Origin of the sequence: Enterobacter sp. R-1.6.2, from assembly GCF_035064085.1 — a bacterium.
GTDB classification, from domain to species: domain Bacteria; phylum Pseudomonadota; class Gammaproteobacteria; order Enterobacterales; family Enterobacteriaceae; genus Enterobacter; species Enterobacter asburiae_B.
This window is the reverse complement of sequence record NZ_JASEYI010000001.1, coordinates 1-115343: the sequence shown is the minus strand read 5'-3', so window position 1 is coordinate 115343 and position 115343 is coordinate 1. Positions and strand designations below refer to the sequence as shown.

Annotated in this window: 102 protein-coding genes and 3 pseudogenes (1 of these 105 running past the window's edge); 52 read left to right on the top strand and 53 right to left on the bottom strand. The window is 57.6% G+C overall.

Annotated elements, in window-relative coordinates:
* Window positions 1-479 carry the 5' end (the start) of a pyruvate:ferredoxin (flavodoxin) oxidoreductase gene (nifJ, locus tag QMN93_RS00525; RefSeq protein ID WP_193139359.1) on the bottom strand. Its footprint begins 3046 nt before the window's first position, so the window shows 479 of its 3525 coding nt (coding positions 1-479); it begins with the start codon at window positions 477-479; its stop codon lies off the left edge, out of view.
* A gap of 272 nt (window positions 480-751) precedes the next feature.
* Between nifJ and QMN93_RS00520 the strand changes: the two genes are divergently transcribed.
* Window positions 752-1018, top strand: a complete 267-nt coding sequence (locus QMN93_RS00520; protein WP_023312003.1) for a DUF333 domain-containing protein — start codon at window positions 752-754, stop codon at window positions 1016-1018.
* Here the strand turns inward: QMN93_RS00520 and hslJ are convergent, their stop codons facing one another.
* From hslJ to QMN93_RS00500, 4 genes and pseudogenes are all read right to left on the bottom strand, one after another.
* Window positions 1019-1456, bottom strand: a complete 438-nt coding sequence (gene hslJ / locus QMN93_RS00515; protein WP_033145695.1) for a heat shock protein HslJ — start codon at window positions 1454-1456, stop codon at window positions 1019-1021. It abuts the gene before it with no gap.
* A 126-nt stretch (window positions 1457-1582) separates the two neighbouring features.
* Window positions 1583-1711, bottom strand: a complete 129-nt coding sequence (locus QMN93_RS00510; RefSeq protein ID WP_008501283.1) for a DUF2474 domain-containing protein — start codon at window positions 1709-1711, stop codon at window positions 1583-1585.
* Window positions 1711-2721, bottom strand: a complete 1011-nt coding sequence (gene cydB, locus QMN93_RS00505) for a cytochrome d ubiquinol oxidase subunit II (protein WP_193139357.1) — start codon at window positions 2719-2721, stop codon at window positions 1711-1713. Before cydB ends, QMN93_RS00510 begins: the two co-directional genes overlap by 1 nt.
* Window positions 2721-4120 (bottom strand): annotated as a pseudogene (locus tag QMN93_RS00500) (cytochrome ubiquinol oxidase subunit I). The gene cydB and the pseudogene QMN93_RS00500 overlap by 1 nt, the downstream one beginning before the upstream one ends.
* A gap of 390 nt (window positions 4121-4510) precedes the next feature.
* Here QMN93_RS00500 and QMN93_RS00495 point away from each other — a divergent pair.
* The 9 genes from QMN93_RS00495 (at window position 4511) to QMN93_RS00455 (ending at window position 13029) form a co-directional block, all read left to right on the top strand.
* A complete protein-coding gene (locus tag QMN93_RS00495) occupies window positions 4511-4699 on the top strand; it encodes a hypothetical protein (RefSeq protein WP_023335881.1) in 189 nt (62 codons plus the stop codon).
* A gap of 82 nt (window positions 4700-4781) precedes the next feature.
* On the top strand, window positions 4782-6191 hold the full coding sequence (locus tag QMN93_RS00490) for a PLP-dependent aminotransferase family protein (RefSeq protein WP_193139987.1): 1410 nt from the start codon (window positions 4782-4784) through the stop codon (window positions 6189-6191).
* A gap of 271 nt (window positions 6192-6462) precedes the next feature.
* Window positions 6463-7608 carry a putative ABC transporter substrate-binding protein YdcS gene (gene ydcS / locus QMN93_RS00485; protein WP_029741508.1) on the top strand — a complete coding sequence of 382 codons (1146 nt, stop codon included), beginning with the start codon at window positions 6463-6465 and terminating at the stop codon, window positions 7606-7608.
* 17 nt (window positions 7609-7625) lie between these two features.
* Window positions 7626-8639 carry an ABC transporter ATP-binding protein gene (locus QMN93_RS00480; RefSeq protein WP_064672621.1) on the top strand — a complete coding sequence of 338 codons (1014 nt, stop codon included), beginning with the start codon at window positions 7626-7628 and terminating at the stop codon, window positions 8637-8639.
* Window position 8640: 1 nt separating this feature from the next.
* A complete protein-coding gene (locus QMN93_RS00475; RefSeq protein ID WP_069302894.1) occupies window positions 8641-9585 on the top strand; it encodes an ABC transporter permease in 945 nt (314 codons plus the stop codon).
* Window positions 9575-10381, top strand: coding sequence for an ABC transporter permease (locus QMN93_RS00470; RefSeq protein WP_029741505.1), 807 nt, complete (start codon window positions 9575-9577; stop codon window positions 10379-10381). The genes QMN93_RS00475 and QMN93_RS00470 overlap by 11 nt, the downstream gene beginning before the upstream one ends.
* Window positions 10382-10405: 24 nt before the next feature.
* Window positions 10406-11830: an aminobutyraldehyde dehydrogenase gene (patD, locus tag QMN93_RS00465; protein WP_069302893.1), complete on the top strand. Its 1425-nt coding sequence runs from the start codon at window positions 10406-10408 to the stop codon at window positions 11828-11830.
* 183 nt (window positions 11831-12013) lie between these two features.
* Window positions 12014-12187 (top strand): GhoT/OrtT family toxin, encoded by a 174-nt coding sequence (locus tag QMN93_RS00460; RefSeq protein ID WP_013096478.1) that lies wholly within the window; start codon window positions 12014-12016, stop codon window positions 12185-12187.
* An 86-nt stretch (window positions 12188-12273) separates the two neighbouring features.
* A complete protein-coding gene (locus tag QMN93_RS00455) occupies window positions 12274-13029 on the top strand; it encodes an alpha/beta fold hydrolase (protein ID WP_193139355.1) in 756 nt (251 codons plus the stop codon).
* A 110-nt stretch (window positions 13030-13139) separates the two neighbouring features.
* Here the strand turns inward: QMN93_RS00455 and QMN93_RS00450 are convergent, their stop codons facing one another.
* The 3 genes from QMN93_RS00450 to QMN93_RS00440 are packed head-to-tail and all read right to left on the bottom strand — an operon-like array spanning window position 13140 to window position 19646.
* Window positions 13140-15317: a virulence factor SrfC family protein gene (locus QMN93_RS00450; protein ID WP_193139353.1), complete on the bottom strand. Its 2178-nt coding sequence runs from the start codon at window positions 15315-15317 to the stop codon at window positions 13140-13142.
* On the bottom strand, window positions 15314-18295 hold the full coding sequence (locus QMN93_RS00445) for a virulence factor SrfB (protein WP_039262875.1): 2982 nt from the start codon (window positions 18293-18295) through the stop codon (window positions 15314-15316). Before QMN93_RS00445 ends, QMN93_RS00450 begins: the two co-directional genes overlap by 4 nt.
* 4 nt (window positions 18296-18299) lie before the next feature.
* Window positions 18300-19646, bottom strand: a complete 1347-nt coding sequence (locus QMN93_RS00440) for an SrfA family protein (RefSeq protein WP_323619087.1) — start codon at window positions 19644-19646, stop codon at window positions 18300-18302.
* A gap of 283 nt (window positions 19647-19929) precedes the next feature.
* Here QMN93_RS00440 and QMN93_RS00435 point away from each other — a divergent pair, with 283 nt between their 5' ends.
* Window positions 19930-21528, top strand: a complete 1599-nt coding sequence (locus QMN93_RS00435; RefSeq protein WP_032656839.1) for an ABC transporter substrate-binding protein — start codon at window positions 19930-19932, stop codon at window positions 21526-21528.
* 96 nt (window positions 21529-21624) lie between these two features.
* Complete coding sequence (locus QMN93_RS00430; RefSeq protein WP_126795571.1) at window positions 21625-21858, top strand: YdcY family protein; 234 nt, start codon at window positions 21625-21627, stop codon at window positions 21856-21858.
* A 3-nt stretch (window positions 21859-21861) separates the two neighbouring features.
* On the opposite strand, the gene QMN93_RS00425 is transcribed toward QMN93_RS00430, so the two are convergent.
* Entirely contained in the window at window positions 21862-22311 is a 450-nt protein-coding gene (locus QMN93_RS00425) for a DMT family transporter (RefSeq protein ID WP_033145681.1), read from the bottom strand.
* Window positions 22308-22826, bottom strand: coding sequence for a GNAT family N-acetyltransferase (locus tag QMN93_RS00420; RefSeq protein WP_032656843.1), 519 nt, complete (start codon window positions 22824-22826; stop codon window positions 22308-22310). Before QMN93_RS00420 ends, QMN93_RS00425 begins: the two co-directional genes overlap by 4 nt.
* Before the next feature lie 148 nt (window positions 22827-22974).
* Here QMN93_RS00420 and QMN93_RS00415 point away from each other — a divergent pair, with 148 nt between their 5' ends.
* The 3 genes from QMN93_RS00415 to QMN93_RS00405 all read left to right on the top strand — a co-directional run bounded on the left by QMN93_RS00415 (window position 22975) and on the right by QMN93_RS00405 (window position 25580).
* Window positions 22975-23550 (top strand): helix-turn-helix domain-containing protein, encoded by a 576-nt coding sequence (locus QMN93_RS00415; RefSeq protein WP_023311983.1) that lies wholly within the window; start codon window positions 22975-22977, stop codon window positions 23548-23550.
* Between the two features lie 65 nt (window positions 23551-23615).
* On the top strand, window positions 23616-24656 hold the full coding sequence (locus QMN93_RS00410; RefSeq protein WP_033145679.1) for an NADP-dependent oxidoreductase: 1041 nt from the start codon (window positions 23616-23618) through the stop codon (window positions 24654-24656).
* Between the two features lie 255 nt (window positions 24657-24911).
* The gene (locus QMN93_RS00405; protein ID WP_023311981.1) at window positions 24912-25580 is read left to right on the top strand and encodes a GntR family transcriptional regulator; all 669 of its coding nucleotides are present in this window, start codon (window positions 24912-24914) and stop codon (window positions 25578-25580) included.
* A 119-nt stretch (window positions 25581-25699) separates the two neighbouring features.
* Here the strand turns inward: QMN93_RS00405 and pqqU are convergent, their stop codons facing one another.
* The gene (gene pqqU, locus QMN93_RS00400) at window positions 25700-27814 is read right to left on the bottom strand and encodes a TonB-dependent receptor PqqU (protein ID WP_182410822.1); all 2115 of its coding nucleotides are present in this window, start codon (window positions 27812-27814) and stop codon (window positions 25700-25702) included.
* 242 nt (window positions 27815-28056) lie between these two features.
* Here pqqU and QMN93_RS00395 point away from each other — a divergent pair, with 242 nt between their 5' ends.
* The gene (locus tag QMN93_RS00395) at window positions 28057-29118 is read left to right on the top strand and encodes a YncE family protein (protein ID WP_193139349.1); all 1062 of its coding nucleotides are present in this window, start codon (window positions 28057-28059) and stop codon (window positions 29116-29118) included.
* Between the two features lie 49 nt (window positions 29119-29167).
* On the opposite strand, the gene ansP is transcribed toward QMN93_RS00395, so the two are convergent.
* A complete protein-coding gene (gene ansP, locus QMN93_RS00390) occupies window positions 29168-30664 on the bottom strand; it encodes an L-asparagine permease (protein ID WP_023311978.1) in 1497 nt (498 codons plus the stop codon).
* A 304-nt stretch (window positions 30665-30968) separates the two neighbouring features.
* Window positions 30969-31883 (bottom strand): LysR family transcriptional regulator, encoded by a 915-nt coding sequence (locus QMN93_RS00385; RefSeq protein ID WP_064672612.1) that lies wholly within the window; start codon window positions 31881-31883, stop codon window positions 30969-30971.
* 112 nt (window positions 31884-31995) lie between these two features.
* Between QMN93_RS00385 and QMN93_RS00380 the strand changes: the two genes are divergently transcribed.
* Window positions 31996-32394, top strand: coding sequence for a cupin domain-containing protein (locus QMN93_RS00380; protein ID WP_023311976.1), 399 nt, complete (start codon window positions 31996-31998; stop codon window positions 32392-32394).
* Here the strand turns inward: QMN93_RS00380 and QMN93_RS00375 are convergent.
* Window positions 32391-33926: a methyl-accepting chemotaxis protein gene (locus QMN93_RS00375; protein ID WP_039262861.1), complete on the bottom strand. Its 1536-nt coding sequence runs from the start codon at window positions 33924-33926 to the stop codon at window positions 32391-32393. The genes QMN93_RS00380 and QMN93_RS00375 overlap by 4 nt on opposite strands.
* Before the next feature lie 345 nt (window positions 33927-34271).
* Here QMN93_RS00375 and QMN93_RS00370 point away from each other — a divergent pair, with 345 nt between their 5' ends.
* The 11 genes and pseudogenes from QMN93_RS00370 to QMN93_RS00320 all read left to right on the top strand — a co-directional run bounded on the left by QMN93_RS00370 (window position 34272) and on the right by QMN93_RS00320 (window position 44744).
* Complete coding sequence (locus QMN93_RS00370) at window positions 34272-34811, top strand: AAA family ATPase (protein WP_039262987.1); 540 nt, start codon at window positions 34272-34274, stop codon at window positions 34809-34811.
* Between the two features lie 110 nt (window positions 34812-34921).
* Entirely contained in the window at window positions 34922-35923 is a 1002-nt protein-coding gene (locus tag QMN93_RS00365; protein WP_193139346.1) for an LLM class flavin-dependent oxidoreductase, read from the top strand.
* Window positions 35920-37041: a M20 peptidase aminoacylase family protein gene (locus QMN93_RS00360; RefSeq protein WP_039262859.1), complete on the top strand. Its 1122-nt coding sequence runs from the start codon at window positions 35920-35922 to the stop codon at window positions 37039-37041. Before QMN93_RS00365 ends, QMN93_RS00360 begins: the two co-directional genes overlap by 4 nt.
* 16 nt (window positions 37042-37057) lie before the next feature.
* Window positions 37058-39321: pseudogene (locus tag QMN93_RS00355) on the top strand (NtaA/DmoA family FMN-dependent monooxygenase).
* Window positions 39322-39330: 9 nt separating this feature from the next.
* Entirely contained in the window at window positions 39331-39840 is a 510-nt protein-coding gene (locus tag QMN93_RS00350) for a GNAT family N-acetyltransferase (protein ID WP_032656866.1), read from the top strand.
* Window positions 39841-39849: 9 nt separating this feature from the next.
* Window positions 39850-40776 (top strand): amino acid ABC transporter permease, encoded by a 927-nt coding sequence (locus tag QMN93_RS00345; RefSeq protein ID WP_193139344.1) that lies wholly within the window; start codon window positions 39850-39852, stop codon window positions 40774-40776.
* Window positions 40760-41533 (top strand): amino acid ABC transporter ATP-binding protein, encoded by a 774-nt coding sequence (locus QMN93_RS00340; RefSeq protein WP_193139342.1) that lies wholly within the window; start codon window positions 40760-40762, stop codon window positions 41531-41533. Before QMN93_RS00345 ends, QMN93_RS00340 begins: the two co-directional genes overlap by 17 nt.
* Before the next feature lie 9 nt (window positions 41534-41542).
* On the top strand, window positions 41543-42430 hold the full coding sequence (locus tag QMN93_RS00335) for an ABC transporter substrate-binding protein (protein ID WP_048977262.1): 888 nt from the start codon (window positions 41543-41545) through the stop codon (window positions 42428-42430).
* 233 nt (window positions 42431-42663) lie between these two features.
* Entirely contained in the window at window positions 42664-43281 is a 618-nt protein-coding gene (locus tag QMN93_RS00330; RefSeq protein ID WP_064672608.1) for a glutathione S-transferase family protein, read from the top strand.
* Between the two features lie 37 nt (window positions 43282-43318).
* Window positions 43319-43549 carry a tautomerase PptA gene (pptA, locus tag QMN93_RS00325; protein ID WP_023335848.1) on the top strand — a complete coding sequence of 77 codons (231 nt, stop codon included), beginning with the start codon at window positions 43319-43321 and terminating at the stop codon, window positions 43547-43549.
* A 193-nt stretch (window positions 43550-43742) separates the two neighbouring features.
* Window positions 43743-44744: a Kdo(2)-lipid IV(A) acyltransferase gene (locus QMN93_RS00320; RefSeq protein WP_193139340.1), complete on the top strand. Its 1002-nt coding sequence runs from the start codon at window positions 43743-43745 to the stop codon at window positions 44742-44744.
* Between the two features lie 45 nt (window positions 44745-44789).
* On the opposite strand, the gene QMN93_RS00315 is transcribed toward QMN93_RS00320, so the two are convergent.
* Both QMN93_RS00315 and QMN93_RS00310 read right to left on the bottom strand, forming a co-directional pair.
* Window positions 44790-46475 carry an NAD-dependent malic enzyme gene (locus QMN93_RS00315; RefSeq protein WP_193139338.1) on the bottom strand — a complete coding sequence of 562 codons (1686 nt, stop codon included), beginning with the start codon at window positions 46473-46475 and terminating at the stop codon, window positions 44790-44792.
* 32 nt (window positions 46476-46507) lie between these two features.
* Window positions 46508-47455 (bottom strand): AEC family transporter, encoded by a 948-nt coding sequence (locus tag QMN93_RS00310; protein WP_023311961.1) that lies wholly within the window; start codon window positions 47453-47455, stop codon window positions 46508-46510.
* Between the two features lie 404 nt (window positions 47456-47859).
* Here QMN93_RS00310 and QMN93_RS00305 point away from each other — a divergent pair, with 404 nt between their 5' ends.
* Together QMN93_RS00305 and QMN93_RS00300 are read left to right on the top strand one after the other, a co-directional pair.
* Window positions 47860-49191, top strand: coding sequence for a 2-hydroxycarboxylate transporter family protein (locus QMN93_RS00305; RefSeq protein ID WP_033145663.1), 1332 nt, complete (start codon window positions 47860-47862; stop codon window positions 49189-49191).
* Between the two features lie 121 nt (window positions 49192-49312).
* Complete coding sequence (locus tag QMN93_RS00300; protein WP_048978823.1) at window positions 49313-49948, top strand: helix-turn-helix domain-containing protein; 636 nt, start codon at window positions 49313-49315, stop codon at window positions 49946-49948.
* Between the two features lie 27 nt (window positions 49949-49975).
* Here QMN93_RS00300 and QMN93_RS00295 read toward each other — a convergent pair whose 3' ends face one another.
* Window positions 49976-51454 carry a PLP-dependent aminotransferase family protein gene (locus tag QMN93_RS00295; protein ID WP_193139336.1) on the bottom strand — a complete coding sequence of 493 codons (1479 nt, stop codon included), beginning with the start codon at window positions 51452-51454 and terminating at the stop codon, window positions 49976-49978.
* 164 nt (window positions 51455-51618) lie between these two features.
* Between QMN93_RS00295 and QMN93_RS00290 the strand changes: the two genes are divergently transcribed.
* Window positions 51619-52074 carry a GNAT family N-acetyltransferase gene (locus tag QMN93_RS00290; protein ID WP_033145660.1) on the top strand — a complete coding sequence of 152 codons (456 nt, stop codon included), beginning with the start codon at window positions 51619-51621 and terminating at the stop codon, window positions 52072-52074.
* A gap of 68 nt (window positions 52075-52142) precedes the next feature.
* On the opposite strand, the gene QMN93_RS00285 is transcribed toward QMN93_RS00290, so the two are convergent.
* Window positions 52143-52445, bottom strand: a complete 303-nt coding sequence (locus QMN93_RS00285) for a helix-turn-helix transcriptional regulator (protein ID WP_033145659.1) — start codon at window positions 52443-52445, stop codon at window positions 52143-52145.
* Between the two features lie 160 nt (window positions 52446-52605).
* On the opposite strand from QMN93_RS00285, the gene fusA reads away from it, so the two are divergent.
* Window positions 52606-54705 carry an elongation factor G gene (fusA, locus tag QMN93_RS00280; RefSeq protein ID WP_193139334.1) on the top strand — a complete coding sequence of 700 codons (2100 nt, stop codon included), beginning with the start codon at window positions 52606-52608 and terminating at the stop codon, window positions 54703-54705.
* A gap of 35 nt (window positions 54706-54740) precedes the next feature.
* Here the strand turns inward: fusA and QMN93_RS00275 are convergent, their stop codons facing one another.
* Window positions 54741-55313, bottom strand: a complete 573-nt coding sequence (locus tag QMN93_RS00275) for a flavin reductase family protein (RefSeq protein WP_033145657.1) — start codon at window positions 55311-55313, stop codon at window positions 54741-54743.
* Between the two features lie 109 nt (window positions 55314-55422).
* On the opposite strand from QMN93_RS00275, the gene nhoA reads away from it, so the two are divergent.
* Window positions 55423-56268 carry an N-hydroxyarylamine O-acetyltransferase gene (gene nhoA, locus QMN93_RS00270; RefSeq protein WP_048978826.1) on the top strand — a complete coding sequence of 282 codons (846 nt, stop codon included), beginning with the start codon at window positions 55423-55425 and terminating at the stop codon, window positions 56266-56268.
* A gap of 39 nt (window positions 56269-56307) precedes the next feature.
* Here the strand turns inward: nhoA and QMN93_RS00265 are convergent, their stop codons facing one another.
* A complete protein-coding gene (locus QMN93_RS00265) occupies window positions 56308-56901 on the bottom strand; it encodes a TetR family transcriptional regulator (protein ID WP_069302880.1) in 594 nt (197 codons plus the stop codon).
* Window positions 56902-57017: 116 nt separating this feature from the next.
* Here QMN93_RS00265 and QMN93_RS00260 point away from each other — a divergent pair, with 116 nt between their 5' ends.
* Window positions 57018-58505, top strand: a complete 1488-nt coding sequence (locus tag QMN93_RS00260; RefSeq protein WP_069302879.1) for an MFS transporter — start codon at window positions 57018-57020, stop codon at window positions 58503-58505.
* Window positions 58506-58582: 77 nt separating this feature from the next.
* Window positions 58583-60466, top strand: coding sequence for a potassium transporter Kup (locus QMN93_RS00255; RefSeq protein WP_193139985.1), 1884 nt, complete (start codon window positions 58583-58585; stop codon window positions 60464-60466).
* Window positions 60467-60505: 39 nt separating this feature from the next.
* On the opposite strand, the gene QMN93_RS00250 is transcribed toward QMN93_RS00255, so the two are convergent.
* From QMN93_RS00250 to QMN93_RS00220, 7 genes and pseudogenes are all read right to left on the bottom strand, one after another.
* Window positions 60506-61732 (bottom strand): Zn-dependent hydrolase, encoded by a 1227-nt coding sequence (locus QMN93_RS00250; protein ID WP_193139332.1) that lies wholly within the window; start codon window positions 61730-61732, stop codon window positions 60506-60508.
* Window positions 61729-62211: an L-2-amino-thiazoline-4-carboxylic acid hydrolase gene (locus QMN93_RS00245; protein ID WP_064672600.1), complete on the bottom strand. Its 483-nt coding sequence runs from the start codon at window positions 62209-62211 to the stop codon at window positions 61729-61731. Before QMN93_RS00245 ends, QMN93_RS00250 begins: the two co-directional genes overlap by 4 nt.
* Window positions 62212-62229: 18 nt before the next feature.
* A complete protein-coding gene (locus QMN93_RS00240) occupies window positions 62230-63387 on the bottom strand; it encodes a branched-chain amino acid ABC transporter substrate-binding protein (protein ID WP_064672599.1) in 1158 nt (385 codons plus the stop codon).
* Between the two features lie 28 nt (window positions 63388-63415).
* Window positions 63416-64135 carry an ABC transporter ATP-binding protein gene (locus tag QMN93_RS00235; RefSeq protein WP_193139330.1) on the bottom strand — a complete coding sequence of 240 codons (720 nt, stop codon included), beginning with the start codon at window positions 64133-64135 and terminating at the stop codon, window positions 63416-63418.
* Window positions 64128-64895, bottom strand: a pseudogene (locus tag QMN93_RS00230) (ABC transporter ATP-binding protein). Before QMN93_RS00230 ends, QMN93_RS00235 begins: the two are co-directional and overlap by 8 nt.
* Window positions 64892-65998 (bottom strand): branched-chain amino acid ABC transporter permease, encoded by a 1107-nt coding sequence (locus QMN93_RS00225; protein ID WP_182383622.1) that lies wholly within the window; start codon window positions 65996-65998, stop codon window positions 64892-64894. Before QMN93_RS00225 ends, QMN93_RS00230 begins: the two are co-directional and overlap by 4 nt.
* A gap of 8 nt (window positions 65999-66006) precedes the next feature.
* Complete coding sequence (locus QMN93_RS00220) at window positions 66007-66957, bottom strand: branched-chain amino acid ABC transporter permease (RefSeq protein ID WP_182383621.1); 951 nt, start codon at window positions 66955-66957, stop codon at window positions 66007-66009.
* 170 nt (window positions 66958-67127) lie between these two features.
* Between QMN93_RS00220 and QMN93_RS00215 the strand changes: the two genes are divergently transcribed.
* Window positions 67128-68072, top strand: coding sequence for a LysR substrate-binding domain-containing protein (locus QMN93_RS00215; RefSeq protein WP_182383620.1), 945 nt, complete (start codon window positions 67128-67130; stop codon window positions 68070-68072).
* Between the two features lie 55 nt (window positions 68073-68127).
* Here QMN93_RS00215 and QMN93_RS00210 read toward each other — a convergent pair whose 3' ends face one another.
* Together QMN93_RS00210 and yddG are read right to left on the bottom strand one after the other, a co-directional pair.
* Window positions 68128-69237, bottom strand: coding sequence for a porin OmpC (locus QMN93_RS00210; RefSeq protein ID WP_182383619.1), 1110 nt, complete (start codon window positions 69235-69237; stop codon window positions 68128-68130).
* Window positions 69238-69869: 632 nt separating this feature from the next.
* Entirely contained in the window at window positions 69870-70748 is an 879-nt protein-coding gene (gene yddG / locus QMN93_RS00205) for an aromatic amino acid DMT transporter YddG (protein WP_033145645.1), read from the bottom strand.
* Between the two features lie 221 nt (window positions 70749-70969).
* Between yddG and fdnG the strand changes: the two genes are divergently transcribed.
* From fdnG to fdnI, 3 genes are read left to right on the top strand one after another with little or no spacing between them, the layout of a single operon-like run.
* Window positions 70970-74017, top strand: coding sequence for a formate dehydrogenase-N subunit alpha (fdnG, locus tag QMN93_RS00200; protein WP_323619153.1), 3048 nt, complete (start codon window positions 70970-70972; stop codon window positions 74015-74017).
* An 11-nt stretch (window positions 74018-74028) separates the two neighbouring features.
* The gene (fdxH, locus tag QMN93_RS00195; RefSeq protein WP_182383618.1) at window positions 74029-74913 is read left to right on the top strand and encodes a formate dehydrogenase subunit beta; all 885 of its coding nucleotides are present in this window, start codon (window positions 74029-74031) and stop codon (window positions 74911-74913) included.
* The gene (fdnI, locus tag QMN93_RS00190; RefSeq protein ID WP_182383617.1) at window positions 74906-75562 is read left to right on the top strand and encodes a formate dehydrogenase-N subunit gamma; all 657 of its coding nucleotides are present in this window, start codon (window positions 74906-74908) and stop codon (window positions 75560-75562) included. The genes fdxH and fdnI overlap by 8 nt, the downstream gene beginning before the upstream one ends.
* A 51-nt stretch (window positions 75563-75613) precedes the next feature.
* On the opposite strand, the gene QMN93_RS00185 is transcribed toward fdnI, so the two are convergent.
* From QMN93_RS00185 to ppk2, 3 genes are all read right to left on the bottom strand, one after another.
* Window positions 75614-75937, bottom strand: coding sequence for a CcdB family protein (locus tag QMN93_RS00185; RefSeq protein ID WP_182383616.1), 324 nt, complete (start codon window positions 75935-75937; stop codon window positions 75614-75616).
* A complete protein-coding gene (locus QMN93_RS00180; protein ID WP_182383615.1) occupies window positions 75937-76125 on the bottom strand; it encodes a hypothetical protein in 189 nt (62 codons plus the stop codon). The genes QMN93_RS00185 and QMN93_RS00180 overlap by 1 nt, the downstream gene beginning before the upstream one ends.
* Before the next feature lie 102 nt (window positions 76126-76227).
* Window positions 76228-77046, bottom strand: coding sequence for a polyphosphate kinase 2 (ppk2, locus tag QMN93_RS00175; RefSeq protein ID WP_033145639.1), 819 nt, complete (start codon window positions 77044-77046; stop codon window positions 76228-76230).
* A gap of 166 nt (window positions 77047-77212) precedes the next feature.
* On the opposite strand from ppk2, the gene araJ reads away from it, so the two are divergent.
* Window positions 77213-78388, top strand: coding sequence for an MFS transporter AraJ (araJ, locus tag QMN93_RS00170; protein WP_182383613.1), 1176 nt, complete (start codon window positions 77213-77215; stop codon window positions 78386-78388).
* A gap of 6 nt (window positions 78389-78394) precedes the next feature.
* Here araJ and QMN93_RS00165 read toward each other — a convergent pair whose 3' ends face one another.
* From QMN93_RS00165 to QMN93_RS00110, 12 genes are all read right to left on the bottom strand, one after another.
* Complete coding sequence (locus QMN93_RS00165) at window positions 78395-79486, bottom strand: alkylhydroperoxidase domain protein (protein WP_047060939.1); 1092 nt, start codon at window positions 79484-79486, stop codon at window positions 78395-78397.
* A 10-nt stretch (window positions 79487-79496) separates the two neighbouring features.
* The gene (locus QMN93_RS00160) at window positions 79497-80486 is read right to left on the bottom strand and encodes a putative FMN-dependent luciferase-like monooxygenase (protein WP_064672591.1); all 990 of its coding nucleotides are present in this window, start codon (window positions 80484-80486) and stop codon (window positions 79497-79499) included.
* Complete coding sequence (locus QMN93_RS00155) at window positions 80483-82090, bottom strand: ABC transporter ATP-binding protein (RefSeq protein ID WP_193139329.1); 1608 nt, start codon at window positions 82088-82090, stop codon at window positions 80483-80485. The genes QMN93_RS00160 and QMN93_RS00155 overlap by 4 nt, the downstream gene beginning before the upstream one ends.
* The gene (locus QMN93_RS00150; RefSeq protein WP_047060936.1) at window positions 82090-82938 is read right to left on the bottom strand and encodes an ABC transporter permease; all 849 of its coding nucleotides are present in this window, start codon (window positions 82936-82938) and stop codon (window positions 82090-82092) included. Before QMN93_RS00150 ends, QMN93_RS00155 begins: the two co-directional genes overlap by 1 nt.
* Complete coding sequence (locus QMN93_RS00145) at window positions 82935-83879, bottom strand: ABC transporter permease (protein ID WP_024909556.1); 945 nt, start codon at window positions 83877-83879, stop codon at window positions 82935-82937. Before QMN93_RS00145 ends, QMN93_RS00150 begins: the two co-directional genes overlap by 4 nt.
* Window positions 83880-83889: 10 nt before the next feature.
* Window positions 83890-85509 (bottom strand): TIGR04028 family ABC transporter substrate-binding protein, encoded by a 1620-nt coding sequence (locus QMN93_RS00140; protein WP_193139326.1) that lies wholly within the window; start codon window positions 85507-85509, stop codon window positions 83890-83892.
* A 149-nt stretch (window positions 85510-85658) separates the two neighbouring features.
* Window positions 85659-86669: an alcohol dehydrogenase AdhP gene (gene adhP / locus QMN93_RS00135; protein ID WP_033145630.1), complete on the bottom strand. Its 1011-nt coding sequence runs from the start codon at window positions 86667-86669 to the stop codon at window positions 85659-85661.
* A 196-nt stretch (window positions 86670-86865) separates the two neighbouring features.
* The gene (locus QMN93_RS00130; RefSeq protein ID WP_193139324.1) at window positions 86866-88578 is read right to left on the bottom strand and encodes an ABC-F family ATP-binding cassette domain-containing protein; all 1713 of its coding nucleotides are present in this window, start codon (window positions 88576-88578) and stop codon (window positions 86866-86868) included.
* 705 nt (window positions 88579-89283) lie between these two features.
* The gene (locus QMN93_RS00125) at window positions 89284-90981 is read right to left on the bottom strand and encodes an NAD-dependent malic enzyme (protein WP_039262819.1); all 1698 of its coding nucleotides are present in this window, start codon (window positions 90979-90981) and stop codon (window positions 89284-89286) included.
* A 176-nt stretch (window positions 90982-91157) separates the two neighbouring features.
* Window positions 91158-91295 carry a stationary-phase-induced ribosome-associated protein gene (gene sra / locus QMN93_RS00120; protein ID WP_008501714.1) on the bottom strand — a complete coding sequence of 46 codons (138 nt, stop codon included), beginning with the start codon at window positions 91293-91295 and terminating at the stop codon, window positions 91158-91160.
* Between the two features lie 95 nt (window positions 91296-91390).
* Window positions 91391-91606 carry a biofilm-dependent modulation protein gene (bdm, locus tag QMN93_RS00115; RefSeq protein ID WP_013096534.1) on the bottom strand — a complete coding sequence of 72 codons (216 nt, stop codon included), beginning with the start codon at window positions 91604-91606 and terminating at the stop codon, window positions 91391-91393.
* A gap of 232 nt (window positions 91607-91838) precedes the next feature.
* A complete protein-coding gene (locus QMN93_RS00110; protein WP_047060933.1) occupies window positions 91839-92690 on the bottom strand; it encodes a Vmh family MBL fold metallo-hydrolase in 852 nt (283 codons plus the stop codon).
* Between the two features lie 110 nt (window positions 92691-92800).
* Between QMN93_RS00110 and QMN93_RS00105 the strand changes: the two genes are divergently transcribed.
* The gene (locus QMN93_RS00105; RefSeq protein ID WP_048981279.1) at window positions 92801-93676 is read left to right on the top strand and encodes a LysR family transcriptional regulator; all 876 of its coding nucleotides are present in this window, start codon (window positions 92801-92803) and stop codon (window positions 93674-93676) included.
* Between the two features lie 7 nt (window positions 93677-93683).
* Here the strand turns inward: QMN93_RS00105 and QMN93_RS00100 are convergent, their stop codons facing one another.
* Window positions 93684-94643, bottom strand: a complete 960-nt coding sequence (locus QMN93_RS00100) for a hypothetical protein (RefSeq protein WP_167818590.1) — start codon at window positions 94641-94643, stop codon at window positions 93684-93686.
* A gap of 115 nt (window positions 94644-94758) precedes the next feature.
* Here QMN93_RS00100 and QMN93_RS00095 point away from each other — a divergent pair, with 115 nt between their 5' ends.
* Window positions 94759-95187, top strand: a complete 429-nt coding sequence (locus QMN93_RS00095; RefSeq protein ID WP_323619056.1) for an OsmC family protein — start codon at window positions 94759-94761, stop codon at window positions 95185-95187.
* 23 nt (window positions 95188-95210) lie between these two features.
* On the opposite strand, the gene QMN93_RS00090 is transcribed toward QMN93_RS00095, so the two are convergent.
* Window positions 95211-96116 carry a LysR family transcriptional regulator gene (locus QMN93_RS00090; protein ID WP_182383605.1) on the bottom strand — a complete coding sequence of 302 codons (906 nt, stop codon included), beginning with the start codon at window positions 96114-96116 and terminating at the stop codon, window positions 95211-95213.
* 114 nt (window positions 96117-96230) lie between these two features.
* On the opposite strand from QMN93_RS00090, the gene QMN93_RS00085 reads away from it, so the two are divergent.
* The gene (locus QMN93_RS00085; protein ID WP_182383604.1) at window positions 96231-96980 is read left to right on the top strand and encodes an SDR family NAD(P)-dependent oxidoreductase; all 750 of its coding nucleotides are present in this window, start codon (window positions 96231-96233) and stop codon (window positions 96978-96980) included.
* Here QMN93_RS00085 and QMN93_RS00080 read toward each other — a convergent pair.
* Genes QMN93_RS00080 through QMN93_RS00050 form a run of 7 tightly spaced genes read right to left on the bottom strand, consistent with a single transcriptional unit; the run spans window position 96977 to window position 103811 of the window.
* On the bottom strand, window positions 96977-97906 hold the full coding sequence (locus QMN93_RS00080; protein ID WP_182383603.1) for an ABC transporter ATP-binding protein: 930 nt from the start codon (window positions 97904-97906) through the stop codon (window positions 96977-96979). The two genes, QMN93_RS00085 and QMN93_RS00080, sit on opposite strands and share 4 nt — an antisense overlap.
* Window positions 97899-98885, bottom strand: coding sequence for an ABC transporter ATP-binding protein (locus QMN93_RS00075; RefSeq protein WP_182383602.1), 987 nt, complete (start codon window positions 98883-98885; stop codon window positions 97899-97901). Before QMN93_RS00075 ends, QMN93_RS00080 begins: the two co-directional genes overlap by 8 nt.
* Entirely contained in the window at window positions 98885-99778 is an 894-nt protein-coding gene (gene ddpC / locus QMN93_RS00070; protein ID WP_094935015.1) for a D,D-dipeptide ABC transporter permease, read from the bottom strand. The genes QMN93_RS00075 and ddpC overlap by 1 nt, the downstream gene beginning before the upstream one ends.
* Window positions 99775-100797 carry an ABC transporter permease gene (locus QMN93_RS00065; RefSeq protein WP_033145620.1) on the bottom strand — a complete coding sequence of 341 codons (1023 nt, stop codon included), beginning with the start codon at window positions 100795-100797 and terminating at the stop codon, window positions 99775-99777. The genes ddpC and QMN93_RS00065 overlap by 4 nt, the downstream gene beginning before the upstream one ends.
* Before the next feature lie 23 nt (window positions 100798-100820).
* Entirely contained in the window at window positions 100821-102353 is a 1533-nt protein-coding gene (locus QMN93_RS00060) for an ABC transporter substrate-binding protein (RefSeq protein ID WP_182383601.1), read from the bottom strand.
* 15 nt (window positions 102354-102368) lie between these two features.
* Window positions 102369-102944 (bottom strand): D-alanyl-D-alanine dipeptidase, encoded by a 576-nt coding sequence (gene ddpX / locus QMN93_RS00055; RefSeq protein WP_182383600.1) that lies wholly within the window; start codon window positions 102942-102944, stop codon window positions 102369-102371.
* 12 nt (window positions 102945-102956) lie between these two features.
* Window positions 102957-103811, bottom strand: coding sequence for a MurR/RpiR family transcriptional regulator (locus QMN93_RS00050; RefSeq protein WP_033145617.1), 855 nt, complete (start codon window positions 103809-103811; stop codon window positions 102957-102959).
* A gap of 266 nt (window positions 103812-104077) precedes the next feature.
* Between QMN93_RS00050 and QMN93_RS00045 the strand changes: the two genes are divergently transcribed.
* From QMN93_RS00045 to QMN93_RS00005, 9 genes are all read left to right on the top strand, one after another.
* Window positions 104078-105559 carry a carboxylesterase gene (locus tag QMN93_RS00045; RefSeq protein WP_182383599.1) on the top strand — a complete coding sequence of 494 codons (1482 nt, stop codon included), beginning with the start codon at window positions 104078-104080 and terminating at the stop codon, window positions 105557-105559.
* Window positions 105560-105654: 95 nt separating this feature from the next.
* Entirely contained in the window at window positions 105655-106866 is a 1212-nt protein-coding gene (locus tag QMN93_RS00040; RefSeq protein WP_193139322.1) for a diguanylate phosphodiesterase, read from the top strand.
* 88 nt (window positions 106867-106954) lie between these two features.
* Window positions 106955-107845 (top strand): aminoimidazole riboside kinase, encoded by an 891-nt coding sequence (locus tag QMN93_RS00035; RefSeq protein WP_193139320.1) that lies wholly within the window; start codon window positions 106955-106957, stop codon window positions 107843-107845.
* 173 nt (window positions 107846-108018) lie between these two features.
* On the top strand, window positions 108019-109536 hold the full coding sequence (locus QMN93_RS00030; protein WP_069302858.1) for a carbohydrate porin: 1518 nt from the start codon (window positions 108019-108021) through the stop codon (window positions 109534-109536).
* A gap of 66 nt (window positions 109537-109602) precedes the next feature.
* Window positions 109603-110973: a sucrose-specific PTS transporter subunit IIBC gene (locus QMN93_RS00025; RefSeq protein ID WP_182383597.1), complete on the top strand. Its 1371-nt coding sequence runs from the start codon at window positions 109603-109605 to the stop codon at window positions 110971-110973.
* A complete protein-coding gene (locus tag QMN93_RS00020; protein WP_193139318.1) occupies window positions 110973-112379 on the top strand; it encodes a sucrose-6-phosphate hydrolase in 1407 nt (468 codons plus the stop codon). The genes QMN93_RS00025 and QMN93_RS00020 overlap by 1 nt, the downstream gene beginning before the upstream one ends.
* A gap of 28 nt (window positions 112380-112407) precedes the next feature.
* A complete protein-coding gene (locus QMN93_RS00015; RefSeq protein ID WP_193139316.1) occupies window positions 112408-113424 on the top strand; it encodes a LacI family DNA-binding transcriptional regulator in 1017 nt (338 codons plus the stop codon).
* 89 nt (window positions 113425-113513) lie between these two features.
* On the top strand, window positions 113514-115064 hold the full coding sequence (locus tag QMN93_RS00010) for a methyl-accepting chemotaxis protein (RefSeq protein WP_182383594.1): 1551 nt from the start codon (window positions 113514-113516) through the stop codon (window positions 115062-115064).
* A gap of 167 nt (window positions 115065-115231) precedes the next feature.
* Window positions 115232-115343 (top strand): transposase (locus QMN93_RS00005; RefSeq protein WP_024216135.1); only part of this gene is annotated, 112 nt, incomplete at its 3' end.

The following is a 115343-nucleotide window of genomic DNA, read 5'->3' as shown; positions in this document are numbered from 1 at the left end:
CGGCTTTTAAGCGTGGCGATATGCGAAATTAAGGCAAAGTCCTGCGCTTCCTGAACGCTGCTGGCACATAGCATCGCGCAGCCGGTCTGGCGCACGGCCATCACGTCGGAGTGGTCGCCAAAGATAGAGAGCGCGTGGGTAGCAACGGTACGCGCGGCAACGTGCAGAACGAAGGGCGTCAGCTGACCGGCGAGTTTGTAAAGCGTAGGGATCATTAACAGCAATCCCTGTGAGGAGGTAAACGACGTGGAAAGCGCGCCGGTCTGAAGGGCGCCGTGTACCGTGGCAATCGCACCGGCTTCGGACTGCATTTCAACCACTCTCGGGACATCACCCCAGACGTTTTTTAACCCGTTACCCGCCCAGGCATCCGCCTGCTCGGCCATGGTAGAACTTGGCGTAATCGGGTAGATGGCGATAACTTCACTGGTGCGAAACGCGACTGAGGCAACTGCACCATTACCGTCAATAGTTTGCATAGGACAACACCCTTACATTGCGCAAAAAAATAGGGGTCTGTATTACGGCAACAAACCCTGAATATTATCTGTGTATTCTAGCAAACGGGGGAATTTACGATTTTCGCTTTTGTGTCCTTGGTATTCCTGCCATCAATGAGTAGATCAAACTTTTGGCGAAAAAATTGCGAGAAATTGTTTCCGGAGCGCATAAATACGCACTTCCACTCTCGACGACACGGGATGTGATGCCTATTATGCATAGGTTTCGCATTATTCATGGGGGAGAGAGCATGCGCTCAGCATTTTGGGTAGGGTGTGCCGCGTTATTGTTGTCGGCATGTAGCAGTGAGCCAGTCCAGCAGGCAACGGCAGCCCACGTGGCGCCGGGAATGAAAGCGGCGATGTCCAGTTCAGGTCAGGCCAACTGCGCGATGATTGGCGGTTCGCTGTCTGTCGCCCGCCAGCTTGATGGTTCTGCTATTGGGATGTGCGCCTTGCCAAACGGCAAACGCTGTAGCGAACAGTCGCTTGCCGTTGGAAGCTGCGGTAACTACTGATTATTCTACACGCTTAAACATCAGCGTTTTATCGGCTGTCGCCAGGGTTAACTGGTCCTCAGTCAGGTCGACCTGCGCCCCTTGGCGCAGCATGTCGCCGATGGTCTGATCCAGCTCATTCAGCTGCGGCTCAGTACAGAGCTTACGCGTCATGGCCAGCGTTTTAACCTTCAGCTCGCCTTCGGACAATTTCCCCTGTCCGTTGAAGCGGTTACACATCTGGCCAGAAACGCTGATGTTATTCACCAGGCTGATATCTGGCAGCGCGCCAAAGCTGAGCTCAGGTTGCGTTGTCGCGGTCTTCACGGCCTTACCGTTGACATTTTCCAGCACAAAGCGATGGTTTTTAAGTTGCTCCGGCTGTACGGAGGCTTTGCCCGGGTTAACGCAGCCGGAAAGGACAAGACTAATAACGCTTAACGCAATGAGCTTTTTCATTTTTCTTCTCAAACTATAAATACCGTGAATCTTTTTCCAGTGTAACGATACTCTGCCGTGCGTTAATGGGGTTTATCTGAAAGTGCTGGGAGGAGCCGGGCAACGCAGCGGTTGCCCGGAATGACGTTAATGCGATTTAAACCCTGCCGCCGTCATCAGCATGCGGAAGAGCATACTGACAGCAGCCAGCGCCAGTACGCTGCCGCCCCAGATAATGGCCAGCCACAGTAATCTTTTCCAGACCGGTTGTTGCATCAGTGATAACCCTCCCCATGCTGAACTTTGCCGCGAAACACGTAGTAGCTCCAGAAGGTGTAGACCAGAATAACGGGAATGATCAACAGCGCGCCCACCAGCATAAAGCCCTGGCTTTGCGTCGGGGCGGCGGCCTGCCACAGGGTGATCGACGGTGGAATAATATGCGGCCAGATGCTGATCCCAAGCCCGCTAAAGCCGAGGAATATCAACCCCAGCGTCAGGATAAACGGACGGCTATGGCTGGCGGGATTATTCAGGCAGCGCCACTGGTACAGGCTAAAAATCACCACCAGAGCAGGGACCGGCAGCAGATAAAACAGATTCGGCAGCGTAAACCAGCGCGCAGCGATGGCCGGTTGCGCCAGCGGCGTCCAGAGGCTGATCGCCGCAATAAACGCCAGAAGGACGATTAACAGCGTTTTCGACACCTCACGCATCCGCTCCTGCAGCGCGTTTTCGCTTTTCATCACCAGCCAGGTAGAGCCTAACAGCGCATAAGCCACCACCAGCCCCGCGCCGCAAAACAGGTTAAACGCGGTAAACCAGTCAAAGGGGCCGCCGGTATAGGCCCGGTCGGTGACGGTAAAGCCGTTAATGACGGCGCCTACCGTCACGCCTTGGGTGAACGTTGCCAGAATTGAACCGCCAATAAACGCCTTATCCCAGAAGGGGCGGTGGGCCGGCGTGGCTTTAAAGCGAAACTCAAATGCCACCCCGCGGAAAATAAGTCCGATCAGCATTAATGTCAGCGGAATGGTCAGGGCATCAACGATCACCGCATAGGCCAGCGGGAATGCGCCGAACAGCGCGGCACCGCCAAGCACCAGCCAGGTTTCATTTCCGTCCCAGACCGGCGCGACGCTGTTGACCATCACGTCGCGATCGTCGGCGTTCTGCGTTGCCGGGAACAGAATGCCGATCCCCAGATCAAAACCGTCCATCACGATATACATCAGCGTGGCAAAGACGATAATGACAAACCAGATAATGGAAAGATCGATACCCATTATGGCTGCTCCTTATGTTCAGTTGTGACGGCAGAAAGCGGGCGCGCCGGACGTCCGTCGGACTCGGTGGCGAATGATTCATGCGGCTGCGGGCCTTTTCGGATGAGGCGCACCATATAGCTGTAACCCACGCCGAATACCGAGGTATAGACGACGAAGAAGGCCAGCAGGCTCACGCTCATGTGCAGGTCACCGTGGGCAGACACTGCATCCTTCGTTCGCTGGAGTCCGTAGACCACCCACGGCTGGCGGCCCACTTCGGTGGTGATCCACCCGGCCAGGATGGCAATCAGCCCGGTTGGCCCCATCAGCAGCGCAAACCACAGGAAAGGGCGCGACGAATACACGCGTTTTTTGTAGCGCAGCCAGAGTGCCGTTACCCCAAGCAGCAGCATCAGCATGCCCAGGCCCGCCATAATGCGGAATGACCAGAAGACGATGGTGGAATTCGGACGGTCTTCCTTCGGGAACTCTTTGAGGGCCGGAACCTGTTTATCCAGGCTGTGCGTAAGGATAAGACTCCCCAGCGCTGGGATCTCCAGCCCAAAACGGGTGCGCTCCTGCTCCATATCCGGCCAGCCAAACAGCAGCAGCGGGGTAGGCTCACCCGGCGGATTTTCCCAGTGGCCTTCAATGGCGGCAATCTTGGCGGGCTGGTGCTTTAAGGTGTTCAACCCGTGCATATCGCCCACCATGGCCTGGATGGGGGCGACAATCAGCGTCATCCACAGCGCCATCGAAAACATTGCCCGTATGGCAGGGGTATTATTGCCGCGCAGCAGATGCCATGCCGCGGATGCGGCCACAAACAGGGCGCTGCTTAGGAATGCGGCTATCGACATATGCAGCAGGCGGTAAGGGAAGGAGGGGTTAAACACCACGGCGAACCAGTCCACCGGCACGACCTGACCGTTGACGATCTCATAGCCCTGCGGGGTCTGCATCCAGCTGTTCGACGAGAGGATCCAGAAGGTAGAAATAATAGTGCCCAACGCCACCATGCAGGTGGAGAAGAAGTGCAGACCCGGCCCGACTTTGTTCCAGCCGAACAGCATCACGCCGAGGAATCCGGCTTCGAGGAAGAAGGCGGTCAGCACTTCATAGGTCAGCAGCGGGCCGGTAATGCTGCCCGCAAACTGTGAAAATCCGCTCCAGTTGGTGCCGAACTGGTAGGCCATCACCAGCCCGGAGACCACGCCCATGCCAAAGTTGACGGCAAAAATCTTCGACCAGAAATGGTACAGCGAGCGCCAGACCGGATTTTTGATTTCAGCCACAGCCCTTCAAGTACGGCAAGGTAGCTTGCGAGACCAATGGTGATGGCCGGGAAAATAATGTGAAAGGATACGGTAAAGGCAAACTGTATCCGTGCAAGGTGAAACGCATCTAAACCAAACATGCACAGCCTCAATGTCAAACGGTGTGCTGTTATGGTATAGGGGCAAAGTTCGGACTATCAGACGCAGAAAAGTGATTTTTAACCATAACAGTTGGCATAAATCTCATGCTTTAACCATCTGATATACTTCGCGCTGAGGAATAATAACAGTATTTTTATGAATTTTACGCATAAAACTGCTTGCCTTGTCGTCTGCGCCGTGCGTTAATGGTCTTCTGGTTTTGAGTCCAAATAAATATCTGACGTAGTTTTATAAAGCAGTTCTCATCACGTTGTGCCTCTCCGCAGCCTCTCTTGGGTCTTTATCTACTTTCCGATTCGTTTTGTTTAAAACCATTATTGCCCAATCGGCCCATTAGTAATTTACGTTTTACGTTTCAGGAGAATCCTATGACTTCTTATATTCATTTTCGCTGCCCATGCTGTCATGGCTCGCAGTACCGTACCTCAGTCTTTGACATGTCTGAGAAAAACCCACTCGGCGCGAAATGCATCTTTTGCAAATCGTCGATGATTACGCTCGATCACCTGGCCGCTGCGCGTCAGGCGCAAAGCCACGTTACCGAGTACCGTAAGTAATTCATTTCACGAACTATAACAGTTAGCTAAATCTTCTCTTTTTCTCCTGCTGATATACACTGTCGGTCATAAGGAGAATATGATGAAAAAATACCAGCGTCTGGCGCAACAAATTATCTCGCAGATTGAGCTTGGCGTATGGCTGCCGGGCGATAAGCTGCCTTCGCTGCGAGAGCAGGTGGCGAGCAGCGGCATGAGTTTTATGACCGTTGGCCACGCGTATCAGATGCTGGAAAGTCAGGGGCGCATTGTCGCCAGACCGCAGTCGGGCTATTACGTTGCCTCGCGCCCGACCGCACAACAGCCTGCTCCACCTGCCCAGGTGATGCGTGACGAAGTGGTGGATATTAACACCTACATCTTCGACGTCTTACAGGCCAGCCGCGACCCGTCCGTAGTTCCTTTTGCCTCCGCGTTTCCCGATCCCCGACTTTTCCCGCTGCAGCAGCTCAACCGCTCGCTGGCGAACGTCAGCAAAACCGCGACGGCGATGAGCGTGATTGAGAACCTGCCGCCGGGTAACGTCGATCTTCGCCACGCCATTGCCCGTCGCTACGCGCAGCAGGGAATGAACATCTCCCCGGAAGAGATCGTGATCACCGCAGGCGCGCTTGAAGCGCTCAATCTCAGCCTGCAGGCGGTGACCGAGCCGGGCGATTGGGTGATAGTCGAAAACCCGTGTTTCTACGGCGCGCTGCAGGCGCTGGAACGCCTGAAGCTCAAAGCGTTGTCGATTGCGACGGATGTCCGCGAGGGGATTGACCTCAATGCCCTTGAACAGGCGCTGAATGAGTACCCGGTTAAAGCCTGCTGGGTCATGACCAATAGTCAGAACCCGCTTGGCTTCACGCTGAGCGCGGAGAAAAAAGCGCAGCTTGTGGCGCTGTTAACGCAGCACAATGTCCCCCTGATTGAAGACGATGTCTACAGCGAGCTCTATTTTGGCCGCGAAAAGCCGCTCCCGGCGAAAGCATGGGATCGTCAGGACATGACGCTGCACTGCTCGTCCTTTTCAAAATGTCTGGTGGCCGGTTTTCGCATCGGCTGGGTTGCGGCAGGAAAACACGCGCGACGCATTCAGCAGCTGCAGCTGATGAGTACGCTCTCAACCAGCTCTCCCGTGCAGCTGGCGCTGGTGGATTACCTGGCGACTAAACGCTACGACGCCCATCTGCGCCGCCTGCGGCGGACGCTCGCAGAGCGAAAGCAGCAGGCCTGGCAGTCACTTTTGCGCCATATGCCTGCCGGCGTCAAAATCCACCATAACGACAGCGGCTACTTTTTATGGCTGGAGCTTCCGGCGCAGCTGGATGCGGGGCTGCTGAGCGAAAAAGCCTTAACGCACCACATCAGCATTGCCCCCGGAAAGATGTTTTCCACCTCTGACGCATGGACACCGTTCTTTCGTTTTAATACCTCCTGGGCCTGGGGAGAGCGAGAAGAGCAGGCGGTCATTCAGTTAGGAAAATTAATTAGCGCGATGATGGAATAATCTTTTCTGCGTTATTTAAATAATCAATTCTTATCCTGATGACGGCACGGCGAATATTTCGCGGTGTCCTGTCATAGGAAATCTGCATACCGTCTCTCGCGGCTAACTCCTTGTCTATAATCCAGTTAACGGGGAATGCGCCCTCTGTCACACCTTGATGAAATTTCCTGAAGCCGTACGGTGCGGCGCATTTGCGCGGTCTACGTTTAATAAGGGAGATATTTTTACGGCACGGCTGCCGCTAAATTTCATTGCGACAGGAGTAACTCTTATGAGCAAACATTTTGCCCGCAGCAGCCTGTGTGCGCTCGGCATGACTATCATGACAGCGCAAGCCGCAGAACCACCAAAGGCCATTGGCGACGGGGAAGGTCGGCTGGATATTATCGCCTGGCCGGGATACATCGAACGCGGACAGACGGATAAAAATTATGACTGGGTCACCCAGTTTGAAAAAGAGACCGGGTGTGCGGTCAACGTCAAGACGGCGGCCACGTCGGATGAAATGGTCAGCCTGATGGCGAAAGGGGGATATGATCTGGTTACCGCCTCGGGTGATGCCTCCCTGCGCCTGATCATGGGGAAACGCGTTCAGCCCATTAACCCCGACCTCATCCCCAACTGGAAAACCCTCGACGCGCGGATTGTGAAAGGGGAATGGTTTAACGTCGGCGGTAAAGTCTACGGCACGCCCTACCAGTGGGGGCCAAACCTGCTGATGTACAACACCAAAACCTTCCCGACGCCGCCGGACAGCTGGAGCGTGGTCTTTACCAAACAGGATCTTCCTGACGGTAAAACCAATCAGGGACGCGTGCAGGCGTACGACGGCCCGATCTATATCGCCGATGCCGCGCTGTTCGTCAAAGCCACGCAGCCGCAGCTGGGTATCAAAGACCCGTACCAGCTCACCGAAAAACAGTATGCCGCCGTGCTCAAGGTGCTTCGCGACCAGCATGCGCTGATCCACCGCTACTGGCATGACACTACCGTCCAGATGAGCGACTTTAAAAATGAAGGCGTCGTGGCCTCCAGCGCCTGGCCGTATCAGGCGAATGCCCTGAAGGCAGAGAACCAGCCCGTTGCTACCGTCTTCCCGAAGGAGGGGGTGACCGGCTGGGCGGACACCACCATGCTGCACGCGCAGGCAAAACACCCGATGTGCGCCTACAAGTGGATGAACTGGTCGCTGACGCCGAAAGTGCAGGGCGATCTGGCGGCATGGTTTGGCTCCCTGCCCGTGGTTGCAGAAGGGTGTAAGGCCAGCACGCTGCTGGGTGATAAAGGCTGCGAAACAAACGGTTATAACGAGTTCGACAAAATCATGTTCTGGAAAACCCCCATCGCAGAAGGCGGCAAATTTGTCCCTTACAGCCGCTGGACGCAGGATTACATCGCCATCATGGGCGGTCGTTAATTGCCCGGGAGCAGAACATGACGTACGCGGTAGAGTTTAACAACGTTTCCCGTCTGTACGGCGACGTACGGGCGGTGGATGGGGTCACCATTGCTATTCGTGACGGAGAATTTTTCTCCATGCTGGGGCCTTCGGGCTCCGGCAAAACCACCTGCCTGCGTCTGATAGCGGGTTTTGAACAGCTGTCAGGCGGCACGATTTCTATCTTCGGCAAAGAGGCGAGCGAACTGCCTCCCTGGGAGCGGGATGTGAACACCGTCTTTCAGGACTACGCGCTGTTCCCGCATATGTCGATTCTCGACAATGTTGCCTACGGGCTGATGGTCAAAGGCATCGACAAGAAAAAACGCCATGCGCAGGCCCGTGATGCCCTGGAAAAAGTGGGCCTGAGCTTTGCCGTTGCCCGCAAACCCTCGCAACTTTCCGGCGGCCAGCGACAGCGTGTCGCCATCGCCCGGGCGCTGGTCAATGAGCCGCGCGTCCTGCTGCTGGATGAGCCCTTAGGTGCGCTCGATCTCAAACTGCGTGAACAGATGCAGTTCGAGCTGAAGAAGCTTCAGCAGGAACTCGGCATCACCTTTATTTTTGTCACCCACGATCAGGGCGAGGCCCTTTCCATGTCAGACCGGGTGGCGGTGTTCAATAACGGGCGCATCGAGCAGGTGGATACCCCGCGCGATCTCTACATGCGTCCGCGCACGCCGTTTGTCGCCGGTTTTGTCGGCACGTCCAACGTCTTTGATGCGGGCCTTGCGCAGAAAATTTGCGGTATGGAAGGCAGCTATTCCCTGCGCCCGGAACATATTCGCCTTAATGAGGGCGGAGACGTTCAGGTTCAGGGCATCGTGCAGGCCGTTCAGTATCAGGGAGCGGCCACGCGGCTGGAGCTGAAGCTCGCCGATGGCGCCAAACTGCTGGTGAGCCAGGCCAATCTCAGTGAAACCTCGTCGCTGAGCGGCATTGCGCCGGGGCAGGCGGTGATGGCGTCGTGGTCACGCGAGGCGATGATTCGCCTGCACGAGGAGAGGTGAAATGGCTATGAGTGTCGCGCATCCTCCCGCCTCGCATGGGCGCTTAAGCCGCATGACGGCGCTGTTCTGGCGTAAACCGTCGCTCGGCCTGTTCCTGCTTCTGCTCGCGCCGCTCATGTGGTTTGGCATCGTCTATTTAGGATCGCTTCTGACCCTGCTGTGGCAAGGTTTTTACACCTTTGACGATTTCACCATGGCCGTCACGCCGGATCTGACCCTGGCGAACATTCGGGCGCTTTTCAACCCGGCAAACTACGACATCATCCTGCGCACGTTAACCATGGCGATTGCGGTGACGATAGCCAGCGCCATCCTGGCATTCCCGATGGCCTGGTACATGGCGCGATACACCCGCGGCAAGTGGAAAGCGTTTTTCTATATCGCTGTGATGCTGCCAATGTGGGCGAGCTACATCGTCAAAGCCTACGCCTGGACGCTGCTGCTGGCGAAGGATGGGGTGGCGCAGTGGTTTCTCAACCATATGTGGCTGGAGCCGATCCTGACCTCACTCCTTACGCTCCCGGCGATTGGCGGCAACACCTTGTCCACCTCCGGGCTGGGACGGTTTCTGGTCTTCGTCTACATCTGGCTGCCGTTTATGATCCTGCCCGTCCAGGCGGCGCTGGAACGCCTGCCTGCCTCGCTACTGCAGGCCTCAGCCGACCTCGGCGCGCGCCCTCGTCAGACCTTTCGCTACGTCGTTCTGCCGCTGGCGATCCCGGGTATTGCCGCGGGCTCAATATTCACCTTTTCCCTGACGCTGGGGGATTTCATCGTTCCACAGCTGGTGGGGCCGCCGGGTTACTTCATCGGTAACATGGTCTACTCGCAGCAGGGTGCCATTGGCAATATGCCCATGGCCGCCGCGTTCACGCTGGTGCCCATCGTGCTGATTTCACTCTATCTGGCGTTCGTGAAACGTCTGGGAGCATTCGATGCACTCTGAACGCGCACCGCTGTTCCTGAAAGTGGCAGCGTGGGGAGGCGTCATCTTCCTGCACTTCCCGCTGCTGATTATCGCGACCTATGCCTTTAATACCGAAGACGCGGCCTTCAGCTTTCCGCCGCAGGGGCTGACGCTGAAGTGGTTCAGCGTGGCGGCGGGGCGCGGCGATATTATTGAATCCGTGACGTTGTCACTTCAGATTGCCGCGCTCTCCACCGCGATTGCCCTTGTGCTTGGCACGCTTGCTGCAGCGGCGCTGTGGCGAAGCGAGTTTTTTGGCAAGAATGCGATCTCGCTGTTGCTGCTGTTGCCGATTGCGTTACCGGGGATCATCACCGGTCTGGCGCTGCTGACGGCATTCAAAACGATTGACCTTGAGCCGGGTTTTTTCACCATCGTGGTGGGACACGCCACCTTTTGCGTGGTGGTGGTGTTTAACAACGTGATTGCCCGGTTCAGACGCACCTCCTGGAGCCTGGTGGAAGCGTCGATGGATCTCGGGGCCGACGGATGGCAAACCTTCCGCTATGTGGTGCTGCCCAATCTGGGTTCCGCGCTGCTGGCCGGGGGAATGCTGGCGTTTGCCCTGTCGTTTGACGAGATAATCGTCACAACGTTTACGGCGGGACACGAGCGCACGTTACCGCTGTGGTTGCTCAATCAGCTCGGTCGTCCGCGCGACGTGCCGGTCACCAACGTTGTAGCACTGCTGGTGATGCTGGTGACAACTATCCCCATTCTGGGAGCCTGGTGGCTAACCCGCGACGGCGAGAACATCGCCGGCAGCGGGAAATAACAGTGAATTCAACAGGAAAATGCTATGCAAACACAACTGCTGATAGAGGGAAAACTGGTAACCGGAGAGGGAGAAAAACAGCCGGTCTATAACCCGGCCACTGGAGAACTCCTGCTGGAGATTGCCGAGGCGTCAGCGGCTCAGGTCGACGCGGCGGTTCAGGCAGCCGACCGTGCTTTTGCGGAGTGGGGGCAAACCACGCCGAAGACGCGCGCCGAGTGCCTGCTGAAGCTGGCGGATGCGATTGAAGCGCATGGGGAGGACTTTGCCCGGCTCGAATCCCTCAACTGCGGCAAGCCGCTGCACTGCGCTCTGGGAGATGAAATTCCGGCGGTGGTCGACGTTTTCCGTTTCTTTGCCGGGGCCGCCCGCTGTCTGAACGGGCTGGCCGCCGGGGAGTACCTTGACGGCCACACGTCGATGATCCGCCGCGATCCGGTGGGCGTGGTTGCCTCTATTGCCCCCTGGAACTATCCGCTGATGATGGCGGCCTGGAAGCTAGCCCCCGCGCTGGCGGCAGGGAACTGCGTGGTGATTAAGCCCTCAGAGATCACGCCGCTGACCTCGCTGAAGCTGGGAGAGCTGGCAAAAGACATCTTCCCGGCAGGCGTTCTGAACGTCCTGTTTGGCCGGGGGAAAACGGTCGGTGACCCGCTTACCGGGCATGAAAAAGTCCGTATGGTCTCGCTGACCGGTTCGATTGCTACCGGGGAACATATCATCGGCCATACCGCGTCCTCCATTAAACGCACCCACATGGAGCTGGGCGGTAAAGCGCCGGTTATCGTCTTTGATGATGCCGACCTGGATGCGGTTGTCGAAGGGGTGCGGACGTTTGGTTTCTACAATGCCGGACAGGACTGTACGGCGGCCTGCCGGATTTATGCCCAGAAGGGCATTTATGCCGCGCTGGTGGAAAAGCTGGGCGCAGCGGTCGCCAGCCTTAAAATGGGTGCGCCGGAGGATGCCTCGACCGAACTGGGCCCGCTCAGCTCGGCCGCCCATCTTTCACGCGTCTGTCAGGCGGTCGATGAGGCGAAAGCGCTCGGTCATATCCGCGTTGTCACCGGCGGGAGCAAAAAAGAGGGGGCAGGCTACTACTTCCAGCCAACCCTGCTGGCGGGGGCAAAACAGGACGACGCCATCGTTCAGCGGGAGGTGTTTGGCCCGGTGGTGAGCGTCACCGAATTTGACGACGAGGCGCAGGTGCTGGCCTGGGCGAACGATTCGCAGTATGGCCTGGCGTCATCGGTCTGGACCAAAGACGTGGGCCGCGCCCATCGCCTGAGCGCGCGCCTGCAGTACGGCTGCACCTGGGTGAATACCCATTTTATGCTGGTGAGCGAAATGCCGCACGGGGGCATGAAATTATCCGGCTACGGCAAAGATATGTCGGTCTACGGGCTTGAGGATTATACGGTTGTGCGGCATGTCATGATCAAACACTAAGTCCGCCATGCCTGGCCGCATGCGCGGCCAGGCGTTTCCCGCACCCGCCATGAGTGTTACGCAAGATACTCAATTGTTATTATCCGTAATCTTTAAGTGGTTATTCTGTAACGAAAAAACTTGATCTGTATCAACATATGACGCATATTGCGTGCGGTTATTTTTTCGGCTCTGGTATACAGAATGACGTTGTATCAAAAGATGTTGGTTTTTTACGCAATCATGGCTTCCATCTGCGCATTAATTACCTGGTTCCTCTCTAAAGACCGCAAACGTATCCGCCTGCTCAGCGCTTTTCTGGTGGGGTCAACCTGGCCAATGAGCTTTCCCGTTGCGCTGCTGGTCTCGCTTTTCTGAAGCACGCTTCCATTTTTAAAAGATGAATATGGCATTCCCGATACGGTAACTGTATAAATACACAGTGCATCGTAAAAGGAGTGCTTATGAACAGTTTTTACTCGCAGCAGGCCGGCTGTACCGTGCGCTGGCATGACCTGCCCGGCACCGGCGATCCCGTGGTGTTCATTCACGGGCTGGGCTGCGCCTCTTCCTATGAATATCCCCGTGTCGTTCATGACCCGCTGTTTGGCGCGCGCAGAGCGATTCTCATCGACTTGCCCGGCAGCGGCTACAGCGACAAGCCTGAACGCTACAGCTATAAAACCACCGACCAGGCCCACGTTGTGGCGGAGCTGATTGACCACCTTAAGCTGGATGCCTTCTGGTTATACGGCCACAGTATGGGCGGCAGCATTGCTATCGAAACGGCGGGGCTGCTTGCAACGCGCGTGAAGGGGCTGATGGTGTCAGAGCCCAATTTTCATTCGGGTGGGGGGATGTTCAGCCGGTCTATTGCAGCGCAAACCGAGCAGCAGTTTCTGACGCAGGGCTATGACGCCATGCTCAGTGCGGAAAAAACGGCGTGGGCAGGGTGTCTGCAGAGTAATGCGCCGTATGCCGTCTGGCGGGGTGCATCGAGCCTGATGGCGGGCATAGAGCCCGAATGGGAAGCGCAGTTCCTGTCACTTCCTTGCCCGGTAACGTTGATTTTCGGCGAGCTGTCTCTGCCGGATGACGATGTGGACGATCTGAAGCAAAAGGGCGTTGAGGTAAAAATTATCCCTGCGGCGGGGCACTCGATGTCGTGGGAAAATCCGTCTGCCCTGGCACAGACGTTAGCCGGGTGTATGACGGAGTGATGTGCGCAAAAGTTTCGCCCGGCGGCGCTACGCTTGCACCGTTGCGAAATGTAGGCCGGGTAAGCGCAGCGCCACCCGGCAAGAAATGCGGCTACATTGTTAATCAGCGTTCAGCGCAATAATGCGTGCAAGGCCTGACGTGCGTCAGGCTGAACATCATGCGGATGCCGGTAATCAATGTTCTCTATCGCGCGGCTATAGAGGGCGACCAGCCAGTCGTAAACGTATGCGGTGGCCGCATGCAGAGGCTGTTCCCCCAGGCGCGTCAATCGAGGCTCCGCGCTGCTGACCACTGGCGTGACGAAGATTGCCTGCCCCTTGCGGATGCGGCTTGCCGGACGTGTAGCCACGGGCGTCTGGTCATAACCCAGCCAGCCAATGAAATTGCCCATCACGGCATGCAGCTGTGCCGCGCTGCTTTTATCCGCTTCGACGATACGCTGAAGCTGTTGAGGCAGATTAAGCCGGTAGCTGGTGACCACCAGCACATCCGCGATTTGCTGTAATACCGAAGGCTCCAGCCCGAGGCGCGCGGCCGTGGCCTCATTGCGGCTCCACTGACGCAGATGATTTATCCAGACTCTGTGCGCCAGGCGCGCTTTGTCTTTTGTCTGGAACAGGCCGGTGCTTTCCTGGGTATTCTCGGCAAACAGGTCAATAGTGTCCGTAAACAGCCCGTTCACCTGCTCCTCGCGCGGCTGCTGAACGGCGAGCAGCGTTTCAAAGGCTTTCAGCGGCGGCAGCAGGCCTTCAAGCAGTTCGCCGTGGCGGGCGGCGCTGCTTTGCAGCGTGCGCACCATATTTTCGGCCTGAGCGCGTCTTGTCCCCGGCTCTTCAACCAGCGGTGCCAGATAGCTCTGCATCAGCGATGAGAGCTCCTGTCGCAGCAAGCCTTTCAGCGTGCCGAGACGCTTCTGTCGCTGCGCGGGCAGCGTGGCCTGAGACAGCCATTCGATGACGCGCTGCATGCTGTGGCTGTCCAGCGCCTGCAGCGTGCCCCAGCGTAAACCCGGCTTTCCGAGCAGATGCTGTACGGCTTCATCGAGATTCTGTCGGGTGGTAAAGCGGGCGTCGTGTGGCGTAATCGCCCATACCAGCCCCGGCAGGGCAGATTCTTCAGCAGGCTGCGTCTCCTTGACCCAGTTCATCAGCACTTTTGCTTTTTTGGCCGTCTGTTCGTGCTGCGCCGTCGCATTACAAATCACCAGCACATCCGGCTGAAGCTGTTGACGGTAATGCTCGAGCAGCCACTGGGACTTCGCCTGGCGTAGCGGGTCGGCACGGTTATCTTCAAAAACAGGAATATCAATAATATCGACGTTATCCAGCGCGCCGTTCTCAACCGGCAGCACCAGCTCGCGGGTCAGGAAGGCCAGCACGTCGACGGGGATGCTGATGGCGTTAAGCATTTCACCGCTATTTAGCGGATGAAGCAGCGTCTCCTGCGCGTCCTGAAGATCTAACGTGCCGTCGTGCGTCAGGAACCCTTCACCCGGCAGGCCAAAGCTGTCCACCAGCAGGCTAAGCGGGGCAGCAAGCTCGCCGGCATGGCTGGTCTGGTGCAGCACATGGGCCAGTTTTAACCACTGCTGGGTCAACTCCTGCTGCTCGCCCCACAGCAGCGACCAGACGCTGGCCCGCGTGCTGAGATCGAGAGAAGGCACCAGCCGGGCGAACTCATGCCACAGGGCATCATCAATTTGCTGCTTAGCGGCGGGTACGGTGCTTTGCCAGAAGCGGGCAATCGCACCCACTTCCTGAGCCGTTATGCCGGGCACGCCCTGCGGCTGGCGCAGCCCGCGCCATTTCTCCAGACGTGTCTCAATGACCGCCTTATCCACCGCGCGCATCTGCGGATGCAGCGTCGTGCGGGCAATAAACAGCTGTACCAGCTCGGCCTCGGTGACCAGGCTCAGACGCAGCGGGAACGCCTCATCCGCCACCTCCGGGCTTTCCGGCGTGAAGCGGACGGCCATGTTGGTCAGGGCATGTCCCGGATTGATATGCGAAAAATAGTCAAAGGTGCGCTGGCCCGGCGTCACGTTCAGGCGTCCATTACCGCTGCCGCACAGGGACAACAGCAGATGGGCTTTCGCGCTCTGTGAATGACCGTAAAGCCCAATGCTGCTCTGGCGGGTCATGGCGCGTTCAATGGCCTGCTCCCGCGCCTGCGCCGCGTTGATGCGAGCAAGCAGAGCGTCAGCATCGTTATCCAGCACAGGGGCGTTCAGGCGCGTCTCATTAATCCACCCGATTAAGGCCTGAGTGATGGTCGTCGTCGCTGTCATTTCAGGTATACGCTCCCGCTGTCGATCCAGTAGTGGCTGCCGCTGTGTCGGCGATCGGCCAAGGTATTCAGTTTGAAGGTTAATGCGTCAGGGGCAACCGGCGTGCCGTCCTGCAGCCAGGCATCGCTCAGCTCGAAGGCCTCAGGGCCTTCCTGCTTGCTGCCGCCGCAGAGCTTCAGCCGCACGTTCAGCACGCCGTCACCGGCAATCGCTTTCGCCAGTTCAGCCGAGTTGATGCTGAGCGTGTAGAGCGGCGTGGCGGGCCAGCGCGCGTTCGCCAGCTGGCGGAAGCCGAGGGTAACGTTACCGCGCAGCGGGAAGTGCAGACGCGCGTCGAGCTTCGCGCCCGGCTTATCAAGATCGATATCCTGATACCAGACGTTTTCCTCGCGCAGGGTATTAACGGTGTTATCCAGCACGCCGAGATACCGCACGGTTGAATACGCGCCAATGTCCGCAGCTTTAAAGTTGAAGCGCGGCAGACGCAGGTCGAGCGCCAGGCTGCAGAGCATGGCCCCCACCGCGGCCGTTGATTTCGGGTTGCCAATGCGCCCCTGCTGGCTGAACGGATACCACTCGTGCACCTGGTATTTATCCAGCCAGACGATACGGTTGACCGGCACCGGCTGCAGATGACGAATCAGCGCCTGAACGCCAGGCAGGCAGCCGGGGCGTCCGGTGATCAGCAGAATATCGCAGCTGTAATGGGATATCGCCTCGCACACCGCGTGGAGCGGCGAGGCCAGCGTAAACTGCCCGGCCAGCATCGCATCCTGCATTTCGCGGAAGTTCACGTGCAGCGGCACCGCGAACAGGTCAAACGCGTCTGAACCCGCTGGCAGGGCATGATCGATCGCCTGCTGCAGGTAATTCATGACGTTGCGGGTCGGTTTCTGCGGCAGGAGATCGCCAAAGGTGGCATGCAGACCGGCCAGCGGATCGTCAACGTCGCTCGATTCCCACGCGGCAAGAATAGCGTGGCCAATCGGCATAAAAAGCTGAAGCGCCGTTTGCTGGCGGAGTACGGCCTGGGTGTCTATGCGCCCGGAGTCACCGAACAGCGACGCCATCAGCAGCGAAGCGTCCGAGATACCGGATTTCTGCAGCTGCGTTTGCAGGGCAGGCAACACGTAGCGCTGAATCACGTCCAGAAGCGTATCGTCGCCCGCGACCTTAAAGCCTTCACGGAACAGCAGCTGCGGGGTGATTTTGACGTTATTGCCGGAACCGTCATCCAGCTGATAATGGGTAATCGCCATATCCGTTGTGCCGCCGCCGATGTCGATGGACGCGACGCGCAGCGCGCGGCCCGGCTGGCTACCCGGCTCAGGCTCACGGTCCGGGCGGGCCAGGGAGGCGAAGAAGGCTTCGGTCTGACCGCCAAAGCGGGAGATCGCTTCGTTATACAGCCAGACCAGCTGACCGCAGCTGGCTTCATCCCACTCCATCTGGATTTCAGGAACCGGCACCACGCTTTTATCCTGCTGTTTGCGGGTGACAAAATCCTCATCCTGCGGGTGCCAGCCCATCGCTTTCCAGACGATGGCGATGGCTTCAAACATGCGGCGACGGAAAATCTCGCGCTCCTGCTTTGGCATGGCCGAGGGCAGGGTCAGGATCAGGGTGCGCAGCTGGCGCGGCGACGCGGGGAAGCCCAGACGCAGGCGCGTGGCGACGCTGTTGATCTGTCCCAGCGCCTGCGCCAGCAGCTCGCACAGCATGTGCGTCATCAGCGTGCTGCGGCTGTACTGCGGCGAGAAGACCGGCAGCCGCTCGTCCTGCGGCAGCGTGAAGAGCGGTTCTCCGTCATCGTTCATCAGGTTCATCAGCGGAAACGCGGTGGCAAGCGGCTCACGCTGGGTTTTGCTGTTCATCTGGCTAAAGCGCCAGTCCTGCACGACCGGCGTTTCATCCCACAGGTAGCGACGCGGGCTGGAGATGCCGCTGTTGCCTTCGGTCCCAAGACGCTGCATCGCCAGCTTGCGGGCTTCATCGCCCACGCGAACAATCGACGGCCAGACAAAGGCATCTTCGCGACCGCTCTCTACCGAGAAGTGCTGCTTGCCAAAACGCGCTTCCGAAAACTCAAGACGGCTGGTGAACAGCGGCGCATTCAGGAACTGCGGCTCGCTTAGCGAGCGGACCTGCAGCTCGGCGGTCTGGCGCAGGCCATCGTTCGCATCGCCGTGGTCTTCGATAATGACGCCGCAGGTGTGGGTATTGCCCACGTCCAGGATCAGGTCGACCGGAATGGCAGGCGTGCTGAGCGTATGGGTAACAAATTTCACTTCCGGCACGGTAAGCTGTTCACCGAGCATGGTCAGCAGGTTAAGCCAGTGGGCCTGATATTCAAACCCGCGCATCGCCTGCTGGAGATCGCGTTCTGAGCGGTTTTCAACGCCGTCGGCATACTGGGTAAAGGCCTCGCGCAGCCAGCCGTCAATCCAGGTCTGGTCGAGGAAACTTTCTACCTCATTGTCTCGCCAGGCCAGCGCGAATCGGGTCCCGTTCAGAATATCGTTTTCAACCGGGGACAGGGCGGACGTGGCGTGTTCTGCAATCTGGCTGTCAAGGGCGAGCGTGACGCGGTGCGTATTGCCTGCCGTATCGGGTGTATCCAGCCTGCGCACCTGAACGCGGGCCCAGTTATCCGGCCCCTCAACAAAGGTTCGCGGCGGGTTGAAGCGCAGGAACGGAACCGGAAGCCAGACGCCGTCCAGCACCGCCAGGGACTGATGCAGCGGGATGGTGGTTTCCGGTTTAACCACTTCAGGCTGACCACCGTTCGTTCCCGGCACGGTATAGCGCCCGTTAACCAGGTCGAAATCGAGCCGCAGCAGCGGGCCGTTCGCGGTTTTACGTACGAAGCGCCCGTTGCTGGCGGTGTCCTGCGGCGTCAGACCGAAATCAAGGAACTGCACGCCGCTGTTGGCAATAAGCGTGACGCTTTGTTTATAGTCGCAAAGATTAACCAGCATAGGATCAGGCACCTGCTTTCTTGAACGTCAGGGGAACGACGGTATTGGCATCATAACGGGCGCGACATTCTGCGATATCGCTGGCGCCTGCTTTACAGGCAACCTCCGGCATCGGGTAGCGGGAACCGTCGGTGCAGCGGGCAGTACCGCGACTTTTAATCATCAGCTCGCCGTTGCTGTGCAGGCCGGAGAAGACCTCCGCGCGGCAGACAACGTTGTCGCCATGGACAACCCGGGCGAAGCCCTTATTGTTCTGGATCTGATAGCGCATTGACGGCGGCTTGCCGGTAACCGGATCTTTCACGTCGAGAACCGCACGCCAGGTGCCGTTCAGGAAACGCGTCGATCCCGCTTTCACCTGATTCGCTTCCATCACCATGGCATCTTTCGGGATGGCGACAATCACCACCGGGGCAGGCTGTGGCGCAGGCGCCAGAGCAGGCTCTTTTTCTTTGCTTGCCATGACCTCTGCCTGATGCAGCGGTAATTTCATGGCCAGCGGCTCAACCGCTTTGATCGGCTTTGGCGCACTCTCTACGGGCTGGGGGGCGGGCACCGGGGCGGGCTCAGCGGAAGGCGACTGTTTTGGCCACAGCAGCGGTGCGGCAATGGCGGCAACGATCGCGACGGCAACCGGCAGCGTCCACAGGGGAACGCGGCGCTTTTTTGCGACGATCGGCACAGCCGGTTCCTGAACGGGTTGCGCAACGGCCGGGGCCGGCTCTGGCTCATACAGATCTTCCGGCGTGATGCGCACCACCGTGGAAGGGGCGATCAGCGGCTCGTCGGCGTGTTCAAAGGCTACAACCGGTTCTGGCTCAGGCTCGGGTTCAGGATCTTCAATCACAACGGGGGCGGGCTCAGGGACCAGCGATTCACGCAGGCAGTCGAGAACATCGTCGCGCGCATTCTCGTTCAGGTTGACGAACCCCCAGAAGCTGATGACCGGCTTTCCGTCAACCAGGAAGAGGAAGTTTTCACCCGGGAACTGAAACGCCTTCGACAGCAGAGAACCAAAAAGCTGCTGCGCGGTTTTGGGCGACAGGAGGCATTTCTTGCTTAACGACTCAACGCTGGCTAGCGTGTTTTCCAGGTAGCGCAGGGCGCGATAACGGTCATCTTCATCGGCCGCTTTCCAGCTGGTTACGCTCCCTTCAACAGGGGAATACCAGTCCACGCGGTCACCGCTGTCGTTGACCTGCGGAATAGCCAGACAGTCGACGATGGCCTGTTGTTTGCGCAACCGGAGCGCTTCCCGGATTTGTAACGCTGATTCAAAAACGGCTTGTCCGCCGCCGCCCACGGCCTGAAAGTCATCCAGGTTACCGCTGCGTAAAAGAGTTTTTGCCACGATTTGATCCCATATACTTCTTCACACCGTTACTTTAACGAAACGAGGAAGCAACCAAACGGGGGAAGAGACGCTAAAAGGACCGATTTCTTGCGGCATAGAAAGTGACGGTTGTGCTTGACGAATAATGGCCCTTAAGGCAAATCACCTTTTCGGGCGCTGGCTGTTAAAACAGCAAAAAACGCGGCTTTAGAATAACCTGATAGTGTTTCGTTATTTGCCAGGTCATATCGCCTGTGCTGTTATTACTGTCTTATATAATAAAACTGTCAGGGTTATAACCATGTCTACAGGGAAAACACTGCTCGCCCTTGCGCTGAGCGCGCTGTTACCAGCCGGTGCCGCATGGGCGGCAAACAACGACACCCTTATTTACTGTTCTGAAGCGTCCCCCGAGTCCTTCAACCCGCAAATCGCCAGCTCTGGCCCGTCTTTTGTGGCCAGCTCTCAGGTACTGTATAACCGCCTGATCAATTTTGACCCGGTGAAAAACACCCCGGTCCCGTCGCTGGCGGAGTCCTGGACGATTTCGCCGGACGGCAAGACCTATACCTTTGCCCTGCGCAAAGGGGTGAAGTTCAACAGCAATAAATACTTCAAACCGACGCGCGATTTTAACGCCGATGACGTTATTTTCTCGGTTCTGCGTCAGAAAGACCCTAAACACCCGTATCACAACGTGTCGCAGGGCAACTACGAATACTTTAACGACGTCGGGCTCGATAAGCTGATTCAGGACGTGAAAAAGGTCGACGACTATCACGTTCAGTTCACCCTCAGCGAGCCTAACGCCGCGTTTCTGGCCGACTGGGGGATGGATTTCGCCTCGATTCTTTCCGCCGAATACGCCGACGCGATGCTGAAAAAAGGCACGCCTGAAAACGTGGACACCTGGCCGATTGGCACCGGGCCTTATGTCCTGCAGCAGTACAAGGTGGATTCGCTGATTCGCTACGTCGCTAACCCGAACTACTGGGAAGGCGAGGTGCCGACGAAGCATCTCATCTTCTCCATCACGCCGAACGTGGAAACCCGTCTGGCGAAGCTGCAGACCAACGAGTGCCAGATTATTCCTGCACCGTCCCCGGTTCAGTTTGACGCCATCAAGAACAACAAAGACCTGACGCTGCACTCGGTCGATGCGCTGAACGTCGGCTATCTGGCGTTTAACACCGAGAAAAAACCGTTTGATAACGTGCTGGTGCGCCAGGCGCTTAACTACGCGACCGATAAGAAGGCTATCGTCAATGCGGTCTTTATGGGTTCCGGTACGGTGGCAAAATCGCCGATCCCGCCAAATATGCTGGGCTTTAATAAAGACCTGAAGGACTACAGCTACGATCCTGAAAAAGCGAAAGCGCTGCTGAAGCAGGCGGGGCTGGAGAAGGGGGCGGAAGTCACGCTGTGGTCAATGCCGGTTCAGCGTCCGTACAACCCGAACTCTCGTCGTATCGCGGAGATGATCCAGAGCGACTGGGCGAAAGTCGGCGTGAAGGCCAAAATTGTCTCTTACGAGTGGGGTGAATATCTCTCCGGGATGCGTAAAGGCGAACATGACTCCGCGCTGTTTGGCTGGATGTCCGATAACGGCGACCCGGACAACTTTGCCGACGTGCTGCTGGGCTGCAACAGCATTAAAACCGGATCAAACGCCGCGCGCTGGTGCGATAAGGGTTATGATGATCTGGTGCAAAAAGCGAAGCTGACCAGCAGCCCGGCCGAGCGCGCGAAACTCTACGGCCAGGCGCAGGAGATCTTCTACCAGCAGGCGCCGTGGATCGCACTGGCAAACGGGAAAACGTTCTATGCGACCCGCAGCAACGTGACCGGATATAGCGTGAGCCTGATGGGCAGCGATTTCTCTAAGGCGAAGCTGAACTAATATGTTGCCCGGTGGCGCTGCGCTTACCGGGCCTACGGTTCCCCCTGTAGGCCGGGTAAGGCGTAGCCGCCACCCGGCAATTAACAAGGAGTGACAATGTCACATTTAAATGAAGTTACCGCCCGTGTCGATGCCGCCATTGAAGAGGGCGTCATCACCCATATGAATGAACTGCTGATCGAATTAAGCGATGATGCAGATCTCAGCCGTGAAGAACGCTACACCCAGCAGCAGCGTCTGCGTACCGCGATTTCGCACCACGGTAAGCAGCATAAAGAGGAGTTGGACGCGCGTGAGGAACAGCTGACCAAAGGCGGCACCATACTGTAACGTTCAAAACTGGCGTCGCGCCACCAGCCAGGCCCCGACGACCAGCATCACCGCGCCGCACACCGGGCCAATCAGGGCGCGCAGCGGAATGCCGTTGCTTCTCAGCACGTCCATCACCAGCCCGCCAATCAGCTGGCTTGCCACCAGCACGGCGATAGTCGTCGCCGCGCCAACGTTCTGATACCCGCTGATGCTGGCAAACACGAAAAATGACCCCAGCAGCCCCGGGATAAGCGTCCACCAGCGCACCGTTGCGGCCAGCTCGCTGAATCCGGCTGCGCCCTGTTTCAGCAGCAGAATGCTGACAAACAGCACAATGCCGACCAGGGAGTTCAGCAGCATCGCGATAAGGATCGTGGAGGAGGACTGGGTGATGCGCACCATTAAGGTGTTTTGCACCACCAGACCAATTCCCGCCGCCACCAGAAACGCCAGGGTCAGGGATTGATTCATGGGATGGCGTCCGGATCGCTGCGCTCGTCCAGCTGCAGCTGCATAAAGGTTAAGTCCAGCCAGCGGCCAAACTTGGTTCCCACCTGCGGCATCTGCCCCGTGGTGACAAAACCAAGCGTTTCGTGGAGGTGAATCGAAGCATGGTTTTGCGCTTCAATACCGGCCACCATCACGTGTTTGCCGATGGCGCGGGCCTCGTTAATCAGCGCGATCATCAGCGTGCGGCCAATGCCTTTTCCCTGATGGTCCGGGTGGACGTAGACCGAATGCTCAACCGTATGACGGAAACCGTCGAAGGCGCGCCAGTCACCGAAAGAGGCGTAACCGGTGATAACGCCGTTTTCTTCACTCACCAGAACCGGGTAACCTGCGAGCGTGCGCGCCTCAAACCAGGCGATTCGGTTATCGGTATCGACGGTTTTATCGTTCCAGATCGCGGCAGTATGCAGCACCGCGTGGTTGTAGATTTCGCCTATCGCAGCGCAGTCTTCCTTGCAGGCATGACGAACGATCATGATTAACCCTCTGTGTGTTGTTTACTATAGTATTACGTTATTCCTACGATATTACACAATCGTATCGCCCGATCGCTACGGCATAAGCCATATTTTTTTGTTATCAAAAGCCCATTGAAATGCCGTTCATACACTATAGTATGACGTCATGAACACCATAACAGACACAATGAATCAACGGATTAGCGCAAGAATTCGCCTTGAACGCGAGTCTCGCGGATGGTCCCTGAGCGAGCTTGCTGACCGGGCAGGGGTCTCGCGCGCGATGATCCACAAGATAGAACGCGGAGACAGTAGCCCGACAGCCACCTTGCTGGCCCGTCTGTCCGGCGCGTTTGGTATCAGCATGTCCACGCTCATTGCCCGGGCCGAAATGCAGGAGGGCAAGCTGCTGCGCCTTGCCAACCAGCCCGTCTGGCGCGACCCACAGACGCACTACCTCCGCCGCCATGTTTCTCCCCGCACCGATCTGCCCATCGACCTTGTTCAGGTTGAACTGCCCGCGGGCAGCGATGTTCCGATGCCTGCCTCTTCTTACGCGCTGGCACGTCAGCTTATCTGGCTTCAGTCCGGCGAGCTGGTGTTTCAGGAGGGCGATACGCGCCACGAAATGCACGCCGGAGACTGCCTCGAGCTGGGGCCGCCAAATGACTGCCGGTTCATCAACGAAACGAATGAAACCTGCATCTATCTGGTCGTACGGCTTAACCAGTCTGCCTCGTAATGCTAATGCGATAACGCCGATCGTGAGCCAGGCTGTAATGACATTTGTACCAGAAGGAGATCCCGATGAATCAACCTGTTTCGCAAAATCGCCGCTGGGTACTGGCCTCCCGTCCTCAGGGTGCGCCGGTGGCGGAAAATTTTCGTCTCGAAACGCAGCCTGTTCCCGCCCCGGCTGAGGGACAGCTTTTGCTGCGCACCGTCTGGCTGTCGCTGGACCCTTACATGCGGGGGCGCATGAGCGATGCGCCATCCTATTCCCCTCCGGTTGAGCTTGGTGCGGTAATGGTGGGGGGAACGGTCAGCCGCGTTGAGCAGTCGAATCATCCCGACTTCAAAGCCGGGGAGTGGGTGCTGGGCTACAGCGGCTGGCAGGAGTATGAACTCTCGGACGGCAGCGGCCTGGTGAAGCTGGGCGAAAATCCGTCACATCCTTCCTGGGCGCTGGGTATTCTGGGCATGCCGGGCTTTACCGCCTATATGGGATTGCTGGATATCGGGCAGCCAAAAGCGGGCGAAACGCTGGTGGTCGCCGCGGCGACAGGCCCGGTTGGCGCGACCGTCGGGCAGATCGGTAAAATCAAAGGTTGCCGGGTGGTCGGGGTCGCCGGTGGGGCTGAAAAATGCCGCCATGCCGTTGAGGTCCTCGGGTTTGACCTGTGTCTGGATCATCACGCGGCGGACTTTGCCGAACAGCTGAAACGCGCCTGTCCGCAAGGAATTGACGTCTATTATGAAAACGTCGGCGGCAAAGTATTTGACGCCGTGCTGCCGTTACTGAATACCTCCGCGCGCGTGCCGGTGTGCGGCCTGGTGAGCGGCTACAATGCGACGGGCCTGCCCGAGGGGCCGGATCGCCTGCCGCTCCTGATGGCGACCATCCTGAAGAAACGCATTCGTATGCAGGGCTTTATCATCGGCCAGGATTACGGTCACCGCATTAAGGAGTTCCAGGAAGCGATGGGACGCTGGGTGCAGGAGGGCAAAATTCACTATCGTGAACAGATAACGGACGGGCTGGAGAACGCGCCCGAGGCGCTGATTGGCCTGCTCGAAGGGCGTAACTTCGGCAAAGTCGTGATTCGCGTCGCGAGTGACAATAAATAAACAGCACTATGGCGGGGTTTCCCGCCATATTTATTTGTGAAGATACGATATATTGTCTTTAATTAATGGACATGGCATTTCGCGCCCGCATCCCGGATGGGCCCGGAACCAATAAAAAAAACAAACTTTGCTTTTTTGATGTTTTTACGTACTTCCCACCACCAGGCATGACGATACAGGATATATCGGACCAGCGTCGTTTTATTAAAACTGGCGTTTAAAAATAGCATTAAGTTTTAGCTACAGGAATTGAACATGCTTGATTTGGACCACTTAGAAAAAGCCCAAAGGGTCAGTCTTACCATGCAAGTTGAACACAGTTTGAAAGGAGCGTTAATTACAGGCTCACTCAAACCTGGGGCACGACTGATTACGAAAGAGATTGCCGATAAATTAGGAACCAGTATTACCCCTGTTCGCGAGGCGCTGTTGCGCCTGGTGTCATCAGGGGCGCTACACGCCACGCCGGCGCAGGCATTTCTGGTTCCGGAGGTCACGCTGGAGCGCTATAACGAGATTAACGCTATCCGCAAGCAGCTTGAGCCGATGGCGGTCGCCGCGGCCTGTCAGAATATGTCTGATAGCAAACTGGAGGCGTTGCGCAAATTGTCGGATGCCTTTCATGAGGCCATGCGCAACGGGAACGTCCAGCAGGCATTGCATGCGAATCGCGTCTTCCGGTTTACGCTTTATCAGTATGCGGAAATGCCTACGCTTAATGCCTTAATTGAGCAGCTGTGGGTGCGCATCGGGCCCTGTATGAACTATCTACATCAGGAGCTTAACGACATCAAAGCCTCGACATATCACTATGACGAACTGCTTTCCGCCCTGGAGCGAAGAGATGTTGTTGCCTGCCAGAAGGCGATTGATAAGGTGATTGATGAAGCGAATTTGCTTTTACAGCGACAATATTTTAACTAAGAGATTATTTAGCAGAGCGACTATATTTCGCCCCTAATTATTTATCTGGTGAATAACTCCTGATGGTTTATTGCCATCAGGAGCGTTATTTCATTAATTAAATAAACTTTTCTTATCGCTTACTCGAAGCGATAAGAGACCGACAGCCCGACCCCGTAGTTACGGCCTGGTGCAGGCTCGTAATAACGACCGTTTGACTCGTTGACAATAACCGAGCCCGCGTACTCTTTATCGAACAGGTTATCGACGCGGCCAAAGACGTCCATGCCCCAGCTGCCGTAGTTGAATTTATACCCGGTGTTCAGCCCGACCACCGTATACGACGGCGCTTTCGCCGTATTCTCGTCGTCGGCCATGATATCGCTCATGTAGCGCACGTCTGAACCCGCGTACCAGCCTTCCTCCGGCTGCCAGCCAAACGAGGCGTAACCCATGTTGCGGGCAATGCCCGGCATCCGGTTACCGTTACAGTCTGCGTCGCTGCAGACGTTAGTCCGGTAGGTGGCATCCAGGTAAGTCCACGCCATCTTCAGCTTCCAGTTCTCGGCAAACTGCTGGTCGAGGGAGACTTCCACCCCCTGACGACGGGTTTTACCGGCATTTTTATAGCTGGTACGCCCGCCAGAGCTGGCATCCACCACGATCTCATCATCCGTATCGGTGCGGAACAGCGCCGCGGTCAGCAGGCCATTGCCGATGCGGGTTTTGCTGCCCACTTCATACGTGTTGTTGGTGGACGGCTGCAGGCCGATGTTCAGGCCGCCCTGGTTATCGGCGCGATAGGAAAGCTCGTTGATGGTCGGCGTTTCGAATCCACGACCTGCGGCAGCGTAGAGGTTCCATGCGTCCGTCACCGCATACTTCACGGAACCGGCCGGGAGCCACTTGTGATAGCTCGCGTCACCGCTGTCATCGCCGTTGCCCGGCGTAACGTAATGGTCGTTGGAATCAAACCAGACCGAGCTGTAGCGCACCCCCGCATCCACCGACAGTTTCTGCGTCAGCTGCCAGCTGGTTTGCAGGTAAGGGTCAACGTTCCACATCAGGTTACGTTCGTTTCGACGCTTGTCACCCTTCACGCCGTAATCCGGCACGCCGTTGTTCATCACGAAGTTTTCGTATCCGCGACGGTCTTCGCTCAGGTTTTCGTAGTTCAGACCGGTGGTAAAGGTCACCGGCACCAGCAGCTCGCCACGGTGTGTCCAGCGGGTATCCACGCCCTGATAGTGTCGCTGCATATCAATCACGCCGCCGGAGTGGGAGGCTTTCAGCTGCGGCTGATACGGAATCGACTGGTACTGCGTCATTTCACGCTCGCCGGCGTACATCATCACGCTGAGATCGTCCTGGGTGCTGAGCTGACGATCGTAGCGCAGGCCGGCCTGGGTCTGCTTGATGGTCTTGCGGGTGTTGTACTGATCGCCGCGCGGAGACTGACGCGGATTGTTCTGCCACTCCTGATAGCTCAGCCCGCCCGGATCGTTGGCCTTCATGTCCACGCTGTTAAAAATCAGCGTCAGCTTGCTGACGTCGTCAATGCGCACGCCCAGTTTGGCGTTAGCGAGGTTTTTGCGCGCGCCGCTGTGGTCGCGGTAGCCTTTGGTGGTGAAGCGGGTGGTGGAAACGGTGTAATCCACATCGCCCGCGTGGGTGCCGTCACCCATCGCGCCGGTGGCTTTCATGCCGTAGCGCCAGGTACCGTAGCTGCCGTAATAGCTGCTGGCTTCAATGGTCGGCGGCTGCTGACCGGTCTGGGTGTTGATGTTAATCACGCCGCCGGAGGCGTTGCCGTACAGGGCAGAGAAGGGGCCGCGCAGCACTTCAACGCTCTCCACGCTGGAGAGATCGATGTTAGAGGTCTGGCCCTGTCCGTCCGGCATGGTGGCAGGGATACCGTCGACATACATACGGATACCGCGCACGCCAAACGTTGAGCGGGCACCAAACCCACGCATTGAAAGCTGGAGATCCTGGGCATAGTTCTGGCGGTTCTGAATTTGCAGTCCCGGGACGCTGCCAAGAGATTCAGACAGGTTGATGCGCGGCGCGGCGTGGCGCATGTCATCGCCATTGACGACGCTGACCGCGGCCGGGGTATCCAGTTCCGATACGGTTTGCGGCGTGGCGCTGACGATCATGGTCTGTTCCTCCGCGCTCATTGCGGTTAGCGGCGCGAAAATAACGGGAACCAGCAGCAGCGGGAGAGAAGCCTTACGGGCAGAAATGATTTTCATGAATAAAACCGGTTGTGGTGTATAAACGAACCAAATGGAACATGTCCATACATGTTAAAGGTTTTGTAAATGTTTTGAAAACTATAACCGCACATTGCGTTAATGAAAGGCGAAGCGCGAAAGAAAAACTCCACATTCAGTTCATTAATGATTACTATTCTCATTATCAAAAGGCAATGCCATGACGTTGCCTGCCGGAAGTGATGTCAGCCCAACCCCCTCTTTTCAAAAAAGGAATTGTTATGTCTTTACGTCATCTGTGCTCGCCGCGTCTGAGCCTGTCACTGCTGTCTGCCACTTTACTGCTTGCCGGGACGTTCCAGGTGCATGCCGCCGAAGAGGTGCTGCGTAAAGCGGTGGGCAAAGGGGCGTATGAAATGGCGGTCAGCCAGCAGGAGAATGCGCTGTGGGTGGCGACCTCGCAAAGCCGCAAAACCGATAAGGGCGGAGTTATCTATCGCCTTGACCCGGTCACGCTGGACGTGACGCAGGCGATTCATAGCGATCTCAAACCCTTTGGCGCCACGCTCGACGGCGCGACGCAAACCCTGTGGTTTGGCAACACCATCAACGGCGCTGTGACGGCCATCGATGCGAAAACGGGCGACGTGAAAGGGCGTCTGGTGCTTGATAATCGCCAGCGCAGTGAAACCGTCAAACCGCTGCAGCCGCGCCAGCTGGTGGCGGATGACGCGAACAACACGATTTACATCACCGGCGTCGGCAAAGAGAGCGTGATTTGGGTGGTGGATGGCGCCACGCTGAAGCTGAAAGAGACCATTGCCAATACCGGTACGTACAGCACCGGTCTGGCGCTGGATGCGCAGGCGAAACGCCTCTATACCACGAATGCGGACGGCGAGCTGGTAACCATAGATACGGCCACCAATAAAATCCTGAGCCGCAAAAAGGTGCAGGATGACGGTAAAGAGCACTTCTACCTGAACCTCAGCCTCGATACCGCCGGCCAGCGCGCGTTCCTGACCGATTCAAAACAGCCGGAAGTGCTGGTGGTGAGCCTGAAAGACGGTAGCGTGATTGAGAAGATCGCCGCACCTGAATCACTGGCGGTCCTGTTTAACCCGGCCCGCAATGAAGCCTATGTGACGCACCGTGAAGCCGGTAAGGTGAGCGTGATTGACGCGAAAACGTATAAGGTCACAAAAACCTTCGACACGCCGGTCTACCCGAACAGCCTGGCGCTCTCTGCCGATGGCAAAACCCTGTACGTGACGGTGAAACAAAAATCGACTCGCCAGCAGGAAGCCACCCAGCCTGACGACGTCATTCGTATCGCGCTGTAAATAAAAAAAGGGAAGGCATTTGCCTTCCCTTTTTGATGCTTACGGACGCTTAACGCGAGGTTTCTTCTACCAGCGGTGCGTCGTGTTTTTCATCGTCGTGATGAACCGGCGCGGTGCTGTGGATCTCGTGAACGCGCTTACGCACGCCAAACCAGCCGGCAATCAGCAGTACGGCCAGCAGAGGAATGGTCGCGATGGTGTAGGTACCGTTCGGGTAGTCGAACGCCATCAGCACCAGCACGCTGAACAGGAACAGCAGGGTGAGCCAGGAGGTCACCGGTGCGCCCGGCATCTTGAAGCTCACATCAGCCGCTTTGCCTTCTTTGATCGCTTTGCGCAGACGCATCTGGCAGACCACAATAAAGGCCCAGGAGGCGATAATCCCCAGTGCAGCCACGTTCAGAACGATCTCAAATACGCGGGACGGCACAAGATAGTTCAGGAACACGCCAAAAACGTAAACCACCAGCGTTGCCAGAATCCCCGCATAGGGAACCTGCTGCTTGCTCATCTTTGACATGAACTTCGGCGCAGAACCGCCCATCGACATGGAGCGCAGGATACGACCGGTAGAGTAAAGACCGGAGTTCAGGCTGGAGAGCGCCGCGGTCAGGACCACGATGTTCATGATGCTGCCAACGTAAGGCACGCCGAGCTTAGAGAAGAAGGTCACAAACGGGCTCTGACCTGCCTGATAGGCAGTCCACGGGAGCAGCAGAACCAGCAGCACCACGGAACCGACGTAGAACAGACCGATACGCCAGATCACGCTGTTAATGGCTTTTGGCACCATGGTCTGCGGATCTTTACATTCACCTGCTGCGGTGCCCACCAGTTCGATGGAGGCGAAGGCGAACACCACGCCCTGAACCAGGACCAGCGCAGGCAGCAGACCGTGCGGGAAGAATCCGCCGTTATCGGTTATCAGATGGAAGCCGGTGGCATTGCCGTCCAGCGGTTTACCGCTGCCGAGGAAGACGGTACCCACGACCAGGAACACCACGATGGCCAGCACTTTTACCAGCGCAAACCAGAACTCCATCTCCGCGAACCACTTCACGCCGATCATGTTCATGGTGCCGACAATCGCCAGCGCGCCAAGCGCAAAGACCCACTGCGGCACATCGCCAAACGCGCCCCAGTAGTGCATATACAGCGCAACGGCGGTGATATCGACAATACCGGTCATCGCCCAGTTGACGAAGTACATCCAGCCCGCAACGTAGGCCGCTTTTTCACCGAGGAATTCACGGGCGTAAGAGACGAAGCTTCCGCTGGAAGGGCGATGCAGTACCAGTTCGCCCAGCGCACGAAGAATGAAGAAAGAGAAGATCCCGCACACCAGATAGACCAGGGCGAGAGCCGGGCCAGCCATTTGCAGACGCGCACCCGCACCTAAAAACAGCCCCGTTCCGATAGCGCCGCCGATGGCGATCATTTGAACCTGACGGTTGCCCATCGCTTTGTGGTAGCCCTCTTCGTGGGAGTTCAACCAGCGACGTTTAGCAGCATGATGATCGGCTGCGCTTTTATTGCTTGTTTTCATTGAGTTACCTGTTTGCCTGTCTGAACCATTATCGTGATAGTCCTGCCTGGCAGAGCGCAATACAAACGATTGCTTCTGCGCAAACACATGTCGCCTTCCCAGTCATTCTGCGTATGGATAAGGCGAAACATGGCGAGGCATCCTACCTGCAATTCATAAGCGACGCAAAATATAACCGTGCCGAAAGTGATGCACGTCGAAGGAAATCGTGTGGTCAGAGCAGACGGCGATCACAACACGCTGAATCGTGATGAGTTTTTAGACAAAACATTTGGCGGGTTGATTATTTAATCATCAGAATCTCTTAATTATTACCAGGTGGTAAAGATTTTGACTGCTGGAGAGCATCTAACAGTAACCTGAAAGCGGTAGTGTGCTGGCGACGGCTCGGATAATAAAGGTGATACCCCTCGAAAGTAGGGCACCACGATTCAAGGACCCTGACGAGCCGTCCGTGATTAAGCGCCCCCAGAACCGACGCCTCCGGCACGTAGGCTAATCCGAGGCCATTCTCAGCGGCGTCGATGCGCTGCGACAGGCTGCTCAGCGTAAGCTGCCCCTCAACCCGAACGCGAAGCTCGCGCCCGTCGCGTTCAAATTCCCAGTGATACAGTCCGCCGCGCGTGGGCAGGCGCATGTTGATGCAGCGGTGTTCAGCAAGCTGCTCCGGCGTCTGCGGCACGCCAAAGCGAGCCAGATAATCCCTGGAACCGACCACGGCCATGCGCATATCCGGCGCTATCCGTACCGCAATCATATCTTTTGCCACCTGTTCACCCAGGCGTACTCCCGCGTCGAAACGGCCATCCACGATATCCGTCAGGCCGTTATCTACCGTCACTTCGACGTTAATCTCAGGATACTGCACCATAAACGCCTTCAGTACCGGCCAGAGCACGGCGTCCATCGCATGCTCGCCGGCGACGATGCGAACAGAACCTGCGGGTTTGTTGCGTGCGCTGCGAAGCGTCGTGAGCTCCTGCTCAATCTCCATCAAATGCGGGCTTAAGCGCGTAAAGAGCTGCTCACCCGCCTGGGTGGGAACAACGCTGCGGGTTGTGCGGGTTAAAAGGCGAACGTCGAGCCGCGCTTCAAGCTTGCGCATGGCATGACTCAGCGCCGATTGCGAGACGCCCAGCTGCGCCGCCGCGCGCGTAAAGCTGCGCTCGCGGGCGACCACCATAAAAGAGAGCAGGTCGTTGAAATTATCTTTTAGCATCGCGATTGCCTCTATTTATGAATTTCAATCATATTTCCTATCTGATTATGCACACTAATGCTCCGGATTGCTTTGCGCTACTGTTAACGCAACAGTAAACGAGGAGCATAAGATGAAAATTATCCGCAGCGGATCATTACCTTCAGCAAAAGGACCGGAAGCCTGGTTCACCGGCACCGTCCGCATTGACGCACCATTTCAGGCGAGCGAACCTGCCAGCGTCGGCGGGGCAACCGTGACCTTTGAGCCGGGCGCGCGCACCGCGTGGCATACGCATCCCCTTGGGCAAACGCTGATTGTGACGCAGGGTCGCGGCTGGTTACAGGAGTGGGGCAAAGCGGCGGAAATATTGAATCAGGGCGATATCGCCTGGATCCCACCCGGCGTAAAGCACTGGCACGGCGCAAGCGCGCAAACGGCGATGACGCATATTGCCATCGCCGAATCCGTCAACGGCAGCCCGGTTGCATGGCTGGAAAAAGTCACCGACGAGCAGTATCCGAACGGCTAACCGCCAAAAACGGCAATCGCCTGCTGCAGGCGCGTGGTGCGCTGCGTCAGGTGATTCGCCGCGTGAGTGACGTTATCCACCATCCCCGTATTGTTGTGGGTCATTGCGCCGATACGGGAGATGGATGCGTTGATGAGCGTCAGCGCCTGGGTTTGCTCCTGCGTGGCGTGGCCGATCTCCTTAATCAGGGAGGAGACCCGCAGCACGTTGTCGATCATAACCGTCAGCTGCGTTTCGGTTTGTTCTACCTTCTCCACGCCAGCGTTGACGCTGGCGACGTTTTTCTCAATCAGCGCTTTGATCTCTTTCGCCGCCGTCGCGGAGTGCTGCGCAAGATTGCGCACCTCGGCCGCCACCACGGCAAAACCGCGCCCGGCTTCACCTGCACGCGCCGCTTCCACGGCCGCATTCAGCGCAAGAATATTGGTCTGGAAGGCGATACGATCGATAACGCTGATAATATCGACGATCTGGCTGTTATCCTGCGACACGGATTGCATCATACCGATGGTCTCTTTCATCATCGCTTCACCGCGGTGGGCGCTGTCGCGGGTGCGATCCGCCATCTCCGTGGCTTCTTTCGCTGTTTCTGCCGTCTGCTCCACCGCGCTGGCGATCTCTTCCACCGCGGACGCGGTTTGCTGCAGGAAGTCTGCGGTCTCTTCTGAACGCGTCTGCAGCGCCGCACCTTCTTTCGCGACCTGCTGGCTGATGGTGCCAATCCCGCTGATTTGCGCCCCGACATCGTCAACCAGCGAATTCAGGTTCAAGCCTGATTGATTCACCAGGCGCATCATCAACCCGATGTCGTCGATCCTGTCAAAATGGTAATAGTCCGTTTTACGTCCTGAAACCACGCGCTGCATCTGTTGCACAATAGATTTTACCGGACGGGCGATCTGCGCATGAAGATAATAGGTCAGGGCAATAAACAGCAGCGCCAGACTTCCCGACTGCACAAGTTTATCAGGGAATAAATACACCGCCAGGCAGGAGAGTAACGCCGTCGTCGCAATACCCAGATGGATGCGTTTACTGGTGCTAAGACATTTAAAGAGCGACATAAACGAAAATAAACCGCGCCGAACCAGTAACCCTTTATAAAAGCGGTAATGTTTTAATTCGTTATTACGCACTTTTGCATACAGTTTTTCACTGGCCGCAATCTCTTCCCGTGCGGGTATATTTCGCACGGAAATATACCCCGTCAGGGATCCACCCTGCCAGACAGGCGTCACGTTTGCCCGCACCCAGTAGTGGTCGCCATTATGACGACGGTTCTTCACCAGCCCCGTCCAGGTCTCACCCTGCTGCAGGGTATACCACATGTCGCCAAACGCTTCGGCAGGCATGTCGGGATGGCGGATGAGGTTATGCGGCTCACCCAGAAGATGTTCTTCTTTATATCCGCTGGCTTCGATAAAAGCGGAATTAGCATAGGTAATATGGCTTTTGGTATCGGTGGTCGACATTAACGTCGAACCATCGTTAAGTAAATACTCGTTTTGTGTAACGGGACTGTTACGCCTCATGAGTAACTCCATGATGATGTGCAAGAATAAAAAATGCCCGGAAAATGCTCCGGCAAGATTAATGTGATTATTTTTATATAAAGAACTGCTGCATATTCTGTCTGAAATTCTGTCTGCCTGAAATACCCGTTGTTCATTATTTTTAATCTGCTAATGTTCTCGAATGTAATAAAAATGAAAATATTTTCAGGGGTGTATTCTGGAGTCGCTGCAAATAAACGACATAACCCAAACTGAAAGAGGGAGATCGTCTCTCAGGAAAAATTGTCATGCTGAAATAGCGTTTCGTTAACAGGATCAAAACGCTATCATTTGGTCAGTTTTCGATAACACAGTGAGGCTGAGGTGAAAATTAACGTCATCGGGACCAGCGGGAGCGGAAAAAGCACGCTGGCGAAGCAGATTGCGACCGAACTGGCTATTCCCTATATCGAGATGGACAGACTCTACTGGCGACCTGACTGGCAGGGAACGCCGGACGATGTGTTTCAGGAAAAGCTGGAGCAGGCGCTACAGGCTTCGCCAGACTGGGTGCTTGACGGCAACTATAACCGCACGCGGCCGGTGAAATGGCGTAATGTCGACGTTGTGGTGTGGGTGGATTATGGCTTTGCCCGCACCCTCTGGCAGGCGGTCACCAGGGCAGTCAAACGCGCCTGGCATAAGCGCGAGCTCTGGCCCGGCACCGGGAACAAAGAGAGTTTCCGGCGCGCGTTTTTCAGCAGAGAGTCCATTCTCATCTGGACGATGAAAACCTGGCGTAACAACCGCACGCGTTATGAAGCCGATCTGCAAAACCCGCAGTATGGGCATATTCGCTTCGTCCGCATTACCCGGCGCGGGCAGGGGAAAACGCTGATTGCCGACTTAAAGTCTTATTCTTAGCATGGTTTTATATATCTGATTTCCGGCAAACTAAATGTAAATTAATTGTTTCTCAGTGGTGAAATGCGCCTTTAATAATGTCGACATGTTAAGTCAAACGAGAACGCAACATGTCATGGCGAATCAGCATTCTGGATAAAAGCCCCATCGCTGAAAACGAAACGGCTGCCGATGCACTGGCGCGTACCCTGGCGCTGGCGCAGCAGGCAGAAAATCTGGGCTATCACCGCTTCTGGATTGCCGAACACCACAACACTCCCCACCTTGCCAGCCCCTCGCCGGAGCTGCTGATTGCCTGGATCCTCGGGCAAACCACGCGCATCCGCGTCGGATCCGGCGGCGTGATGCTTCAGCACTACAGCCCTTATAAAGTCGCCGAGAATTTCAACGTGCTGGCCGCGCTGGCGCCCGGCCGCGTGGATCTCGGCGTCGGAAAAGCCCCCGGCGGGCTGCCGCTCTCGACCCGCGCGCTGCAGCAGGGTCTGAATCAAGAGGAAAAGGGCAGCTTCGCCGAACAGCTGGCCCAGCTCGATCGCTGGATCCGTCCTGAGCATCGGTCTCATGAAGAGGCCGTTCGCGCCACGCCGCTGCCGCCGTTGCCTGCAGAGGGTTTCCTGCTGGGCGCGAGTATCGATAGCGCGCTGCTGGCCGCCGGGCTCGGCTGGCACTTTGTGTTTGCCGCGCATCTGAACGGTGACCCGGACCTGCTGCGCGAGGTGGTTTCGACCTGGCGTCAGCACAGCGCGCGGGACGTGATTGTGGCGGTACAGGCGATCGTTGCGCCGACGCAGGCAGAGGCGGAAGCCCTGGCGCAGAAGGTCGAAGTGTGGGGCGTTGAGCTGGCAAACGGCCAGCGTGTCACCGTGGCAAGCGAAGAGCAGGCCTACGCCTTTGCGCGTCAGGCGGCCAGCGAGCCGGTGCGCATTGCACGTCGGGCGCAGTCGCTGCTGGCGGGTACGGCTGAATCGGTGCTCGAACAGCTTAACGCCCTGCATGAAAAGTGGGGCATTGACGAATTTATCATCGACACGCCGGTCGCGGAGGGGGCAACGCGCGTCGCGTCGCTGCGCCTGCTTGCCGAGGCGCGTCTTAACAAGGAGGTCACCGTATGAGCTTTGGCGAACAGCTGATTGCCTGGCGTCGCGAGCTGCACCAGAACCCGGAACTCTCCGGCCAGGAAGTGGAGACCACAACGCGCCTGCGCCAGTGGCTGACGAATGCCGGGATTACCCCGCAGCCTTACGACCTGTCGACCGGGCTGGTGGCGGAAATCGGCTCGGGCAACAAACTGATTGCGCTGCGCGCGGATATCGACGCTCTGCCGATTGAAGAGCGCAGCGGCGTGCCGTTTAGCTCCCAGCGTGCAGGCGTAATGCATGCCTGCGGACACGATATCCACACCAGCGTGATCCTCGGCGCCGCGTTAAAGCTGAAAGAGCGGGAAGCGTCGCTTAACGGCCGGGTGCGGATCCTGTTTCAGCCTGCCGAAGAGAACTTTGGCGGTGCGAAGAGCATGGTGCGGGCCGGTGCCCTGCGCGACGTCAGCGCCATCTTCGGCATGCATAACGAGCCCGGCCTGCCGGTCGGCGAGTTCGCTACCCGCGGCGGGCCGTTTTATGCCAACGTCGATCGCTTTGTGATCCGCATTACCGGTAAGGGCGCGCACGCCGCACGTCCGCACGAAGGTAATGACGCCATCGTGCTGGCGAGCCAGCTGGTGACGGCGCTGCAAAGCGTCGCCAGCCGCAACGTCAATACGCTGGATTCGGTGGTGCTGAGCGTGACGCGCATTGCAGGCGGTAACACCTGGAACGTGCTGCCGGAAAGCGTCGAGCTGGAAGGCACGCTGCGCACCCACCGCACGGAAGTGCAGCAGAACGTGAAAGCCCGCGTGGGCGAAATTGCCGCCGGGTTTGCCAGCGCCTTTAGCGCGCAGATTGATATCACCTGGTATGCCGGGCCCACCGCGCTGGTGAACGACGAGCGCTGGGCCGATTTCGCCACCTCGGTCGCCAGAGAAGCAGGCTACGAAACCCGGCACGCCGAGCTGCATATGGGCGGGGAAGATTTCGCGGTCTATCTGCAGCAGATCCCGGGGGCGTTTGTCAGCATCGGCAGCAACAGCCCGTATGGTTTACATCATCCGGCATTCAACCCGGATGAGGCATTAATTGAGCCCGCTGCCCGCTATTTTGCACAGCTTGCGGAAAAAGCCCTGCAACACGTTTAATTCTGAAGAGGTGAATATGTCTGCACATCGTCAACTGCGGCTCGGGACCATTTTGCATGGTGCATCGGGAAATATGTCCGCCTGGCGTCACCCTGAGGCCGTCGCCGATGCAAGCATCAATTTTGATTTCGTCAAAGCGACGGCGTTAAAGGCGGAGGAGGGCAAACTCGATTTTTTATTCGTTGCCGACGGTCTCTATATCAACGAGAAATCGATCCCTCATTTTTTAAATCGCTTTGAACCGCTGACGGTGTTATCCGCTCTCGCCAGCATCACCTCGCGCCTGGGGCTGGTGGGAACCTTATCCACCTCCTACAGCGAGCCCTTCACCACGGCGCGCCAGTTCGCCAGCCTCGACCACCTCAGCAACGGTCGCGCGGGCTGGAACGTGGTGACTTCGCCGCTGGAAGGGTCAGCGAAGAACTTTTCCCGTGAAAAACACCCCGAGCACGCGCTGCGGTATCGCATTGCGGATGAATATCTCGACGTGGTGAAAGGGCTATGGGATTCCTGGGAAGGCGATGCCTTTGTGCGCAACAAAGAGAGCGGTCAGTTTTTTGACCCGGCCAAATTGCATACCCTGGACCACCACGGTGATTTCTTCCAGGTCGCCGGGCCGCTGAATATTGGTCGAACGCCGCAGGGGCGGCCGATTGTCTTTCAGGCGGGCGCGTCGGACGACGGGAAAAAGCTGGCGGCGAAACATGCCGACGCCATTTTTACCCATCACGAGACCCTCGATGAGGCAAAAGCCTTTTATCGCGACGTGAAGCAGCAGCTGGAAAGTAACGGACGCCGCGCGTCAGATTTACATATTTTCCAGGGCGTCAGCGTGATTGTGGGTAAAGACGCCGACGACGTGGAAAACCAGTATCAAACCACGGCGGCGCTAGTGTCGATTAACGATGCCCTCAACTACCTCGGACGCTATTTCGAACATCACGATTTCAGCCAGTACCCGCTCGACGAGCCGTTCCCGGATATCGGCGACTTAGGCAAAAACAGCTTCCGCAGCACCACCGATGAAATCAAGCGTAACGCCCGCGAGCGCAGCTTAACCCTGCGTCAGGTGGCGCTGGAAGCCGCCTCACCGCGACCGCGCTTTTCCGGTACGCCGGAAGAGGTGGCCGACGGCCTGCAGGCCTGGTTTGAAGGCTATGCCGCAGACGGCTTCATCATTCAGGGCGGCACGCCGGACACCTTCCCGCGCTTTGTTGACCAGGTGGTGCCCGTTTTACAGGCGCGCGGCCTGTTCCGTACCGACTACCCGGGCACCACGCTGCGCGAAAGCCTCGGCTTAGACGAACCTAAAAACCAATACACACAACAATAAAAGAGAACCCCGCTATGCAGAAAACAACGCTTATTCTGGCGCTCGCGCTGGCCTTTACCCCTACCGTCTGGGCAGAGAATGTGAATATTAACGGCACCGGCGTGAGCATCGAGGCCAATAAAACGCCGGTTAATACCGTCAAAAACAGCGAGGCGGTGGCACAGCTGCCGAAAGACTATCGCTTTGCCGTGCCGGGGAAATTTACCGTGGCGGTGGCGGGCCTCAATCAACCGCCGCTGACGGTGTTTTCCGACGACAACAAAACGCTGCTGGGAAGCGAGGTTGACGTCGCCCGTCTGGTCGCAGACAGCCTCGGGCTGGAGCTGAACGTGGTGCCAACCTCCTGGGAAGACTGGCCGCTGGGCGTGGCTTCCGGGAAATATGATGCCGCTATCAGCAACATCACCGTCACCAAAGAGCGTAAAGAGAAGTTTGACTTTGCCACCTACCGCAAAGATTCCCTCGGGTTCTACGTGAAATCCACCAGCCCGATCAAGTCGCTGCAGAGGGCGGAAGACATCGCCGGGCTGCGGATTATCGTCGGCTCCGGCACCAACCAGGAGGCCATCCTCCTGGCCTGGAATGCCGAAAACCTCAAGAAAGGTCTGAAGCCCTTTACCCCGATCTACACCAAAGACGATGCGGCACAAACGCTGGCCCTGCAGTCCGGGCGCGCGGATGCCTACTTTGGTCCGAACGTGATTGGTGCCTGGAAAGCGGCGCTGAACGGGAAAACCAAACTGGTGGGTAGCGTCGACGGCGGCTGGCCGAAGGCGGCGCACATTGCGGTCACGCTGAAGAAAGGCAGCGGGCTGGTTGAGCCGGTGCAAACTGCGCTGAACGGCGTGATCAAAAACGGCGACTACGACAAAGTGCTGAACCGCTGGGGGGAAGGCGTTGAGCGTATTCCTCAGTCAGAAGTGAACCCGGCTGGCCTGGGCGATTAAGGAGGCGTGATGAGCGAACGATTTCGTGATGTTTCCCCGGAAGACGCCGAGCTTCAGCCCATTATCGAAGGGCTGTTCGGTGAATATGCCGCCCGCTACGGGGACTACTTCTCCAAAGACGCGGAAGTTGAGCTTACAGAGTGGTATTTAGCGCCGCAGGGGCTGTTTATCGTACTGGAGCGCGACGGGAAGATTATCGCCACCGGCGCGTACAAACCTTTCGACGAACGCACCGCAGAAATCAAACGCATCTGGACGGACAAAACCCTGCGTCAGCAGGGGCTTGCCGGGCGCGTGGTGCAGGAGCTTGAGCGCAGGGCGGTGCTGGCAGGATACAGCCAAATTTACCTGACAACCGGCTTTCGCCAGCCGGAAGCGGTACGGCTCTATCTCAGCCAGGGCTATCAGGCGCAGTTCGATCTGAACCGCGATCCGGAAGAGTACAGCCAGCCGCCGTTTGACGGCCGGCTGCGCTTCACCAAAACGCTGGTACGCGAAGCGTTCAGTAAAACCGCATGAGGAACGACGATGAGCAACGTTGAAACCATTAAGGTGGTCCCGGCGCGTTATCCGCTGCGGGCCGTCGGCGCCGCGGTGGCGCTGTTTGTCCTGGCGGTCGTGATTCAGTCCGTGGCCTTTAACCCGCGCTGGGAGTGGGCGGTGTTTGCCCGCTGGTTCTTTGACCCGGTGATCCTCGAAGGCGTCGGGCAGACCCTGCTGCTGACGCTGATCGGCACCGCGCTGAGCGTGGTGCTTGGCGGCATGCTGGCGCTGGCGAGACTCTCTTCATCCTGGCTGCTGAGCAGCCTGGCGTGGGCCTATATCTGGCTGTTTCGGTCGCTGCCGCTGATCGTGGTGCTGATCATTCTCTACAACTTTTCCTATCTCTACGACACGCTTTCGCTCGGCGTGCCGTTCACCGGCATCACCTGGGGCAGCTTTGAAACCATCAACGTGCTGGGTCAGTTTTCTACCGCCGTGGTGGGGCTCACCCTGGTGCAGAGCGCCTATACCGCCGAGATCGTTCGCGGCGGATTCCTCGGGGTCGATCACGGCCAGTATGAGGCCGCCGCCGCGCTCGGTCTGCCGGCCTGGCGACGCACGGTGCGCATCATTTTGCCTCAGGCGCTGCGCACCATTCTGCCGTCGGGGTTCAATGAAATCATCAGCCTCGCCAAGGGCACGGCGATGGTGTACGTCCTGGCGATGCCGGAGCTGTTCTATACCATCCAGATGATCTACAACCGCACGCAGGAGGTGATCCCGCTGCTGATGGTCGGTGCCGCCTGGTATCTGGCGATCACCACCGTCCTGTCCGCTATCCAGTATGGCGTCGAGCGCGCGCTTGCCCGCAGCGAACGCCGCTCTGCCGTTAACCAGAACCGTGCCGCTCGTCGCACCCGTTCTGTCACCACCACGCCAGCACAGGAGCCCGTCCATGCAAACCTCTCCTGAAGGACATATTTCGATTACCGGCGTCAGCAAGTATTTCGGTCGCCATAAGGCGCTCGACAACGTTTCGCTTGAGATCCCGCCCGGGTCCGTGACGGTCATCCTCGGGCCGTCCGGCTCTGGTAAATCGACGCTGCTGCGCACTATTAACCACCTGGAACGCGTCGATGAAGGCTTTATTCAGATCGACGGGGACTACATTGGCTATCGCCGTCAGGGCGACAGGCTCTATGAGCTGAAGGAGAAGGAGATCCTCAAGCAGCGCGTCAACGTGGGCTACGTGTTCCAGAACTTCAATCTCTTTCCGCACCTCACGGTGCTGGAAAACCTGATTGAGGCGCCCATCGCGCATAAAAAGCTCAGCAAAAAAGAGGCGGTGGAAAGGGCGTACAGCCTGCTGGACGTGGTCGGGCTGCGGGATAAAGCCGATGCCTGGTCGCGCCATCTTTCCGGCGGTCAGCAGCAGCGTATCGCGATTGCCCGCGCGCTGGCGCTGCGTCCCCGCGTGATGCTGTTTGATGAGCCCACCTCGGCGCTGGATCCGGAGCTGGTGGGGGAAGTGCTGGACGTGATCAAAAAGCTGGCGCGGTCCGGCACCACGCTGGTGGTGGTTACCCACGAGATCGGCTTTGCCCGGGAGGTGGCGGATCAGGTGGTGTTTATGGTCGACGGAAAAATCATCGAGCAGGGAAGCAGTGACGAGGTATTAAACCGTCCGTCACATGCGCGAACGCGCCAGTTTCTCTCCAAAGTCTTGTAAGGAGTGCCAATGAAATATGGACTTCTGGCGGGGCTGGTCTTCACGACGGCGAGCCACGCCAGCATTGATTTGAAAGCCAACGAGCAGCCGCTGCCGGTGACGGTGGATAGGCTGGCTGTGGCGAAGATCCCCGCCAATTACAAATTCGTTGAGCCGGGTACGCTGACGGTCGCTGTTTCGGCGCTGAATTCTCCGCCGCTGGCGCTGCTGGCCAGCGATAACCGCACGCGCATCGGCAGCGACCCGGATATCGCCCGCCTGCTGGCGGGCAGCCTGGGGCTAAAGCTGAAGCTGGTGCCGACGGCGTGGGAAGACTGGCCGCTCGGGATCGCCTCCGGGCGCTACGACGTGGCGCTGGTGAACATTGCGGTGACCGAACAGCGTAAAGAGAAATTTGATTTTGCGACCTACCGCGTCGATTCGCTGGCGTTTTCGGTGAAATCCACCAGCGAGATTCAGTCAATCAAAAGCGCGGAAGATCTGGCCGGGAAAAAGGTGATCGTCGGCTCTGGTACGAATCAGGAACGCATCCTGCTGGGCTGGAACGAAGAGAACAAAAAGGCGGGAAGGGCGCCTGCGCTGCCGGTCTATCTCCACGACGATGCCTCGGGCAATCTCTATATTCAGTCCGGCAGGGCTGACGTGTTCTTCGGCCCGCAGTCGGTATCGGCCTATAAGGCTGCGCTCACGGGCAAAACCCGCGTCGTCGGTTTAGGGCCGAAAAAAGCCTATGTCGCCACCACCACCAAAAAGGGCAATGAGCTGGTGTACGCGCTGCAGGCCGCGCTGGACGGCGCGATTAAGCGCGGAGATTACCAGAAGGTGCTGGCGCGCTGGGGTGAGCAGGGCGAAGCGGTGGCGCAGTCGGAGGTCAACCCGCCTGGGATAACCTACTAATGGTGCTCTATACCCAAAATAATTCGAGTTGCAGGACAAAACGGCTTGCCGTTTTGAACAGCGCTTGCGCTGGCCCCGAAGGGGCGAGGCTACAGGCCGAGTAACGCGGCAAGGGAACGAATCCCCGGGAGCGTACACAAGTACGTGACTGGGGTGAGTGAGTGCAGCCAACGCACCTGCAACTTGAAGTATGACGGGTATACACTTAGGGTTTTCATCCCTGCGGAGGCAACATGATTAAACTCTATGGCGTACCCGGCTGGGGCTCGGCGATCGGTGAAGTGATGCTAACCCTGGCCGATATCCCTTATCAATTTATCAACGTGGACGGGTTTGACCAGCCCGGTCCGCAGCGTGAGCTGCTGCAAAAGCTTAACCCGCTGTGTCAGGTGCCCACGCTGGAGCTGGAAAATGGCGCCATCATGACCGAAACGGCGGCGATTGCCATGATGGTGCTCGACAGATGTCCTGATCTTGCGCCGCCCGTGGGGCAGGCCGAACGCCAGCAGTTTCAGCGCTTGCTGATCTGGTTTGTGGCCAACGTCTATCCCACGTTTACGTATGCGGACTATCCCGAACGCTGGGCGCAGGATGCGCCTGAACAGCTGCAGAAAAACTGCATCGGATACCGGAAGTCCCTCTATTTGTGGTTCGAAACTCAGCTCAAGGCCGCCCCGTTTGCGCTGGGGGAACGGCTGACGCTGCTGGACGTGTATATCGCGGTGGCGCGCACCTGGGGGCCACGCCATGACTGGTTTGCAACCAATACGCCGAAACTGACGGCCATCGCAGATACCGTATGTCAGCTGCCGGAACTGCACAAGGTGTTAAAGGCCAACGGTATTATCTGATAACGTGGAGCCCTGACTCACAACTGGAAGCCTGCATATGCCACACGTAGATATCAAATGTTTTCCCCGCGATTTGAACGACGAACAAAAAACCGCACTGGCCGAGGATATTGCTGAGGTCATTATTCGCCATTTCAACAGCAAAGACAGCTCGGTGTCCGTTGCGTTGAATCAGGTGAACCAGGAGGACTGGAAAGCGCAGGTCTGGGATACCGAAATAGGACCGAAGCTGGACGAATTAATCAAAAAGCCAGGCTATTCAATGTAAGCGCAATTGCCGGGGGGAACTCTTCTCCCCGGTTTTTCCCCGCCTCGTCTTCCCGCTTTTTCGCAAAAATCGATAAAAATGCGTTTTATCTTATCCGTTACACTTTACGTTTCTTACTGACATTTCATACATCCTTAGGAAAGATCTCAAACAGAATCAATTAAGGACAGACACGTTAAAGGATAATTTTCTCATGACAAAATTACCCCGTTTTTCACTCGCCTTTCTTCACCCTCGTTACTGGCTAAGCTGGGCTGGCATCGCCGCGCTGTGGCTCATCATGCTGCTCCCTTATCCGCTGCTGTTCCGAATCGGCCACAGTCTTGGACGGCTGGCGATGCGCCTGCTTCCGCGCCGCGTTGAGATTGCCCGCCGCAACCTGGAACTCTGTTTTCCGGAGATGAAAAAGGCGGAGCGAGAGTCACTGCTGCAGCGTAATTTTGAATCGGTAGGAATGGGGGTAATCGAAACCGGGATGGCATGGTTCTGGCCCGCGTGGCGGGTGAAGAAATGCTTTACCGTGACGGGTTATGAGCACATGGAAAAGGCGCGGGCAAAGGGAAATGGCGTGGTGCTCGTTGGCATGCATTTTCTCACCCTTGAGCTGGGCGCGCGGATCTTTGGCATGCTCAACCCCGGCATTGGGGTGTATCGTCCGAATAATAACGCGCTGCTGGACTGGCTTCAGACGCGCGGGCGCCTGCGCTCCAATAAAACCATGCTCGATCGTCATGATTTAAAAGGCATGATCCGCTCGCTGAAGCAGAATGAAATTTTGTGGTACGCCCCGGACCATGACTATGGCAAAACCAATAGCGTCTTTGTGCCGTTCTTTGCGGTTTCGGATGCCGCCACGACCGCTGGAAGCTATATGCTGGTCAAAAGCGCTAAGCCAGCCGTCATTCCCTTTGTGCCGCGCCGCAGGGCGGACGGTACCGGCTACGAACTGATTATTCTGGAGGATATCAGCGAGGCGCTGCAGGGGGGCGATAAAGAATCTGTTGCGACGCAGATGAACAGGGCGATTGAGCAGGCGGTACGGATGGCGCCAGAACAGTATATGTGGCTACACCGGCGCTTCAAAACGCGTCCTGAAGGTCAGCCTGACCGGTATGCCCGCCGCAAGAGCGTGGCACCACGGGCTGATATCCTGTCCGCCGCCGATCTTTCCGACCGATCGGGCGTCCAGCACTGAGGCAGCAATCCTGCCCTCACCGTGCAGCGAGGGCAGGATCGAGGCTTACAGCGCAGACCTGCGGTACGGCGCATAGTCCGCCTGCCACCAGGTCTTCTCAATACGCGCCATCAGCGTCTCATCATCTATCGCCGGAGCCACGCCCTGTTCAATCGCGGCCCGGGCGACGGCGACGGCAATCTGGCGTGAGACCGTTTCAATCTCATCTACCGGCGGCAGCAATCCGCCTTTTTCCGTGGTGACCAGCGGAGACTGCGCGGCCAGGCTGCGGCTTGCGGCCATCAGCATCTCTTCCGTCACCCGGCGCGCGTTGCAGGCCAGTACGCCCAGCCCCAGGCCCGGGAAAATATAGGCGTTGTTACACTGGGCGATCTCGTAGTGTTCATTCTCCCAGAATACCGGGGCGAACGGGCTGCCGGTGGCCACCAGCGCGGCACCCTGGGTCCAGGCGATAAGATCCTGCGGCTGGGCTTCCGCCCGCGAGGTCGGGTTCGAGAGCGGCATGATGATCGGGCGCGGACAGTGGCGATGCATCTCTTTGACAATCTCTTCGCTGAACAGCCCCGGCTGGCCCGAAACGCCGATCATCACCGTGGGATGCGCGTTTTTCACCACGTCCAGCAGGGAAATATTTTGCGAGTCTACCTGCCAGCTGCAAACGGCGTCGCGCGCGGTAAGCAGGTTTTTCTGGAAATCGAGCAGGTTGGTCATGTCGTCGGTCAGCAGGCCGAAGCGATCGACCATAAAGATCCGGCTGCGCGCTTCCGGCTCGGTCAGGCCGTCATCCACCATCAGCGCCACAATTTTTTCAGCTATCCCGCATCCGGCAGAGCCGCTGCCCAGGAAGACCACGCGCTGGTCGCGAATGCGCGTGCCCGCCGTATGGGCCGCCGCCATCAGCGTACCGGCGGTGACGGCGGCCGTGCCCTGGATATCATCATTGAAGCAGCACAGCTGGTCGCGGTAGCGCTGAAGCAGCCTGGTGGCGTTTTTCTGCGCAAAGTCTTCAAATTGCAGGAGCACATTGGGCCAGCGCGCTTTAACGGTGCTGACAAACATATCCATAAACTCAGCGTACTGGTCGTCGCTGATGCGCGGGTGGCGCCAGCCCATGTACATCGGGTCGTCGAGGTGTTGCTGATTATTGGTGCCGACATCCAGCATTATCGGCAGGGTAGAGGCCGGATGGATCCCTCCGCAGGCGGTATACAGCGACAGCTTACCAATTGGGATACCCATTCCGCCGATACCCTGATCGCCAAGCCCTAAAATACGTTCCCCGTCCGTCACCACAATCACGCGAACGTCGTTGCGCGAAAAGCTTTGCAGCATCTCATCAATACGATGGCGATTCGGCCATGAAATAAACAGGCCGCGCGCGCGTCGATAAATCGTGGAGAAATGCTCGCAGGCTTCACCGACCGTCGGGGTATAGATAATCGGTAACGTCTCTTTGAGATGCGAACGCAGGAGGTTATAAAAGAGCGTTTCATTGGTGTCCTGAATATTTCGCAGGTAAACATGACGCGAAATATCGCTTTTAAAATGGCAGAACTGCACCCAGGCGCGCTCGGTTTGTTCTTCAATGGTTTCAACGTTGTGCGGCAATAACCCATGCAGATTAAAATTGTCACGCTCTTCTTTAATAAATGCGAGCCCTTTATTTAACAGCGGGTTTTCCAGCAATACGGCCCCGTTATAGGGGGTGTACAGAACTTCTTTCCGGGACATGGTTAACTCCTGAATTTTTTATATAAAGCAGATTAAGAAATAAAATAGATCATAATGCCTTCGGTCACGACCCCGACGGCAGTGCCAATTAATATGGAAGAGGATGCGGTATCAATATAGGTATCGCTGCGTAAGGCAAACATCCCCGCGGCAATCGCGGAAGGCGTTGCGCCAATAATGACGACCTGCTGCAGTAAGGTATGGCTCAGGCCAAAGGCGATCCCCGCGGCGGCCATCATTGCCGGCTGAATAAGGTTTTTAATACTGATGTTGGTAAACGTCTGCACGTTCAGTTTTGGACGTTCACCGTAAAACAACAGGCCGAGGGCAAACAGGGACAGCCCGCCTGAAACCTTTCCAACCATCTCAATAGGCATGCTGAGAATAGAAGGAATTTGCACGCCTGCCAGACTGAGCAATACGCCGGAGACCGGGATCCAGACGATAGGATTGCGCGCCGCCTTGATGAGGTTTTGTACGATCATCGCGCCCGGGTGCAGCGCCTCCAGGCCATCTTGACCGTTTTTATCACCCATACGAATCAGGACGATAGTCAGAGGGATCATGATAACGCTGGTAATAATATTGCCAATCAGCACGCCGATAAATCCTTCCGGCCCAATCAAGACCGCCAGGACCGGTGCGCCAAAGTAGGCCATATCGGGAAAGGCGCAAACCAGAGACTGAATGGCGCTGGTTTTGATATCGTGGCGAAAAACGTAGCGTGAAATAAATAGCGTCAGTAAATACGACCCCATTAAACCGACAACTAAAACGGCCATAAAGGTCAGGTTCTTAATTTTATTCGGGTCGGTATGCAATGCGCCTATAAAAAGATGGAAAGGAAGGGCGAAACGAATCACCACGGTTGCCATAACGTTTGCATCTTCACGCCGGGAATATCCCAGCTTTCCACTTAGCCATCCAAGTAACATTATAAAGACGAGCGGAAACAGTGACTGTAATAGTAATGAAGGCATAGTATTTCCTGTAGGGTATTTTATGTGTTTTATTGCAGCGCTAATCTAGCGCTTAGAAAGCAGGGCAGGAGTGACAAGGGTCACACTCTCTCTGGTTTTATTAATTTCAAAAAGATTGCATTAGTTGGATAACTAATACTTTCGTCAAATATTGATAAGACGCAAGAAAGCGACAATGGCCGCCATAAATAACTTTAGTTACTTAATACTGAATTAAGTTATTTAAAAGCAAAGAGCCGAACTGTTCACATTTCTCCCGGCAGGCCCGTGCTAATTTCATGTTGAGCCTGTTTTTAGAAAAGGCCATCTAAGTCTTTATTTATATTTAAGAACATTTATTCGTATCAGGAATAGTTTCAGTTATTCCTTTCTCTGTTTATCCGAACACAAATTCAGGTGATTATATGAAAGATAATCCTGTACCGACTTCTGAACTGTCGACCTCGCGTTTTGCCTTTGGGCTCAACAATACCGAGGTGGGCACGGTCCCGTTGATGCTGTTCGTCGGGATTGCCGCGATTGTGGCGACGTCCGCCTGGGCAGGGCTGCTGCCAAAAAATATGATTGGTGGACTCGCGGTCATCATGACCCTCGGCTTCGCGTTTGCCAAGGTAGGGCGTCAAATCCCGGTGCTGAAAGATATCGGCGGCCCGGCGATCCTGTGCCTGATGGTCCCCTCCGTGCTGGTCTATTTTGGCGTATTCGGGAAACATACCCTTGATACCGTGCATCTGCTTATGAAAGAGGCGAATCTGCTCTATTTCGTCATCGCCTGCCTGGTGGTCGGCAGCATTCTGGGGATGAACCGGGTGCTGCTGATCCAGGGGATGATGCGCATGTTTGTTCCGCTGGTGGCGGGGACATGCATGGCCGTGCTGAGCGGCCTCATTGTGGGCTCACTGTTTGGTTATACGCCTTACCACACCTTCTTCTTCATCATTGTGCCCATCATCGGCGGCGGGATTGGCGAGGGGATTTTGCCGCTGTCCCTGGCCTATTCGGCAATACTGGGGCAGACGCCGGACGTCTACGTTGCACAGCTGGCACCCGCTGCGGTCGTCGGGAATATCTTCGCCATTATTTGTGCGGGCTCGCTGGCGCGTCTCGGCGCGAAACGCCCTGCGCTTTCGGGAAATGGCATGCTTACGCGGAGTAAAGACGACGCCAGCCTTTTTGCCGGGGCGCAAAGCACGCAGCAGACGGATTTTCATCTGATGGGGGGCGGATTGCTGATGGTGTGCGCGTTTTTCATCGTCGGCGGATTGTTTGAAAAACTGGTACACATTCCCGGCCCGGTGCTGATGATCCTGATTGCCGTCCTGTGTAAATACTTCAGGGTTATCCCGGCCTCAATGGAGCAGGGCGCGCACAGTTGCTATAAATTCGTCTCGGCTGCGCTGGTCTGGCCGCTGATGATCGGCCTCGGGATGTTATACGTGCCGCTTGAAAGCGTGGTGTCGGTCTTCTCGGTGGGATACGTGGTGGTATGCGGTTCGGTCGTGATTGCGATGGCGCTGAGCGGCTACTTTATCGCGTCGCGTCTGAATATGTATCCTGTGGAAGCGGCCATTGTGACCTGCTGCCACAGTGGGCTGGGCGGAACGGGGGACGTGGCCATTTTGTCCGCGTCTAACCGGATGTCGCTGATGCCGTTCGCGCAGATCGCCACCCGCATCGGCGGCGCGTCGACGGTGATTTTCGCCACGCTGCTGATGGGCTGGATAATGGCGCACTGATCCGAAACGTCAGGATGCTGAATCGCAACGACATTTTCAGGGTGCCGCTGCGGTTCAGTCCTTTATAAAACTCACCGCGCTGTATAGAATTACCGCACCCACAGCGACGGGATACCACACGATGACCGGAAGAGTTGATTATCAGATTGAAAAATATCTCCTTACCGAAGCCGCCGAGCCGGAGCGCCTGACGCGCCAGTGGGCAGAGGTGATGGAGGAGTGTCGTGAGCAACAGTCCGGTGCAGAGGAGCGGCTGCGCCTCGCGTTGCTCAATGTGGATTACGTCACCAGCTTCGAGCTGCCCTTCAGGCTGCTCCTTACCCGTGCGCCCCAGCTGATAGACATTGTCAGAAAAGAGCTTCAGCTCAGTCAGAAAAATGTTCTGTTCAACGGCAAGCGCTTTGGCTGCGTCTATAGCCTGAAAAGGGATCTCGACGGAATACCTGACGAATTTACCTATCAGCTGAAAACGCGTATCCAGCGCAGTGACGCGACAGGATGCAATGAACTGCCTTACCGGCAAATTGCCCAGCAGGTTAAAGCCCCAAAGGAACGCCTCAGGCTGGCGCTGGAAAACGGGCTGTCCGTGACGGCACTCGACGGGCTTTTCTGGTTTGGCATTCAGCGCATCGCGGCCGATGTGCAGAGATTACGCAAAACGGGGATGAGGATCGCGACGTCCGACGCCGAGGTGTTTGATACGCTCACCAAAACAACCCGGCGGATCCCTGTTTATAGCCTTGCTCGCCCGGAATGAGTATTCGCCGCTGACCGGTCGACGGCATCAAACATGACGGAAAATTGCGGCCAGTTTTTTTACAGCGTCTTCTATTTCCATTTCCGTGTAAGCAGCAAATCCCATCAAAAAACCGGTGGACGCGGGGGGACCTGCATATAAATCGGTAAGGCCAAGTATATCAACACCCGCGCGGCGGGCGGCGGTGGCTATTTCTTTCTCGGATATGCCGTGCTTCAGGTGACAAGGCATTTGCATTCCCCCCGCTGGCGTTTCACAGGTAACATATTCGGAGAGATATTCGTCCATCATGCTTGCCAGCGTGTCGCGACGAGCAACATAAATACTCCGCATCTTACGAACATAGGCGCCAAAATGGCCTCCCTCCAGAAATTTAGCCAGCGTCAGCTGGGTTATTGAGGCGGTGTGACCATCCATTAACGTCCTCGCCATGGTAAAGGGCTCTGTCAATTCTGAGGGAACGATCACGTAGGCAATACGCAGCCCAGGGAACAGAGACTTGGTGAACGTGCCGATATAAATTGTCCGGTTATACGTATCAAGCCCCTGAAGACTGGCCATAGGCTTACCTTCGTAGTGAAACTCGCTGTCATAGTCATCCTCAATAATCCAGGCTCCGTAACGGTTTGCCCATTTAACAACTGCCAGTCGTCGGTCAAGAGAGAGCGTCACCCCGGTGGGGTACTGATGAGAAGGCGTAAGGTAGATCGCCCTGGCAGGCTCGGTCAGAGAATTAAGCCCGTCAACCGAGATGCCTTTTTCATCAAGAGGAACCGGAATACAGCGAAGCCCTGCAGCGTTGAACGCTTTGTGTGCCCCTTGATAGGAGGGATCTTCAATGACAATGCCATCCCCGGCGTCCATCAGCACGTGGGAACAGAGCGCAAGCGCCTGTTGAGAACTTGTCAGAACGATGACCTGTTCTGCCCTCGCACGCGTTCCGCGCTCAAGGTTGACATATTCAGCAATTGCCCGTCGCAGGCGCTCTATACCCTGGGGTGGACTTTGCTCTAACGCCTGGTGCTGAAACTCCTTCAGTACCTGTCGCTGAAGACGCTCCCAGATCGGAAGGGGAAACATGCGGGTTTCAGGAATGCCGGGCGCAAGGGGGCGAGGTGAAGAAAACTCGCGGATCCCGCCGCTTTCATAAACGATCTTTCCCCGGACGCTGAGTTTTGCTTTTCGTATCTCAGCGGTTGGCTGATGCTGTCGAGGACGGGGTTTTAAAAAACGCGCGCTGGAAGAGACGAAGCTCCCTCTGCCTGTTTGTCTCTCAATAAAACCTTCGGCATGCAGGCTGGAGTAGGCCGCTTCAATGGTGTCCCGGGAAACGCTGAGAGAAGCCGCCAGCGCGCGTGAAGCAGGAAGGGCCTTACCGTGAGATAATATCCCTTCCAGTATCAGCATTCGTATTGCTCTCTGGATCCTTTCATGAAGCGGTAGCGATCCGTTAGCGGGGTCGATAATCCATGCCTTAACCGTTTCTAGCTGCGCGTGCTTAAACATTACGTTGTCCACTTTCCCTCTGTATCTCTTGATTCTAAAGCAATAGTGCACGCAGCAGGATGAAAAATTGGTCTGCCTTGATGGCGAGAATTGGCGGGGCAAAACGTGCCATTCAGCGAATACACTCTTCCTGAAACGAATAAACGGGTGAGCAAAGAGGCAATATGAATAATACGAGCGTAATAATTGAGGCAGTTAAAGAACGTGATTTTGAAAGCTGGATGCCGCTATGGGGAAAATATCAGGCGTTTTACAACGTCGATCTGTCCGGGACCATTACTGAACGAACCTGGCAACGATTTTTCAGCCCCGTTGAGCCGCTATTCTGCGTGGTGGCACGATGTAATGGAGACGTAGTGGGTTTTGCGCATTATCTTTTTCACCGTTCGACATGGGCTGAGAGCGATTACTGCTACCTCGAAGATTTATACGTCTGCGAAGCCGTAAGGGGCAAACACATTGGCAAACAGTTAATAGAATATGTTCAGAGAGAAGCCAGAAAACATCACGCCAGTCACCTTTACTGGCATACGCATGAAGCCAACTATCGCGGGCAACGATTGTACGACTGGATTGCGAAGAAAAGTGGAATGATTGAATATCGTATGCACGTAAGATAAACCCCTCTGCTGACATTATGCCCCTTACATCTTTACGGGGCATTTTTCAGGGGGTAATAGGTATATCCTTATGATTTAGCTTGTAAAAGTATCTCCATCAGCCCTGGAAAACGGGCATCCAGATCCTCTCTTCGCAACGAAATCATGTTCTCCCGCCCCTGCGGGCGCTGCCAGATAACGCCGCTGTCGCGCAGTACGCGCCAGTGGTGGGTCATTGTCGATTTCACTACATCCTCCGGGCGCAGCGCGTTACAGCTGAGTTCGCTACCATCGGCCAGACGGCGAATGATCGCAAGCCGGAGCGGGTTGCCGAGGGCAAACAGCACATTTTCCAGCAGTATTTGTTCAGTTTCAGGGTGGTTTGGGATCATCGTTTTCCTGCGTTTGGCGTCAGATTGAGCTATATCAACAATAGGTCAACCGTTAAAAAATAGTTCGATAATACTCGTACAATAGGACTATTATAGCAAACGAACGAATGCACGACCATCCTGGTCGTCACAGACAAGTCATAGTGACTAAGGAAATATCATGCCCCGACCCATCCCTCTCGAACGTTATCGCAACATCGGTATCTCCGCGCATATCGATGCCGGTAAAACCACCACCACTGAGCGCATCCTGTTTTACACCGGGATGAGCCACAAGCTGGGTGAAGTACACGATGGCGCGGCAACCACTGACTGGATGGCGCAGGAGCAAGAGCGCGGGATCACGATTACCTCCGCGGCCGTAAGCTGCTTCTGGCCGGGTATGGACAGAGGCTATGAGCCGCACCGGATCAACATCATTGACACCCCGGGGCACGTGGATTTCACCATTGAGGTGGAACGTTCTATGCGCGTGCTCGACGGCGCCGTGATGGTGTATGACTCCGTGGGCGGCGTGCAGCCGCAGTCGGAAACCGTCTGGCGTCAGGCCAATAAATATCACGTTCCGCGTCTGGCCTTCGTCAACAAAATGGACCGTCCGGGTGCCGATTTCTTCCGCGTCGTGCGGATGATGCAGGAGCGCCTGAAGGCCAATCCGGTGCCGATTGTCATCCCGGTGGGCGCAGAAGATCATTTCACCGGCGTGGTGGATCTCATCAAGATGCGCACCATTCTGTGGGACGACGCGACGCAGGGCATAGTGTTTACCTATGCGCCCGTGCCGGACGATTTGGTCAGTACCGCCCAGGAATGGCGGGAAAAAATGGTCTCTGCGGCGGCGGAAGCCAGCGACGAGCTGATGGACAAATACCTGGAAACCGGCGACCTGACGGAAGCGGAAATTATCAAAGGGCTGCGTATTCGCACCATCTCGGGTGAAATTCAGCCGATGCTGTGCGGCAGCGCGTTCAAAAATAAAGGCGTGCAGCGCATGCTCGATGCGGTCATTGAGCTCATGCCGTCGCCGCTGGACGTGCCTGCCATTGATGGCGTGGATGAAAAAGGGCAGCACGCGGAGCGTCATCCAAGCGATGATGAGCCGTTCTCGGCCCTGGCGTTCAAGCTGATGAGCGACCCGTACGTCGGTCAACTGACCTTTATCCGCGTGTACTCTGGCGTGCTGCGCAAAGGCGACGCGGTGTACAACCCGGTGAAAGAGAAGAAAGAGCGCATCGGGCGTATCGTGCTGATGCATGCCAACGATCGCCACGAGGTGGACGAACTGCGCGCCGGAGACATTGCGGCCTGCGTTGGGCTGAAGGATGTGACTACCGGCGACACGCTCACCGATCCGAATGCCGTGATCACGCTTGAACGCATGGAGTTCCCGGACCCGGTTATCTCGCTGGCGATAGAGCCGAAAACAAAAGGCGATCAGGAGAAAATGGGGATCGCGCTGCAGCGTCTGGCGGCGGAAGATCCGTCTTTCCGCCTGCATACTGACGAAGAGTCCGGTCAGACCATTATCTCCGGAATGGGGGAGCTACACCTCGAGATTATCGTTGATCGCATGAAGCGCGAGTTTGGCGTCGAGGCGAACATCGGTCGCCCGCAGGTGACCTACCGTGAAACCCTGCGTAAAACGGTGAAGGATATCGAAGGCAAATTTGTCCGTCAGTCCGGCGGTAAAGGGCAGTACGGCCATGTGGTGCTGAGCCTGGAGCCGCTGGAGCCTGGAAGTGGTTTTAAATTTGAAGATGCCACCAAGGGCGGCGTGGTACCGCGGGAGTATATCCCGTCCGTTGAGAAAGGGCTGCGGGAAGCGATGAACAGCGGCGTGCTGGCGGGCTATCCGGTCGTCGATGTCAAAGCGACGCTGACGTTTGGCTCGTATCACGACGTTGACTCCTCGGAGATGGCGTTCCGCATGGCGGCGATACTCGGCTTCAAAGAGGGCGCCCGCAGGGCGGATCCGGTGATTCTCGAGCCGGTCATGCACGTGGAGGTGGAAACACCGGAAGAGTACGCCGGTAACATTATGGGCGATCTCTCTTCCCGCCGCGGCATGGTGCAGGGGATGGCAGAGCAGTACGGAAGCCAGATTATTCGTGCTGACGTGCCGCTCGCAGAGATGTTTGGTTATGCCACGACATTGCGCTCAATGTCCCAGGGTCGCGCGACGTATACGATGGAGTTCCATCATTTTGCGGAAGCCCCGCGGAATGTTGCGGATGAGATTATTTCACGACGTGCGAAGTAATACGGTTACCCTCTCCCTGTAGGGGGAGGGTTTCCTCAATCCAGCGCCTTCACCATCTTCCCGCTCGCGACAAACGTCCCGGCACCAAGATGATGCAGCGTATTCAGCTTATCCCCGTCAAACTGCCAGCGCCCGGCGATAAACGCGCGTTCATCGGCTGCCGCTGAAACCACTTCCCCAAACAGGGTATCGTATTTCTCAGCCGCGGAGGTCACGGGTAATAACCGACACTCCATCCACGCCAGACATTTCTCTTCAATTACCGGCAGGCCAAGTTCAGGACCGTTCACGACCGGGATCCCGTAGCAGTTGAATTTGTCCTCATCGCGCCCGCTGACGCTACCGACCGCGTATGTCCAGTTGGCCGCCGCCACGCCGGGAATGACGATGCCAAACTTCCCGCTGCGCTCAATCAGCTCGCGTGACCAGGTACTTTTATCCACGACTATCGCGATGCGCGGTGGTTCAAACTCAACGGGCATTGACCATGCGGCGGCCATCACGTTGCGTCTGTCGAGGCTTTCATCCCGACTGGTGATAAGCACAGTTGGGCCGTGGTTCAGCAGACGGCTGGCATGACGTAATTCAACGGGGCGAAAGTGGCTCATAGGATCTCCTCATCTACACCGATGTAGTATGACGAAAAAGCACGTAAATCAAAGTGGATGCGTAAAATTAGTTTATAAACAGAACATCTCAATCAAAGGAAACTGATGCATGTCCCCATTTCTGACCGCCTATTTTGCCCGCATCGGCTGGGCGCAACCGACGCGGGTGGATATCGATACCCTGCGCGCGCTGCATTTACATCACAACTGTGCCATCCCTTTTGAGAATATTGATGTCGTTCTGCCACGCGAAATCCAGCTTGACGATCGGTGTCTGGTCGACAAGCTGGTCACCGCACGTCGCGGAGGGTACTGCTTTGAGCAAAACGGTCTGTTCGAGCGCGTCCTGCGTGAAGTCGGGTTTACGGTGCGTAGCGTGCTGGGGCGCGTGGTATTAGCGAATCCGCCGCAAATGCCTCCGCGCACGCACCGTCTGCTGCTGGTTGAGCTTAACGGTGAGCGCTGGATTGCCGATGTGGGGTTTGGCGGCCAGACGCTGACGGCGCCGATTCGACTGCTCGCTAATGAAGAACAGGAGACGCCGCACGGGCTGTATCGTCTGCTGAGCGAGGGGAACGACTGGGTGCTGCAGTTCCGTCACCACGAGCACTGGCAGTCGATGTACCAGTTTGACCTGACGACGCAGTATTTCAGCGATTACGTGATGGGGAATTTCTGGTCGGCGCACTGGCCGCAGTCGCATTTTCGTCATCATCTGTTGATGTGTCGCCATCTGCCGGACGGCGGCAAGCTGACGCTAACCAACTTCAACTTTACCCACTGGCAGAACGGTCACGTAGAAGAGCAGATCCATTTGCCGGATGCTGAGGCGCTTTACCAGCTGATGCAGGAACGCTTTGGGCTGGGCGTTGACGATGCAAAACACGGATTTTCACTGGCGGAGCTGACGGCGGTAATGGCGGGCTTTGATACACATCCTCAGGCCGGGAAATAATACGCAGGCCGGGTAAGGCGTCGCCGCTACCCGGCAACATCACTGCTTAGACGGCGTATTAAACAACTCGAGCGTGATTAATTTATCAAGATGGTTATTAAAGGCGGCTTCGTCCATTTCGGGCATGTTTAAGATATACATTCCGTCAAGACCGCACACCAGACCAATCAAGCGCCAGGCAATATTTTCCGCTCGATCGCCCGGTTTTAATGCCCCGGCCTCCGTTCCCGCTTTGATAAGCGCCACCGTTTCCTGGTGCCACATCTCCATGGTCATCACATACGCGCCCTTGATATCGGCATCGCGGCTGGCGAGGATCTGCGCCTCACGCCACAGGCGAATATAGGGCTCAAACCTCCCGTCATCGCTGCCGAGCATGGCATGAAGCTGTTCCCGCCAGCCGGCCTGTCTACCCGCGACATCCGCATCCAGCAGCTCGCGAATTAGCCGTACGAAGGCCAGCGATTTTAGCTCGCCGCCGGACGTAAAATGATGATGCACCTGGCCGGTGGCGACTCCGGCCTCGGCAGCAATACGGCGTACCGTCATTGCCGCCAGTCCTTCAGCCAGCGCCACGCGCATGGCGGCCTGTAAGATGGCTTCCCGCCGTTCATCCTTGCTCAGATATCGCATGTTTACTCACTCTCAATGGGAATGAAACGAGTGTAACAAAAAGCTGGACATGCGTTCAACTTTACGTAGGATCGCATCCTGGACATGTGTCCATGTTTTAAAAGAAAAGGAAATTTATGTTTCGTCAGTGGTTAGCGTTAGTGATTATCGTGCTGGTGTATATCCCGGTGGCGATCGACGCGACGGTGCTGCACGTGGCGGCGCCGACATTGAGCATGACGCTGGGCGCCAGCGGCAATGAATTGCTGTGGATCATCGATATTTACTCGCTGGTCATGGCGGGAATGGTGCTGCCGATGGGCGCCCTGGGTGACCGCATTGGTTTTAAACGACTGCTCATGATTGGCAGCACGCTGTTTGGCCTGTCGTCGCTGGCGGCAGCGTTTGCCCCTTCAGCAGGGTGGCTGATTGCGGCGCGCGCCTCGCTGGCAATCGGCGCGGCGATGATTATTCCGGCCACGCTGGCTGGGATCCGTACGCTGTTTATCGACGCGCGGGATCGTAATATTGCGCTCGGCGTCTGGGCCGCGGTGGGGTCCGGTGGCGCGGCGTTTGGCCCGCTGATTGGCGGTATGCTGCTCGAGCATTTCTACTGGGGCTCGGTGTTTTTAATCAACGTACCGATCGTGCTGGTGGTGGTTTCGCTGGCGGCGCGTTTTGTGCCTCCTCAGCAGGGACGCCCGGAGCAGCCGCTGAATATCAGCCATGCCATTATGCTGATAGTGGCGATTTTGCTGCTGGTCTACAGCGCAAAAACAGCCCTCAAAGGCGCACTGTCGCCGTGGGTGGTCGCGTCCGCGCTGGTTACCGGCTCGGTGCTGCTGTTTATCTTCGTGCGTATTCAGCTCCGCGCCCGCGTGCCGATGATCGACATGCGTCTGTTCTGCCATCGTATCATTTTGAGCGGCGTGGTGATGGCGATGACCGCCATGATTGCCCTTGTAGGGTTTGAGCTGCTGATGGCCCAGGAGCTGCAGTTTGTTCACGGCTTTACGCCGTTTGAAGCGGGAATGTTCATGCTGCCGCTGATGGTGGCGAGCGGGTTTAGCGGTCCGATCGCGGGTGTGCTGGTCGGGCGATTAGGGCTACGCATCGTCGCGGCTGGTGGAATGGGGCTCAGCGCCGTTAGCTTTATCGGCCTGTCGATGCTCGACTTCAGCACGCAGCAGCTGCTGGCTTCTGCCCTGATGGTTCTGCTCGGCTTTAGCGCCGCCAGCGCGCTGCTGGCCTCGACCTCGGCGATTATGGCCGCTGCGCCGAAAGAGAAGGCCGCCGCCGCGGGGGCCATTGAAACCATGTCCTATGAACTGGGCGCAGGGCTGGGGATCGCCATCTTTGGTCTGCTGTTGACCCGCAGCTTCTCGGCGTCGATTGACCTGCCGCAGGGGCTGAACGCCTCGCTCGCAGATAAAGCCTCGTCATCCATTGGCGAGGCGATGAAGGTGGCGCAGGATCTGACCCCGACGCTGGCGGAATCGGTGATTGAGGCGGCGAAAAGCGCGTTTATCACCTCGCACAGCGTGGCGCTGGGCAGCGCGGGCGGAATGCTGCTGTTGCTGGCAGTGGGGATCTGGTTCAGCCTGGCGAGGGTCAAGCCGCAGTAATACAGGGCGCGCGGTTGGCGCGGGTGGGGCAGATGGGCTATGTTTTTTAAAGGATTATCTGACTCTTGCTGGAAAATATGCGCCCTCGCCACAGCAGTGAACCGTCCCAACCGCTCTCCCGGTTAACCCTGCTTGCAGGAGGCGCGCTGGGCGTCGTTTTTGGTGATATCGGCACCAGCCCGCTCTATACCTTCCGCACGGTGCTGTCGCTCTCTGAGCATGACCCTACGCCCGGCGTCATACTGGGCCTGCTCTCCCTGATTACCTGGACACTCATCCTGGTAACGTCCATAAAATATGCCGCCTTTGCCATGCGAATTGATAATCACGGCGAGGGCGGCATTATGGCCCTGATGTCGCTTCTGGTGGAGAAAGGCAAAGGCGGGCGCTGGGTCATTTTTTCCGCCCTTATCGGCGCCGCTTTAATTTACGGTGACGGCGCGATAACCCCGGCTATCTCCGTGCTTTCTGCCCTTGAAGGGCTGGAGATGGTCATTCCTGAATCTCAGCCGTACATATTACCCCTGACGGTGGCGGTTCTGCTGGGGCTGTTTCTTCTTCAGCCTTTTGGTACCGCTCGCATAGGGAAAATATTTGGCCCGGTCATGGCGGTTTGGTTTTTGGCGATTGCTGCCCTGGGCGTGCGGGGGATCGTTCAACACCCCTCGGTATTGCTGGCCCTCAACCCTGCGTACGGCATCGCGTTTTTGTTTTCGAACGGGTACACCAGTTTCCTGGTCCTGGGCGGCGTTTTTCTCTGCGTGACGGGTGCCGAGGCCCTGTATGCAGACATGGGGCATTTTGGCAAAAAGCCCATCTGGCTTGCCTGGTACGGCATCGTCTTTCCTTCGCTGCTGCTCAACTATGCCGGCCAGTCAGCGCTGATTCTGGCCGGTGCCGACAGCAAACAAAACCTTTTCTATACGCTCTGTCCGCCGGTGCTGCAGGTTCCGCTCATCATTCTTGCCGCGCTGGCGACGATCATCGCCAGTCAGGCGATTATTACCGGCGCTTTTTCCATGACGCGCCAGGCCATACAGCTTGGCTGGTTACCCCGATTACGCATCAAGCAGACGGCGGCGGAAAGCTACGGCCAGATTTATATCGGGATAATCAACTGGCTGCTGATGGGGGTGACCATCGGGCTGGTGGTGTTCTTTAAATCCTCCGATAAGCTCGCCGCCGCGTACGGCATTGCCGTGTCGTTAACCATGCTGATGACCACGGGGCTGCTGTTTGTGGCAATGCGCGAAGTGTGGCGCTGGAGCCTGGCCAGCAGCGCGGTGATTGCCCTCTGTTTCCTGGTGATTGATGCCACCTTCTTGTTTGCCAATCTGATTAAGGTCCTGGAGGGCGGCTATATTCCGCTCCTGATGGCCGCCGCTATTTGTACGGTGATGCTGATCTGGCACCGCGGCGTTAAGGCGGTATCCGCATCGGTGGGCGAGAAGGGCGTCAGCGTGGATGCGTTCTTTGCCCAGCTTCAGCAAAAGACGGTGCCCAGAGTGGCGGGCTCCGCCGTCTTTTTGACCCGGACACAAAACAATATCCCGCCGGTCATGCGCTGGCACGTCGCGCGAAACCGGGCGCTACAGCAGGATGTGTTGTCGCTTACCATTGATATTCTGAATGTGCCCTACGTGGGGGAAGAACAACGCATCAGGGTAGAGCAGCGCGCGCCGGGCTACTGGCACGGCGTGGCGCAGTATGGCTTTATGGAACACCCGGACATCCCGCGTTTGCTGCAGGGTGTCAGCGAGATTAACGCGATTTTTGCCACGGATGACGCCACCTGGTATGTCGGGCATGAAACCATTGTGGCAGGCGAGGGTGAGGCAGGAATGGCGGCCTGGCAACGGCACATCTTTGCGTTCATGAAGCGCAACTGCACGCACGTCATCAACCACTATCACCTTCCCAGCGATCGGGTTGTCGAAATCAGCCGACGCGTTGCCGTGTAGACTCTGGCGAAAGCAGATGTCCTCTGCTTTCGCACCGTTCTATCTCTCCAGGGCCGCGGACAGAACGCTATGCAATAACACGTTCGCCCCTTTTTCCGCCCACTCCGGCAGGATCCTCTCCGCTTCGTTATGGCTGATGCCTTTCACGCAGGGGATAAAGATCATGCTGGCGGGCGCCATTTTGCTGACATAGCAGGCGTCATGTCCCGCACCGGAGACCATCGGTTTCGACGAATAGCCCAGTTCCGCCACGGCCTTCTCCGAACGCGCCAGGCATTCGGCGTCAAACGCGATGGGCGCGTAGTCAAAAATACGCTCAACGGCAGCCGCGACGCCGCGCAGGCTGAGGCTTTCAGCCACCTTATGCAGCGCCGCTTCCATGGCTTCCAGCGCCTGCTGCATAGGATGGCGAAACTCAACGCTGCATTCCACGCGAGACGGCACGACGTTGCGCGAGTTTGGCGTAACCTTCGCCATACCGATCGTTGCGCGTCCGTCCGGCGCATGCCGGTAGCCAATCTCTTCCACCTTCAGCGCCAGCTCTGCGAAGGCGGTCAGCGCGTCGCGGCGGCTGTGCATCGGCGTCGTGCCCGCGTGGGCGGCGAATCCGTCCAGCGTCAGGGTAAACCAGCGCTGGCCCATTGCCGCGCGGACTAACCCGATATCAATGGCTTCATCTTCCAGGATCGGGCCCTGTTCGATGTGCAGTTCGTAGCAGGCGTGAACCGGAAACGCGCGGGCAGGGGTTTCACCCCGGTAGCCAATGCTCTCCAGCGCTTCGCCCACGGTGATGCCATCGTTATCCGCGCGGGCATGGGCGTACGCTTCGCTAAACTGTCCCGTCCAGACCCCTGAAGAGAGCATGGCCGGCGCAAAGCGCGCGCCCTCTTCGTTAGTCCAGTTCACCAGCACAACGTCGCGTTCTGTCTCAACGTTATGATCGTTAAGGGTGCGCAGCAGCTCCAGCCCGGCCAGCACGCCGTAAACACCGTCGTAGTTACCGCCCAGCGGCTGGGTATCCACATGTGAACCCGTCATGACCGGGGCAAGCTGCGGTTTTTTCCCCGCGCGACGGATAAACATATTGCCCATGCTGTCGACCTCGCAGGTGAAACCTGCGTCCAGCGCCCAGTCGCGCAGCAGGTTACGCGCAATACGATCTTCCTCGCTCAGCGCCAGACGGGTCACGCCTCCGGCGGGCGTGCCGCCGATCTGCGCCATCATCTCAAGCGTTGACCACAGCCGTGCGGCGTTGACGCGGATCATGACTTGTCCTTACTGCTGCGGTAGCGGAAATCACAGCACGAACCGCCCTGCATGATGGTGGTCGTGCGGGTCAGCTTCACGTCAGGCGCATAGCCAACGATGAATTTTTCATCGCGCGCGCAGGAGAGCAGATGACCAATCTCGCCCAGCCCCATTTCGTGATACATCTCCGCGTAGCGACAGCGGGTTACGTTGTAGTTGTACTGCTGGTCGTCGGCGTCGATCACCTTCACGTCCAGGGCGTTATCTTTCTCCCACAGATACTGCAGGGCGATGAAACTCTTGACGTCCGCGCCGTTGGGTTCTTTGCTGGCAAAAGCTTTGCCAGCGTCAATCGCGGCCTGCTCAATGGCCTCGCCAATGACCGCCTGGGCGCGGGATTTTCCTATCTCGCGCACCAGGATTTCATAAATTGGCTTAATAATTTCTGCTTCAATTTTGCGGCGGGCGAGAATGCCCAGCTCGTTATTATCACTCATCACATTGCCCTCGCTGCGTTACTTCGCTTTTGCGCCACCCAGCACGGTCTGCGGCTGCCATTTGCCGTCGACAACTTTGTAAACGGTGAACGACGGCGATTTCAGGTTACCTTCTTTATCAAACGCGATCTGGCCGGTGACGCCGGAGTAGCTGATGGCGCGCAGGGCGGGCAGATAGTCGGATGGCTCAACGGAGTCTGCTTTTTCCATCGCCGCAACCAGCACGCGGGTGGCGTCATAGGCGAACGGGGCGTGCAGTTCGATATGGGTATGGTAGCGGGACTGATAGGCCTGTTCGAATGCCTTTCCACCCGGCATCTGGTCAACGGGCAGACCCGGCTCCAGCGCCACCACGCCTTCGCCTTCTTTCTGCGCCAGCTGCAGGAACGTCTGGCTGACAAATCCGCCCGCGCCCATCAGGGTGGCGTTCATGCTCAGCTGTTTGATACGACGCGCCAGCGGTGCGGCCTGGCTGTCAACGCCGCCGAAGAAGATCAGATCGGCGTTTTTACTCCGGATGGCGGTCAGCACGGCGCTGAAGTCCACCGTTTTGTCATCAACGTACTGACGATCGACAACCTTCACGCCCTGTGCTTCCAGCGATTTAATAAACTGGTCCGCCAGACCCTGACCAAAGGCGGTACGGTCGTCGATCACCGCAATGCGTTTGGCTTTCAGCGTATTGACCGCGTACTGACCGGCTAGCTGACCGCCGTCGTCGTCGTGGCCCATCACGCGAAAGCTGGTATCAAAACCCTGCCTGGTATAGGCGTGACCGGTCGCGACCGGTGCCACCTGTGCGATGCCCGCATCGTGATAGACGCGTGCGGCAGGAATGCTTGTTCCGGTGTTCCAGTGACCGACAACGCCCGCCACGCCGCTATCCACCAGACGCTGCGCCACGGCCACGGCGGTGCGCGGGTCGGACTGATCGTCTTCGGACTGCAGTTTGAAGGTCACCGCTTTGCCGCCGATGGTCAGGTGCTGCTTGTTAATGTCGTCAATGGCCAGCTGCGCGCCGTTCTCCAGGTCCTTACCGATACGGGCAGACGGGCCGGTGAGCGGGCCCGCCAGACCGATAACCACGGTTTCGCCGTCGGCGGCCCAGGCTCCGGTAGAGGCAAAACTGCCGAGGAGGATAGCGGCGCTAAGCGCACTGATTTTTACTGTTTTCATTGTATTTCCCTGATGTTGGCTGGTGTTGTTAAACGGGCATTTCGCCCAAATAAATCTGTGCAATCTGGTCGTCATTGAGCAGCGCTTTCGATTCGCCATGATGAACAATGCTGCCGCTGTCCATCACCCACGCGCTGTCGGTGACTTCCAGCGCGAGACGGGCGTTTTGTTCGATGAGCAGCAGGGCAACGCCGCGCTCGCGCAGGCCGGCAATGACGGCAAAAATGTTCTCGACCATCTTCGGGGCAAGGCCCATCGAGGGTTCGTCGAGGATCAGCAGGCGCGGGCGGCTGAGCAGGGCGCGGTTAAGGGCCAGCAGCTGTTGCTCACCGCCGGACAGCAGGCCGGCGAGCTGATGCTGGCGTTCTCCCAGGCGCGGGAAGCGCTCGAAGGTCTCGTTCATCTCGCGCTTAACGGTGACAGTGTCACGCCTGAGCCAGGCGCCCATCTGCAGGTTTTCCAGCACCGTCATTCGGGAGAAGATCCCCCGGCCTTCCGGAACCATCACCAGACCGTCACGGAGCAGGATTTCGGGCCTGTTCTCACGCACCGCTTTACCGTTGAATTCAATATGGCCGCTAAAGCTTTCCAGTCCGGTAATGGCGCGCACCGTGGAGCTTTTCCCCGCGCCGTTAGCGCCGATCAGCGTAGCCTGTTCGCCCTCGTGCAGGGTAAAAGAGACATCGCGTACGGCCTGAATACCGCCGTAATGCACGTCCAGACGTTCCACCTTCAGTAATTCAGACATGGGCGTTGCCTCCAAGCCAGGCGGCGATCACCGCCGGGTCGCGACGCACGCTCTCCGGCGTGCCGCTGGCGAGCGTTTTGCCGTAATCAAGCACCGTCAGGCGATCGCAGATGCCCATCACCAGCTTGACGTCATGTTCAATCATCAGCAGGGTTTTGCCGTCATCGCGAAGGCGGATAAGCAGCTCGCCGAGCGCCACTTTTTCAGCAGCGTTCATCCCGGCGGCGGGTTCGTCCAGCGCCAGCAGCAGCGGATCCGTTGCCAGCGCGCGGGCAATCTCCAGACGTCGCTGATGGCCATACGCCAGATCGCAGGCGCGGTAGTGGGCGAACTTCGCAATGCCGGTGTACTCCAGCCAGTGCCAGGCCAGCTCCCGGGTCTGCGTCTCTTACGCGCGAGCGCGTTTGTGGCGGCTGAGCGCGGCCCACAGGCCGTTACGGGTGCGCACGTGGCGGCCCACCATCACGTTTTCCAGCACCGACATGTCGTTAAAGAGGCGCACGTTCTGGAAGGTGCGCGCGATCCCGGCGGCGGTGACTTTCTCAATGTGCTTTGGGAAATAGGGCTTATCGGCAATGGAAAATTCACCGCTGTCCGCCGGATAAAGCCCGGTGATCAGGTTAAAACAGGTGGTTTTTCCCGCCCCGTTAGGACCAATCAGGCCGTAGATCTCGCCCTTGTTCACGGTAATCGAAACGTCATCCACGGCGGTAAGCCCGCCGAAGCGTTTGGACATGTTGCGTACGGTTAACAGACTCATGTATTCACCTCCTTGTGGCGTACCGGCCAGATCCCGGCAGGACGCACCAGCATGACCAGCACCAGCGCCAGGCCGTAGAACAGCTGACGCAGCACTTCCGGGTCAATCAGTACCGTACCGAACAGCGCCTGCTGAACCGGGGCTGCCTGACTGCGCAACAGTTCCGGCAGGGCGGTAAGCAGTATCGCGCCGAGGATCACGCCCGGAATGTGTCCCATCCCGCCCAGCACCACCATCGCCAGCACGGCAATGGATTCCTGTAACGTGAAGGATTCCGGGGAGACAAAGCCCTGGAACGCGCCGAACAGGGCACCCGCCACGCCGCCAAAAGAGGCACCCATCGCAAAGGCCAGCAGCTTATAGTTACGCACGTTGATGCCCATCGCGCGGGCCACATCCTCATCTTCACGGATGGCGTGCCAGGCGCGGCCAATACGGGAATGCTGCAGGCGCAGGCAGACAAAAATAATCGCCACAATCACCAGCATCAGCAGGTAGTACCACAGCCACAGGGCGGGCACTTTGAAACCAAACCAGTGGTATACGCCGCTAAACTTCAGGCCGAACAGATTCAGCGTATCCACCCCGGTAATGCCCTTTGCACCGTTGGTGATGTTCAGCGGACGGTCGAGGTTGCGCATCAGGATGCGGATGATTTCGCCAAAACCGAGGGTCACTATCGCCAGGTAGTCCCCGCGCAGCTTCAGCGTGGGAGCACCCAGTAAAATGCCGCAGACCGCAGCGACGAGCGCCGCCAGCGGAATAATCAGCAGATATGAGGTGTGCAGCCCGTCCGGGAACCAGACGTTGAGGATCGGGAAAACCTCCAGCAGGTGTGGCGAGGCCATCAGTGCTGCGAGATAGGCGCCGACCGCGTAAAAGGCGATAAACCCCATATCCAGCAGGCCGGTATAGCCCACCACAATATTGAGCCCCAGCGCCAGCATGATGTAGAGCAGGGCGAAGTCGATAACGCGCACCCAGTAGTTGCCGCCAAGCTGCGTGGCCACCACGGGAGCAACCAGCAGCGCGAGGCAGAACAGGACCATGCCTGACCAGAATTTGCGCGTCGCAGCCGGGGTTTGTAGTTGAAGCGTTGTCATTGTTTCCCTCACGCCCTGTGCGCTACGCGCTCGCCCAGCAGGCCTGCCGGACGGAAGACCAGCACCAGAATCAGGACCATGAAGGCAAAGACGTCCTGATAGTTACTGCCGAAGACGCCGTGGGTCAGTTCACCCAGGTAACCTGCGCCCAGCGCTTCGATAATGCCGAGTAGGATCCCGCCAATCATGGCGCCACGAATGTTGCCAATGCCTCCCAGCACGGCGGCGGTAAAGGCTTTGATCCCGGGCAAAAAGCCCATCGAGAAGCTGGCGTTGCCGTAGTTGCTGGCCATCATGACGCCTGCCAGCGCGGCAAATACCCCGCCAATGGCGAACGTCAGGGTAATAATGGCATTGGGGTTAACCCCCATCAGCGTGGCAACGCGCGGGTTTTCCGCCACGGCGCGCATGCCGCGCCCCAGGCGGGTGTATTCCACCAGCAGCCATAGCCCCGTCATCACCGCAAGCGCCAGCGCCACGGTAACAATGCCGGTGACGGTCACAATGGCGGGGGGATGTTGTTCACTTCCTGACGTCACAGCGATCGGTTCCATGGGCAGGATCTGCGGGAACATCAGCGGATTGCGCGTCCAGATAATCATCGCCACGGTTTGCAGCAGGACCGAGACGCCGATACCTGAGATAAGCGGTGCCAGGCGCGGGGCGTTGCGCAGTCGACGGTAGGCAAAGCGCTCTACGGCCATTGCCAGCAGGGCGCAAACGGCCATGGCAATCGCCAGGGCAACGCCAAGCTGCAACAGCAGCGGCATGTGAGGAAAGGTAGTGTTCAGGGCGTTAATGGCGGAAAGGGTGGTGAGCGCACCGACCATCAGAATATCGCCGTGAGCAAAGTTAATAATGCGCAAGATGCCATACACCATGGTATAGCCCAGCGCGATCAGCGCGTAAATGCTGCCCAGCATCACACCGTTGATCAATTGTTGTATGAGTGTATCCAACGTCTGTTCCCGCAAAGTCTTCTTTCTGCGGCTACCATCCGATAAATGAATTTAATTGTAAAATACACATATATTATTTCTTATGATAAACCGCTATTGTTTTATCTTAATGATTTATATAAAGATAATGTAATCGCGTTCTCTGGTGAAAAGCCTAAAGAAATCAACATATGAATAAAACAGAACAATTGGCGGGTTTGCCTGCGTATGCAGACAGCCGTCTGGCAAACGATCCGCCGCTTCGGGCCGTCCGTGCCTTTGAGGCCATCGCCCGGCTGGGCAGCGTCACGCTTGCCGCGCAGGAGCTGGATATCTCACCGTCGGCGGTCAGCCATCAGCTCAAGGTGCTCGAAGGGTATCTGCAAATGCCGCTGACGGCGCGTCAGGGGCGCAGGCTGGTGCTGAGCCAGCACGGACGGGAATATTACCGTTCGATCCGTGCGGCATTTAACGTGCTGCGCCAGGCAACGGAGCATCTGGCCGGGCAGGCGCAAACGCGTCAGGTCACCATCAGCCTGATCCCGCTTTTTGGCATGGGGTGGTTTATCCCGCGTCTGCCTGATTTTATGCGTGCTAATCCGCAGACCGAGATCAACGTAGTGTATGCCAACCACCGTAACTATCTGAGCGATGCGTCGGATATGTCGATTCGTTTTGGTAACGGCCAGTGGGCGGGCTATCAGAGCGAAAAGCTGATTTCCGGACAGATGGTGCCGGTGTGCAGCCGCGCGTTTTTGCGCATTCATGGCCATATCGACACGCCTGAGCAACTGCTGCAAATGCCGCTGCTGCATGATGAAGAGCGCACCACGTGGCCGCAGTGGTTTCTGCTGCAGGGGGTAAAACGTCCTCTTCGGCGCAGCGGCCCCCTGTTTGAAGACGGGCTGTTAACGCTGGCGGGCGTGCAGGCCGGGCTGGGCTGCGCGCTGATGCGCGAGCCGCTGATAGCGCCTTATCTTGAGAGCGGCGAGCTGGTGAAGATATTTGACTTACCCATCGATGACGGGCGCGACTATCACCTCTGCGTGCGTTCGGATTCGGAGATGACCGAGGACGGTAAGCTGCTGCAAAACTGGCTGCGCCGGGCGGCGAGAGGGGAGCCGTCATCCGGGTAAAAGTGACGGATAAAAAAAAGCCAGCTTATTCAGCTGGCTTTTGTACAGACAAGATTTAGAACTGGTAGGTCAGACCCAGCGCAACGATGTTGTCGGTACCGATGCCTGCCTGGCGAGTGAACTGGTTGTCGTCGAGCAGGTTGATTTTGTAATCCACGTAGGTGGACATGTTTTTGTTAAAATAGTAGGTCGTGCCAACATCGATGTATTTAACCAGATCCTGGTCGCCGAAGTTTTCGATGTCTTTACCTTTGGACTGCAGGTAAGCGATGGATGGGCGCAGGCCAAAGTCGAACTGATACTGAGCCACAACTTCGAAGTTTTGCGCCTTGTTTGCAAAACCGTAGATGTCGCTGCGATTACCGTTAGAGGTACCGAAGCGGGTTGCGTTATAGGTCTGAGAGTACTGTGCAGCAAGGTAAATGTTGTTCGCGTCGTATTTCACACCACCGCTGTACACTTCAGCGCGGTCGCCTTCACCGTATACGCCAGCCGCATTCTGGTCAGCGGTACGACGTGAAGAGGACATTGCGCCACCCACGCTGAAGCCTTCACCCAGATCGTAAGTCAGGGACGCGCCGTAACCGTCGCCGTTCTGGTTCAGCAGGCTGCGACCGCTGGTGTTTTCACCGCTTACGCTGCCGTTTTTGCCCTGATACTGCAGAGCAAAGTTCAGGCCCTCAACCAGACCAAAGAAGTCCTGGTTACGGTAGGTCGCAACGCCGTTTGCACGAGACTGCAGGAAGTTGTCGGCACCGTAGGTGTCGCCGCCGAATTCTGGCAGAACGTCGGTCCAGGAGGTCACGTCGTAAATTACGCCGTAGTTACGACCGTAATCAAAGGAGCCTGCTTCAGCAAACTTCAGACCTGCAAACGCCACACGGGTCCAGGACTGGTTGTCGCCTTCGTCTTTGTTACCCTGAATCTGGTATTCCCACTGGCCGTAGCCGGACAGCTGGTCGTTAACCTGAGTTTCGCCCTTGAAGCCGATACGCATGTAGGTTTTATCGCCATCTGCGCCAGCGTCATCAGAGAAATAGTGCAGACCTGTTACTTTACCGTACAGATCCAGCTTGTTACCGTCTTTGTTGTAAATTTCGGCAGCGTTAACAACGCCTGCTGCCAGCATGGAAGTGACTGCCACTGCAACTAATTTAAGTTTCATCTTAAATGTTCCTTATAATTTTTTTTTTGAGTATTTCCTGAACCACTGTAAACGATTTCTAAACGAGGCTGTTCGTCAATGGCATGCTATTTTTAAAAATCTTGTAGTCTTATTTCAATAATAAGTTTCAAAATATTAGAGATAATTTCAATTAGTGTGATCTCGATCGTGCAAAAAGGCGATTATTCAAACAATGCGACCGAATTTCATACGATTGATAATTGTGTATTCTGCGGGACTATTGCTATCGCTATAATTTCTGCGTGTTTTAGTCTATTGCGTTAGATTTCGGTATTGTCGATGCTTTGAGGGGGTTATTATTATTGTTTTGACTTAAGAACAGTAGGTTAGGGGTAAATCACGACGTATATTGCGAATATTTCCATGAACACGTCAGAAATGAATTATTGCATTTAATGCTATCCATGACGTTAATATTCGCAGTTAATTAATTTCATGGTGTTGTCAGTTTGTGTCAATTATCTTTTCGGCCGTTTACAGAAGACGGTAAATATAAACCGAATTTAAACGGAAATGCGATAATTATGATAAATATTCCGAGGAGCGATCACACTTTAAATTTATGTTAATTATGTTGCCGGGCTGAAATTCGCCCGGCCGTTAGAGAAGCATTATTTTCTTGTTGCGTACCAGCAGAGCAACGACCCGGCGCAGACCATCAGCGCGCCTTGCCAGAACGAGAATGAGAGGGGCGAACTCAGCACTGCGGCGGCAAGCGCGGCGGAGAGGACAGGGGTAAAATAGGATACGGCAGCGAGTACCGTGACGTTACCGTGAAGGATGCCAATATTCCATGCGGCGTAACCAAATCCAAGCGCAATACCGCACATGACCAGTTTCACGACCACCGGAAGCGTGAACACCATCTCGGGCTGATCGCTGAGAAAATATTTCACCCACAGGCTCAGCGCGGTCAGCAAAACAAACAGGGTAATGCCGTTTTGTCCTTTCGCAAATTTGCTGGTGACCGTGCAGTAGGCGGCCCAGATAAATGCCCCGGCAAACGCCAGCGCGTAGCTCAGCGGGCTGGAAACGATGTTGCGGGTTATTTCATCAAGATGTAAACCCTGTTCACCGCCCAATACCCAGCATACGCCCAGCAATGAGACGGCTAAGCCGGGGATCACCCACAGGGTAGATTTCTGCCCGTTGAACAAAATGGCAAACACAATGGTCAGGCTTGGCCAAAGGTAATTGACCATGCCCACTTCAATAGCCTGCGATCGCGTGGCGGCATAACCCAGCGACAGCGCCAGGCATATTTCGTAGCTGACAAATAAAACGCTGCCGGCAATAAGATAGCGGGGTGAAAACCGCCTGATATCAGGAAATCCTACCGTCACCAGACACAGTAATCCGCTCAGCGTGTAGATCATTGCCGCACCGCCTACCGGGCCGAGTCCCTCACTCACGCTGCGAATAAGGCCGACCATGGTGCTCCATAACAGTATTGCCGCCAGCCCAATAAGCGTTGCTCTCTTTCTGTCCATTACTTCGCCATTGCAATAAAAATCAGAGGAAAAATGTATCGCATTCATCCTGACGCTGTCGCCAATTATTCTCTTAAACCGTTAATCAAAAAGGAGTATTTAAAGGTTCTGGGGGTGACTATTAAGGGGGTGAAGGCAGATGACCTTGATTTGACGCAAAAAAAACAGGGGCTTTGCTGTTAGTTTGCGGCGCGAAGTCTTATATGAAAACGAGGACAACAATGGACGTCAGCCGCAGACAATTTTTTAAAATCTGCGCGGGCGGTATGGCCGGAACAACGGCAGCCATGCTGGGATTTGCTCCCAAAATGGCGCTGGCTCAGGCACGCAACTATAAGCTGCTGCGCGCAAAAGAGATCCGTAACACCTGCACATACTGCTCCGTAGGTTGTGGGCTTTTAATGTATAGCCTGGGCGATGGCGCGAAGAACGCCAGAGAAGCGATTTACCATATTGAAGGGGACCCGGATCATCCGGTGAGCCGCGGGGCGCTTTGCCCGAAAGGGGCGGGGCTGCTGGACTACGTTCACAGCGAAAACCGCCTGCGCTACCCGGAATACCGCGCGCCGGGTTCTGATAAATGGCAGCGTATTTCCTGGGATGAGGCCTTCTCCCGTATTGCCAAATTAATGAAAGCCGACCGCGACGCCAACTTTGTTGAAAAGAACGCCCAGGGCGTGACGGTTAACCGCTGGCTTTCCACCGGGATGCTGTGCGCGTCTGCGGCGAGTAATGAAACCGGCATGCTGACGCAAAAATTTGTGCGCTCTCTCGGCATGCTGGCGGTAGACAACCAGGCGCGCGTCTGACACGGACCAACGGTAGCAAGTCTTGCTCCAACATTTGGTCGCGGTGCGATGACCAACCACTGGGTTGATATCAAAAACGCTAACGTCGTGGTGGTGATGGGCGGTAACGCCGCGGAAGCCCATCCGGTGGGGTTCCGCTGGGCGATGGAAGCGAAAAAAAACAACGATGCGACGCTTATCGTCGTCGATCCGCGCTTTACGCGTACGGCATCGGTGGCCGATATCTATGCGCCGATCCGCTCCGGTACGGACATTACATTCCTGTCCGGCGTGCTGCTGTACCTGATCGAAAACAACAAAATTAACGCGGAATACGTTAAGCACTACACCAACGCGAACCTGCTGGTGCGGGATGATTTTGCCTTCGATCACGGGCTGTTTAGCGGCTATGACGCCGAAAAACGCCAGTACGATAAAACGTCCTGGAACTATCAGTTCGATGAAAACGGCTACGCGCTGCGTGATGAAACCCTGACGCACCCGCGCTGCGTGTGGAACCTGCTGAAACAGCACGTTTCCCGCTATACGCCGGACGTGGTGGAAAACATCTGCGGCACGCCGAAAGCGGACTTCCTGAAGGTGTGTGAAGTGCTGGCCTCCACCAGCGCCGCCGACAGAACAACGACGTTCCTCTACGCGCTGGGCTGGACGCAGCATACCGTGGGTGCGCAGAACATCCGCACCATGGCGATGATCCAGCTGCTGCTCGGCAACATGGGGATGGCGGGAGGCGGCGTGAACGCGCTGCGCGGGCACTCCAACATTCAGGGGCTCACTGACCTTGGCCTGCTGTCGACCAGCCTGCCGGGCTACCTGACGCTGCCGTCTGAAAAGCAGGCGGATCTGCAAACGTATCTTGAGGCCAATACGCCGAAAGCGACGCTGCCGGACCAGGTGAACTACTGGAGCAACTATCCGAAGTTCTACGTCAGCCTGATGAAATCCTTCTACGGCGACGCGGCGCAGAAGGAGAACGACTGGGGCTTTGAGTGGCTGCCGAAGTGGGACCAGGCTTACGACGTCATCAAGTATTTCAACATGATGGATAAGGGCGACGTCACGGGGTATATCTGCCAGGGCTTTAACCCGGTGGCCTCCTTCCCGGACAAGAACAAAGTCGTTCGCAGCCTGAGCAAGCTGAAGTACATGGTGGTTATCGATCCGCTGGTGACCGAAACGTCCACCTTCTGGCAGAACCACGGGGAATCGAACGATGTCGATCCGGCGTCGATTCAGACAGAAGTGTTCCGCCTGCCGTCCACCTGCTTTGCGGAAGAAGACGGTTCAATCGCTAACTCTGGCCGCTGGCTGCAGTGGCACTGGAAAGGCCAGGATGCGCCGGGCGAAGCGCGTAACGACGGCGAGATCCTGGCCGGGATTTACCATCGCCTGCGCGAAATGTACCGCACCGAAGGCGGCAAGGGCGCTGAGCCGCTGCTGAAGATGGGCTGGAGCTACAGGCAGCCTGACCATCCTGAGTCAGAGGAAGTCGCCAAAGAGAACAACGGCGTGGCGCTGGCGGATCTCTATGACGCCAGCGGCAACCTGGTGGCTAAGAAAGGCCAGCTGCTGAACAGCTTCGCGCTGCTGCGCGATGACGGCACGACGGCGTCGTCCTGCTGGATCTACACCGGCAGCTGGACGGAGCAGGGCAACCAGATGGCCAACCGCGACAACGCCGACCCGTCCGGGCTGGGCAATACGCTGGGCTGGGCATGGGCGTGGCCGCTGAACCGTCGCGTGCTGTACAACCGCGCGTCTGCAGACGTAAACGGCAAGCCGTGGGATCCGAAACGCATGCTGATCCAGTGGAACGGGGCGAAGTGGGCAGGGAACGATATCCCGGACTACAACACCGCCGCGCCGGGCAGCAACACCGGGCCATTCATCATGCAGCCGGAAGGGCTGGGACGCCTGTTTGCCCTCAACAAGCTGGCGGAAGGGCCGTTCCCGGAACACTACGAGCCGATGGAAACGCCGCTCGGCACCAACCCGCTGCATCCGAACGTGGTCTCCAGCCCGGTGGTGCGTATCTACGAAGACGACGTCCTGCGCTTAGGCAAAAAGGACAAGTTCCCGTACGTAGGGACGACCTATCGCCTGACCGAGCATTTCCACACCTGGACCAAGCACGCGCGGCTTAACGCCATCGCGCAGCCGGAACAGTTTGTGGAGATCAGCGAGACGCTGGCGAAGGCGAAAGGCATCGCCAACGGCGACCGCGTGAAGGTAAGCAGTAAGCGCGGCTTTATTCGCGCGGTGGCGGTGGTGACCCGTCGTCTTCAATGCCTGAACGTGCACGGCCAGCAGGTGGAAACCGTCGGGATCCCACTGCACTGGGGCTTTGAGGGCGTGGCGCAGAAAGGCTACATCGCCAATACCCTGACGCCAAACGTCGGCGATTCCAACTCGCAAACGCCGGAGTACAAGGCGTTTCTGGTCAACATCGAGAAAGCGTAAGGAGCGATTAAATGGCGATGGAAACACAAGACGTTATCAAACGCTCCGCGACCAACCCGATTACCCCCGCGCCCCGCGCTCGGGACTACAAGGCAGAGGTCGCCAAGCTTATCGACGTCTCCTCCTGCGTGGGCTGTAAGGCCTGCCAGGTGGCCTGCTCGGAGTGGAACGATATCCGCGACGAGGTGGGGCACTGCGTGGGGGTCTACGACAATCCGGCGGATCTGAGCGCCAAATCCTGGACGGTGATGCGCTTTAGCGAAACCGAGCAGAACGGCAGGCTGGAATGGCTCATCCGTAAAGACGGTTGCATGCACTGTGAAGATCCGGGCTGCCTGAAGGCGTGCCCGTCTGCCGGCGCGATTATTCAGTACGCCAACGGTATCGTCGACTTCCAGCAGGACAACTGCATCGGCTGCGGGTACTGCATCGCGGGCTGTCCGTTTAATATCCCGCGCCTCAATAAAGAGGATAACCGGGTATACAAATGCACCCTGTGCGTGGACCGCGTCAGCGTCGGGCAGGAGCCTGCGTGTGTGAAAACCTGTCCGACAGGGGCGATCCACTTCGGCACCAAAAAAGAGATGCTGGACGTGGCGCAACAGCGCGTGGACAAGCTGAAAGCGCGCGGCTACGAGAATGCGGGCATTTATAACCCGCCGGGCGTGGGCGGTACGCACGTGATGTATGTGCTGCACCATAGCGACCAGCCGGAGCTGTACCACAACCTGCCGAAGGCTCCGGCGATCGATACCTCCATCAACCTCTGGAAAGGGGCGCTTAAGCCGCTTTCGGCGGCGGGCTTTATCGCCACCTTTGCCGGGCTGATTTATCACTACATCGGTATCGGGCCAAACAAAGAGGTGGATGAGGACGAGGAGGAGCATCATGAGTAAGTCGAAAACGATCGTGCGCACGAAGTTTGTTGACCGCGCCTGTCACTGGACGGTGGTGATTTGCTTCTTCCTGGTGGCGGTGTCGGGGATTTCGTTCTTCTTCCCGACACTGCAGTGGCTGACCGAAACCTTCGGCACGCCGCAGATGGGGCGCATTCTGCACCCGTTCTTCGGCGTGCTGATTTTCGTGGTGCTGATGTTTATGTTCGTGCGCTTTGTCCATCACAACATCCCGGACAGGCAGGATATCCCGTGGGTGAAAGGGATCGTCGAAGTCCTGAAGGGCAACGAGCATAAGGTCGCGAAGGTGGGGAAATACAACGCCGGGCAGAAGATGATGTTCTGGACCATCATGAGCATGATTTTTGTGCTTCTGGTGACCGGCGTGATTATCTGGCGTCCGTATTTTGCGCACTATTTTCCGATTCAGGTGATTCGCTACGCGCTGCTGATCCACGCCACCTCGGCAATCATTCTGATCCACGCCATCCTGATCCATATGTATATGGCGTTCTGGGTAAAGGGATCGATTAAAGGGATGATTGAAGGGAAGGTGAGCCGCCGCTGGGCGCAGAAACACCACCCGCGCTGGTATCGTGAAGTGGAACGACTGGAAGCGAAACAGGAAAGCACGGAAGGAATGAAGTAAGACCTGCGCCGTCGGCTTTGCCCGGCGGCGCTGAGTTTGCGCGGGCCTACGTTATGTATTGGTCACTAACGCATCTATCGCCGCGATAACAGTACTTCTCGCGCTGCGAAGATTACATACATAATCTTTATTATTTAGTTTCTGTTTTTCCACGTGTGTTATGCCAGCGGTGTTAAGAAAATATCGCTCAAAATCAATATTCACTAAAGGCATCGCGGCATTGATATGCCCACGTAGATAGCTATGGTAGCTCAATGGAATAATCAGTCTTGTTGATAAATCATCATAATAGTCATGTTGAATTATCATAAAATAAGGCTGGTAGTCCCGTGTTCTTTCTGAAGGGTTACGGTAAATGTCAAACTGAAAGCACATTAAATCCCTCCAAAGAAAGGATCGTCTGATAATAATCCCGCTTTAGCCGTAAATTCATTCATGGCTCTTATGAATTCTTTATCTTGCTGATGCTCTCGTCTTCGCGCCTCTGGTGTACGGGCCTCGCGGGAGACTCCACTCGCCATGCTAGCCCTTTTGCCATAGTCTTTGTTTCGGTTTGGCTTCATTTTCAGCTCCTTTGTTGGTGCGGTCATTATCAACCGCAGCCAACAAAAAACAATACCGTATCCCCTGGTAATCTACATTCTGCGAGGCGTATTCCAGTAATTTCAGAACCGCTCCTCCACATACCGGAACGGATATTTTGTGGGTTTGACTTTACCAATTTTACGTTTCGGTAAATCCACTTTTTCGACGTGAATTTCTTTATAGGGGATTTGGGTCAGCAGGTGAGAAATAATATTCAGACGCACGCGTTTTTTATCTTCTGAACGCGCTACAAACCACGGCGCCCAGGCGGTATCTGTCGCTTCAAACATGGCGTCGCGCGCGAGAGTATACTCGTCCCACAAGTTAAAGGACTTAATATCCATCGGCGATAGCTTCCATATTTTACGACCATCGTTAATACGGTCGCGCAGGCGGCGCTCCTGCTCTTTAGGCGTGACCTCCAGCCAGTACTTCAGCAGGATAATCCCGGCATCCACCATCGCTTTTTCCATCACCGGCGCACCATCAAGAAACTTCTCAACCTGCTCGGGGGTGCAGAATCCCATTACCCGCTCGACACCCGCGCGGTTGTACCAGCTTCGGTCGAAAATGACGATCTCCCCGGCGGCAGGCAGATGGGGAACATAACGCTGAAAATAGAGCTGGGTTTTCTCTTTCTCGGTGGGTGCAGGGAGGGCAACAACGCGAAACACGCGAGGGCTGACGCGCTCGGTGATCGCTTTAATGGTGCCGCCTTTACCCGCTCCGTCGCGTCCTTCAAAAACAATACACACTTTTAGCCCTTTGGCGACGACCCACTGCTGGAGCTTAACCAGTTCAACGTGGAGGCGACGTAGCTCTTGTTCATACTCTTTGGTCTTTAACGGAGCATTCTTTACGACATCAACAGCGACACTGGTTTTCTTTTTGCTTCCCATGATGGTCATCCTCAGATTGTCCGGCGCGGAAAAAAGCGAGGCCGCACTATGAAGTGTAATCCACCTGAATTAATGGATTAACCTGCCAGCCAACGGATTTGAACTGGCTCACCATACAAGATTATTCAATAATGTCCGTCGCGTGTGATTAACCAGTGGTTGAAGTATGAAAAAGACAATTTTTTCGTTGGCGCTTGGCACATTTGGCCTGGGAATGGCCGAATTTGGCATTATGGGCGTGTTAACCGAGCTGGCACATGACACCGGTATTTCGATTCCCTCCGCCGGGAATATGATCTCGTTTTATGCGTTCGGCGTGGTGATTGGCGCCCCGATTGTGGCGCTGTTCTCAGGCAAGTTTTCGTTAAAGACCACGCTGCTGTTTCTGGTGGCGATGTCCGCTGTCGGCAATGCCCTGTTCACGTTTTCCACGTCCTATTTCTGGCTGGCGGTGGGGCGGCTGATTTCCGGCTTTCCGCACGGGGCTATTTTTGGCGTCGGGGCGATTATCCTGTCTAAAATTGCGCCTCCGGGTAAGGTGACGGTCGCGGTGGCTGGGATGATCGCCGGCATGACCGTGGCCAACCTGATGGGCGTTCCGCTGGGGACCTGGCTCGGGCACCAGTTTAGCTGGCGCTATACCTTTTTTCTGATTGCCGTGTTCGATGCGCTGGTGATCCTTTCGGTTCTGCTCTGGGTGCCGGACATCCGCGACACATCAGAAATCAAATTAACCGAGCAGTTCCACTTTCTGAAAAAACCAGAACCCTGGCTGATCTTTGCCGCCACCATGTTTGGCAACGCCGGGGTGTTCGCGTGGTTCAGCTTCGTTAAGCCTTTTATGGTCAACGTCTCCGGTTATTCAGAAGGGATGATGACGGCCATCATGATGCTGATGGGGCTTGGCATGGTGTTGGGCAATCTGCTGAGCGGTAAGCTATCGGGGCGTTTTAGCCCGCTGCGCATTGCGGCCACCACCGACATGGTGATTGTCGCCTCGCTGCTGCTGCTTTTCGCCTTTGGTGAACTGAAAACGGCCTCGCTGATCATGGGCTTTATCTGCTGTGCCGGGCTGTTCGCGCTCTCTGCGCCGCTACAAATTCTGCTTCTACAAAATGCGAAGGGTGGTGAGATGCTGGGGGCGGCAGGGGGGCAGATGGCGTTTAATCTCGGCAGTGCGATTGGCGCGTACTTTGGCGGGATGACGATCGTCCTCGGCTTTAGCTGGCGTTACGTCACGCTGCCGGCGGCAATACTCTCTTTCTCAGCCATGAGTGCACTGCTTATCTACGGCCACCTGCGGGCCAGACGGGCTCAGGCTAACGCTCGCGCGCTAGCCTGACAGGCTTCAGGCAAGCCAGGGCTCACCCAGGGTCAGCATCAGGCGGTTGGCCCAGGCGAAGAACGCGGCGGACTGCACCAGATCGAGCTGCGCTAAGGTATCCAGCCCCTCTTTTTCCAGCGCGGCAAGGTGCAGCGGCGTGGCGGCAGGCGGCGTGACCGACAGCGCCGCCGCAAAATCGATTTCCGCCTGCCAGCGTGCGGATTGCCCCTCGCTCAGGGACTGCCCCGGCCTCACGGCCAGCAGGGCTTCTACCGCCGCGTCATCCTTTGACAGCTGGCTGGCTTTACGCGCATGGACAGATGCGCAGTAAATGCAGCCGTTGATTTTACTGGCGACCGTTGCGGCCAGCTCGCGCTCGGCGCGCGGCAATCCCCCCGATGTATAAAAAATGCCTTTATCCGTTAACGTGCGCTGTTCAAGCACCGGCAGGTTGCGCGCCAGCAGGCGGAAGTACTCGGAATCGGTATGGCCAAATTTCGCCAGGATGGCAACCTCATCGTCACTGAAATCCGCCAGCGGTTTGGCCGCTATCCACGGTTCCCATCCCAGCTCCTGCTGGGTGAACGCGACGGGGGCCGCCTTTCCGGTGACCGTTGTTGCGGTCGTGTGCCAGATGCCTGCCGCCACCGGCGCATCGCTTTTGGCGACGGGCCTGTCATTCAGCAGCCGCAGCCCGGTGATGAGTCGGCTCTGGAAGCTCACAAACGCAATAAGCTGCGCCAGGGTAACAATGCCTTCCTTGCTCCATCCCGCCTGGGTCAGCGCCCTTAACGCTGCGGGCGTGGCTTCGACGGGGGAGAACGTCAGCAGCCGCGCGAAATTCAGCGCCGGGGTCAGGCGTTCTGAGGTGGGGTCGGCCAGGCCAAACCCCGCATAGTGTGCTGCCAGCGCCTCCGCGCTGTGCCACCTGGCGACTTTTGCCGCCACGGCGAAGCGCTCGTCGAGTGCAAAATCAGCATTCTGCTGGCTAAAGAGAATTTCGTAGCTGCCCTGCGCGTGGCGCGTGGCGGCATCACGCGTGGCGCGTGCCTCTGCCAGAGGGGAACCGGGTTTAATTTCCGCCAGCTCGGCGAGAATGTCCTGACTTAATGACATAGGTGTCTCCTCAAAGGATGTGGGGGGCAATACGTTCGGCGATCAGTTCGATGGACCGCAGCGTGTCGCGATGCGTGGGTTCGACCGAATGGACCTGGAATGAGATATCCGTGGCGCGCCTGAGAATGGAGTCGGCATTCAGCGAATGCAGCACCGTATCGGGCGAACCAATATGGGCGTCAAACTGGCGGCGATAATCGGTGACGTTGTCACCTTTAACCACGTGCCCGGCAGCGCGATGCTGCTGGGCCTGTTTCGTGAGGCCCGGCGTCGCGACCCTGAGCGCATAGTCGTCGCTGTCGGCGACGAACGCCGTACGGGAGGCCAGAATGCGCGGTGCGATGCCCGCAGGCAGCGCCTCAAGGTAGGCATCCACAATCGGGTTCTGGATCTCGTCGAGCGTTAAATCCAGCCGATCTGCCGGGCGCGGCTGCGTGCGGGAGAGCATTAAACCGTGTCCGGCCCGGGCGGCGCGAACGGCTCCGTCAACAGAGAAGGTGGCAATCCAGATACGGTCGGCCAGCTGTGGCGCAGGCGGGTAAAGGTGGTTATCCGGATGGGTCAGCGAATCCCCGCGCCAGGCGCTCTGGATCACATGCAAATGGTCAGCAAACGCCGCGCCGCGCTCCTCGAACGTCAGTCCGAACGGCAGAAATGAGGTCGGTGTGCCGCCCGAACCAAAACCGACCTCAAGACGGCCATCGGCGAGTAAATCGAGCACGGCGGCATCTTCCGCGACGCGCAGCGGGTTTTCCATCGGCAGGGTGATGATGGCCGTGCCCAGGCGGATGGTTTCGGTATGCGCGGCTACGTGCGCCAGAAACAGCAGCGGCGACGGCAGGCCGCCTTCACTTTCGTGGAAGTGGTGCTGGGCAATCCAGGCGCTGTTAAAACCGTGGCGTTCGGCGTGGCGGATCTGTTCAGTTGCCAGACGATAGCGCTCCTTCGGCGCAGCGTCGTCAAGCAGGCGGGTGAAAAATCCCAGGCGTTTTCGCGTCATGCGAACTCCTCCGTAGCGGGTGAAAAATGGGGAATAGCGTCAATCAGCTCGCGGGTATAGTCGTTCTGCGGCGACGCGAATAAGGTTCCGACGTCGCCCTGTTCGACCACCTGACCGCCGCGCAGCACCGTGACGCTGTGGGCGATCCGGCGGACGGTAGACAGATCGTGCGTGATAAAGAGGTAGGTCAATCCCAGCTGCTGCTGCAGCTGCTGAAGCAGAGCCAGGATCTGCGCCTGCACGGTGACGTCCAGCGCGGAGGTGGCTTCGTCCAGCACCAGAATGGTCGGCTCCAGGATCAGCGCCCGGGCAATGGCAACGCGCTGGCGCTGTCCGCCTGAAAGCTCCCGGGCGGGGCGGGTCAGGAGTTCGACGGGCAGGGCAACCCGCTGCGCCACCGTCTCCACCCGGAGCTTTCGCTCCGCCTTGCTGAGGTGAGAAAAGTTCTTCAGGGGCTCCTCGATGATCTCGAACAGCGTCTGTCGCGGGTCGAGAGAGGCAAACGGGTTCTGGTAGACGAACTGGATCTTCTGGCGCAGTTGACGGCGGGCCTCGCGGCTGAGCGCGGTGGCATCAATATCATCAATAATGACCTGCCCGCTGTCGGCTTGTTCAAAACCGAGCAAAATACGGGCGAAGGTGGTTTTCCCGGAGCCGGATTCACCGACCAGCGCATGCGTGCTGCCGCGCCTGACGTCAAACGTCACCCGGTCCAGCGCCTGAAGCTGATGACCTTTGCCCAGGGAGAATTGCTTGCTGATGGCGCGGGCGCGAATGGCCGGGGACGCGAGCGGGAGACCGGCTACCGGGGCGATGGTCAGGCGCTGGCCCTGGAGATCGCTCAACAGCTGGCGGGTGTAGGCGTGCTGCGGCGTGCGGACGATATCGCCGGTGTTGCCCTGTTCCTGAACCTCGCCATCGCGAAACACCAGCAGCCTGTCCGCGCGCTGTGCGGCCAGCGCCAGATCGTGGGTGACAAACAGAACGGCGGTACCCGACTCCCGGCGCAGGATATCCAGCAGATCGAGAATACGTTTTTGCACCGTTACATCCAGCGCGCTGGTGGGCTCATCGGCAACGATCACGTCCGGACGCAGGGCAATGGCGATGGCAATCAGCACGCGCTGTTTCATCCCGCCGGAGAGCTGATGGGGATACTGCGTCATGCGCTGTTCGGGGTGGCTCAGGCCGACCTTTGTCAGCAGGGCGAGCACCTGCTCGTCGCGCTCGGCGCGGGTCACCTTCTGGTGGAGCTGAACGATCTCTCCGACCTGCGCCCCGATGGTCTTCACCGGGTTGAGCGAATTACCCGGATCCTGCGGTACCAGGCTAATTCTCGCGCCGCGAAGGGTATCGAGACGCTTCGCGGACCATCGGCTAATCTCCTCGCCGTTGAGCGATATTTTTCCCGCATCGCGCCGGGCGTTATCGGCCAGCAGGCCAATGATCGCCTGCGCCGTGGTCGTCTTGCCGGATCCGGATTCGCCGACGAACGCCAGCATTTCCCCTCGTCCGAGCGTGAAGCTGACGTTATGCACCACCTCTCGCCACTGGCGAGCGGTACGGTAGCTAATCGTCAAATCTTCCACTGAGAGAACGGTCATTAGCGACCTCCGCTGAACTGTTGGCTGATACGGTTGGTGGCCAGCACCACGGCGATGACGACGACGCCGGGGAAGGTGGTGAGCCACCAGGCGGTAGAGAGATAGTTACGGCCTTCGGCAATCAGTAAGCCCCATTCCGGCACGGGCGGCGGGGTGCCGTAGCCGAGAAAGCTCAGCGTGGAGAGCGCCAGGATTGCCTGACCAAACTGCAGTGTGGCAAAGGCGAGGACGGCGGTTAACGCGTTGGGCAGGATGTGTCGCCACAGCACGGCGAAAAACGTCCCGCCGCTGCCAAACGCCGCTTCGACATAATCCGTATGGCGGATACGCACGACTTCACCGCGCGCGAGGCGGGCGAAGCTGGCAATGGAGGCAACGCCGACGGCAATCGCGGCGTTAACGGTGCCAAACCCGAGCAGAATAATCACCGTCAGCGAGAGCAGCAGAGACGGGATGGAGAGCAACACGTCGACGAAGCGCATCAGCAGAGACTCGACGCGCCCGGCGAACGCCCCGGCGATCACCCCTAAGCCGGTGCCGACCACCAGCCCCATCGTCACGGCGGCCAGCGCCGCGCTCAGGGAATGGGAGGCGCCATATACGATACGCGTGTAAACATCGCGGCCAAGCTGATCGGTCCCGAGCCAGTGACCGGCCTGCGGTGCCAGGCGCTGTGCCCCGGCGATGCCCTCAATCGGGCTGTAGTGGGTTAACAGGCCGGGCGCTACGGCGGCAAAAGCGGCGAGAATAATCACCCCCCATGCCAGCCACAGTCCCGGCTGCCATTCCACTCCCTGCCAGGCAGGAACGCGTTTTCGCGCGGCGGCCGCGTAATCGACCAGACTCATGATGCACCTCCGGTAACGGTTTGCAGACGGGGATCCAGCAGCGGCATCAGCAGATCCACCAGCAGATTGATCAGGACAAAACCGAGGGCGGAAATCATCACTACCGCCTGAAGCACGGCGATATCCTGATTATTCACCGCCTGCTGGGTCAGCTGCCCGAGCCCGCTGCGGCCAAAAACGGTTTCGGTGATCAGCGCCCCGGCAATCAGCTCGCCCAGCAGCAGCCCGGCAATGTTCAGGACCGGCAGCAGGGCGTTGCCGGTCACGTGACGCCACAGGACGGCGGTTTCACTCAGCCCTTTGGCACGGGCGACGGCGACAAACGGCTGCGTCGCCACCTGGTCCAGACTGCGCATCAGAATTTGCGCCAGCGGGGCGGAGATCGGGATCGCGACGGTCACAATCGGCAGGATCAGCCCCTGCAGCGGCGTCGGGTTAATCACCGGGATCAGCCGCAGCTGAAAAGAAAAAAGCTGGATGAGGGCAATCCCCAGCCAGAACGTCGGTAAGGAGATAAACAGAACCGGCAGAGACTGAAGGGTATTGCTCAGCCAGCGCAGACCCGGCAGACGCGATGCAAAGGCCAGCGCAAACGCCAGCAGGACCGCGAGTACAAACGCGGGCAGGGCGAGGCTCAGAGTATCCGGCAGATTGCTGGCAATCAGCTCGCTGACCGGCACGCCTGCCTGTAGCGAATAGCCGAAATCCCCGCGCAGCATTGCCAGCAGCGTGTGGCCGTATTGCTGCCACAGCGGGCTGTCCGCGCCGTAGGCCACGCGCATCTCCTCGATTTGCGCCGGGCTTAAGCCCAGGTCCGGGTTCTGAAATTTAATCAGCACCGCGTCGCCCGGCAGCACCTGGAGCAACACGAACGAGAGGGTAAAGGCGGCCCACAGTACCAGCAGCCCGTGCCCAAAGCGTTGAAGAAGTGCGTGGCGCATCGTCAGCTCCTCAGTGTTTCTCAATCCACGCGCCGTAGAACGACGGGCGGCCTACCGCTTCAAAATTGACGCCTTTCAGCCACGGCGCGCCGGCAAAGACCTGCGGCTCCTCGAAAATCGGAATGACGTAGGCGTTATCCAGCAGGTAGCGCTGGGCGTCCCCCGTCAGCTGCAGGCGTTTTTGCGGGTCGACCTCAGCCGAAATGTTCACCAGCAGTTCATTCAGCCTGTCGTCACGGAAGTTTTTGACCTTGTCGCTGGATCCGCCTTTTTGCAGCAGCGCGTCGCGGTTAGCCGGGTAGAACATGCTTTTCACCACGTCCGGATCGGCGCGTCCTACTTCGGAGACGGTTAACGGGGTTTTCAGCGGGTCAAGGTTATCCAGCGTGCGGCTGCCTGCGTCTCCGGCTTTGACGCTCAGCGCCACGCCCACCTGGCGCCACTGCTGGGCAACCAGCTGCAGCACCTCTTTGTTTTGCGGCTGCGGCAGGGATTCATACACCGTCAGCGCCAGACGTTGGCCGTCTTTGGCGCGGATCCCGTCGCCGCCTGCTTTCCAGCCCGCCTCGTCCAGCAGCTGGTTGGCTTTTGCCGGGTCAAAGGTCAATTTGTCGCTGAGATCGACAAAGCCTGCGGCGGAACCGGCAATCACGGACTTCGCCTGCGGATAGTTGGCCGAGAAGAGGGTCTCGACCACCTGTTTTGCATTGGTGGCATGCAGCAGCGCCTGGCGAACGCGAATATCGGAGACCAGCGGGTTATCCGGGCGGAAGCTGATGCTGTCGTTCACCCCGCGCGTCGGGGCGGCGTAGATCTTATAGCCCTGATCGGTCGCCTGCTTTTCGTCATACGCCTGCACCTGGCGAATAAAGTCGGCCTGACCGGCCAGCAGGGCGCCGACGCGCACGCTGTCTTCCTGGGTCACGATAAACTTGATGCCGTCGAGATTGGCTGGCCCCTGCTGCGCCAGATTTTTCGGCCCCCACTGGTAGTCTTTGCGCGCTTCGAGCGTCACTTCACGACCCAGCTTCTCGTCCTTCACCACAAACGGGCCGGAACCAATGATGTGGCGGGCATCTCCCAGCTCTTCGAAGTTGCGCTTCAGCGTGCTGAGCGAGACCAGCCCCGAGCCAATGGTGGCGGTGCCCTGCAGGAACCCCGGCGACGGTTTTTTGAAGTAGAACTTCACGGTCAGCGGGTCGATGACTTCGCTGCGATCGTAGTTATTGATCACTTCTGACACCGGCAGGCGCTGCGCCTTATTGCCTAAACCGTAGGTATCAAAGTTTTTCGCCACGGCGTTGGCGTCCACCGGCGTGCCGTCGGAGAAGGTGATGCCGGGACGAAGCTTAAAGGTGTATTCGGTTTTATCGGCGTTGGTGGTCCAGCTTTCGGCCACCCAGGGTTCCACCTGCAGCGTCTTTGGGTTCTGCCACGTCAGCTTGTCGGTGATTTGATTCAAAATGCCGCCGTTCGGGTAAAAGCCACCGGCAGGCGGATAGAGATTGGTGTGCGCCTGTTGCTCCAGATAAATCAGCGTGCCGCCTTTGACGGGCGCATCTGCGGCCCAGGCTGCGGTTGTCGCCAGAATCAGCGCCGTCAGCAGCGGCAGACGAAATGGGATTTGCATGGTGAATTCCTTTGTTATCTTCTTGTTAGCGTCGGATTCATCATCGGGCGCGGGGGAAAACAAGGGAACCAAGGAATTAAGATAAGGATTGCCGGAAAATGGCTATAAAAAAACCGCCCCAGCGAGGAGCGGTAATGAAAGATGAACGATTATGAACGTAGGTCGATCACCATACGGCCGCGGATCTGGCCCTGTTCCATCTCTTTAAAGATGGCGTTGATGTCCTCGATTGGACGCATCGTGACTTTCGGCACCACCTTACCTTCAGCGGCGAACTGGAAGGCTTCCTGCAGATCCTGACGGGTGCCGACCAGGGAACCCACCACCTGGATGCCGTCCAGCACCAGACGCGGAATGTCGAGGCTCATCGCTTCCGGCGGCAGGCCAACGGCGACCACGCGGCCACCGGCACGCACGGCGTCAACGGCGGAGTTAAAGGCCGCTTTTGCGACGGCAGTGACGACTGCGGCATGCGCGCCGCCGGTTTTCTCCTGCACAATTTTCGCGGCGTCTTCGCTGCGGGAGTTGATGGTTAAATCCGCACCCATGCTGGCCGCCAGCTTCAGCTGTTCGTCGTTAACGTCGAGAGCGATGACTTTGGCGTTAAAGACGTTTTTGGCATATTGCAGCGCGAGGTTGCCCAGCCCGCCCAGACCGTAAATCGCAATCCACTGGCCTGGTTTGATTCCGGACACCTTCACCGCTTTGTAGGTAGTAACGCCGGCGCAGGTGATGCTGCTGGCCGCAGCGGATTCCAGACCATCCGGCACTTTTACCGCGTAATCCGCGGTGACGATGCACTCTTCCGCCATGCCGCCGTCAACGGAGTAACCGGCGTTTTTCACGTCGCGGCACAGGGTTTCGTTGCCGGTATTACAGTATTCGCAGTGGCCACAGCCTTCAAAAAACCAGGCCACGCTTGCGCGGTCGCCGACTTTCAGCGACTTCACGCCGGGGCCGACTTCTTTTACGATACCAATCCCTTCGTGGCCCAGGATAACCCCGGTTTTATCGCCGAAATCACCGTTCTTCACGTGGAGATCGGTATGGCATACGCCACAGCATTCCATCTTCAGCAGGGCTTCCCCGTGCTTTAGCGGGCGTAAGGTTTTTTCGGTGATATTGACCTGATGATCCTGAGTGACAACAGCAGCCTTCATGTGTATCTCCTTGTTCATGATGAGTATCTGCATAGCAGGTGTAATACCCCTCAAGGATTAGTGGTTTGGCGCTGTAATGCAAGGCAACGGCAACATAATGTCATTATTTAATCCATTTTCAGAATAAGAATACGGCGTTCCTCTAATAATTTAGGGGGAAAATACTGGCCCGACGAGAGACTCGCCGGGCGCAGACTTACAGCTGTGCCTCTATCTCCTCAATCTCTTTACGCCATTGCGCCTGCAGCTGCGGCTTTTGATGCTTCGGCTTACGCGCCAGATCGTCTTCCAGCAGCGTTTCCAGCGCGACCAGCCGTTCGAGCAGATCGTCATACGGCGAGGGTTGAACCGTCGCCGCGTCGATGGCGGGCGCGGTGGATGTCGCCAGCCCCGCGCTTTCACGCAGGCGCTCAAACACCGCTTCTGCATCGTGCCACTCGCTCAGCTTTCCCTCTTCAATCAGCCAGAAACGGTTGCAGCTTTGGCTAATTAGCTGACGATCATGGCTGACCAGCAGGACGCCGCCTTCAAACTGCTGAAGGGTTTGCGCCAGCGCCTCTTTGCCTTCCATGTCGAGGTGGTTGGTCGGCTCATCCAGCATCAGCAGGCTGTAGCGGGCAAGCGTCAGGCCAACGAACAGCAGGCGCGAGCGCTCGCCGCCGCTGAGCGTGCTGACCGTTTGCCCGTGACGCGCCCACGGGAAACCCGCGCTTATCAGCGCCATTTTGCGGTTCTGCGGATCCGGCGCGAAAGGCTCCAGCGCGTCGAGCAGCGTGGCGTTGTCCGCAAGCTGGTGAAGCGTCTGGTCGTAATAGCCTGGCGACACGCGCGGATGGATTTTCAACCCGCTGTCTGCGGACTCATCGGCAAACTGTTGCCAGATAAGCCTCATCAGCGACGATTTGCCGCAGCCGTTACGACCGACAATCGCCACGCGATCGCCGCTTTTTAGCCGCGCCATTTCGATGCTGAACAACGCCGGCAGGCCAGGTGCAGGAGGCACGTCGAGGTTTTCCATTTCCAGCAAACGGTCGGCCCGCAGCGCGTCGCCGCGCAGGGTTAACGTCCACGGGCTGCCTGCCGTGAGCGCCGTCTGGCTCTCCTTCAGCCGTTCGACCTGTTTTTCCATCTGTTTGGCTTTGCGGGCCAGGTCTTCGTTGTCGTAAACCTTGCCCCAGGTCGCCAGCCGCTTCGCGCTGGCGGTCACGCGGTCGATCTCCTTTTGCTCCGCCTTGTGGCGCTGCGCGTCGCTTTCATCCTTTGCTTCAAGCGCCTTGCGGGCGGCCGTGCAGGGAAGGGCGAAGTAGTGCAGCGTTTTATCGCGCAGGATCCAGCTGCCGTTAGTGACGGCATCCAGCAGCTGTCGGTCGTGCGAGACCAGCACGAAGCTGCCTGACCAGTTCTGTAGAAAGTGTTCCAGCCAGAGCATGGTCGGCAAATCAAGGTGGTTGCTGGGTTCATCGAGCAGGAGCAGATCCGGCTCGTGAATCAGGGCCCGCGCCAGCAGCAGGCGCGTGTGCTGCCCGCCGCTCAGCGTGGCGGATTGCAGCGCCATATCCTGCGGCGTGAAGCCCATGCCTGCCAGCAGCGTTTCGGCTTTCCAGCGCAGGCTATCGCGCTCGGCTAAAGGCAGCTGTGCGAGTACGGCATCCAGCATGGTCAGCGGAAAAATGGCGTCCGGGAGATGTTGCTCCACGCGCGCCATCAGGCAGTGCCCGGCCAGCGAAACCGTTCCGGCGGCGGGGGAGTCAGTGCCGTCCAGCACCTTCAGCAGCGTGCTTTTGCCGCAGCCGTTGTCGCCCAGCAGGCCAATGCGGTCGCCTTTTTTCAGCGTAAAGGAGAGTGAGTCGAAGAGCGTGCCAAACGCCGTATTAACGCGTAAAGATTGTGCAGTGAGTAAAGTGCTCATTGTTGCTTACCCAAGAGTTACAGGCATGTTTATGCCTCGTCAAACATCGCTGACGATAACTCAGTAAGCCCGAGAGAAGGGATTTCAGGGGTTGGTGTCTTCGCTCAAGCAGAAGTTATCGCAGCACGATACCGATAACGCTTGAGCTGGTGCGATCACCAAATGTATGTGAAACATTGAAAATTTCACAGTACAGCATAATTGGCCTCCTTATATATTCAGTAGGTTAATGGATGAAGGGAGTGTAGCGGGGGAAAAGGAGTTTGGCTAGTGGGGGGCGAATCTAATTCCCTCTCCCTTTGGGAGAGGGTTAGGGTGAGGGGAACATACGGCTGTAGTGGTCATTCCGTTCACTTTATGTTCCTTGCTACTCTGTAACGACATGACCTGTGAACGTGCCAGGGTGGCTCAGTCGCCACCACCCTGGCGACCCGGGCTCCCGGCGGTAAATCGCCGCTTCGCGGTGCCCTCGGCTTATTCCTTCCGGCTTATCGGGGATGGGCGGAGGTAACATCCCTGTAAAGCCCGCCCTCTCGGCGCATCCCTGCGCCTCGCCCCGGCCTGCAGGAAACGCCTCGGCGATTTACAGCCGGACCAGGGCGTGGCTGCAAGTTAATCATTTCGCTTCGAGAATCTGAATCGCTACTGGTTAATGAATTTATTGAAAGTCCCTCTCCCGAAGGGAGAGGGACCGGTCGGAGCGGATTAAATCGAGGTACGACGATAGCTGCGGTATTCAGGTTTCCAGAAGTTGTCGTCGATGGCCTGCTGCAGCGCGTCGGCAGAGGTTTTCACCGCCACGCCCTGCTGCTGCGCCATTTTACCTACCGCAAACGCGATAGCGCGCGACACCTTGTGAATGTCTTTCAGCTCCGGCAGCACCAGCCCTTCACCGTTGTTGACCAGCGGCGAGTAGCCCGCGAGGGTTTCGCTCGCCGACATCAGCATCTCATCGGTAATGCGGGACGCGCCGGAGGCGATCACGCCCAGCCCAATGCCCGGGAAGATGTAAGAGTTGTTGCACTGGGCGATCGGATAGGTTTTATCCTTCCACACCACCGGGTCGAACGGGCTGCCGGTCGCGACCAGCGCGTTACCTTCGGTCCACGCGATGATGTCCTGAGGCGTCGCTTCCACGCGGGAGGTCGGGTTGGAAAGCGGCATCACGATAGGGCGCTCGCAGTGCTTGTGCATCTCGCGAATGATCTCTTCGGTGAAGAGGCCTGTTTGCCCGGAAACGCCGATCAGAATATCCGGCTTCACGTTGCGCACCACGTCCAGCAGGGAAAGGACTTCGTTGTCGGTATCCCAGTTTTTCAGGTTATCGCGCTTCTGCACCAGCTTGTTCTGGAACGGCAGCAGGTTCGGCATAGCGTCGGTCAGCAGGCCGAAACGGTCAACCATAAAGACGCGGGAGCGGGCCAGCTCTTCGCTTAAGCCTTCGCGCTGCGTCTGGGCGATGATCTGCTCGGCGATACCACAGCCCGCAGAGCCTGCGCCCAGGAAGACGATTTTCTGGTAGCTCAGCTGGCTGCCGGCTGCGCGGCTGGCGGCGATAAGCGTACCCACGGTCACGGCCGCGGTACCCTGGATGTCGTCGTTAAAGGAGCAGATCTCATCGCGATAGCGGTTCAGCAGCGGCATCGCGTTTTTCTGCGCGAAGTCTTCAAACTGCAGCAGAACGTCCGGCCAGCGGTGCTTCACGGCCTGAATGAAGTCGTCGACAAACTGATAGTACTCGTCGTCGGTAATGCGCGGATGGCGCCAGCCCATATAGAGCGGATCGTTGAGCAACTGCTGGTTATTGGTCCCGACGTCCAGCACCACCGGCAGGGTATACGCCGGGCTGATGCCGCCGCAGGCGGTGTAGAGAGAGAGTTTACCGATTGGGATCCCCATCCCGCCAATGCCCTGGTCGCCGAGGCCGAGAATACGTTCGCCGTCGGTCACCACAATCACTTTGATATTGTGGTTTGGCACGTTCTGCAGAATATCGTCCATGTTGTGACGGTTCTGATAGGAGATGAATACCCCGCGTGAACGACGGTAGATCTCTGAGAAACGCTCGCAGGCCGCACCCACCGTAGGGGTGTAGATCACCGGCATCATCTCTTCGAGATGGTTCTGCACCAGGCGATAGAAGAGGGTTTCATTGGTGTCCTGAATGTTGCGCAGGTAGATGTGCTTGTCGATTTCGGTTTTGAAACCCTGATACTGGATCCACGCGCGCTCCGCCTGTTCTTCAATGGTTTCAACCACTTCGGGCAGTAAACCCAGCAGATTAAAGCTGCTGCGCTCTTCCATGCTGAAGGCGCTGCCTTTGTTGAGCAGGGGGAATTCGAGTAAAACCGGTCCGGCGTATGGGATGTATAAGGAACGATGTTTTTTCAGTTTGTTGTCCATGTCACTCACTCTTTTTATGAAGATCCGTCCCTGACACTGCTGTTTGTCATCTTTCTGGCCTGTGCGATGGGGTGCGGTCAGGCGGTATTATAAAGGAGCTAAATATTAATTACCGCAACACATAAACAAAAACACCATCGGGATTACCGATGGTGTTCTGGATCTCAGTCTGGAACTTACTTGCCGGCGTGGCGTTTTCTGCCGGTGGCGTGAGTGACCTGCGTTTCGTGGTCGCCTTCAATCACCACTTTACGCTGATTTGAAAGCTTGTAATTCAGTCCCAGAATATGGCGTGCCTGACGGTTCGATTTCATGTTAACTCCTCAATCCTGTTGATAGTTTTAAGGACCAGTTTGCTCACGCAAACGAAATGTAACCCCTTAGGTTGCAGATCCAGCTTAGCAGGTTTTTACAAGGGTGCGTTTTGCCCGCTGACGACGTAGTTAATAGTCTGCTGGTAGATGTCACTGAGGATGTCATTATCCGTGGATTCCACCCACTTGGTCAGTTCCATCAAAATGTCATCTTCAGTCACAGCACCGTGCTCGGCGTGAAGACCCTGCGCAATCGCGTTAACGAGTTCAGGTTGTGCTGCTGCAGTATTAGCCGGGTAATAAGTAAACATGCTGCCTCCGTGTCGTTGTCTGTTTAATGGTACGGCTCGCAAAAAATTTAATTCATAAACAGAATGGCAAATATTTTCCCGGTTGTGGTTCAGATTCATCTTAGAAATAAAAATGACATAAGTGCATGCTTTTATGCGCTTTTAAAAGGTGTGGCTATATCGACGGGTAACGGCGGGGATATTTTGGTGGAGCTCCTGCTATCGCGGAAATATAGCAGGAGCCGTTTTTAAATTACCACTTCATTTCGCCAGTATTCACTTTGGCGCTTAATTCCAGCGAGCTTTCATCCGCCAGGCCCGGATACTGTTTTTTCAGGGTACTGATAACACCTGCGGAATCTTTATGCGCGGCTAAAGCCTTTTCAAAGCGCTGCAGATAGTCGCGGGTAAACTCAATCGCGCCAGTGCCCGCTGGTGGGGTGCCCAGATAGTGGCCCGGGATCACGCGCTCAGGTTTGTGCGCGGCCATATTCTCCAGCGTTTCCTGCCACTGCTTGCGGCTTTCCGGCGTCTGGGTGTCTGCCGTCCAGACGTGAATACCCCAGGCTACCCCAGTGCCGCCGAGGATCGTTTTTGCCGACGGGATCCACACATAGGCCGCATAGCTGTCTGGCTGTTCGATGTCGACCTTTTCCCCGTCAACCATGAACGTGGTGGAGGCAAGCACCTGCGGGACGACCAGCTCCGTTGGCGCGCCGTCCTTCATCTGCGGCCCCCAGAAGGCGAGCTTGGCGTCTTTGGTGGCTTTAATATGGTCAACCACATGCTGCGTGGCCACCACTTTGGCATTCGGGAAGGCTTTGACCAGCGGCTGCAGGCCAAAATAGAAATCCGGATCGCCGGAGGTGATCACAATCTTGTTCAGGGTTTTACCGCTGCGGCGAATTTTCTCTACCAGCGCTTCGCCATCCTTCACGCTGAACTGCGCGTCAAACAGCACCGCCTCTTTCGGGCCGGAAACCAGCGTGGAGGAGACCGGGAAAATGCCTTTTTCCTGCGGGTTATAGGTATCAATGGTCAACGGCGCGGCAAAAACCGCCGGAGTGAAAAGGGTGGAAAGCAGGGCAAGGTGAGTGAATTTCATGCTGTTGTCTCTGTTGTTCAGGAATGTGTCTATTGTACGGATATTCTCATTTGCCAGAATTCCTGAAACAAGACATGCTTAGTTTCATAAATCGAGCAAATGGAGCTTATATGGATCGCGTTATCGCCGCTCAGGTCTACAACCGGATATGCGAGCTGGGCAGTTTGAGCGCGGCGGCCCGCGCGTTGGGCATTTCCCGACCGATGGTGAGCCGCTACCTTGAACAAATGGAGAAGTGGGCGGGAACGCGCCTGGTAAACCGCTCCACGCGCAAGCTGACGCTGACCGCGGCAGGGGAAAAGGTGCTGCAAAAAACGCGGACGCTCTCGCAGATTTCGCAGGAAATCGAGGGCCAGTCGGAGAAAGATCTGCCGTCCGGCACGCTGCGGGTGGCCTGCGCCCATTTTACCGCCATGCACCTGATTGCGCCGGTCCTGCCTGAGCTGCTCTCGCGCTACCCGCAGCTGCGCATCGAGCTGGACGTGAATAACCACCCGGTCAGCCTGGTGGGAGAGCGCATTGATGTCGCCGTGCGCATTACCGACAACCCCGAACCCGGCATGATTGCCCGCCGGCTGGGGGAGTGTCGCTCGGTGCTTTGCGCCTCGCCGGAGTACCTGGCACAGCACGGTATCCCCGTCAGCCCTGAAGAATTAGCGCAGCACAACTGTCTGCACTACAGCTTTTTTGCCGGGCAGTCCTGGCACTTCGTGACGCCGGAAGGGGAAAGCCTGAGCGTGGCCGTCAGCGGCAACCTGAGCGCCAGCATCTCTTCGCTGTTGATGGACGCGGCGATTAAGCACTGCGGTATCGCCATGCTGCCGGAGCGCGAAGCGTCTGCCGCGCTGGAACAGGGATTACTGGTGCCGGTGCTGGAGGCGCTTGAGCCGAAACCGCTTGCCATCCATGGCATTTATCAGTCCCGGGAATACCAGCCTGCCGCGCTGCGCGTGTTCCTTGACGAACTGTCGCGCTACCTGGCATAAGAAAGGATTACTTCGCCTTTAGCCAGGGAGACGTCGTGCTCCAGAAAATAATATCGGCACCGAGATAACTTTCGCCGAAGCGGACAAATTCCGCTTTGGTGAACGGTTTTCCGGTCTGAGGATCCTTATAGGTCAGGGTCGGCTCTTGAACCGCCATGGCGATGAGCGGCAGCGTCTGTTTATTTTTATGGAAGAAGGGATAGGCATTCTTCATGTGTGCCTTGCGGTTGGGAACAATGTCCGGCCCACCCAGGCCGACGTTGTTGGCGCTGGCATACGCAAACAGACGCCCCATGTAGTTGTGGTCGTTATCCCATTCGCACGGCCAGAAGTTCACGTACTGCACCACGTGTGATTTCTGAAAAGCCTTTCGCGCAAAGGCCAGGTTTTCCATTTCACCCGCGAAATAGCCGTCGCAGGTAAACCCGACGGGCGGATTTTTTTCGTCGAGATCAATGGCGGTTTCAGGCAGGTTTACCCCATACACCTCGCCATCAAAGCGTTTCGCGAGGGCGGCCAGCAGTGCCTGGTAGCGCTGGCGCACGGCGGGATCCCACTGACGCGCCACCCATCCTGAACCGACCGGCTTGCCTTCGCCGGGGTTATCGAACTGCGGCGCAATCCCGCCACCGTATTGTGTGTCGCGCATGAGATAGTCCGGCACGTATCGGGCGTCCGGCTCAAAGAAACGGTCCTGGATTTGAATAAAGAGTTTTTTTCCGGCGGCCTTAACGCGCGCCAGATCCTGTTCAATCCGCGAGAAGTCATAGCTGTCCTTCTCGGGTTCCAGCAGGCGCCAGTTGTAAACGATCTGCACGCCGCCGATATCGCTTCGCGCAACAAGCGGGAACGCCGCGTCGAGATCGCCCGAGCTGGTATAGATAAAGTTCTCCGGCGTTTTCGCCAGTGAAGAGAGCGACAGAGCCAGCGTGGTGACGGCAACGGCCATCCTGATTTTTAGGGCCATATCATTATCCTTTTTGTCGGTACAGCAGGTGAAAGTCCTGGAATTGTCTGTGTTCCAGGGTGGGTCAGATGCGTAGTCTATACTTAACCCTTTGTAAGCCAAAAGGAGAGCAAGAATGACTATTCATAAGCACGGTTCGGCACACTGGTCTGGCGACATTAAGCGCGGAAAAGGAACGGTTTCCACCGAGAGCGGCGTTCTCAATCAGCAGCCTTATGGTTTCAATACCCGCTTTGAGGGCGAAAAGGGGACCAACCCCGAAGAGCTGATTGGCGCGGCACATGCGGCCTGCTTCTCAATGGCGCTGTCGCTGATGCTCGGCGAAGCGGGCTATACCGCCGATTCCATTGATACCACCGCGGAAGTCTCTCTGGATAAAACCGACGGCGGCTTTGCCATCACTAAGGTTGCCCTGAAAAGCAAGGTGACCGTTCCCGGCATCGCTCCACAGCAGTTCGACGGCATTATTCAGAAAGCAAAAGCGGGCTGTCCGGTCTCGCAGCTCCTGAAAGCTGAGATTACGCTGGACTATAAGCTCAATTAAGCCCCAGCCGGGTTTGCGCCCGGCTATCCCTTCAGCGCGGCGGGGAACACCTCCGCCAGCCAGGCAATAAACACCTTCAGGCGGTGCGTCAAATGCCGGTTCTGCGGGTAAACCACATGAAACGGATACGCGGCAGGGCGCCAGTCGCCCAGGATCGCCGCCAGCGTGCCCGCCTGCAAATACGCCTTTGCCGAATACTCAAAGGTCTGAACGATCCCCAGCCCCGCCGCGGCAGCCGCCAGATGGGCATTACTTTCATTGACGCCGAGATAGTGCGGAATGTTGATTTCCAGCGCCTCGCCGTTCTGCCGGAAGCGAAACGGAAACGGCCGTCCGGTGACGGGCGAGAGATAGCTAATCAGCTTGTGGCCGTTGCGCAGCTCCTGCGGATAGGCCGGGACGCCGTGATTTTTCAGGTAACCCGGCGTCGCGCAGGTGACCATTTCCGCGTTTCCGAGATGACGGGCGATGAGGGTCGAGTCGTCCAGCGGCCCGCCGCGGATCACGCAGTCTACGTTACCGCTGATGAGATCGACCGGCCGGTCGGCCACGCCGAGGTCGATGCGGATCTCCGGGTAGCGCCGCATAAAGTCCGGAAGCAGAGGGATGAGCACGTCCCGGGCGGTGGAGCCGCCCACGTCAACCCGCAAATGCCCTTTTGGCGTCGCGCGGGAAACGCGAAACGAGGTGTCGATATCTTCGATATCAATCAGCACCCTGAGCGCTTTTTCATAGTATTCCATCCCTTCAGGCGTCGCGACCACCCGGCGAGTGGTGCGGTGCAGAAGGCGTATCTCCAGGTGCGACTCTAGCGATTTAACCAGCTTGCTCAGCGTGGCGATCGGCATATTCAGCGAGTCCGCCGCGCGGGTAAAACTGCCGGACTCCACGACCCGCGTAAAGGCGCGCATCGCCATGAGCTGGTCCATGATGACCTCGGATTATTTCTGTTTGTGAATAGTCATTTTCATTTTTGCCCGTTTTTCACTAATGCCGCAAGGGCTAAAGTTTGTCCAACGCAAACCCAACAAAAGGTAAATGACATGAACACGACTCTCTCAGGAAAAATTGCACTGGTCACCGGCGGCAGCACCGGTATTGGTCTTGCCACGGCGCAGGAGCTGGCGGCGCAGGGCGCGAAGGTCTATATCACCGGGCGTCGCCAGGCCGAGCTGGACGCGGCGGTAGCAGAGATTGCTTCTGACGCAGCGGGCATTCGCGCGGATGTCTCAAAGCTTGCCGATCTGGATGACGTCTATGCCCGGATAGCCAAAGAAGAAGGCCGTCTTGATATCCTGTTCGCCAACGCCGGTGGCGGCGATATGCTGCCGCTGGGCGCGATCACCGAAGAGCAGTTTGACCGGATTTTTGGCACCAACGTGCGCGGAGTGCTGTTCACGGTGCAGAAGGCGCTGCCGCTGCTGTCCGCCGGATCGTCGATTATTCTGACCGGCTCGACGGTGTCCATTAAAGGGACGGCCAACTTCAGCGTCTACAGCGCCAGCAAGGCCGCCGTGCGCAACTTTGCCCGCTCCTGGGCGCTGGATTTGCAGGGCCGCGGGATCCGCGTCAACGTGGTGAGTCCGGGCCCGATCAAAACGCCAGGTCTCGGCGATCTGGTGCCGGAAGAACATCGTCAGGGGCTGTACGACGCGCTGGCCGCTCAGGTACCGCTCGGCCGCTTAGGCGCGCCGGGTGAGGTGGGGAAAGCGGTGGCGTTTCTGGCCTCCGACGCGGCCAGCTTTATTAACGCCACCGAGCTGTTCGTGGACGGCGGGATGGCGCAAATCTAATCCAGACTGCGCCAGCAGCGCACGTTACGGCCCTCGCGTGAGGGCTGTAGCGGCTGGGGACGCTCACACCCCTGCGCTGCCATCGGACAACGGTCGCGGAAAAAACAGCCTTCGGGCAGATGACGATTGCCGGGAAGCTCCGTTTTGCGTAACGCCAGATTTTCATCCAGCGGTTCTCCGGTGCGGGGAACCGAGTCGAGCAACAGACGGGTATAGGGATGGCGCGGCTCGCCAAGCACCTGCGCGGCGCTGCCCAGCTCCACAATCTGCCCGAGGTACATCACCGCCACCCGGTCGCTCATGTGTCTGACCACCGAGACGTTATGCGAAATTAACACGTAGGTCAGATTACGCTGCTGTTGCAGGTTCACCAGCAGGTTGAGGATTTGCGCCTGCACGGAGATATCCAGCGCGCTGGTGGGTTCATCAAGCACGATAATATCGGGGTCGGACGAGAGCGCCCGGGCGATGGCGATGCGCTGGCGCTGGCCGCCGGAGAAGGCGTGGGGAAGCCTGTCGAGGTATTCCGGGCGAATGCCCACCTGCAGCGCCAGGTTTTCTGCCAGCTGGCGGCGCTCGCGCTCGCTGCTGCGTTTTTGCACCCACACCGGCTCGGTGATGATGCGCCAGACCGGCAATCGCGGATCGAGCGAGGAGAGCGGATCCTGAAACACCATCTGCATGCCGCCCGCGTGGTGCGCCCGCTGGCACGCGCCTGTGCTGGGCTTAAGCATGCCCATCAGCAGCTGGGCCAGCGTGCTTTTCCCGCAGCCGGATTCCCCGACAATGCCCAGCGTTTCTCCCCGACGGATCTGGAGATCGAGCCCGTTGAGGGCATGGACCTGTTCCGTCACGCGCCCCAGCCAGTTTTTGCGCGCCGCAAAGTTCACGTGCACGCTATCCAGTTCCAGCAGTACATCAGACATGGCGTTTCTCCCGTTGCGGATACCAGCAGGCGGCCTGTTGGCCTTCTGCGCCACTCGACGCTAAGCGCGGCGTTTCGCTGCATTTCGCCCCGGCGGCAAAGCAGCGCTCGCGGAAGGCGCAACCCTGCGGAAGCTGGCTGAGGTTGGGCACCGTGCCGGGGATGGCGGGAAGCAGGTCGCGCGGCTGGCCGTTTTCCGGTGCGCACCGCAGCAGGCCGATGGAGTAGGGATGCACGGGTCGGTGGATCAGCGTTTGCGTGGCACCGCTCTCGATCACGCTCCCGGCATACATCACGTACATTCTGTCGCAGAGCTGCGATACCACGGCCATATCATGGCTGATAAACAGCACCGAGGTCCCGCTGGCCCGCGCCTTATGCTTCAGCAGGCGCAGCACCTGGAGCTGGACGGTAACGTCCAGCGCGGTGGTCGGTTCGTCGGCGACGATCAGCTCCGGCTCGCAGGAGAAGGCAAGGGCGATCATCACCCGCTGACGCATGCCGCCGGAGAGTTCAAACGGATAACGCTCCATGACCTGCTTCGCGTCCGGGATTTGCATCTCTTCCAGCAGGGTAATCGCCTTCTGCTGCGCCTCGCGCCGCGAAAGCGGCTGATGCTGGCGGATCACCTCCACCATCTGTTTGCCAATCCGCCGCGTCGGGTTGAGGGCTGTCATCGGCTCCTGAAAAATCATCGCCACTCGGGCACCGCGCAACTGGCGAAGCTGCTTCTCGGACGCCGTCAGGACGTTTTCGCCGAGTAACTTCACCTGACCGTGATGAATGCGGTAGCTTCCTTCCGGCAGCAGCCGCATGGCGAGCATGGCGGTCACGGATTTGCCCGAACCCGACTCGCCCACCACGCCGACGATTTCGCCCCTGCCGATCTCCAGCGAGACGTGGTTCAGCGCGTGGACCTCTCCGCGAAAAATCGGGAAGCTCAGGTGCAGGTCTTCAATACGTAATACCGGTTCGGTCATCACTGTTTTCCTCCCGATTTCGGATCCAGCAGATCGCGGATACCGTCGCCAAACAGGTTAAAGCCCACGGCGGTAATCAAAATTGCCGCACCGGGAAAGGCGCAGTACCACCACTGGTCCAGGACGTAGTTACGGCCAACGGCCACCATCGCCCCCCATTCGGCGGTCGGCTGCTGCGCGCCCAGGCCGATAAACCCCAGCGTGGCGGCCATCAGAATGGCGCTGCCGATATCCAGCGAAGCCTGCACAATCAGCGGCGGCAGGGCGTTGCGCAGGATATGCCAGCGGATCAAATGCCAGCGGGACGCGCCAAACGTGCGGGCGGCCTGAACGTAGGTAAACTGGCGCACCACCAGGGTTTGCCCGCGCGCCAGGCGGACGTAAAACGGGATGCGGACAATCGCAATCGCCAGCATGGCGTTGAACAGGCTCGGACCGAGCGCGGCGGCCAGCGCCATGGTCAGCACCAGCGAAGGAATGGAGAGCATGATGTCCATCACCCGCATGATGATGGCATCGCCGCGCCCGCCCAGTACGCCGGACAAACAGCCCAGCAGCGAGCCAATACCGCCCGCAATCACCACGACCGCCAGCCCGGCGGTAATCGACTGCTGGCTGCCCGTCAGCACGCGGCTAAACAGGTCGCGTCCCACCTCATCGGTACCAAACCAGTGTTGCGCAGACGGCGCCTGCAGGCGGGCGGTCAAATCCAGCGCGTTCGGGTCATGCGGAACGATCCACGGCGAAGCCACCATCAGGAAGAGCATCGCAATCATAATGACGCCGCCAACGATCGTGAGCGGGCTTTGACGCAGCATCCAGAACAGCTTTGCCCAGTTGATGCGTTGTCCGGCGGTTTTAGCCGGGACGGGCGTTTCCTGCGTTAACATCATTCGGCACCTCCGCGCCCGATTCGCGGGTCAATCCACAGGTAAAGCAGATCGACCACCAGATTAACCAGCACGTAGGCCAGCGAAACGACGACGGCAAAGCCCATCACGGCAGGGAAATCGAGCGCCTGAATGGACGTCACCACCCAGGCGCCCATGCCCGGCCAGGCAAAGACGGTTTCGGTCAGCACGGCGCCGTAAAGCAAATCGCCCAGCGCCAGCCCGAGCACGGTAATGGACGGGATCATCGCATTCGGCAGGGCGTAGCGCAGGACGATGTACCAGCCGGGCAGGCCGCTGGCGCGCGCGGTGCGGATGTAGTCCTCGCTGAGCTGCTCCAGCATCGCCGAACGGACCTGGCGCGCCACGATCCCCAGGTGAACAAACGCCAGCGTCAGCGAGGGTAAAATCAGGTGCTGAAGCGCGTTGAAAAAGACCTCACCGTTGCCCTCCAGCAGCGCGTCCAGCAGATAAAAGCCGGTGACGTGCGTCGGCGGATCGAGCCAGTCGTCCAGCCTGCCGCCGCCCGGCAGGATCTGCAGGTGCCCGTAGAACAGCACGATGACGCCCAGCCCGAGCCAGAAGGCCGGCGTGGAGATCCCGGTCATCGCCATTAAACGCACCAGGTGATCCAGCCAGCGGTTGCGGTACACCGCCGACAAAATCCCCAGCGGCACGCCGATGACCAGCGCCAGCAGCAGAGAACAAAAGGCCAGCTCCAGCGTGGCGGGGAAAAAGGCCTTCAGGTCTTCCGCGACCGGGCGTCCGGTGCGGATGGACGTGCCTAAATCACCGTGGGCCAGAGCGTCCACGTAGCGGCCAAACTGCACATACAGGGGCTGGTCCAGCCCTAGCTGCTGGCGAATGTTCTGCACGATTTCGTCGCTGGCGCGGTCGCCGGCCAGCAGACGGGCCGGATCGCCGGGGATCAGGTGTGAAATAATAAAGGTGATAATACAGACACCGGCCACCACCAGGATTAACCCCCAGCAGCGCTGGCGCACTATGCTCCAGAACGTCATACGCTTTCCCCCGGCGAGAACCGTTATTTGCTCATGGTGGCGATGTTGAACACCTGCTCGAGCATTGGATTAAAGGTGAAGCCTTTGACCTCTTTGTTCATCGCCAGTTGGTAGTTTTTCTGGAACAGATAAACGTAGGCCGCCTCGTCGATAACCACCTTTTGCGCCTGCTGGTAATCTTTGGTGCGTTCCGCCTGGTCGGTGGTTTTCAGCGCGGCCTGCAGCAGCGAATCAACCTCTTTGTTCTCATAGAACGAGCGGTTGCCCGGCAGCCCTTTTTTGTCCGATTCGAACCAGTAGTTCATGAACATGTACGGGTCGGCAAAGTCCGGGCTCCAGTTGCCGATGGCAATGTCGTAATCGCCTTTTCCGACGCGGTCGCGCATGGTGGCGTTGGCCAGTTTTTCCAGCTTGACGCTAATGCCGATCTTGCCGAGGCTGGCCTGAGTGGAGAGGGCGATAGGCTCCCAGTTCGGATCGTTGTCCGAGTAGAGGAAGGTCAGGCTGGCGGGTTTGTCTTTGACCTTCTCCAGCGCCGCTTTAGCTTTGGCCTCGTCAAAGCTGTACTGCATTGCCGTGGCGTCAAAGCCCCACATGCCTTCCGGGATCGGGCCGCGCATCTGCTTGCCGTTGCCGCTCAGAATACCTTTCACCATCCCCTGGTAATCCGTAGCCCAGGAGATGGCCCGGCGTAAATCCACCTGATTGAGCGGCGCTTTGCTGTTGTTGAGATAGAGGTAAGTCACGCGCAGGGACGGGTATTCCGCGACGGCGACTTTACCTTCCTGCTTCAGGGCCGCAAGCTGATCGACCGGCAGGGAGTCGGCAATGTCCAGATCGCCGCGGGAAAGCTGCAGTCGGCGCGAGGCGCTCTCACCGATAATTTTCACCGATACGCGCTTAAAGTGCGGCTTTTCACCCTGCCAGTGGGGGTTAGGCACCAGGATCAGCTGCTGGCCTTTCTGCCAGCTTTTCAGCATAAACGGCCCGGAACCGGCGGTGTTTTGCGCCAGAAAACCGCGAGCATCGTCTGCCGCGTTGGCCTTCAGCACCGCCGGGTTAATGATGGACGCCCCGTCGTTTGCCAGCGTGTAGAGGAACGGCGCGAACGGCTGGCTGAGGGTGAACTTCACCGTATGGTTATCGACGGCATCAATTTTCAGGTCTTTCGGGAAGGCTTCAGACGGCCCCTGGCCGAGCTTCAGCAGGCGCTCAAAGGAGAGTTTTACCGCCTCGGCGGTGACCGGCGTGCCGTCGGAGAATTTCGCGTTATCCGCCAGGGTAAAGGTCCACTCTTTCTGGTCGTCAGACGCCTTCCAGCCCGTCGCCAGATCGCCTTCCACCTCGGTAGAGCCTGGCTTGTACTTGACCAGACGCTGGTAGGACGGATAGGTGACGGTCCAGTCGTTGTTATCAATGGTGATGGCAGGATCGAGCGTTTGCGGGTCGGCGGCTTTACCGATCGCCAGCATGTCTTTCGGGACGGCAGCCAGCGCCAGCGGTGCGCTCAGGGCCAGCGTGGCGGCGATCAGCGTCGAGAGAAGCGATGTTTTCATGGCAGTGCTCCAGGTTTAGAGAGAAGTGTGCGTCAGGGGAAAACAGGCAAAACGGTCGTCAAGCAGCGGATAGCTGGCGGCGTTCGGCAGTTCGAAGTGCCACCATTCGCTGCTGATACCCACAAAACCACCGCCGAACATGATGGCGTTCAACAGCAGACGGTTGCGCTGGGCGTGCGGCGGCACGGAAGGGTGATACGGATGCGAGCGGTCGTGCATTTCGTCAAAACCGGCACCCATATCCAGCACGGCGTTATGTTCATCCATCAGGGTGACGTCGATGGCCGTACCGCGGCTGTGATTGGAGCCAATCACCACGTCGACCACGTATTCCGGATTCGGGCAGGCATCCCACAGCTGGGCCTGTGCCTGCTGCGGCCGATAGGCGTCGTACACCACCAGCTTCAGCCCGGCCAGCGAGGCAATGCTGATGGCTTTTGCCAGCGCGGTGGCCGCGTCGGTATGCAGCAGGCACAGCGCCTCCTGATAGATCGGACGGCCGGTGATATTGTCGGCGGTGGCGTACTTCAGATCGATATGCAGCGTGGGAAACGTCTTCGCCACATCAATCAGTTCACTCTCTTCGGGCATAGCTCCGCTCCTTTAGCGTTCGAATTGACCAAACTCTTGTTGTAATTGCCGGTTTACCGCCAGACGCGCCGGGAGCGCCTCACCCAGCGCCTCCACCACGCCCGACAGCAGCAGGTTGAACAGACAGCTCACGGGGGCAAGCGAATCCCAGAAGTGACCGGTATCGGTTTTCACCTGCAGTAAATCCATCGGGTAATCCCGCGCCCACGGGCACCAGATGTCGGTGATCAAGGCCAGCGGAATGCCTTTTTCGCTGGCGACGCGGCAGTACTGGCGGGCCATCGCGGAGTAGGTGCGCGTGTCGGTCAGCACGACGTACGGGTGCGAAAACCCCGAGTTGAGGGATTCCACCCAGCTGCCGGAAGCCCCCTCCGAATAGCTCACGCGCGGGCGGAGGTACTCGAGGTGGCTGAAGAAGGCGTTGGCAATCCCGCGCGTGGACTGGATCCCCAGCACAAACACCGCGTCCGCGTGGGCGAGGTTGTGCACCACCTGACGGAAGGCGTCCGTTTGCGCCAGTTGGTACACCTGCGTGATGGCATCCACTTCCAGCGACAGGGCATGCTGAAGGCGGCTGGAAAGGGGGCGCTGCTGCTGCCAGGAGTCCAGCCGCTCGTTCATACCCCAGGGCTGATACGGATCGCGCAGGCTCTTTTTGGCATCTTCCAGGTTGCGATACCCCAGCTTGCGCAGGAAGCGTCCGACGGTAATTCCGCTGGTCCCGCTCGCCTGACCGATGCTCTCCGCCGTTTCAAACGGGATTTGCGCGGCGTGCGCCAGCAGCCAGCTTCCGACCCGCTTTTCGCTGGGCGTGAGCTGGCTGAACGTCGCTTCGATACGGCTCAACATCTCGGGTTTCGTCGTCATACCGCCTCGCTGTTAACAGGCTGTCAATGGCAAAATTTTTGTTACCTGGTTAACAATGCATGACGCGTGCCATGTTCACAGGGCGGGTGAAACCCGCTGTGCAGTAAACTTCATGCAATATTTGCTTAACCAATGATCAACATTTGTGCAGCGTAGTTCACTTTTGGTGCACTGTCTGACGCGGCAGGTATGAATTTGGTGAATACGTCAGTCCGTTCACATTTTTGATAAGATAGATGTAGTGTGAATATAAAAGGGATCCCGGCATGGTAAATCTGCCCTGGCGAGTCAGCGTGCGCCTGATGGCGCTTGCAAAGAAAATAGGGATGGTCGTCGGGATCGTACTGATCGTCCTGCTGGCGGTGCGGGTCTATCTCTCACAGAAGGGACCGGAACTGCACCTGTGGCATACCTGGCGGGCCGATGAGATGTCCGTGCGCGAGATGGATAACGCCGATTTTGCCCGGTATATCGCCCGGGAAAACGCCATTTTCGCCGATCTTGATAATGCGGTGACGGCGAAAACAGAGGGCGAGGAACGCACGCCGTTAAACCGCTATTATCGCCAGAGCCTGGTGTGGCCGGGACAGTTTACGCCCGATGCCAACCGCTCCTTTGTGCTGATGCCTGCCGGAAAGCCGCGCGGCGCGGTGGTGCTGCTGCACGGTCTGACGGACTCGCCTTACAGCGTCCGGCGGCTTGCCGTGAACTATCAACAGCACGGCTTTGTGGCCGTGGTCCCGCGTCTGCCCGGGCACGGTACCGCGCCCGGCGCGCTGACGGACGTCGACTGGGAGATGTGGCTCGCGGCAACGCGTCTTGCGGTGCGGGAAGCCACGCGTCTGGCGGGCGAGGCTGCGCCTTTGCATCTGGTGGGTTACTCCAACGGCGGGGCGCTGGCGATGAAATACGCCCTTGATGCGCTGGATGCGCCTGCGCTGCGTAAACCGCAGCAGGTGATACTGCTCTCACCTATGATCGGCGTGACGGCCTTTGCGCGGTTTGCCGGTTTCGCCGGGCTACCGGCGCTGCTGCCGGCGTTTGCCAAAGCGGCGTGGCTGAATATCTCTCCGGAATATAACCCGTACAAATATAACTCGTTCCCGGTGAACGCCGCCCGCCAGTCATGGCTGCTGACGAAGGCCCTGCAGGAGCAAATCGGCCGCGAGGCTCGGGAGAACAGGCTAGCGAATTTGCCGCCGATCCTGGCGTTCCAGTCAGTCATGGATTCCACGGTCAGCACCCGCGCGGTGGTGACCGGCCTGTTTGACCAGCTTTCGGCAAACGGCAGCGAGCTGGTGGTGTTTGACATCAATCAGGCTGCCAGCTTCCGTCCGCTGTTCAAACCGTCGTCGTGGACGGCAACCTCGGCGCTGCTGCCGGTTGCGCAGAGGCGTTACGGTGTCACAATTATTACCAATGCCAGCGAGCACAGCTTCTCGACGGTGGCGAAAATCACTCCGGCAGGCAGCACCCGGGAGACGGTCGTGCCGCTCGCGCAGGCCTGGCCGCAGGATGTCTATTCCCTGTCGCACGTTGCGGTGCCGTTCCCGCCGGATGACGATCTTTATGGCCGTGAGCCTCGGGTGAAAAACCGCTACGGTATCAGCCTGGGGACAATTGCGCTCTGGGGCGAAACCTCCGTGTTGAGCGTCGGGAAAGAGGCGCTTATGCGGGTCACCTCGAACCCGTTTTACGACTATATACAGGAGAGGATCGACAGCCGAATTGGCAACGGGGAAAAGTAACGTTCCCCTGTGGTGTGAATATGTTAGGTCGCATTGATTAAGTATGTTAAATAGTAGCTTCAAGGCACCTCTCTTTCTCATCGGAACCCATTTTTGTGCTGACGACTCTGATTTACCGAAGCCAGTTGAATTTATCCCGCCCCTCCACCGAGCTGCGGGAACTGGTGGAGCGCGCCCGGATCCGCAATGCCAGTCTGAATATCACCGGGGTTCTGCTCGCAAAAGGCAGCGACGTGCTGCAAATACTCGAAGGGTCGGAAGAGAGCGTGCTTAAGCTGTTCCATAAAATCCGTGACGACAAGCGGCACAGTGGAGTGGTAGAGCTGATGCGGGACTATGGCCCGCGCAGACGCTTCGAAAACGTCGGTATGCTGCTGTTCGATCTGCAGAGGCAGTCACCGAAAGAGGTGCTGCAGTCGGTTCTGAATTACAGCAAGCTGGACAGCTATCTCACATCCGATGACCGGGTGTTCAAATTTATCCAGACGTTTATCACGGGTAAACGTCCGGCCCTGTCGGGTGCACGCTACGTACCTGAAAAATGGACGCTTTCACCCGAGGCGTTGCCCTTTGGCGAACACCTGGGGCTGATGGCCAACCAAACCTGTCAGTTTGCGCTCCAGCCCATTGTTGAGCCCTCGGAAGGGAAGATCAGTTCACTTGAAGCCCTTATTCGCGGCAACGACGGCGGCAGCCCGGAGCATTTCTTCAGCACCCTCGACCCGGACAAAATCTACGAAGTCGATCTCCAGACGAAGGCGTATGCCTTTGCTCTCGCGGAAAAGCTGGGCATTGGTAGCCATAAGATTGCGGTAAACCTGCTGCCGATGTCGCTGGTGAATGTTCCCAACGCCGTGGAATTCCTGGTCAGCGAGATAAAAAAACATGGGCTGCAGCCGGAGCAGGTGGTCATTGAAGTGACGGAAAACGAGATGATCTCCGGCTTCAACCAGTTCAATAGCGCCATCAAGCAGCTTCGCGGTGAGGGGATTGGCCTGGCGATCGATGATTTCGGTTCCGGCTATGCCGGTCTTTCGCTGCTAACTCGTTTTCAGCCGGATAAAATTAAGATCGACCGGGAGATAGTCAGCGATATCCACCTCAGCGGCCCGAAGCAGGCGATTGTGCGCTCCATCGTCAGCTGTTGCTCCGATCTCGAAATTACCCTGGTGGCCGAAGGGATCGAGAAGATAGAGGAGTGGTGCTGGCTCGAGTCTGCCGGGATCCGGCGTTTCCAGGGCTTTCTGTTTGCCCGCCCGCAGCTTAATGGCGTCGGTGATATTCACTGGCCGCATCTGGTGCGTTAGCCAATTTTCCTCCCGCGTTATTTCCCCTTCGTCCTGCCTGTGCTTAAATAGCTAAAACGGTTTAACATTGTTTAGCTACGAGGATCACATGAAAAAAATCTGGGTACTTGGCGATGCGGTGGTGGATTTGCTGCCCGATGGAGAAGGCAGATTGCTGCAGTGTCCCGGCGGCGCACCGGCAAACGTTGCGGTCGGTATTGCCCGGCTGGGCGGCCAGAGCGCCTTTATCGGCAGGGTTGGCGACGATCCCTTCGGGCGCTTTATGGCGAAAACTCTCGCTGACGAAAAGGTTGACGTGAAGTCTATGCGCCTTGATCCGGCGCACCGCACCTCAACGGTGGTGGTCGATCTGGATGACCAGGGCGAACGCTCGTTTACCTTTATGGTTCGCCCGAGCGCCGATCTGTTTCTCGAATCCGCCGATCTGCCGACGTTCAGCGCGGGGGAATGGCTACACGTCTGTTCCATCGCATTAAGCGCAGAGCCGAGCCGTTCTGCGACGTTTGAGGCGATGGCCGCCGTTCGTGAGGCGGGCGGTTACGTCAGCTTCGACCCCAATATTCGCCCGGATCTCTGGCCGGATGAGAACGCGCTGCGCCGCTGCCTGGAGCAGGCCCTGCAGAGCGCCGACGTGGTGAAACTCTCCGTCGAAGAGCTGGCGTTTTTAACCGGAAATGTCGAGGTAAACGTCGGTCTGGACGCGCTGATGGCGCGCTGCCCGGCGCGTCTGGTGCTGGTCACCCAGGGAAAAGAGGGGGTGATCGCCTGGCATGATGGCACCGTAAAACACTATCCGGCAACGCCCGTCGAGTGTGTCGATACCACCGGCGCGGGCGATGCCTTTGTGGCGGGGCTGCTCTACGGGCTGGCCGCCGGGCAGGATCTGACGCCGGTCATCGCCTTAGCCCAGCGCTGCGGCGCATTAGTCACCACGGCCAAAGGGGCAATGACCGCATTGCCGTGGCAGCACGATCTGTAATTCCTTCCTTCACTGGCCGCCATCCGGCGGCCTGAATTGTCGCCTCGATCACACTTACTAAAACGGTTTAGCAAAAAAGATTGCCGATCCAAAATTCAGAGGTTTAGTATCAGCAACCTAAACCGGTTTAGCAATTTAGCACGTTTAATGACTTCTTTTAGGGATGCGACAAAATGTATAAAAAACGCAGACTTGCCGTGATGATAGGCATGCTGGCCGGAAGTACCTCTGTTTTTGCCCAGACGGATATGACAAGTATCGAAGCGCGTCTTGCCGCGATGGAGCAGCGCCTCCAGGCTGCGGAAACGCGTGCGCAGGTGGCTGAGAAACGCGCCACGGATGCGGAACAAAAAACGCAGCAGCTGGTGGCCGCCCAGCAGCAGACGCAAACGACAGCCCAGGCGGTGGCGCAGCGCACCACCGCACTGGAGAAGAAGGCGGATCAAAGCAGCGGATTTGAGTTCCACGGCTACGCCCGTTCGGGCCTTCTGATGAACGATGCGGCCTCCAGCAGCAAAAGCGGTCCTTATCTGACCCCGGCCGGAGAAACCGGCGGCGCGGTAGGGCGTCTGGGTAACGAAGCCGACACCTACGTCGAGCTGAACCTGGAGCACAAGCAAACTCTGGATAACGGCGCCACCACGCGCTTTAAAGCGATGCTGGCCGACGGTCAGCGAACCTATAACGACTGGTCAGCCGATACCAGCGATCTTAATATTCGCCAGGCCTTCGCGGAGCTGGGCAACCTGCCTGATTTTACCGGCGCGCTGAAGGGCAGCACCTTCTGGGCGGGTAAACGCTTCGACCGCGACAACTTTGATATTCACTGGCTGGACTCCGACGTGGTGTTCCTGGCCGGTACCGGCGGCGGCGTCTACGACGTGAAATGGAACGATTCGCTGCGCAGCAACTTCTCCATTTACGGCCGCAACTTCGGCAGCGTGGAGCAGACCGACAATAACGTTCAGAACTATATTCTCAGCATGAACCACTTCGCCGGACCGTTCCAGCTGATGGTGAGCGGTCTGCGTGCGAAGGATAACGACGACCGTAAAGACACCAACGGCGATCTCATCAAAACTGACGCCGCCAATACAGGCGTTCATGCGCTGGTCGGGTTGCACAACGAGAGCTTCTACGGCCTGCGGGAAGGGACAGCCAAAACGGCGCTGCTGTACGGTCACGGGCTGGGTGCGGAAGTAAAAAGCATCGGTTCCGACGGCGCGCTGCTGTCTGAGGCGGATACCTGGCGCTTCGCAAGTTACGGTGTCACGCCAGTCGGCGGCGGCTGGAGCGTTGCGCCCGCCGTACTGGCGCAGAGCAGTAAAGATCGCTACGTCAAGGGCGATAGCTATGAGTGGGTGACGCTTAACACCCGCCTGATTAAAGAAGTGACGCAGAACTTCGCCCTGGCGTTTGAGGGAAGCTATCAGTACATGGATTTAAATCCGGAAGGCTATAAGGACCGCAACGCCGTCAACGGCAGTTTCTACAAGCTGACCTTTGCGCCGACGTTAAAAGCGAGCAAAATCGGCGATTTCTTCAGCCGTCCGGAGCTGCGCCTGTTTGCCACCTGGATGGACTGGAGCAGCAAACTGGATCATTACGCCAGCGATGATGCCTTTGGCAGCAGCGGCTTCAGCGCCGGCGGGGAATGGAACTTTGGGGTCCAGATGGAAACCTGGTTTTAACCCATCACGCTCCCGCCCGGCGGGAGCGTTTCGCACATCATAAAAAGAAGTCAGGCAGAGGTATCTATGGATTTTAATCAAATCGCCCGCGAGCTTATTCCGCTGCTCGGTGGCAAGGAAAATATCGCCAGCGCGGCGCACTGCGCAACGCGTCTTCGTCTGGTGCTGGTCGATGACGCGCTTGCCGATCAGCAGGCGATCGGCAAGGTCGACGGCGTAAAAGGCTGTTTTCGTAACGCCGGACAGATGCAGGTGATTTTTGGCACGGGCGTGGTCAACAAGGTTTACGCGGCGTTTATTCAGGCGGCGGGGATTAGCGAATCCAGTAAATCGGAGGCCGCGGATCTGGCGGCGCGCAAGCTGAACCCGTTCCAGCGCATTGCCCGTCTGCTCTCAAATATCTTTGTGCCGATCATTCCCGCGATTGTGGCATCCGGCCTGCTGATGGGCCTGCTCGGCATGGTGAAAACCTACGGCTGGGTCAATGCGGATAACGCTCTCTACATCATGCTGGACATGTGCAGCTCCGCGGCGTTTATCATTCTGCCTATTCTGATCGGCTTTACCGCCGCGCGGGAATTTGGCGGCAACCCGTATCTCGGCGCGACGCTGGGCGGCATTCTGACTCACCCGGCGCTGACCAACGCCTGGGGCGTGGCCTCCGGCTTCCACACCATGAACTTCTTCGGCCTTGAGATCGCGATGATTGGCTATCAGGGCACGGTGTTCCCGGTGCTGCTGGCCGTCTGGTTTATGAGCATCGTGGAGAAAAATCTGCGCCGCGCGATCCCGGACGCGTTAGACCTGATCCTGACGCCGTTCCTCACCGTCGTTATCTCCGGCTTTATCGCCTTGCTGATTATCGGCCCGGCGGGGCGCGCGCTGGGCGACGGCATCTCCTTTATCCTGAGCACGTTAATTGAACACGCGGGCTGGCTGGCCGGGCTGCTGTTCGGCGGGCTTTACTCGGTGATTGTGATCACCGGTATTCACCACAGCTTCCACGCGATTGAAGCCGGGCTGCTGGGTAACCCGTCGATTGGCGTGAACTTCCTGCTGCCGATCTGGTCCATGGCGAACGTGGCGCAGGGCGGCGCCTGTCTGGCGGTGTGGTTCAAAACCAAAGATGCCAAAATCAAAGCCATTACCTTACCGTCGGCGTTTTCTGCGATGCTGGGCATCACCGAAGCGGCCATTTTTGGTATCAACCTGCGCTTTGTTAAGCCGTTTATCGCCGCGCTGATCGGCGGCGCGGTGGGCGGGGCCTGGGTGGTGTCTGTTCATGTTTACATGACCGCCGTTGGGCTGACCGCTATTCCGGGCATGGCCATCGTGCAGGCCAGCTCGCTGCTCAACTATATTATCGGTATGGTGATTGCCTTCGGCGTGGCGTTTACCGTCTCACTGCTGCTGAAATATAAAACGGACTCTGAATAATGACGTTACCTTCCCGCTGGCCTGCGATCCTGCAGGCCGTTATGAAAGGCCAGCCGCGGGCGCTTGCGGATAGCCACTATCCGCAGTGGCACCCCGCGCCGGTGACGGGGCTGATGAACGATCCCAACGGGTTTATCTGGTTTGCCGGCCGCTACCACCTGTTCTATCAATGGAACCCGCTGGACTGCGAGCATCGGTTTAAATGCTGGGGGCACTGGAGCTCTGCGGACCTGGTGCACTGGCAGCACGAGCCGCTGGCGCTGATGCCCGACGAAGAGTATGACCGCAACGGCTGCTACTCCGGTAGCGCCGTGGATAACGATGGCGTTTTAACCCTGTGCTATACCGGCAACGTCAAGTTCGATGACGGCAGCCGCACCGCCTGGCAGTGCCTCGCCGTGGAACAGCCTGACGGGACCTTTAAGAAGCTGGGTCCGGTGCTGGCGCTGCCGGAAGGCTACACCGGACACGTGCGCGATCCGAAGGTGTGGCAGCACGACGGGGAGTGGTACATGGTGCTCGGCGCGCAGGATGTGCAAAAGCGGGGCAAGGTACTGCTGTTTAAGTCAGCCGATTTGCACGCCTGGACGTCCTGCGGGGAAATCGCCGGTCACGGGGTCAACGGCCTGACGGACGCGGGGTATATGTGGGAGTGCCCGGACCTGTTCGCCCTCGACGGAACGCACATCCTGATTAGCTGTCCGCAGGGGCTGGTGCGCGAGCCGCATCGCTATCTCAATACCTATCCGGCGACCTGGATGAGCGGGGCGTTTGACTATGAAAACGCCGCATTCGATCACGGCGAGCTGCACGAGCTGGACGCGGGCTTTGAATTTTACGCTCCGCAAACGACGCTGGCGGAAGACGGACGACGCATACTGATCGGCTGGATGGGCGTACCGGACGGGGAAGAGATGCTTCAGCCAACCCGGGCGCACGGCTGGATGCATCAGATGACCTGTCCGCGCGAATTACGCTATCGCGACGGCAGGCTCTGGCAGACCCCGGCGCGCGAGCTGGCGGGGCTGCGTGATGATGAGCAGCGCTGGCAGGGGCGCGGCAGCGAGGCGCCGGACATGGACGCGACGCGCCTGGAGTTTGAGCTGATCGCATCGCAGGTGAATGTCGATTTTGGCGGCGCGCTGCGCCTAACGGTCGATGAGCGGGGCATACGTCTTGAACGCGCGAGCCTGAAAACCGGTGAAACGTTGACCCGCTACTGGCAGGGCGACGTCACTCATTTACGCGTTCTCTGCGACCGCTCCAGCGTTGAAATCTTCATCAATCACGGTGAAGGAGTGATGAGCAGCCGCTATTTTCCTGACCATCCGGCCCGGGTGCGATTCGAAGGTGCGTCCGATATCACATTACGCTACTGGTCGCTGCGCGCCTGCATGATAGAATGAGGGTTTTGGCAGCCGGATCTAAGTCGTTGTGAGAAAAACAAAACGCGTCACCATTAAAGACATCGCGGAGCTGGCGGGTGTGTCAAAAGCAACCGCCAGCCTGGTCCTGAACGGGCGCAGCAAAGAGCTTCGCGTGGCGGAGGAGACGCGCGAGCGCGTGCTGGCGATTGCAAAAGAGCACCACTATCAGCCCAGCATTCACGCCCGGTCGCTGCGCGATAACCGCAGCCACACCGTTGGTCTGGTGGTTCCGGAGATCACCAACTACGGTTTTGCCGTGTTTTCTCACGAGCTGGAGACGCTGTGCCGCGAGGCGGGGGTTCAGCTGCTGATCTCCTGTAGCGATGAAAACCCGGGCCAGGAGACGGTGGTGGTGAACAACATGGTGGCGCGTCAGGTTGACGGGCTGATTGTGGCCTCCAGCATGCTTAACGATGCGGACTACCACAAGCTGAGCGAGCAGCTGCCCGTTGTCCTGTTTGACCGCCACATCAACGACAGCGCGCTGCCGCTGGTGATCACCGACTCCATTACCCCGACGGCGGAACTGGTGGCCGACATTGCGCGCCAGCATCCTGATGAATTCTATTTTCTCGGCGGCCAGCCGCGCCTTTCTCCGACACGCGATCGTCTGGAAGGGTTTAAGCAAGGTCTGCGAGAGGCCGGCGTGGAGCTGCGTCCCGAGTGGATCATTCACGGCAACTATCACCCGAGCTCCGGTTACGAGATGTTTGCTGAACTCTGCGCCCGTCTGGGGCGTCCGCCGAAAGCGCTGTTCGCCGCCGCCTGCGGGCTGCTGGAAGGGGTGCTGCGCTATATGGGCCAACACAACCTGTTGCAAAGTGATATCAGGTTAGCCAGTTTTGACGATCACTATCTCTACGATTCGCTGACGATCCCGGTGGATACCATTCGTCAGGATAACCGCCAGCTGGCGTGGCACTGCTTTGATTTGATTAGCAAATTAATCGAAGGGGAGACGCCGCAGCCGTTGCAGCGCAAGCTCAATGCCACCCTGCAGCGACGCTATAAGTCAGCGAAATAGCCCGGTTCGATACTTCAATAACTTTAATTAATTTAAGTTTTGGAATGGCCGATAACCATAAGGAATAATTCTCCTTGAGGTATTGGTTTATGTCGTTGAAAAAGTCGTCCCTGGTTGTCCTGTTCTCGCTGCTTTTCTTCTTTGTTGTCAGCACCGTGACCAGCGTTAGCCTCATCATTAAAAGTAATAATTCCCTGGATAACGTCAACAAAGAGATCCAGGTTGTGCTGTCCATTATTGACCCCATCAACCATAGCCGTACGCTGCGCGTGCGGGTGATGGAGTATGTGAAGATGGTGGAAGCGGGCAACTCGGCGGACGGGGCTGCAAAACTAACTGCCGTGAAAGAGGCGCTGACCAAAGCGGACCACGCCTTTGCGGCCTTTATGGCTTCGCCGCGTCTAACGGATGAAGCGCCGCTGGTGACTGCCTATCAGGATGCCTGGCAAAACTACCGCAACCAGGGGCTGGCGCCGCTGATTGATGCCGCCGAGGCGCACGATGTCGCCAAATTTAACGCGCTGATCCCGGAAGTCTCCCGTCTTGACCGCCAGTACGAGATCGTTCTCGACCAGGTCCTTTCCGTCCACCAGAAATACGCCAAAAGCCTGAACGAAGACGCGAGCAGCCACTTCATCTCCGGCCTGGTGATTATTGCCGCTATCGCCTGCCTGTTTGTGGTGGTGATTGTCGCCGTCAGCCTGCTGATGAAGCGCTTTGTTTTTGCGCCGGTCAACCTGGCGCGCGAGCACTGCAGCCAGATTGCGGCGGGCAAGCTGGACGTTCCGGTGCCGGTCAAGGGGAGCGCACATAACGAAATCGATCATCTTATGAGCTCAATGGAGCAGATGCGTCAGGCGCTGCTGGCGACCATCGCCCAGGTGCGCGACGCGAGCCATACCGTAACGCACGCGGCGCAGGAGATTGCCTCCGGGAATATCGACCTGGCGTCACGTACCGAGCAGCAGGCTTCGGCGTTAACCCAGACGGCAGCGAGCATGGAAGAGCTGAGCGCGACGGTGGCGAACAATACCGACAACGTTTACCAGGCCGGGAAACTGGTGCAGGACGCGGTGAAAAATGCCCACACAGGTGAAGCGGTGACCCGTGAAGTGATCGACACGATGAACACCATCGCGGCGAACTCGAAGCGTATCGAAGACATTACCAGCGTGATTAACAGCATCGCCTTCCAGACCAATATTCTGGCGCTGAACGCGGCGGTTGAAGCGGCGCGCGCCGGAACGCAGGGCCGTGGCTTTGCGGTCGTGGCCAGCGAAGTGCGCACCCTGGCGCAGAAAAGCGCGGTGGCGGCTAAGGACATCGAAAGCCTGATTGCGCAGTCTGTCTCCAGCGTGAAAAACGGAGCAGAGCTGGTCAGCCGCTCGGGCGAGGTGATTGACTCGATTATTTCGTCGGTGAATAAAGTGAATACGCTGATGGAGCAGATCTCCGTCGCCTCCGAAGAGCAGAGCCGCGGGATCAGCCAGGTCGGCCAGGCAGTGACCGAGATGGATGGCGTGACCCAGCAGAACGCCGCGCTGGTGCAGCAGTCCGCTGCGGCAGCAGCATCGCTGGAAGAGCAGGCGCAGCAGCTTTCGCGGAGTATTTCGAGTTTTAGTTTGCCGGTGCAGGCTTGATTGATGGTTTAAGGCTCCTGAGGGGGCCTTTTATTTAAAGGGATGCGAGTTGGTGAGAAGAATTATGACGGACTGCCACATGAAACTTTTATGTAAACCAGAGCTGAATCGCCACGCGTTTAACAGACACCTCAGAGTCATTTAAGATGACTTAAAGAGAGGTGCCCATGAGCGGTAAGCGTTATCCTGAAGAGTTTAAAACTGAAGCAGTCAAACAGGTTGTTGATCGCGGTTATTCTGTTGCCAGCGTTGCAACACGTCTCGATATCACCACCCACA

Excerpts from the sequence above, each read along its gene's own strand:
- QMN93_RS00445 (WP_039262875.1), bottom strand. The coding sequence starts at position 18,295 with ATGCTGGTTAATCTTTGCGACTATAAACAAAGCGTCACGCTTATTGCC.
- ddpC (WP_094935015.1), bottom strand. The coding sequence starts at position 99,778 with ATGATGTTAACGCAGGAAACGCCCGTCCCGGCTAAAACCGCCGGACAA.
- QMN93_RS00045 (WP_182383599.1), top strand. The coding sequence starts at position 104,078 with ATGGTAAATCTGCCCTGGCGAGTCAGCGTGCGCCTGATGGCGCTTGCA.
- ydcS (WP_029741508.1), top strand. The coding sequence starts at position 6,463 with ATGAGCAAACATTTTGCCCGCAGCAGCCTGTGTGCGCTCGGCATGACT.
- QMN93_RS00375 (WP_039262861.1), bottom strand. The coding sequence starts at position 33,926 with ATGAGGCGTAACAGTCCCGTTACACAAAACGAGTATTTACTTAACGAT.
- QMN93_RS00385 (WP_064672612.1), bottom strand. The coding sequence starts at position 31,883 with ATGCTAAAAGATAATTTCAACGACCTGCTCTCTTTTATGGTGGTCGCC.
- QMN93_RS00290 (WP_033145660.1), top strand. The coding sequence starts at position 51,619 with ATGAATAATACGAGCGTAATAATTGAGGCAGTTAAAGAACGTGATTTT.
- QMN93_RS00065 (WP_033145620.1), bottom strand. The coding sequence starts at position 100,797 with ATGACGTTCTGGAGCATAGTGCGCCAGCGCTGCTGGGGGTTAATCCTG.
- QMN93_RS00475 (WP_069302894.1), top strand. The coding sequence starts at position 8,641 with ATGGCTATGAGTGTCGCGCATCCTCCCGCCTCGCATGGGCGCTTAAGC.
- ddpX (WP_182383600.1), bottom strand. The coding sequence starts at position 102,944 with ATGCCCGAAGAGAGTGAACTGATTGATGTGGCGAAGACGTTTCCCACG.
- QMN93_RS00340 (WP_193139342.1), top strand. The coding sequence starts at position 40,760 with ATGCAAACCTCTCCTGAAGGACATATTTCGATTACCGGCGTCAGCAAG.
- QMN93_RS00335 (WP_048977262.1), top strand. The coding sequence starts at position 41,543 with ATGAAATATGGACTTCTGGCGGGGCTGGTCTTCACGACGGCGAGCCAC.
- QMN93_RS00090 (WP_182383605.1), bottom strand. The coding sequence starts at position 96,116 with ATGGACCAGCTCATGGCGATGCGCGCCTTTACGCGGGTCGTGGAGTCC.
- yddG (WP_033145645.1), bottom strand. The coding sequence starts at position 70,748 with ATGGACAGAAAGAGAGCAACGCTTATTGGGCTGGCGGCAATACTGTTA.
- QMN93_RS00460 (WP_013096478.1), top strand. The coding sequence starts at position 12,014 with ATGACGTTGTATCAAAAGATGTTGGTTTTTTACGCAATCATGGCTTCC.
- QMN93_RS00430 (WP_126795571.1), top strand. The coding sequence starts at position 21,625 with ATGTCACATTTAAATGAAGTTACCGCCCGTGTCGATGCCGCCATTGAA.
- QMN93_RS00260 (WP_069302879.1), top strand. The coding sequence starts at position 57,018 with ATGTTTCGTCAGTGGTTAGCGTTAGTGATTATCGTGCTGGTGTATATC.
- QMN93_RS00350 (WP_032656866.1), top strand. The coding sequence starts at position 39,331 with ATGAGCGAACGATTTCGTGATGTTTCCCCGGAAGACGCCGAGCTTCAG.
- QMN93_RS00315 (WP_193139338.1), bottom strand. The coding sequence starts at position 46,475 with ATGTCCCGGAAAGAAGTTCTGTACACCCCCTATAACGGGGCCGTATTG.
- bdm (WP_013096534.1), bottom strand. The coding sequence starts at position 91,606 with ATGTTTACTTATTACCCGGCTAATACTGCAGCAGCACAACCTGAACTC.
- QMN93_RS00395 (WP_193139349.1), top strand. The coding sequence starts at position 28,057 with ATGTCTTTACGTCATCTGTGCTCGCCGCGTCTGAGCCTGTCACTGCTG.
- QMN93_RS00110 (WP_047060933.1), bottom strand. The coding sequence starts at position 92,690 with ATGAAATTCACTCACCTTGCCCTGCTTTCCACCCTTTTCACTCCGGCG.
- QMN93_RS00320 (WP_193139340.1), top strand. The coding sequence starts at position 43,743 with ATGACAAAATTACCCCGTTTTTCACTCGCCTTTCTTCACCCTCGTTAC.
- adhP (WP_033145630.1), bottom strand. The coding sequence starts at position 86,669 with ATGAAGGCTGCTGTTGTCACTCAGGATCATCAGGTCAATATCACCGAA.
- hslJ (WP_033145695.1), bottom strand. The coding sequence starts at position 1,456 with ATGAAAAAGCTCATTGCGTTAAGCGTTATTAGTCTTGTCCTTTCCGGC.
- QMN93_RS00470 (WP_029741505.1), top strand. The coding sequence starts at position 9,575 with ATGCACTCTGAACGCGCACCGCTGTTCCTGAAAGTGGCAGCGTGGGGA.
- nhoA (WP_048978826.1), top strand. The coding sequence starts at position 55,423 with ATGTCCCCATTTCTGACCGCCTATTTTGCCCGCATCGGCTGGGCGCAA.
- QMN93_RS00060 (WP_182383601.1), bottom strand. The coding sequence starts at position 102,353 with ATGAAAACATCGCTTCTCTCGACGCTGATCGCCGCCACGCTGGCCCTG.
- ansP (WP_023311978.1), bottom strand. The coding sequence starts at position 30,664 with ATGAAAACAAGCAATAAAAGCGCAGCCGATCATCATGCTGCTAAACGT.
- QMN93_RS00180 (WP_182383615.1), bottom strand. The coding sequence starts at position 76,125 with ATGAAGCCAAACCGAAACAAAGACTATGGCAAAAGGGCTAGCATGGCG.
- QMN93_RS00245 (WP_064672600.1), bottom strand. The coding sequence starts at position 62,211 with ATGAGTGATAATAACGAGCTGGGCATTCTCGCCCGCCGCAAAATTGAA.
- QMN93_RS00265 (WP_069302880.1), bottom strand. The coding sequence starts at position 56,901 with ATGCGATATCTGAGCAAGGATGAACGGCGGGAAGCCATCTTACAGGCC.
- QMN93_RS00150 (WP_047060936.1), bottom strand. The coding sequence starts at position 82,938 with ATGAGTCTGGTCGATTACGCGGCCGCCGCGCGAAAACGCGTTCCTGCC.
- QMN93_RS00215 (WP_182383620.1), top strand. The coding sequence starts at position 67,128 with ATGAATAAAACAGAACAATTGGCGGGTTTGCCTGCGTATGCAGACAGC.
- QMN93_RS00455 (WP_193139355.1), top strand. The coding sequence starts at position 12,274 with ATGAACAGTTTTTACTCGCAGCAGGCCGGCTGTACCGTGCGCTGGCAT.
- fdxH (WP_182383618.1), top strand. The coding sequence starts at position 74,029 with ATGGCGATGGAAACACAAGACGTTATCAAACGCTCCGCGACCAACCCG.
- QMN93_RS00185 (WP_182383616.1), bottom strand. The coding sequence starts at position 75,937 with ATGTGCTTTCAGTTTGACATTTACCGTAACCCTTCAGAAAGAACACGG.
- QMN93_RS00365 (WP_193139346.1), top strand. The coding sequence starts at position 34,922 with ATGTCATGGCGAATCAGCATTCTGGATAAAAGCCCCATCGCTGAAAAC.
- pptA (WP_023335848.1), top strand. The coding sequence starts at position 43,319 with ATGCCACACGTAGATATCAAATGTTTTCCCCGCGATTTGAACGACGAA.
- QMN93_RS00210 (WP_182383619.1), bottom strand. The coding sequence starts at position 69,237 with ATGAAACTTAAATTAGTTGCAGTGGCAGTCACTTCCATGCTGGCAGCA.
- QMN93_RS00410 (WP_033145679.1), top strand. The coding sequence starts at position 23,616 with ATGAATCAACCTGTTTCGCAAAATCGCCGCTGGGTACTGGCCTCCCGT.
- pqqU (WP_182410822.1), bottom strand. The coding sequence starts at position 27,814 with ATGAAAATCATTTCTGCCCGTAAGGCTTCTCTCCCGCTGCTGCTGGTT.
- QMN93_RS00480 (WP_064672621.1), top strand. The coding sequence starts at position 7,626 with ATGACGTACGCGGTAGAGTTTAACAACGTTTCCCGTCTGTACGGCGAC.
- fdnI (WP_182383617.1), top strand. The coding sequence starts at position 74,906 with ATGAGTAAGTCGAAAACGATCGTGCGCACGAAGTTTGTTGACCGCGCC.
- sra (WP_008501714.1), bottom strand. The coding sequence starts at position 91,295 with ATGAAATCGAACCGTCAGGCACGCCATATTCTGGGACTGAATTACAAG.
- QMN93_RS00140 (WP_193139326.1), bottom strand. The coding sequence starts at position 85,509 with ATGCAAATCCCATTTCGTCTGCCGCTGCTGACGGCGCTGATTCTGGCG.
- QMN93_RS00490 (WP_193139987.1), top strand. The coding sequence starts at position 4,782 with ATGAAAAAATACCAGCGTCTGGCGCAACAAATTATCTCGCAGATTGAG.
- QMN93_RS00035 (WP_193139320.1), top strand. The coding sequence starts at position 106,955 with ATGAAAAAAATCTGGGTACTTGGCGATGCGGTGGTGGATTTGCTGCCC.
- QMN93_RS00105 (WP_048981279.1), top strand. The coding sequence starts at position 92,801 with ATGGATCGCGTTATCGCCGCTCAGGTCTACAACCGGATATGCGAGCTG.
- QMN93_RS00415 (WP_023311983.1), top strand. The coding sequence starts at position 22,975 with ATGAACACCATAACAGACACAATGAATCAACGGATTAGCGCAAGAATT.
- QMN93_RS00010 (WP_182383594.1), top strand. The coding sequence starts at position 113,514 with ATGTCGTTGAAAAAGTCGTCCCTGGTTGTCCTGTTCTCGCTGCTTTTC.
- QMN93_RS00380 (WP_023311976.1), top strand. The coding sequence starts at position 31,996 with ATGAAAATTATCCGCAGCGGATCATTACCTTCAGCAAAAGGACCGGAA.
- cydB (WP_193139357.1), bottom strand. The coding sequence starts at position 2,721 with ATGGGTATCGATCTTTCCATTATCTGGTTTGTCATTATCGTCTTTGCC.
- QMN93_RS00255 (WP_193139985.1), top strand. The coding sequence starts at position 58,583 with ATGCGCCCTCGCCACAGCAGTGAACCGTCCCAACCGCTCTCCCGGTTA.
- QMN93_RS00030 (WP_069302858.1), top strand. The coding sequence starts at position 108,019 with ATGTATAAAAAACGCAGACTTGCCGTGATGATAGGCATGCTGGCCGGA.
- QMN93_RS00295 (WP_193139336.1), bottom strand. The coding sequence starts at position 51,454 with ATGTTTAAGCACGCGCAGCTAGAAACGGTTAAGGCATGGATTATCGAC.
- QMN93_RS00080 (WP_182383603.1), bottom strand. The coding sequence starts at position 97,906 with ATGTCTGATGTACTGCTGGAACTGGATAGCGTGCACGTGAACTTTGCG.
- QMN93_RS00425 (WP_033145681.1), bottom strand. The coding sequence starts at position 22,311 with ATGAATCAATCCCTGACCCTGGCGTTTCTGGTGGCGGCGGGAATTGGT.
- QMN93_RS00520 (WP_023312003.1), top strand. The coding sequence starts at position 752 with ATGCGCTCAGCATTTTGGGTAGGGTGTGCCGCGTTATTGTTGTCGGCA.
- QMN93_RS00360 (WP_039262859.1), top strand. The coding sequence starts at position 35,920 with ATGAGCTTTGGCGAACAGCTGATTGCCTGGCGTCGCGAGCTGCACCAG.
- QMN93_RS00310 (WP_023311961.1), bottom strand. The coding sequence starts at position 47,455 with ATGCCTTCATTACTATTACAGTCACTGTTTCCGCTCGTCTTTATAATG.
- QMN93_RS00145 (WP_024909556.1), bottom strand. The coding sequence starts at position 83,879 with ATGCGCCACGCACTTCTTCAACGCTTTGGGCACGGGCTGCTGGTACTG.
- araJ (WP_182383613.1), top strand. The coding sequence starts at position 77,213 with ATGAAAAAGACAATTTTTTCGTTGGCGCTTGGCACATTTGGCCTGGGA.
- QMN93_RS00305 (WP_033145663.1), top strand. The coding sequence starts at position 47,860 with ATGAAAGATAATCCTGTACCGACTTCTGAACTGTCGACCTCGCGTTTT.
- QMN93_RS00275 (WP_033145657.1), bottom strand. The coding sequence starts at position 55,313 with ATGAGCCACTTTCGCCCCGTTGAATTACGTCATGCCAGCCGTCTGCTG.
- QMN93_RS00050 (WP_033145617.1), bottom strand. The coding sequence starts at position 103,811 with ATGACGACGAAACCCGAGATGTTGAGCCGTATCGAAGCGACGTTCAGC.
- QMN93_RS00165 (WP_047060939.1), bottom strand. The coding sequence starts at position 79,486 with ATGTCATTAAGTCAGGACATTCTCGCCGAGCTGGCGGAAATTAAACCC.
- QMN93_RS00095 (WP_323619056.1), top strand. The coding sequence starts at position 94,759 with ATGACTATTCATAAGCACGGTTCGGCACACTGGTCTGGCGACATTAAG.
- ppk2 (WP_033145639.1), bottom strand. The coding sequence starts at position 77,046 with ATGGGAAGCAAAAAGAAAACCAGTGTCGCTGTTGATGTCGTAAAGAAT.
- QMN93_RS00510 (WP_008501283.1), bottom strand. The coding sequence starts at position 1,711 with ATGCAACAACCGGTCTGGAAAAGATTACTGTGGCTGGCCATTATCTGG.
- QMN93_RS00250 (WP_193139332.1), bottom strand. The coding sequence starts at position 61,732 with ATGATCCGCGTCAACGCCGCACGGCTGTGGTCAACGCTTGAGATGATG.
- QMN93_RS00160 (WP_064672591.1), bottom strand. The coding sequence starts at position 80,486 with ATGACGCGAAAACGCCTGGGATTTTTCACCCGCCTGCTTGACGACGCT.
- QMN93_RS00435 (WP_032656839.1), top strand. The coding sequence starts at position 19,930 with ATGTCTACAGGGAAAACACTGCTCGCCCTTGCGCTGAGCGCGCTGTTA.
- QMN93_RS00300 (WP_048978823.1), top strand. The coding sequence starts at position 49,313 with ATGACCGGAAGAGTTGATTATCAGATTGAAAAATATCTCCTTACCGAA.
- QMN93_RS00240 (WP_064672599.1), bottom strand. The coding sequence starts at position 63,387 with ATGAAAACAGTAAAAATCAGTGCGCTTAGCGCCGCTATCCTCCTCGGC.
- QMN93_RS00450 (WP_193139353.1), bottom strand. The coding sequence starts at position 15,317 with ATGACAGCGACGACGACCATCACTCAGGCCTTAATCGGGTGGATTAAT.
- QMN93_RS00130 (WP_193139324.1), bottom strand. The coding sequence starts at position 88,578 with ATGAGCACTTTACTCACTGCACAATCTTTACGCGTTAATACGGCGTTT.
- QMN93_RS00330 (WP_064672608.1), top strand. The coding sequence starts at position 42,664 with ATGATTAAACTCTATGGCGTACCCGGCTGGGGCTCGGCGATCGGTGAA.
- QMN93_RS00495 (WP_023335881.1), top strand. The coding sequence starts at position 4,511 with ATGACTTCTTATATTCATTTTCGCTGCCCATGCTGTCATGGCTCGCAG.
- QMN93_RS00020 (WP_193139318.1), top strand. The coding sequence starts at position 110,973 with ATGACGTTACCTTCCCGCTGGCCTGCGATCCTGCAGGCCGTTATGAAA.
- QMN93_RS00025 (WP_182383597.1), top strand. The coding sequence starts at position 109,603 with ATGGATTTTAATCAAATCGCCCGCGAGCTTATTCCGCTGCTCGGTGGC.
- QMN93_RS00225 (WP_182383622.1), bottom strand. The coding sequence starts at position 65,998 with ATGACAACGCTTCAACTACAAACCCCGGCTGCGACGCGCAAATTCTGG.
- QMN93_RS00085 (WP_182383604.1), top strand. The coding sequence starts at position 96,231 with ATGAACACGACTCTCTCAGGAAAAATTGCACTGGTCACCGGCGGCAGC.
- QMN93_RS00235 (WP_193139330.1), bottom strand. The coding sequence starts at position 64,135 with ATGTCTGAATTACTGAAGGTGGAACGTCTGGACGTGCATTACGGCGGT.
- QMN93_RS00125 (WP_039262819.1), bottom strand. The coding sequence starts at position 90,981 with ATGGACAACAAACTGAAAAAACATCGTTCCTTATACATCCCATACGCC.
- fusA (WP_193139334.1), top strand. The coding sequence starts at position 52,606 with ATGCCCCGACCCATCCCTCTCGAACGTTATCGCAACATCGGTATCTCC.
- patD (WP_069302893.1), top strand. The coding sequence starts at position 10,406 with ATGCAAACACAACTGCTGATAGAGGGAAAACTGGTAACCGGAGAGGGA.
- QMN93_RS00075 (WP_182383602.1), bottom strand. The coding sequence starts at position 98,885 with ATGACCGAACCGGTATTACGTATTGAAGACCTGCACCTGAGCTTCCCG.
- QMN93_RS00155 (WP_193139329.1), bottom strand. The coding sequence starts at position 82,090 with ATGACCGTTCTCTCAGTGGAAGATTTGACGATTAGCTACCGTACCGCT.
- QMN93_RS00100 (WP_167818590.1), bottom strand. The coding sequence starts at position 94,643 with ATGGCCCTAAAAATCAGGATGGCCGTTGCCGTCACCACGCTGGCTCTG.
- QMN93_RS00345 (WP_193139344.1), top strand. The coding sequence starts at position 39,850 with ATGAGCAACGTTGAAACCATTAAGGTGGTCCCGGCGCGTTATCCGCTG.
- QMN93_RS00420 (WP_032656843.1), bottom strand. The coding sequence starts at position 22,826 with ATGATCGTTCGTCATGCCTGCAAGGAAGACTGCGCTGCGATAGGCGAA.
- QMN93_RS00405 (WP_023311981.1), top strand. The coding sequence starts at position 24,912 with ATGCTTGATTTGGACCACTTAGAAAAAGCCCAAAGGGTCAGTCTTACC.
- QMN93_RS00285 (WP_033145659.1), bottom strand. The coding sequence starts at position 52,445 with ATGATCCCAAACCACCCTGAAACTGAACAAATACTGCTGGAAAATGTG.